The organism is Paenibacillus phyllosphaerae, from assembly GCF_014192105.1.
GTDB lineage: Bacteria > Bacillota > Bacilli > Paenibacillales > Paenibacillaceae > Paenibacillus_Z > Paenibacillus_Z phyllosphaerae.
In genome coordinates this window covers 245,924-361,266 of sequence record NZ_JACHXK010000005.1, presented here as the reverse complement: position 1 = coordinate 361,266, position 115,343 = coordinate 245,924, and the positions used below count along the sequence as shown (strand labels likewise).

The window sequence follows — 115,343 nt, the reverse complement described above, 5'->3', positions numbered from 1 at the left end:
TCACGTCGAAGCTCGCCTGGACGCTTACAAAGCATCCGGCAACAAAGCGGACGCACGTATCGTAGTTGGCGGCGGCGGTCTGACAGGCATCGAGCTTGTTGGCGAATTCGCAGACAAACTGCCTGCGCTGTGCCGTCAAAAAGGCATTGACTTCAATGACATCGAACTGTACTGTGTCGAGGCAGGTCCTTCGATCCTCGCGGGCTTCCCGCAAGTGCTCGTTGACCGCGCGTACGCTTCCCTCGAGAAGCGCGGCGTGAAGTTCCTGACAGGTCTGGCGATTACAGAAATGACGAAAACAACCGTATCCCTCAAAGACGGCCAAACGATCGAGACGAACACGCTCGTATGGACTGGCGGCGTAGGCGGCAACGCGGTTGTTGCAAACTGCGGTATCGAAGTGAACCGTGGCCGTGCATCGGTTACCGAGACGCTTCATTCCGTATCGCACCCGGATGTCTTCCTCGCTGGCGACAGCGCGGTCGTTATCCCGAGCGAAGGCGCACGTCCTTACCCGCCAACGGCGCAGCTGGCATGGCAAATGGGTGAAGTTGTCGGCCATAACCTGGCTGTCAAATTCAAAGGCGGCGTTGAAGATGTGTTCACGCCAGTATTCTCCGGTACGCTGGGCAGCCTCGGCCGCAAAGACGCAATCGGCATGATCGGCGGCAACCAAACGCATCTGAAAGGTTTCGCTGCAACAGCAATGAAGGAAGCGTCCAACATCCGCTACCTGTCCCATATCCACGGTCTGTTCGCACTGGCTTACTAAGACTTGCGAATGTAACCGAACAAGAAGAGGTCGCCAACCGGCGACCTCTTTGCGTTGCGCAATATCTACAGAATAAGAAGCCGTCGTTACGCTTCATGCTTCATCCCGGTTCATGAGCGACAAAGCCTGTTCGCGATACGTATCGCCCCATTGTTTCATGCTGAGAATAATCGGCTCCAGCGTCCGCCCGAACGGAGTAAGCGAGTATTCGACCTTCGGCGGCACTTGCTGGTAGACCTCGCGGTGGACGATGCCGTCCTGCTCTAGCTCCCGCAGCTGCAGCGTCAGCATCCGTTGCGTAATGATCGGGCATAGCTTGCGGAATTCGTTGAACCGCTTCGTGCCGCTGATGAGATGGTACAGCAAGACGCCCTTCCACTTCCCGCCGATGACATCCAGCGTGAATTCAACCGGGCAGGCCTCGCCGCTCGGAAGCTCGCGAAAATTACCCCCGCGATTCGCCATATGAACGTTCTCCTCCTTAAGCTTGCGGTATACAAAAGGTTGCTACATACCCATATGTTATATACATGCGCATATGTTGGTCAATGCAGCATCCCGGATCTTCCGATCAGGAGGGTTCTAGGGTGCGGTAGCACAGGAAAATGTGAGGCTTAGTATCAACGGTGTGCCTATCGTACAGCAATGTGCGTACTTCCGCTTTTTGGAAATTCATTTTAAGCTAAAGGAGAAATGACGACAAAGGATGGGATGAGAGATGGAGACAGCTGTGAAACAGACCGTAAAGGAACAAATAATCGAGGCTTATCGGTTCCGGCATGCCTGCAAGGAGTTCGATCCCGCTAAGAAGATAACCGACGCGGACTTCGCCTTCATCATGGAGACAGGAAGGTTGTCGCCGAGCTCGTTCGGATTCGAGCCTTGGAAGTTCGTGGTGGTGCAGAATAAGGAAGTGCGTGAGCAACTGCTGCCGGTCACGTGGGGAGCGTCGAAGCAACTGCCGACATCGAGCCATTTTGTCATTCTGCTCTCCCGCACGAAGGAGGGGCTGACGGCTGACTCGGCGCATATCCAACATATGATGAGGCACGTGCAGCAGCTGCCGGAGGAAGTGGTGAAAGGGAAGGGCGAGATGTATGGCAATTTCCTCGAGCATGACTTCAAGCTGCTGGAAAATGAGCGTGCCATGTTCGAATGGGGCGCGCGCCAAACCTATATCGCGCTGGGCAACATGATGACGGCTGCGGCGCAGATCGGGATCGATTCATGCCCGATCGAAGGTTTCGACAAATCCGGTGTGGAACGCGTCCTGCAAGAGAAGGGCATTCTGCATGAGGGCTTCGGCGTGGCTTGCATGGTCGCCTTCGGTTACCGCGTGCGCGAGCCGCGGGCGAAGACGAGACAGCCGGTCGAGGCGGTCGTGGATTGGGTAATTAAATAGCGGCAAGGCGGGATGGTCCGCTGCGGACGGCAGGCGAATGCGCTTGTGTCTGCAGCGGCTTTTCGGCTTAATGGCGATATCGGCGGCAACCAGCGCGATGACGGAGCTTGTGATGACCGGTTCACCGCGAATAAACCCGCTTGCGTCATCACGGCTGCTCAAGCGGGTTCACCTCAGCGCACCAAATATGATACGTTAAAGCTAACGATGAGAGCGAGAATGGGGTGCGTACAGGTGGATTGGGATTCAGGCGCTTATACGGTGGGATGGAAGGGCCGCACGGTCGTGCTGCTGCCCAAGGAGTACGCGCTGCTGCGTTATCTATACGAGCATGCCGGCCATACCTTAACCCGGGAGCAGCTGCTCGATGGCGTATGGCCGCTTGAGGCGCCGGTCGACCGCACCGTCGACGACCATGTGTACCGGCTGCGCCGCAAATTGGCGATGTGGGCCGCGGATCTTCAGATCGAGACGATCCGCGGGCTCGGTTACCGGCTGCGGGTGCGAGAGAGCCGTATCGCGGACAATCCGCTGCAGCGGCTGGCCGCTTTTACCGAGGAGATGAAAGGAATTGCCGACACCTACGTACGGTATGGACGAGGCGACGCGCTCCTTACGTTATCCCGTCACCAACAGGTGCTCGGATTCGAGGTCGACCCGACGCTGCAGCTGCTTATCCGCGTGATGGAAGGCGATGTGCGTTTTATCGTCGACGAGTCGGAGGGAAGCTTCGTGGAGCGGGCGTTCCTGCTGCTGTACTTCAACCAGTTCGTCGCACCGGTGCCCAACAGGCGGTACATCGAGGCAACCATACGGGCGCGGCTGCTGCCGGAACCCTGGCATATGGAGCTTGCCGCAATCAATATCGTGTCGATGCTGATGGATTGGAACGAATTCGAGGCCGCGAAGGAGAAGCTCGATGATCTCGCCGTTCAGGTGGAGCAGAACCATTGGGAAGGGCTCATGCCCTATACGGCGAATTTACGGCTGGAGTATGTGCTGCGGGCAGGGAAGGACGCGCTGGTCGAGGAAGCGATCGCGAAGGTAGAGGAACAGCTTCGCCGGTATCCGTATATGCGGGAGGAGGGACAGTTCCGGATTCTTAAGGGCGTCTGGTCCTATAGGACGGATAAGCGGCAGGGGCTGGAACTCGTACAGGAAGGCATCGCGCTGCTGGAGCAGTCGCAGTTCCTCGCCAACTTAATGAACGGTTACCGGACGCTGACGGTGCTTGCCGCTGCTGCGGCATGGGGGGAAGATCTTAATGCCCTCGATAAAGCGTGGGAGCGCCTGACCGCGAAGATCGGCCTGGACGCGATCGCTCCACGGATCGGGCAGCAGCTGGAGCGGCATCTCGGACGGCTCTGATATTGCTCTGATAATTGTTCGGTAAGATGATGAACATCATCGATATTGTACTTACCGGAGGTTATGGAATGGAACGAGCCAAACGCACGATGCTGTGGAGTCCGCTCAAGGAGCGGGGATTCCGCCAGCTTTTCCTCGGCCAGGTAATGGCGGACTTCGCCAACTGGCTTGATTTTATCGCGCTAAGCGCGCTTATCGTCTATGCCTGGGGGCATGGCTCGATGGCGCTTGCCGCGCTCTCGGTCTGCATCGGCGCGCCTTACGTGCTGCTTGGTCCGCTCCTGAGCGTGCGGCTGCGCAGCCTGCCGGGCAAGCAGATGCTCGTCGTCTGCAGCTTGCTGCATATGGTGGTCGCCTGTTGTCTGGCTTGGGCGCCATCGCTGCCGGTGCTGCTGGCGCTCGTGCTCATGAAGACCAGCATCACCGCCGTCTTCGATCCGGTCCGGCAAGGCGCGGTGAAGCGGCTCGTCGAGCCGGCGAATCTGGCACAGGCGTCATCCCTTAGCCAAATGTCCGCCAATCTGACGAAGATCTTCGGCCCGATGGCCGGCGGCGCGCTTATGGCGTGGCTCGGGACCAAGGCGCCGTTCCTCCTTAGCGGCGGGTTGTACCTGCTGTCCGCCGCCGCGCTTTGCTTCTTGCCGGCATGGAGCGGCAAGGCGGAGCAGGAAGAGAAGCGAGCGGGCGGCTTGCGCGAAGCGTGGCGGTTCCTGCTGGGAAGGGCACGGCTGAAGGCCGCGGTCGTCTATGTGTCCGCCGTCTTTTTTCTCATCTTTCTGTATGACGGATTGTTCGTGCTGCTAGCGCAGGAGGCGGGCTTGAATGAGGACGGCTTCGGACTGATGATCGGCGCGGTGGGCGTCGGCAGCGTCGGCGGCGCGGTCGCGGCGGGGCAATGGAGCGGTTGGCAGCGGCATCCGATCGCGCATATGACGCGATGGGGCATCGTGTCCGGTCTGCTCATCGTCGTGGTCGGACTTGCCGCCATGGGCGTCATTCCGCCGGTGCTCCTGTTCTGGCTGCCGCTCTGCGCGGCGATCGGGTATTGCGGCGCGCAGAGCGCGGTTCCCTTCGGATACGTCTTGCAGACGGAGACGACGGAGGAGACGATCGGTCCGGTATCTGCGCTTGCCAATGCGCTCCAGACCAGCTCCATGCTGATCGCGCCCGTCATTGGCGCGTCCCTGGCCGCGTGGTGGGGGGCTGGAAGCGTATTTGCATTCGTCGGCTGTTTGACCGTCGGCATTGCGCTGTGGACCTATTCGCGCATGAAACAGCAAGCGGGCGGAAGCGCCGCTACCGTTACGGAGGCGGTCAGCTCCGGAGAATCGGCTTAACTTGAAGACGGCTGACCATATCGTGTCAGCCGTCTTTTGCCGTCTCGGCCAAGATTCTGCAAGCACGGGAGAGTGAGGCATGGCGTCAAAAGTCCATCTGCGACCTGTGAAAAATCCATTGCTCCCTGCCGCCTCCAATTTGTATACTACAAGGATTGGCAAGCTTTTATGCCGGTCTTGCTTCGATACATAATCATTCCGCTACAATGGATTAGATAAGGAGGCGCTCCTATGATGAAGCTTATGCGTTATATCAAGCCGTATGGGTGGGTCGCGCTGCTCGCGCCGCTTTTTATGCTGCTCGAGGTGGCGATGGACTTGCTGCAGCCGAGGCTGATGGCGAGCATCGTCAATGACGGCGTTACGGCCGGGAATCTGGATCATATCGTGCATACTGGCCTCATTATGATCGGCATTGCGTTAGTAGGTCTCATCGGCGGCGTCGGCTGCACCGTGTTCTCGACGATCGCTTCCCAGCGCTTCGGCACCGATCTGCGGGAGGCGCTGTTCGCCAAGGTGCAGCATCTGTCGTCCCGCACGCTGGACCGGTTCGGCGCAGGTTCGCTCGTCACGCGGCTGACCGGCGATATTACGCAGCTGCAGCAGCTGGTGCTCATGGTGTTGCGCATGCTCGTCCGCTGCTTGTTCCTGGCAGGGGGCAGCATCATCATGGCGGTGACGATCAGCCCGAAGCTGTCGCTTATTCTGCTGGTGATGATTCCGCTCTTGGTCGTCTTTCTCATCGTGACGACGCGTGCGACCGTTCCGATGTTCGGCACCGTGCAGAAGCGGTTAGACAGCGTGAATACGGTGCTGCAGGAGAATCTGTCCGGGATCCGGGTAGTCAAGGCGTTCGTGCGCGGCGACTATGAGGAACGGCGCTTCGGAGAAGCGAATACGAGCTTCCGCGACGCAAGCATGCGTGCGGCGCGCATCGCCGCGCTTAACGGGCCGACGATGGCGCTCATCCTGAACTTCAGCATCGTCGGCGCGCTGTGGTACGGCGGCGCCTTGTCCAAGGACGGCTCGCTGCCCGTAGGCGACCTTGCGGCATTCCTTACCTATGTGACGGAGCTGCTGTTCTCGATCGTCGGTCTTGGCGGCCAGCTGCAGATGATTGCCAAGGCGAAGGCGTCGGCTGATCGGGTGAACGAAGTGTTGGACGCCCGGACAGGCCGGGATGCCGGCGTTGCCAAGGCAGCTGCAGCGGCACCGGGCCGCGGTCTGCTCGAGTTCAAAGACGTCAGCTTCCGTTATGGAGAAGAAGCGGATGGCGAGACGCTAAGCGGCATTCAGTTCCGCGCCGAACCGGGTCAGACGATCGGCATCGTCGGCATGAATGGTGCGGGGAAGTCCACGCTCGTAGGCCTTATCCCGCGTCTCTATGACGTGAGCGAAGGCGCTGTGCTGATCGATGGCGTCGACGTGCGGGAGATGGAGCCCCAGCGCCTCCACGGGCAAGTCGGCATGGTGCTGCAGCAGGCGCATCTGTTCACCGGCACGATCCGCGACAATATCCGTTTCGGCCGGCCGGAGGCTACTGACGACGAGGTCGAGGCGGCGGCCAAAGCGGCGCAAGCGCATGAATTCATCGTCGGGCTACCCAAGGGTTACGATACGGAGCTCGGGCAGCGCGGGGTCAACTTGTCCGGCGGCCAGAAGCAGCGCTTGTCCATTGCGCGTACGCTGCTTACGAAGCCGAGTATCCTCATTCTCGATGATTGCACCAGCGCCGTCGACCTGAATACCGATCAGCGCATTCGCGCTTCGCTGCAGTCGCTCATGAAGGAGTCGACTTGCCTCATTATCGGCCAACGCATCGCCTCCGTCGCCCATGCGGACAGAATTCTCGTCCTGGAGGACGGCCGGATTACGGCGAGCGGCACGCATGCCGAGCTGTTGCGGCGCAGCGCCTTGTACCGCAATATTGCCGCGTCGCAGGAAGGAGCCTAGCTCATGCAGAGAACACAATCGACGATCCGGCGCATCGGGCGTTACGTGGCCGAACAGCCGTTGCGGCTGATCAGCATTCTCGGGCTAACGTTGCTGTCGGCCGGAATGACGCTGGCTGCGCCTTATCTGCTCGGCCGGGCGCTCGACCGATATATTATTCCGCAGCAGTTCGATGGTTTCCTGACGATCTGCCTGCTCCTGTTTGCCGTCTATGCTGTAGGCAGCCTGGTCAGCTGGCTGCAGGCGTATATGCTCGCCGACGTGGCGCAGCGTACCGTCTGGCAGCTGCGGCGCGACCTGTTCCGCCATCTGCAGCGGCTTCCGATCCCGTTCTTCGTCACGCGCACGCACGGCGAGCTGATGAGCCGAACGACGAACGATGTCGAGAACGTCTCGACGACGCTGAACCAGACGCTCGTGCAGATGATTACGAGCCTCATTACGCTCGTGGGCTCCTTCGCGATGATGGTGGCGCTCAATATATGGCTCACCTTGGTCGCGCTTGTTACCGTGCCGCTCATTTTCTTTGTGTCGAAGTGGATCAGCGGGGTGACGAAACAGCAGTTCAAGGCGCAGCAGCAGCATCTGGGCAGACTGAACAGCTTTATCGAGGAGCGCGTCAGCGGCCAGAAGGTCGTGGCGCTGTTCCACCAGGAGGCGCGGACGCTGGCGCAGTTCAGCGAGCAGAACGAGCAGCTGCGCCAAGCCGGGACCAAGGCGCAGATCTACTCCGGACTTATGGGCCCGGTCATGAACATGATCGGCCACTTCGGCTATCTGCTCATCGCCGGGGTCGGCGGATGGCTGACGCTCCATGATCAGGCGACCGTCGGCGTCATCGTCAGCTTTCTCGGCTACTCGGGCCAGTTCAACCGTCCGATCCGGGAGCTTGCGAACCAGTATAACTTGATCCAATCCGGGGTCGCCGGCGCTGAGCGGGCGTTCGAGATTATGGATGCTCCTTCGGAGTACGGGAATCCGGCCGGGCAGACGCTGCATTCGCTGGGTTCGGTCTCGGGCAAAGTAGAGTTCAAGGACGTCTCCTTCCATTACGCGGAGGGTAAGCCGATCCTGAAGCAGGTCTCCTTCACCGCGGACCCCGGCCAGACGATCGCGCTCGTCGGACCGACGGGGGCAGGCAAGACGACGATCGTGAACCTAATCGGGCGGTTCTTCGAACACACATCCGGTTCGATCCTCATCGACGGCAAGCCGATCGAGCTGTTGGACCGGGACGCCCTGCGCAGGCAGATCGGCATCGTGCTCCAGGATGCGCATCTGTTCTCCGGCACGATCGCCGATAATATCCGCTACGGCAAGCTGGATGCCACCGATGCGCAGATCGAGGCCGCGGCGCGGCAGGCCAATGCGCATAGCTTCATCAGCAAGCTGCCGCACGGCTACGACACGCAGCTGGCCGCCGAGGGAGGCAACATCAGCCACGGACAGCGGCAGCTCATCACGATCGCCCGCGCCATTCTGGCCGATCCGGCGCTGCTCGTTCTCGATGAGGCAACGAGCAGCGTCGATACGCTTACGGAGCTGGCGATTCAGGAAGCGATGAAGACGCTGCTCGCGGGCCGCACCAGCTTCGTCATCGCCCATCGGCTGAGCACCATCCGCGGCGCCGATCAGATTCTGGTCGTCCAAGAGGGCGGCATCGCCGAACGCGGCACGCATGAGCAGCTGCTCGACCGACAGGGGCTGTACGCGGAGCTGCACGGCAAGCAGTTCCAGACCGCGGCGACATCATAAATCATAGCCTGACCTGATCGGACACGAGAAGCCTCCCGCTTGCACGCTAGAATGCGCGCCGGCGGGAGGCTTCTTTATTGCTTATCGGGGATAGGTCTGGAGGTTGCGGCATTTTAAGCATTCACTTACGTATTTCGACAAATATAGGGCTTACGGTGCAGAACTTTATTTCCACCTTATCCGAAATTATGTACAATAGTTGCATAAATATGCATGAGGGGCTCGGGTGGGAATGAAGCTATCGGATATTGCCTTATTTCAAGGGCTGACCAATATGGAGCTGTCCAAACTGCTGGGCAAGCTTGCGAAACGTACGCTGCAGGCAGGACAGACGCTCTTCGAGCAGGGCGATTACGGCGAGAGCATGTTTATTATTGAGCGCGGCACCGCGCAGCTGTATTCCCAGCAAGGCGGGGCAAGGCAGCCGCTCGCGGTGCTCGGGGAAGGCGACAGCTTCGGCGAGATGGCGCTGTTCACCGGTGAGGCCCGCTCGGCGACGGTCGTGGCGGTGACCGAGATTACGCTCTATGAGATCGATCGGGACACGTTCGACCAGTTGATCGCGGAGCATCAGGTTATATCGGCGTACTTCATCAAGCTGCTGTCGTCCCGTCTGACGGCGACCAATGACCGGCTGCACGCGACGCTGGCGACCAAGTCCGAGTGGGTGAATAAGGAACTTGAGGGGCTGCCGGAACCAGCGGCCCGCGTCGTGTACTGGTGCGCGGCGCTCCCTTACGGAACGGAAGAGTTGCTGCAGTCGCAGTTCGGCGGCGGCATGCTGCCGGAGCTGCGCCGATACCCTGAGCTTAGCAAGCTGCTGGGCGAGGAGCAGGGTCCACGCGGCATTCGGCTGCGCGTGAAGGCGGAATTCCGCTCGGTGCTGAAGGAACAGGCGGCCTCCGTGCAAGGCGGCGGCCAGCTGGAACGATGGCGGATAGAGGCGGCCAATTACTATACGCTGCATGGCCATTGGCTAGATCTTGCCGAGTTGCATGCCGAGGACGCCAGGTGGCCGGATGTTCTTCAAGCAGTGAAGCTCGCATCGGCGGAGGCGCATGAAGGCGACCAAGAGGAGCATGCGCTGCTGCGGCTGCTCCACCGCTGCCCATCCGTCCAGCTGACAGGCGATCACGAGGCGCTGGAGCTGTATATCGCGCTCTGCATGCGGCATGACGCCGCCGAGTTGGGGCTTCAGGCGCTGGAGGCTGCCATCCATGAGGAAGCGGACGAGGATAAGCCGAAGCGGCTGGCCGCTTGGTATGAGTGGGCGGCCGAGCTATCCGGCAAGTTGGAACGCCATCAGCAGGCGCTGGAATATTGGCAGCTTGCGGAAGCCGCGGCCGGGTCGACGTCTGCGGCCCAGAGTGAGGAGCGGGTATACGAGCTGGCGCGGCAAGAACGTGCCGGACGCAAGAGCCGGGCTCGCGCGGAGCGGGCAGCAAGGCTGCTCGGCGGACAATGGACAAGCCTGCTCTCCCTGCTCGGCGCGGTTTTCTGCATTGTACTCTCCGCCTTGGTGCCCGAGGTTGGCGGACTGTCCCGCGAAGGGATGATCTTCATCGGTATCGGCCTTGCGGCAGTCATCCTCTGGATCGTCGGCATCATCCCGGATTACATCGTCGCGCTCGGCATGGTGATGCTGTGGGTGCTGATCGGGCTGGTGGAGCCGAAGGAGGCGCTGTCTGGGTTCGCGTCGCCAACCTGGCTGTACATGATTTTCATCATGGGATTAAGCGCCGCCATAACCCGGTCGGGCATTCTGTATCGCTTCTCGCTCTATGCGCTGAAGAAATTCCCGCCGCATTACCGCGGTCAGCTGTGGGGCATCATTGCCGGAGGGATCGTTCTCAATCCGTTAATACCGTCCTCGTCGGCGAAAGTATCGCTCGGGGTTCCGATTGCCCGAACGCTGTCCGAATCGATGGGCTTCAAGGATCGCAGCGGCGGAGCGGCCGGGCTTGGGCTGTCGGCGATGATCTTCTACGGCTTCACCGCGCCGTTCATGCTGACGGGCTCTTACACGAATGCGATGGCTTACGGCCTTGTGCCGAATGCGCCGTCCGTCTCTTGGCTCGCATGGGCGCTCTATGCGCTGCCGGGCTTTGCGATCTTCAGCGCCGTTATGATCGCATGGCTCTCCTTCATGTTCCGCGGGACGAAGGCCGCAAGGCCGATCGAGGCGGGCGTGCTCGATGAGCAGATTCGCCTGTTGGGTCCGCTTACCAAAGGGGAAAAGGTATCGATGCTGACCGTTACGGGGTGCATCGCGCTCATGATGCTGCAGCCGCTCCATGGCGTCGACAGCACCTGGATTCTTATGGCCGGCTTCGCGCTGCTCGTCATGAGCGGCGTGCTCGACCGCCACGCTATCCTGAACGGGATCGACTGGCCGTTCCTGCTATTCCTCGGCGTAGCGTTCAGTTTCGCGAACGCGGCGGATGCGCTCGGCATAACCGAGGCACTGTCGAACTTCCTCGGGGAGCATATGCAACTGTTCATCGCCTCGCCGGCGCTGTTCCTGATCGCCGTAGCGCTGCTGTCCTTCCTCGTCACGATCGTCGTTCGCGACGATCCGGCGGTCATACTGCTCGTGACGGCCCTCATACCGCTGGCCCAGCAGGCCGGCGTCGATCCGTGGATCGTGGTGTTCATCATCTTGCTGTCGACAGATCCGTTCTTCTTCTCCTATCAGTCGCCGACCTATCTGACGGCCTATTACAGCTCGGAGGAAAAGGCGTTCAGCCATCGGCAAGGGCAGAAGGTCGCGATCGGCTATGGCCTTGCGGTCTTGCTCGTCGCGGTGCTATGCGTGCCGTATTGGCGCATGCTCGGACTTATTCATTAGACAGCTAGATGAACAAAGAGGTGGTGCCAGGCTTTCCAAGCCTGGCACCACCTCTTGCGTTATATCCCTCTGATCGGCATTACTGTTCTTGCGTGAATCGTCCGCGAATCGTTTGCGACAGCTGGGCAAGCCCCGCAATCTCTTCATTGACCTCAGCCGACGTTTTGAGCTGGCCTTCAGAGACATCCGATAGATTCTGAATGGAGGCGACGATCTCTTCGGTCACCGAGGAGATGCTCGTCATTTCGCCGGCGATATCGTTCGTCTGGCCGTCGATCTGCTGCATGAATTGATGGAGCTTCTCAATATGGGCGTTGATCTGCTCGAACGCGCTGCTGATATGGCCGAAGCTCTGAAGCGAACTCTCGGCCAGCGACGCGGATTGGGTCGACAGATCGGAGCCGTGCTTGATCTGCTTGGCGGACTGCTCGCTCTCGGTACGGATCGCCCCCAGAATGCCGCGGATTTCTTCGGCGGCCTGACCGCTTTGCTCGGCTAACTTGCGGATTTGGCTGGCGACGACGGAGAAGCCGCGGCCGGCTTCTCCCGCGCGCGCCGCCTCGATAGCGGCATTCAGCGCCAACAGATTCGTCTGGCTGGCTACCTCCTGGATCGTCACGATGATCTCCTCGACCCGGAGCGTGGATTGATACAGCGAGAGCATCGCTTCGGACGCATGTTGGACGGTCGCCGCCGCCAGCTGGGTCTGCTCCACCAAGGTTTGCGTATTGCCGCTGCTCTGCCCGATCATGGCAGAGGCTGTCGTGGACTCGCCGACCATCGCGCTGGTGGCGGTAGTTGCGCGGCGGACCATTTTGGCAATCTCCTGCAAGTTCGTGCCGACGGTCACGATCGAATTACATTGATGTTCGAGTCCATCGGACACTTCCCGATAGGAAGTAAGCGTCGCCTGGTTGGCTTCAATGGACTGGCTCGACTTATGGGAGACGACGGAAGACGTAGCGGCGAGCTCATCGGTCAGCTGCTCGACATGCTTCAGCAGCGTGAGCACTTCCTGCTGCTTGCTCTCTTTCTCCGCCTCCAGCGCTTGCGTAATACGGCGCTTGGATATAATCTGCATCGTGGTTGCCGCGGAAGTCAGGATCAGGAACACCGCATGGGCGGCCAGCATCAGGAACGGATAAGACTCGACGCCGAAGACGAGCTCAGGCCAGACGAAATAACCAATCAAGTGCTGAACGGCGAACAGGACGGTCATGGCCGTAACCAGCTTAACTTGTTCGTAGTAGGCGATAATAGCGATCACCATGAAGATGGAAAAATGGAACTCTACCGTGCCGCCGCCGCCGGAGATCATGGAGAAGCTGGCGAAAGTCAGCGTGACCGATTGCAGCATCGGCAGCCCTTGATGGCCGGGATTGTTACGGAACAGGAACAAGCCGATTACCCAAAGAATAGCAGGCAGTACGAGCAGAATATTCAGAACGAGGCTAGAGGGAACGACATGGGCTGCATGCCCGCCCATAATCATAGGATGATCGATCAAGTGGAAGCCGCGCTGAAGCAGATGAACGATGAAGCTGATGAGAATGGTGGATAAGCTGAGCCAGAGCATAAAATGATTTTTACGCCGAATCACATGAATGTCCTCCTGTTGTTACTGCGAATTAGAAAACGCTATATTAGTCTATTTGATTAAATGATAGTCGATCTGCCTTGTTCTTCACAATAGAATTTTGTTGGATTAAATCGAATTTTGTCGAAAGAATGTCGAATTGTCGATATACACTCGATCATGGCGACTAGAATATGCCATAATGGGAAAGGTAAAACGAAAGGAGAGTCTATTCATGACAACTTCCCGCATTATTATTGATGCAGATACAGGAATTGACGACGCGCTTGCGATTCTGTACGCGCTTCGCGCACCGAATGTACATATTGAAGGCATTACGACCGTATTCGGCAATACGAATGTTCAGCAGGCAGCGGACAACACGCTTCGTCTACTCGCGCTCGCGAACCCGGGTTACGAGATTCCGGTGGCGATCGGCGCTTCCAAGGCGCTTGTACGCGAGCCTGGCACGTTCGCGGCTCACGTACATGGCGAGAACGGCATCGGCGAAGTGCAGCTGGCCCCTTCGGCGCAGCAGGTGATCAGCGAGCCGGCTCCCGAGTTCATCGTTCGTCTGGCGAACGAGAATCCGGGCGAGATCATTCTCGTTACGCTCGGCCGTCTGACGAATCTGGCGCTTGCGCTTCAGATCGATCCGGCGTTGACCGGCAAGCTGAAGAACGTCGTCTGTATGGGCGGCACCATCTTCGAGCCGGGCAATATCAGCCCTGTCGCGGAAGCGAATATCTGGGGCGATCCGGAAGCTGCGGACCAAGTGTTCACTTCCGGCATTCCGATCACGATGGTAGGCCTCGACGTAACGCTGAAGACGCGCATTACCGAGGAGCACCTCAGTTACCTGAAGCGTTTCGGCCGCGAAGAGAACCAACCGCTGATCGCGTTCATGGAAGAGTCGCTGCTGTTCTACTTCAACTTCTACCGCTCGGTCAATTTCTACCTGGGCAGCGCGCCGCTGCACGATCCGCTCGCGCTGATGGTTGCGCTGCAGCCGGATCTTGTCACTACCCGCCGCATGAAAGTGCGCGTCGAGCATCAAAGCCCGCTGACCCAAGGCATGGTCGTCGCCGATCTCCGTCCTCAGCCGGCTGTCGGCACCGAGATCGAGGTTGCGGTCGACGTCGATCCGGAACGCGCGATCGGCGCATTCTTGAGCGTGTTCATGTAAGATTGGCAAGCATAAAGCAAAAGCCGAACCCCATGGGCAATGTCATTAAGATAAGTTCTAAACTTAATGACATTGACCCAATGCGGTTCGGCTTTTTTTGACCCTTACGCCAACATCTTCGGCTTCGGCATAACGGCAAGAGCGTTTGCTTTTCTCTTTTTCAGCACGCTGACCAACTGGTCTTGCACGGAGGTGCTGCACGTGACCTGGATCACGACTTCGTTTTTTCGGTTAGCCGCGATCCGTAATTTCTTCTTGCTGAGCAGCAGCTCGATGATTAGGCCAAGGAAGAATCCCCCGACTAACCCGATCAGCCCCCAAATGACGGGCCCCCAATACCACACGAATCCATAGATCGTCCCAAGCACCATAAAGATCGTGCCGCTCACCATGGCTCCGTCCAGGATACTGCTGCCATCGACCCGATGAAGCGTATCGATGACGTGAGGCTGAGCATCAAGATTCTCAAGCGGCAGCGCTATGATATGCGCAGGTTCCACGCCTAGTTTCTCGATATCATGGAGCACCATCTCCACAAAAGGCGAATGCTCGAAGGTGGCGATGATCTGTACGTTGTCGTTATCGGTCGTGTCTAATTGTGCCAAGTTCGCCGCCCTCACTCTCAGGTACCGGATTTGCTCGATATCGAATAAGATGTTGTTTTCGTTCACCGAGGCATAGGCCTGATAGATCGCAAAGACGTACATCGAAGGCAGGAAGAGAAACCACTGCCAATCTACGACGGCCGCTGCTCCGTTAAAGTCTCCTAGAAACGAATAGAGCCACGAGCGGACGGCCACGGCCTTATAGCAGACGAAGATCCACCAGGCCAGCACGAATGTGCCGACGACCGTACTGCCGCTATATAACTGTCCCAGGCCCGGGCATAACAGAGACCATACGGTTCCGGCCCAAGGGTGCTTTTTGTCCAGTATCGCGATATCAAAAAAACTGACGTCCGAAGGCGTGATCGGCGCATCCTCAATCTCGGACAGTACATGGCTCTTATTGATCTCGACCGCACTTCGGTAGCTGTCCCATATACTGAACACATAGACGGCCACGTAGAGCAGCACCCAATCCTGGTTAAGCACGGCCTTGGCCTCCTCGAACCGGCCAAGAAAGGATAAGGCAATCCCTCGGTTCAGATTCGCTAGGTTATTGACCACAAGCTCCCAAATGACGAGAACGAATCCATGGAGGTACTTGCCGATAAACATATGGCCGAACCCAGGGAATACAGCCGACCACCAGGCCGCGTTCCAAGGAATGCGGGGATAGACCGAATTGATCCCGAGGACGGATATTTGCCCTTTTGAATACCGGGGACGGATGTCGGATGACTGGAATTTCCTGTGCGGCATGGCGAATCCTCTCCTGAGGCAGGGTGTCTTCGTCTACTATTGCCAACAAGCACCTGTATTATGAGGAGGATCTCGCGGTTGGCAGTCCAAACTTTAATTGCAGATCGCAGATTGGGGCAGAATAGACGGTAAATAACAAACTAGGATGATCGAGTTGACGGATAAGAATGTGCTGCTGGAGGAGATCGAGAAGGTTCATCGACAGTTAACGGAGCTGAGGCAAGAGTATTGGCTGCAGGTTGATCTGTTTACGCCCTTATGGTGGCTGCTGCTGGCAGTCATGATCCTTCCATGGGTGGTGTGGTGGAGATTCGCGGACAAACAACGGTTGAGCGAAATCGTGTTCTATGGGGTGACGATCAGCTTTCTCATCTTCCTGCTCGACCACATCGGCTATGAATTGAATTTATGGGAATACCCGCATAAGCTTGTCCGCTTCATACCGGAAGCCTCGCCGATCGATTTTGGCATTTTGCCGGTCATGCATATGTTCGTGTACCAATACTGTCGTTCGTGGCGATCATTCGTCATCGTCAATATCGTGATGGCTGCCTTCTGCGCCTTTATTGCAGAGCCCATCAGCGTGTGGATCGACTTCTACAAGATGCTGAACTGGGAATACATCTATTCGTTCCCGATCTATATTGTGAAGGCGGTTTTCGTTAAGGCTTTACTTGAACGGATTGCTGGCGTGAAAAAAAGAGCGGGCAGGAAGCACGCCGATCCATCCAGTCCATGACACAAGAGCAGGCCGGGGCGGCGCTGCTCGCACAGTTCCTTCAGCTAGCTGATCTCGATCGCATGCTTGACGGCCCGTCCTTCCTCGAACGTGATGACGAGCATCACGATATCGATGACCGAATAGCCCATATAATAGATGAATGTCTGCTCGGATCGTTCATTCGGCTTGCCTAGCAGGTCAATCACTTCCGCTTGCGTAAGGCCGATCAGCTCCTGGTGATCGAGGAAGTCGTCAATCATCTGTTGGCGGTTGTCCTGCTCGCTCACCCATCGGTTATAGTCGAAATGCGAGTTGTGTTCGTTTATGCCGATTTTGGTTATGCTGAAGCCGGTAATAAGCACGCCAATAATGATCATGTTGATCCACATGGCTCGAGGCAGCTCTTTGCTCGTCTTACGCTTGGCATACGCGACATGGAACAGCACCCATACAAGCAGCGGCGCAAGCACGATCATCACGGCGCGCACGGATAACGTCACGAACCACCAATCGATCGCCATATTGATAAACGTGTATACGATTGCATATAGAAGAAACGAAGCCGCATAGAGAAACCCCCGTTTATAATCCCGCTGCATTGGGTTTGCCTCCTTTATGTTCGTATGAGGTGCGTGCGTTGTTGTGAATGTTGTTACATATTTTACCATACACGGCCAGGCAGAACATAGCTTTACTAGGTATAGGGACAAAGAAAGGGCAGCCGGCGGATCGTTCGATCCTTGGACTGCCCCGGGTACACCATACCGGAAGTGCGTGAATTACAGCGTGACGCCTTGTACAAGGCTGCTGTTATAGCTGGACAATTGGCTGCTTAGCGTCTGCAGCGCTTGGGCCAAGCCTCCGGAGAAAGTCGTGCTTGCGTCCATGCTGCCCACTTTGGCTTGCAGTTCGGCGAGCAGGCTTGCGAGATCGGCGGAGGAAATATCCGATTGCTGCTCACCGTCGAGGCTGAACCCGGCTAATGCGTTCGTCGCGTCTTCTTCGCTGCTCGTGCTCATGGCCCATGCGAACGGCGGCATGATGCCGCTCATCGCCATCAGCTGAGACGGAACGCCGCCAGCGTCAGGCGGCTGCGGGCGCGATTCTTCCAGTGTCGCGCCTACTTCCTCGAAGAGCGCGGATACTTCCTCGTCGGTCGCCGTGCTCGCATCGAAGCCCGACAGCTGCTCCTTCACGCTGGCCAGCGCTTCGGCAAGCCCTGGCGGAAGCTCACTGTCCTCGTCTAAGCCTGACAATTGGTTCTGCAGCTCGGCGAGCATGGATTTCATGTCGTCCGCGGAGAGCGCGGCTATTCCTTCTTCGCTGCTAGCGGAGTCGGAGCTTGGCATTGGCGGCGGGAATCCGCCCGGCATCATCGGAGGCCTGCCGCCGGATGGGCGCATGCTGTCCATCGTATCTGCGACAGACTCGAACATCGCGGAGATTTCCTCATCCGTTGCGGTGCTGGCATCGAAACCGTACAACGTCTCGCTGAGCGAGGCGATGGCTTCCGACATCGGCCCTGTGCTTGCGCTGTCCGCATCGGCTTGGGAATCGCTTAGCCGATTCTGCAAGTTGACGAGCATCGTCTTCTTTTGGTCGATGCTGATCTCGTCTTTGTCCTCTACGGCATCGGCCGAAGTTCCGGTTGCGCCCGGTTTCTGCACGTTCAGATAGCTTAGCGCATCCAGGCTGAATGCGATCGAGTCGGCGGCTGAACCGCTGCGGCTCTTGCTGCCGCCCTCCGTGGTTCGATTGGCGGCCGAATCTTCTTGATTCCAAGTGTAGGCATAGGAATTGCGGTAGCTGTTAATCGATATAGACATGCTGCTGCTCCTCTCGTAGTGGCGGACCGATCGGCACGCGAGTCGTGCGCCTTCTCCTCTATTAACGGCAGGGAAGCTGAAGAATGGCTGAATCTACGCTGAAGGAACGCTGAAAGTCTGTTGCATACCTGTAATCGTCCGTTGCATGTCTAGTACAATGAACAACAAAAAACGTTCCCTGGCTTGCCAGGGGAACGCGTTATGATCGGGATAGCCGTATGGGAACCGCAAGCTTAACCGTATTGCGGCCGCCGCGCTTGGCGGCGTACAGCGCTTCATCGGCACGACTGAGCATCGCGGCGAGCGTATCTTGGCCGCTGCCCGGTGTCGCGACGCCGAAGCTTGCGGTAATGGCAAGCTCGCCATCGCGCATGACGAGCGGACTTGCGGCGATCGCTGCGCGGACGCGTTCCGCGAACGCCTCGGCATCGGCGACTGCCGATTGCGGCAGACCGATGACGAATTCTTCGCCGCCATACCGTGCGAACAGTTGGCCTTCGGCGATGAACCGGTTGCAGACGGATACGACGTGGCGCAGCGCCGCATCTCCGGTATCATGACCGTACGTATCGTTGACTGATTTGAAGTGGTCGATATCGAACAGAATGATGGCGAAGGGCTGCTCCGTCTGCCGGGTCTTAAGCAGCAGCTCCTGCGCGCAATGCATGAAATACGTGCGGTTCATGATTTGCGTCAGGCCATCGGTAGTGGCCAGGTGCCGCAGCTCCTGATGCATGCGCGCAGCCTCGGTGATGTCCATGAAGACGATGGCTAGTCCCGCGGATTGGTTGTCGCCCTTGAACACCGGAGAGGCATGGATCTGATACAAGCATTCTTCGCCGTCGGCCCGCCTCCATGGCAGGCGCAGTTCCGACTTGCGCAGCTGCTCCATAATCGAAGGAATCGGCAATGCCAGATGCTCGACGGGCTGACCGATCGCCTCCGGGCCCAGCTGCGGCATCATGCGAAGGGCGGCCTGGTTGTAATCGGCAATCCGGTCGTGCGGGTCAAGGACGACAACGCCGTCGCGCATGCTCTCGAATATCGCGGAGCGGGCTACAGGAACGACGGTCAGCATACCGGACGTCCGGATGGCCCATATATAGAGCGTGTTGGTGACGCTGATCGTGACCGGAACCGGATCCATACCATACGGCGTAAGGCCGATCAGGTAGAGGAACGCGGCCGTCATCGGGATATACTGGCCTAAGATCATCACGGCCAGCTGCGGCCTATAGGCGGATTTGGTTCTTGGCCAATGCCGGATCAGCATTATGCCGCCGAAGAGCAGACAGCCGAAGGTATAGCTGCCGTGGACGATATACCAGAGGCCGATCTCGATATCGACCAGCAGCGTAGGCGCATCCGGCCTCGCATAGAACGAGCTATAGAACAGATGGTGATATTCGTTGGTCATCACCATGAGCAGCGTAATGGCGGGAATGACGAAGAAGAACGGGACGGTCCTGCGCGTGACGTATTTCTCCAACCCGACATACTGCAAGGTCAGCAGGACGCAGCAGGGGGCGATGAACGGCATGCCGATATACTCGGCCTTCGTCCAACGGAGCGCTTCCTCTACAGTGCTGCTCGTCAGCTCGAAAGCGTAGGAGAACGTATAGATCGCGGCGAATATACTCATCCACATGAAGCTCCGGATGCCGGAGAAGGTGGACTTGATGGAATAGGCATACACGGCGAGTACCACGCTGAGTACGCCCGACACGGCAACGACTACAATGATGTTATGAATGGTATTCGTCATCGGGATGCAGACAGCTCCATGGATGTTAGATTATGGATAGTTGTCTTCAAGGGTAGCATAAAAGAAAACCGCCGGAAAGGGATGTGTCAGGTGGGATATATTGGGACAGGAAAAGAGCCCTCCGCATCGGGATGCGGAAGGCTCTTGGTTTACTGTTCGCCAAGCGGAATGCGGTATTGCGACAGCTCCTCCACAATGTGCTCGCCGCCTTGGTAAACCCACCGGAAGCGGAACTCATTGCCTGAATAGCCGGTTCGGTTGCGAATGTCGGGGACGATGACCGTCTCCATGTTATCGAGCAGGGTCTGCTGCAAAATATGAAGGCGCTGCTCGTTCGCCGCGCTCTGCATCTCCGCGATATCTTCCGGGAGGGTCTCCATGTAATACAGCTTGGCGATCTCGTCGTCCTCGAGATCCTCCTGCAGCGGATGGCCCGCGCCGCGGAACATCTCCAGTACCGTATTGATCCAGTCACGGTAGAGATCAATCGTAATCTCATACATAAGGGCATGCTCCTCTTCCACGTCATTAGCCTCGCGAGCATGAGGCACGCGGTGGACAACCTATGCCTCATGCTCGAATACAGCCTCTATTATAAGGGAACATGCGTGAGCGAAAAAGGAGCTAAATGGATTCGGGGTCCGGCCAATATTGATACTGTTCCAGATCGATGGTCCCTAGGGCGGTAACGTGGACGCCTTCAGACTCCAGGCTCATGCGCTGATCCATTCGGGCGAGATCCTCCTGCAAGGCGATCTCGCCCTTGGCGTTCACGACCCGGTGCCAGGGCAGCTTATGAGCCCGGGTCTGCGTATGCAGGATCCGCACGACTTGCCGGGCGCCGCGGGGGCTGCCGGCAAGCGCCGCTATTTGTCCGTAAGTCATGACATGCCCAGAGGGAATGCGGCTGATAATGGCGATGACATGTTTCGTGAAAGGCTGCATGACGGGTGTTAGATCCTCCAAGTTCGTGATGGGCAGGATGCGGTTTCAGTTAAGCGGTAGCCGTGCGAGTCAGCTTGTAGCTAGCCAGCATGTAGATGAGAACAAGCGGAAGGGACCACAGCGTGAGCGACAGCGCCGTCTGATCGAGGAACCAGCGTCCGATCTCATCCCACCACCCGAAGCGGGTGCACAGCATCGAGGCAATACCTGCAACCAAGGACAGGGCGATGAACAGGATGAACGTCCATGTGGCGCGGAATCTGCGGTTGAACATGCCAATGAAGTAGCCCGCGAAGAACATATGCAGCGCCAGCACGAAGTGGACCAGCAGCTGAACATACCATGCGCCGTCATGCACGAACGGAAGATTGAAGAACTGCAGCTGGACGCCCCAGTGGTCGGTCAGGTCCGTCTCTGCATAGCTGAAGAGCATGATGATTAGCGACGCGGCGGCGCTAGCGATGGCGATCATCGCGGTAGAACCGAGGAAGAAATCGGTGCGCCGGATACTGAAGCCAAGGGCGAACGGGAAGAATTGGCTGACGATGATGATGCCCATGACGAACATATAGATGAAGAAGGAGGCGAGTCCGCCGGTAACCATATTCTGCTCCTCATGGAGCGAACCGCCGATGATGAGGTTGATGACGAAGCTGCTGAGCGTGACGAGCCAAGGAATGACGAACCAAGCCATTCTTTCTCTCATGAACATGCGAAGCACGAGTCCGGAACGATTCATCTTGCATCATCCGCCTTTCGGGACATTTTGCCGCTCGTCAATTGGACGATCAGCTGCTGGAGCGATACCGTAGCCACTTCAAGTCCGGCGAGCTCGGCCCGGGCGCGGACGTCTTCTGGTGATCCATTCGTCAGGAGCGTCGCCGAACATAGCGATCCGAGCCCCTGGCGATCCAATTCCTTGTAACCGGCGGCAAAAGCATTCACTTTGGCAAGCGGGCCGGACACGGTAAGCGCTCTGCCGCGCAGTGACTCCGCTTCCTCGTCGAGCACCAGCCGGCCTTGATCGATGACCAGTACGTGTTCGAGCATCTGGCTGACTTCGTCGATCAGATGGGTGGAGAGGATGACGGTCCGGGGATACTCGGCGTAGTCCTCGAGCAGTCGGTCATAGAACAGGCCTCTGGCCACCGCGTCGAGCCCGATATACGGCTCGTCGAATATCGTCAGCGGCGCCCGGCTCGCAAGTCCGACGACGATGCCGACCGAGGAGAGCATCCCGCGGGACAGTTTCTTGATGCGGCGCTTCGGCGGGAGGCGGAAGTCCTCCATCAGCCGGTCGGCCAATTCCTGATTCCAGTTCGGGAACGTCATGGCCGCGAAGGCGAGTACATCCGCAATCTTGCTGGATTCCGGATACTTCTGGCTTTCTTTAATGAAACATAGCTGGCTGAGCACGCGGTTATTCTCATAAGGAGCCTCGCCGAATACCGCTATGTCGCCGCTCGTCTGGATCAACTGGGCCGATAGCATATGCATAATCGTCGTCTTGCCTGCGCCGTTGCGGCCGAGCAGGCCATAGATGCGGTTAGGCTCCAGCGCGAAGCTGACGTTATCGACGGCTTTCACATCGCCGTAGGCCTTCGTTAAGCTGCGGATCTCCACCACATTAGCCATTGTTCGTCCCTCCTCTGCGAATCATATCGGACAGCTGCTCGGCGTTAATCCCGAGCTTCTCCGCCTCGCGGACCATCGTGACCACGTACTGCTCATAGAACTGCTCCTTGCGCTTCTCCACCAATACGGCGCGCGCGCCTGACGCTACGAACATGCCGATCCCCCGTTTCTTGTATAGGATGCCTTGATCAACAAGAAGATTGACGCCCTTCGCCGCCGTCGCCGGATTAATCTGATAGAACGCGGCGAATTGCGTTGTGGAAGGAACCTGCGTTTCCTCCGTTAGGGTCCCTTCGATGATATCGTCCTCAATCCGTTCAGCGATCTGAACGAAGATGGGGCGGCTCTCATCCATTTGTGCCCCCATAGCTCCACCACCTAACTGGTTAATTACTCATGTAACTAACTATAGAGGTTGAACGCCGATTTGTCAAAGGGGTTATCGCCTAAATTTTTGAAGACTGTCCAAGTATCGAGGGTTCGGATATGGCGGAAGGTTCTACTTCTTACCGATGATTTGCTCTATACTAGTAGAGTAGAATACGAACGGACATGTAAGGAGATCGAAAAGCATGAAGGGTAGCAACAAACCATATGCCGTGCGGCACGACGAACAATTGGACGACTTGATGGAAGATTACCGGGATGAACAGGCGGAGGCGGAAGGGGAGGACACTCAGCCGCTCCGGTTGTTTAAGCTGCCGCTCGGGGCGGTCGAGAAGCGGATACCGAAGGCGGCGATGGCGCCTCAAGCCGAAGGGGCCGCGAGCCGAGCGACGAATGCGCCCGACGGCGAATACTTCGAACGGCTGGAGGAGCAGGGCATCCGGCTGAACACCGCGCAGATCAAGGCGGTCCGTCATCATAATGGACCGCTGCTCACGCTAGCGGGCGCAGGTTCCGGCAAGACCTCGGTGCTCGTCTGCAGAACGGGCTATCTGCTGGCGGTTCGCCAAGCGGAGGCGAGCAGCATTCTGCTCATGACGTTCTCGACCAAAGCCGCCGCCGAGATGCGCGAGCGGATCGCGCAGCTGCCGGGGATCGGCGGGATGGCGGCGAAGCGGATCGAAGCGCGGACGTTCCATTCCTTTTTCCTCTATATGCTGCGCCGGAACGGGGTTCGGGAAGAGATATTCGGCGAGACGATCCGCCAGCATATTCTGCTGAAGCAATTCATGCGGGAGGCGGGAATCTCGGATTCGCAGCAACCGGAGACGCTGCTCGCCCTATTGTCCTCCTATAAGATGAACCTGGTTGATCCGGCCGAGCTGCCGGAGAAGTCGGAGGCGGAGCGCAAGACGAAGGAAGTGCTGCTCCGTTACGAGGCGTGGAAGCGGGAGAACGGGAAGCTCGACTTCGACGATATTCTGCTCGTCGCCTATGAGATGCTTAAGGAACGCCCGGGCCTGCTCCGATCGCTGCAGCAGCGGTTCCGCTATGTCATGGTGGACGAGTTCCAGGACACCAACTTTTTGCAATACGAACTCGTCAAAATGATCGTGGAGCCTCATCGCAATCTGATGGTCGTCGGCGACGATGACCAGACGATCTATTCGTTCAACGGCGCGCGCAGCGAATTCATTCTCGACTTCGAGAAGACGTATCCCGGCGCCAAAGTGATTACGCTGGATATCAACTACCGCTCGACCTCGGCCATCGTGGGATTGGGCAACGCGATCATCCGCCATAACAAGAAGCGCCGGGACAAGACGCTCAAGGCTACCAAGCAGAGCGAGACGGTGCCGCAGTACATGACGCCGTTCAATACGAACGATGAGGCGGTCAGGGCGCTGCGGTACATTCAGCAGGAGGTCGCCGAGGACCGCAGAACGTACGGGGATTTCGCGATCCTGTACCGGGCGAACAGCAATAATCGCGCCATCATCGAACAGCTGCTCGAGCAGGACGTGCCGTTCGTCGAGTTTGGCGACGGGAAGCTGCTGTATGAGCAGCGGATCGTGCGTCCGGTCATCGACCATATGCGCCTGGCGCTGTACCGGCGCGACTTCGAGGCGATGGAGAGCGTGCTGCCGACGCTGTACATTGCCCGGGAGAAGGGGATGACGTTCATCCGCCAGCAGGATGCGCTCCGCGCGAAGAAGGGGCCGCTCATCCACCTGCTCTCCTGGCCGGAGCTGAAGGAGTTCCAGAAGGAGAAGGTCAAGGAACGGCTGCTGCTCATCAAGTCGCTCGTGGCGATGAAGCCGGTCGACGCGATCGTGCAGCTCCGCCGGAGCTTCTACGATAACTACCTGGAGACGGCGGAGAAGCAGAACGTGACGCAGCATAAGGAGATGCTCGTGGAGATGCTCGATGAGCTGGAGACGTCTGCCGGCCGGTTCGATACGCTGGAGGCATTCCTCGGCTTCATCGACGACATGCTGGAGAAGAGCGGCGAGCACGCCAGGCAGAAGCATGAGGACAACGGCAACTATGTCACGCTGATGACGATCCACCGCTCCAAGGGGTTGGAGTTCCCGGTCGTGCTGCTGCTCGGCGCCTCGGAGGGCAGTCTGCCTCATAGCTCGTCGCTTGATCCGGAGCGGATGAAGGACAGCCAGCTTCATCTGCAGGGGGCCGTGGCGCAACTTGGGGACGACGCGCTCGAAGAGGAGCGCAGGCTGGCGTACGTAGCGGTGACGCGCGCCAAGGAGGAGCTGGTCATCAGCTCGCCGGCGCAATACCGGCGCAAGAAGACGGCGGTGTCGCGCTTCCTGCTGGCCGCCTTCGGCAGCGCGGAGACGGCGAAGACGGCGGCCAAGGAGTTCAAACGCGGCGGCGCGCTGTCTGGCGTCCGCGTGGCGCCGAGCTCGATGAGCGGCGGCGTTCGCGCCGCGCAAGAAGGGCGCAAGGAGACGGTCGCGGCCTGGCTGTGCAAGCGTCCGGGCTGCAAAGCATGGATGCGCGTCACCACGGCGGAGGACGCGGCGCGGTCGACCAAGGCATGCCCGCTGTGCGGCAAGCCGATGGAGAAAGGCACGCGCGAGGTGCCGGCCGGCTAGAAGCGGACGGAGATACGGCAAGGTTCGGGGATGCTTGCGGGCAAGCGGGCATTCTCCTTTTGCCGCGTTTACAGGAAGACTAATCTTTGCTTCCTTTATGAAATAAAGGAAAATGCAGGGTGAAAGCCGAATACTAGGCTAGAAATAATGACATAGAGAGAAGGAAATGGAGGAGCTGCTGTTTTGAGTGATATTTTGAAGGCCATTATTATGGGTATTGTGGAAGGGTTGACCGAGTTTCTGCCGGTCTCATCCACCGGTCATATGATTCTGACCGGCTATTTGCTTGACTTCGAAGGGGACCGGGCGGACACGTTCAAGATCGTCGTCCAGCTGGGTGCGGTCCTGGCCGTACTGGTGCTCTATTGGAAACGATTCCTGCGGTTTCTGGATATTCGCCCCGGGTTCATGAAGCGTCCGGGTCTTAATGTTGTTCACTTGATTCTGGCCATGGCGCCGTTCATCATCATTGGCTTCACCGTGTACGATTTCATTAAGGAAATCCTGTTCGGCACTGCACCGGTCGTAATCAGCTTAATTCTAGGCGGTATTCTCATGATTGTCGCCGAGCGTTACCGGGGCAAAATAACCGCCGAGACCATGGAGGATATTACATACAAGCAGGCGCTGGGCATCGGCCTGTTCCAGATTCTCGCGGCTTGGCCGGGCTTCTCGCGTTCCGGCTCGACGATCTCGGGCGGCATGCTGCTCGGGACGACGCAGAAAGCGGCGGCGGAGTTTACCTTTATCATCTCCGTGCCGATGATGTTCGCGGCTTCGGCATTGGACTTGTGGGAGAGCCGCGACTTCCTCACGATGGACGATCTGCCGGTCTTCATCGCAGGCCTAGTTGCGGCTTTCGTCGTGGCGATGGTCGCGATCGTTACGTTCTTGAACCTGATCAAGAAGCTGAAGCTGTCGTATTTCGCTTACTACCGTTTTGCGCTGGCGGCGGTGTTCATCGTTATTCTGTATTTCTAGGCTGAACGTATAGCGTGAGGAGCTGACCTTAGGTGCTGCTGGAAGTCATTGCAACGAATATCGGGGATGTGCGCTCGGCTGGCGCGTACGGCGCCCATCGCATCGAGCTAGTCACCGGCATCGCGGAGGGCGGGCTGACGCCAAGCCTGGGCTTGATCGAGCAAGCGGTCGAGGCCGCGACCATCCCGATTCAAGTGATGGTGCGTCCGCACAGCCAATCGTTCTGCTACAGCGACGGCGATCTGGCGGTCATGCGCCGCGACATTGCCGCGATTCGTGCCGCAGGTGCGACGGGGATTGTGCTGGGGACGCTGACCGAGTCGGGGACGGTCGATGTCCGGGCGTTGGAGATGCTTCTCGGCGCCGCTGACGGACTCGACATCACCTTCCATCGGGCATTCGACGAGGTGCGGGATCAGGAGGCGGCGCTTGGGGCGCTCGCCGCTTATCCGCAGATTCGCCGCATCCTCACCTCCGGCGGGCCGCAGCCTGCACCGCAGGCGATTCCGCAGCTCGTACGGCTGGCCGAAGCGGCTAGCGGCACGCACCTGCGCATCCTGGCCGGCCACGGGCTGCAGCCGGAGACGATCGGCGCCTTCGTGCAAGCCACCGGCGTGCATGAGGTGCACTTCGGCTCCGCCGTCCGCGAAGGCGCGAGCTTCGCGCGTCCGCTCGATGCGGCGCGGATCGGCCAAGTGCTGGCGGCGCTGGAGCTTGCGTAGGCAGTTCAAGCTTAGCTGGGGCAAGGCGCCGTGACAGGCACGACAACCATACGATCTCGATCAAGGCGGTGCAGGTATCCAACCTGCACCGCCTTTTTTTACCACTCTAATCCGCGCAAACCTCCCCTGAATGCCGCTTCGCGCTCCGAATACTATACCTATACAGCAAAAGCCCGATCCCCCTTGAAGGGAGACCGGGCCTCGAACGGTTCATCATTGCCTTATGGCTCGTCTGCTGCTTACACCTGCTTCTCCAGAACCGGCGGGAAGTAGCCGATCGCAACCGCGTGGTCGATCATGCGGCGGATGAAGAGCTCGTCCGCTGGCGCGCAGCTGATGCCGGTGCCGCGCAGGAAAGCGGTCGTATTGTCGCAGTTGTACACATACGGGGAATCTTGCGCCCCGTCGCCGCCCAGCTGGGACATGGCGATCCGGGTGCCTTCCTGGTCTTTGTCCATAGTCGGGTCGAGCAGCCAAGCGGTATAAGCTTCCTTGTCCATCAGTTCGACTTCATAGCCGAGCAAGCGAACCATCTCCACCAGATCAGTGTACAGAATTTGCTGCGGATTGACGATGTGGAACAATTCGCCCTCGGTATCCGGACGGAGCATGAGATTCGCCATCGCCTCGCTCGCATAGTTGATCGGCGTGAAGTCGACGTACCAGTCGGCTTTCGGCGCTTTGCCCAGCAGCAGCATCGCTTTGATCAGCTGATAGAAGGCGTTGCTCTCGATATTGCGCTGGAATCGGCCGCTCTCGGAATGGCAGGTCAGATTGCCCGGACGGTATATCGTCGTCGCCAGCCCTTGCGCGTTTGCCTTCAGCACCAGCTTCTCGGCTTCCAGCTTGCTGCTCGAATAGACATTCTCCACTTGAAGCGTATCGGCAAGTTGATTATCCCGCACGACAGCGTTCCACTGCCCGGTATGCGCGAGCGATTCCGGCACGCTGACCGTGGATACGTGGTGGAAATGGATGCCGTGGCCAGCCTGGGCCAGGGCGAGCAGCTCGTTCGTCGAGATGACGTTCGTGCGTTCGAATGTTTTGGCATCCCCAAAATGCCGGACGTCTGCAGCCGCATGCACAATCGTATCGATAACCGCAGGCAGACGGGTAAATTCTTGATGGGACAAGCCGAGCATCGGCTGCTCGAGGTCAGCCTCGATCACCTGTACGCGATATTTCATCAGCTCCACGATAGAAGGACCGAAGTAGAGCGACATGACTTCCTCCAACCGGTCGCAGGCCGCTTTGTGCACCGCTCCGCGAACGAGGGCATACACCATCGCGCGCGAATGCGTCAGAATCTGATAGAGCAGATGGGAGCCCAAGTACCCGGTAGCGCCGGTGAGCAGAATATGCTCCGGCTCGGCTGGCGCCTTCCGAGCTCGTGGACTGCTGTTCTGCTTGACCGGGAATTCGGCCAATGGCTCGAAGGCCGTTACTCCGCCGGTAACTACCCGATCCGAGTTCTCCGCCGCAGCCGACTGCTCCGCATAAGCGGCCAGTGCCTCAACGGTCTCGTACGTGAACAGATCGCCAATCGTCAAATGCGGGAACCGCGGCTTCAATTGCACGAGCACATGGATGATATCCAGCGAGTCGCCGCCCGAATCGAAGAAGTTGGCCGCCGCGCTGATCTGTTTCAGGCCGAGCACTTCCTTCCAAGCCGCGGCGATTTGCTCCTGTACCGGCGTAAGCGGCTCGTCCGATTCCGAAGCTTCCTGCTCGTCCTCCGGAATGGCATAGCCGGCAAGCAGCTTGCGTTCGACTTTGCCGTTCGTCGAGAGCGGCATGGCTTCGAGATGGCAGAACCGCTTGGGCACATAATACGGCGGCAGGGCGGCATGGATGAAACTCGCCAGCTCGCTTGCGGCGGCGGCTTGTCCGTCCTTGGTCGTATAGAAGCAGACCAGATACGTCTGTCCGTTGTCGTCCTTGCGCGCGATGACAGCCGGTATATGCATAAGCGGGTGTTTGGCCAGTGTATCTTCAATGGCGCCGATCTCGATGCGGTGGCCGCGAATCTTCACCTGGGAGTCTCGCCGGCCGACATATTCGATCGTGCCGTCGGCGCGCAGCTTCACGATATCGCCGGAACGGTATGCTTTGGTCCCGGGCTCGAATGGATTGTCGACGAACGCCGCCGCGGTGCGATCCGCTTGATTCAAGTAGCCTTGAGCGATGGCGACCGTAGAGATATACAGCTCGCCAGGAACGCCGACCGGGCAGAGCGACTGCTCGGGCCCCACGATATACACCTTATAGTTGCTGATCGGCGTGCCGATCGGTACGTGGGTGACATGGTCAGCGACGCCTTGCTCCACTTGATAGACGGTGGCGCAGACGGTGCATTCGGTCGGACCGTACAAATTATAGATAGCGACTTGCTCGCCAAGCCGGCGCTGCAAGATCCGTACCTGCTCGCCATAGAGGGCTTCGCCGGCGGTCATGATTTTCGTAATCGAGGCGAGCTTGCGATAGCCATCATCGGATAGATGGGCCGCGACTTCGTTGAAGAAGACGGTCGGCAGCACGATGACCACACTCGTCCGCGTCCGCTCTACGGCATCGGCGAAAGCTTCCACCGAGATCCGCTCCTCCGCATTCAAGAGATAGAGACTCGCGCCGCTCAGGAGAGCGCCGAACGTCTCCCAGACGGAGGCATCGAAGCTGTAGGTCGCGAACTGCGTCATCACATCGTGCTCGGTAACCGCGAACTCGCGCTTAATGTAGGCGCCTAGATTCACGACTCCTTCATGAGCGATTAGCACGCCCTTCGGCTTGCCGGTGGAACCGGAGGTATAGATGACATAGGCCAGATCGCCCGGCTTGACGTCGGCCTGAACGTTGCCACCGGAATAAATGTCTAGCGAGCCGTCGTCGATCGGCATAACCGCGCGCACGCTGCCGATCGAAGAGGCGAGGGTAGCGGCTCTTGCTTCGTAACGGCGGTTGGTCAGCATGAAAGGCGACGAGGTATCCTCCATAATGTAGCGGATCCGTTCCTCCGGATGCTCCGGATCGACAGGGACATAGACGCCGCCGGCTTTCAGCACGCCGAGCAAGCTGACGACCGTGCCGAGACTGCGCTCCATGAAGATCGTGACGAAGTCGCCTTTGCGCAGTCCTCGATCGAGCAGCAGTCGGGCGATCCGATTGGCCTGTTCGTTCAGCGTGCGATACGTATACGTGGCTGTCTCGTCAAAAATAGACGTGCGGTCCGGATAAGCCGCCGCTATCTGCTCGAAAACATGATGGATGACGGGGGCGGCCGCATAAGGCGCAGCGGTATCATTCATCCTCCGGTATAGAGCGTGCTCCTCTTCGGTCAGAATATCAACGGCGCCGATGCGGGCCGACTCATCGGCGAGCATCGCGGCAAGCAGCTTGCGATAGCCGGATGCATAACGCTCGATCGTCTCCGGCTTGATCAGCGAAGCATCGTAGATAAACTGAAGCGACCAGCCGCCCTTCTCGATCGTAAGGTGGGCGTTCAGAAGCTGCCCTGCTGCCGGCGCTGCGGATTGGCCGACGACGAATAGCGTCTCGAAGCTGCCGGGCAGTTCGCGAGCCGTGTCGATAGGGATGGCCGAAGCATCTTGCAATAAGGAAGCGAACGATAACGCTTCTTTCTCCCAATTCCAATGCATGGCAGTCATTGTCCCGCCTTGAACGAGGCCGATACGCCAGTCTGCTTCGCCGCCGGATAGACGGTAGAGCAAGGCGGCATATATGGAGGCAGCCGCTATCTGGAGCAGCCTCTGTCCTTGATAGCGCTGTTGCGCAAGGCGCGCAAGGTCGGAATCCGGCGCAATAACCAAAGTAGCGGCAGGCAGATCGGATCTGCGCTGCAGAGAATAATCACACGGAATGTTCAGGACGGGAGCATCCTTAACCGCGGAATGGTAAATCCTGGATTGTGGTAGGGACATCATCAGTTCAGCTCCTTCAGCCGGTCAGGAATGTCTGCCTCGCATTGAGGTCAGAATATGAAAATCGCCGTCCATCCGGACGGCGACTGAAAGCCAATAATACGTACTAGTGGCGTTTAACCCGGAAACGTTTAATCAGTGTATTCAGCTCTTCAGCCGATGCAGACAGCTCGTCGGAAGATTTGACGATGGCGTCCATCTGTTCCTTTTGTTTCTCGACAGCTTCCGAGATGGTGTCTGCACTAGTTGCGGTGGAGCGAATGTTACTGTTAAGCTGGTCGGATGTTGCCGAAAGCTCTTCTGTCCCTGCGGACATTTGTTGTGCTGCCGTGGATACTTCTTGAATCTGCATCGAAACTTTGCGGGAAGAAGCGAGAATGTCCGTGAACAGGCGGCCTGTATCGACTGCCAGCGTCATCCCTTGAGCAACGACTTGCGTACCGCTCGACATCGCTTCCGCCGTCTGGCGGATTTCTTCCTGAATCTCATGCACGAGACCGGAGATCTGATCGACCGAGCCGCGGGATTGTTCCGCGAGTTTGCGAACTTCGCCGGCTACGACAGCGAAGCCTTTGCCATGCTCGCCGACGCGCGATGCTTCGATCGCGGCGTTAAGCGCCAGCAGGTTCGTCTGATTGGCGATACCCGTAATCAGGCCGAGGATGCTGCCGATTTGCTGCGAACGTTGGTCGAGCAATTTGACCGTATCGGAAGTGGTCGTAACGAATTCGGTGATGAGTTGCATTTGTTGCGCCATATTGCGCACGATAACATCGCCTTCTGCCGATTTGGACTCGACATCCTGTGCATCGCCTGCGGCGTTGACCGAACTGTGGGCAATCGTCTCAATCGCGGTAGCCATCTCGTTAATGGAACGGGATGATTCTTCGCTGGAATGCTTCTGCTGAACCACGCTCGTAGCAATCATCTGAATGTTGCTGTTGATCGCGTTATTGTGCGTCTTGTTCACTTCGGAAGTCGAGTGAAGGTGGCGCGCAGAGTCAGCCAGATGATCAGAGGTCGCTTGGACCTTCAGCATCGTTTCGTTCATGTTGGCGACCATGTGATTGAATTTCTCGTTGATGATGCCTAAGTCGTCGGAGCCAGTCTTGATCGACACCCCCAAGTTTCCCTCGCTCACTTCCTCAATGCCTTTGATCAGCGCTTGAATCGGCGACAGCGTGCGGCGTACAATCCAATACTGAACAGCCAGGATAAGAACCAGGAATCCGCCAAGCAAGGACCAGCCGAACACGAGCATCTTGTGCAGGCCGTTCGGGATAGAGCTTGCATCCGTATCGACGCCGAAGTAAGCGAAGATTTTGCCGGTGTCATCCATGATCGGATAGAGAATCGTTACCCAAGTACCATAAGCATCGTCGTAGTAGTTGGTCAGTACGGGTTCCTTCGTATCGAGCATGACTTCAACGGCGTCAGCGTGAATCTGCGGTTGCTCGTACAGATCGCCGATGTTCAGATTACCTTCTTTCAGCGGATCTACCAGATGCGTGGGGACCGCCACGAGGGATGTCTTCGTGCCGTCGACCAGCTCAGGCTCGAAGAGGTAAGCTTGGGCAATGCTCGGGTTGTAACGGCTGATCGTATCCATAATGTCCCGCAGTTTCGCTTGGACTGGACCGTCATAGCTGGCCTCGTCGATGGCGGACTGCACCGTCTTGGCATCCAACGCTTCTGCCCATTCGCTAGTTACGGTCTTGACCTGCGAGTGAAGCTGGTCAATGAGAATCCGTTTCTCTGTGTAGTAGCTCGCAACGATCAATACCGCTCCGATGAGGATGATATTGATGGAGGAGAGCAACAGATTCTTAGTAAAGAAAGAAAGCCTTGCTTTTTTGCGCACATTCATTGCTAGTGAACCCTCCCATAATAATGATGAAACCCGCCTTTGAATAAACCGCCATCCCCTAGTTTATCAGTCCATCAACTCCATTAGCATGATTCGTAGATATAACAAAATCATTACGAAATATCTTACTTTACTTATATCTTTATCGTCATTATTCGATAAAACGTGAGAGATTTGAAGTGGTGAATAATGCTAGAGTCCCATGAAAACGATGAAATTTGTGACAATATTAGTAATTTTCCTGAATTGGTCCCTATTTCGTCTGCAAAATGAGTGACTTAAGCGGCAGACAGCCTCCAGAATACCCATGCTGGACAAATTGACGGAATTTTCGGTCTACGATTTGACTCCGTGTCTAATGCTACGGGGACCTCATCTGTGTAACATGTTAGATAAAGCTACATGGAGTGCTGAGTCTGCTGTGAAAATCGGCGATTACGTAACATTACTTTACATATCGGAGGGGTCTGTATGGGGCAAGCAGCGGCTGCACCGGAGATTGAGCTAAGCGGAATCAGCATGAGCTATGGGTCGGGAGGCGCGGATGTGCTGGCGATTGACCGCATTAGCCTGAACATCAACAAGGGCGAGTTCGTCTCGCTGCTAGGTCCGTCGGGCTGCGGGAAGACGACGTTGCTGCGGCTAATCGCGGATTTGCTGCAGCCGACGGACGGGACGCTGAAGGTGGCTGGCGCAAGTCCCAGAGAAGCCCGGCTGGCTCAGAAATACGGCATCGTGTTCCAGAACCCGGTGCTCTACGACTGGCGGAAAGTGAGGTACAACGTAACGCTGCCGCTCGAGCTGATGGGCGTCGGCAAGGCGAAGCGCGAGGAGAGAGCGGAGGAGCTGCTCGCGCTAGTGGGCCTTGCGGCCTTCGCGGACAAATATCCGTGGCAGCTGTCCGGCGGCATGCAACAGCGCGTGGCGATCGCCCGCGCGCTCTCGATGGAGCCCGAGATTCTGCTCATGGATGAGCCGTTCTCGGCGCTTGACGAATTCGGGCGCGAACGGTTGAATGAAGAGCTGCTATCCGTATGGAGCAAGGTCGGCAGCACGGTGGTATTCGTGACGCACAGCATCCCGGAGGCGGTCTTTCTCTCCGACCGCGTATTCGTCCTCTCGCCGCATCCCGGCAGATTGTCTGCCGTCGTCGACATTCCGCTGCCGAGGCCGCGAACGAGCGAGATGCGGAACGATCCGGCATTCTTCGGGCTCATTGCCCATATCCGAGACAGCTTCGAAGGGGTGTAGCGTAAATGAAAGGACAACGCGCGCTGCGGCAAGGCCGCCTCTTGCCGACGGTCGTATGGGCGGCAGCACTGCTGGCTGTATGGGAGATTATATCCTGGGTGCTGCTGGACGTCGCGAAGACGCCGCTTGCCCAATCCAAGCTTCCGTATATCCATGAACTCGCGGGGACGTTCGGCGAATATGGCGGCACGCTGTGGCGGGAAGGGCGGGCGACGTTCGGCAATGCCGGTATCGGGTTCGTGATCGGCGCCGTCGCCGGCGCGCTGCTCGCACTAATCATGAGTATGTCCAAATGGATCGAGCAGCTTGCATTCCCGTATGCCGTCGCTTCCCAGATGATCCCCATTCTCGGGCTTGCGCCGATTCTGTACGGCATCGTGCGGGATGAGCAAATCTCCCGGGTCCTCATTGCCGGCTATATTACGTTCTTCCCGGTATCGCTTAATATGCTGCGCGGTCTGAGGAGCGTTCATCCGTCGGCGCTGGAGCTGATGGCGATCCATGCCGCGAAGCCATGGACGGTCTATTGGAAGCTGCGGCTGCCGGCTTCGTTGCCGGGGCTGTTCAGCGGACTGAAGATTGCGGCGCCGCTTGCCGTCACCGGCGCGATCCTGGTCGAGCTGATGGGCGCTCAGCATGGCATCGGTGTCATTATGCTGCGCAACCTCTACTACGGGCCGTCCCATGTGTATATGTTCTGGTCCACGGTGATCGTGGGCGCGCTGCTCGGCATCTTGAGCTATTGCCTCATTAGTCTGTGCGAGCGGCTGCTCACCCCATGGCAGCCGGAATTCCGCCGCAAGGGAGGCGACCGCTGATGGAAGGGAATACGGCACGCAAGGCTGAGGTTGTGCGGGGCGGCGGTACGGAGCCGCCATTGGCCGGAGGAGGGAGCGCCGCGACAGCCGGATCTGCCGCACCCGCGTTGCACAGGAAGACGGCAACCGCTCGTTCAGGCGCCAAGCTGGCCCTTCGGATCGCCATTCCGGCGCTGGGCGGGCTCTTGTTCCTCGCTTCATGGCAGCTGGAATTGTTCCACCGGCTGTGGGGGCTAAGGACGTACCAGCTTCCGCTCCCTTCCGCGATCGCGCAGGCGATGGGCGAGAACGCCTCCTTGCTGTGGGATTACACGCTGTACACCTGGACCGAAGCCGTACTTGGGCTCCTGTTCGGTTCTGCGCTAGGGTTCCTGGTCGCGCTGATCGCCACGGCTTGGCCGAGATGGGGCGCGGGCGGCGTGCTGCTGGTCGCGGCGCTGAACGCGGTGCCGATCGTCGCCCTTGCCCCGATCATGAACCTGTGGTTCGGCGGGGGCATCGGCTCCCGGATCGCGATTGTCGCGATCAGCACGATGGCGGCGATGGCGATGAACGTCCACAAGGGCATGAGTTCGGTCGACCCGCTGTCGCTTGATCTGATGCATGGCTATGCCGCGAAGAAGCTGCAAGTCTTTCGTTATTTGCGTATCCCGGCGAGTCTCCCTTACGTCTTCACCGCGCTCAAGATCAACACGACCGCCAGCATGATCGGGGCGATCGTGGGCGAATTCTTTTTCTCCTCGCGGGGGCTTGGCTACCTGCTGTCCAACTCGATCAAGATTGCCAAAATGCCGCTCGGCTGGTCGTGCATCATCGTGGCCGCGGCCTTAGGCGTAGCCTTCTATCTGCTGATGGAGGGGCTCGAGAAGATGTGCATGCGCTGGCATCCTTCCCGGCGCGGCTAGCTTGCGGCTGCCGCCTGCGTGTAACAGACGCCCGGAGGTTCATCGCATATGCGGCACCTTGCCCTCTTCTGTCCGCCGCACGTGTTTTACATAGAGCCATAGACCCTCGGGACTTGGATGTGCGTTCTGCGAGCGCGGCTAGTTTAGGGAGGGAACTACAATCGCAAGGGAGAGATTGAGATGGAGAACAAGAAACGCAAGGTTCGCGCGCATTCGCTGCTGGCCGTCATGCTGTTAATGGGGACGGTGTTGGCCGGCTGCGGCGGTGGCAATAACAATGCGCCGGCTTCGGGGAGCGCCAATGGGGAGCAGGCGAATGCGGCCAATGCAAGCGCGGAACCGTCAGCCGATCCGGTGAAGGTGAAGCTGCAGCTGAAGTGGGTGCCGCAGGCGCAGTTCGCCGGCTATTATGTCGCGCTTGATAAGGGCTATTACAAGGAAGAAGGGCTCGACGTGGAGATTCTGCCGGGCGGGCCGGATATCGTGCCGGAGCAGCAGGTCGCCAGCGGCGCGGCGGATATCGGCGTGGACTGGGTGGCGAGCCTCTTGGCCAGCCAGGAAGCGGGGCTGCCGATCATCGAGATCGCGCAGGTGTACCAGGAGAGCGGCCTTGTGCTCGTCTCCAAGAAGACGGCGGGCATCAACTCGCCGGCGGACCTGAAGGGCAAGAAGGTCGGCAACTGGATGGGCGGCAACGAGTTCGAACTCTTGGCGCTGTTCGACAAATATAAGCTCGACCCGAACAAGGATCTCTCGTTCGTCAAGCAGGGCTTCACGATGGATCAGTTCCTCACCGGCGAGCTCGATGCCGCCTCGGCCATGACCTATAACGAATATAACGTCGTGTTGGAGCAAGGCATTCCGGTGAGCGATCTGTCGGTGATCGATATGAACAAGGAAGGCGTCGCGATGCTGGAGGATAACTTGTTCGCCAACGCCGACTGGCTGGCGGATAACAAGGAGACGGCGGCCAAATTCGTCCGTGCCTCGATGAAAGGCTGGAAGGAAGCGATCGCAAGTCCCGAGGCCGCGGTGGATAGCGTCATGAAGGTAGCCGAGGAAGGCTCGACGAGCCGCGAGCACCAGGTGACGATGATGCAGGAAGTGGCGAAGCTGGTCGCGCCGGAGGGCTTCGATCTGGAAAAGCTCGGCTACATCGACGAAGCGAAGTTCAAGCAGACGGCGGATATCGCGCTGCAGTTCGGCGTCATTAAGGAAGCGGCAGATTTGGCGAAGGCATACACGAACGAGATCGTTAAGATGGCGATGGAGTAAATCGGGGCTTAGCGGCGGCTGGGTTCGGATGCGGGCATTAAGGTCATGAGCGTTATGCGGAAACCTTCCGAAGCCAAAGCCAGCCGCCGCCCCTTGACGCTGCCCGAGCACGGGAACGGCAGACCAACCAACCGCAAGGAGGAGTAATAATGGATACGGTACGCATCGGATTGGTCCAGACGAAGCATGAGGTGGACGGCAATGAGCCGGTTGCGGCGCACAAGGCGGCCGCGATCGAGAAGACGATCGGGCTGGTGCGCCAGGCGGCGTCCCAAGGGGCGAACATCGTCTCGCTGCAGGAGATTTTCTACGGGCCGTATTTCTGCGCGGAGCAGACGAACAAGTGGTACGACGCGGCCGAGGAAATCCCGAACGGGCCGACCACGAAGCTGTTCCAGGAGCTGGCGCAGGAACTGGGCATCGTCATCGTGCTGCCGATCTACGAACGCGAAGGGATTGCAACCTATTACAACACCGCGGCGGTCATCGACGCCGACGGCTCGTACTTGGGCAAATACCGCAAGCATCATATTCCGCATGTCGGCGCCGGCGGCGGGGGCTGCGGATTCTGGGAGAAGTATTATTTTAAGCCCGGCAATCTGGGGTTTCCGGTATTCGATACCGCCTTCGCGAAGGTGGGCGTCTACATCTGCTACGACCGCCACTTCCCCGAGGGGGCGCGCGTGCTTGGGCTCAGCGGCGCGGAGATCGTGTTCAATCCGTCGGCGACGGTGTCCGGCACGAGCGAGTATCTGTGGAAGCTGGAGCAGCCGGCCCATGCGGTGGCCAACGGCTATTACGTGGCGGCGATCAACCGCGTCGGTTTCGAAGCTCCCTGGCATATGGGCGAATTCTACGGCCAGTCGTACCTCGTGGACCCGCGCGGCCATTTCGTGGCAATGGGAAGCCGGGATCAGGATGAGGTCGTCATCGGCGAGATGAACAAGAAGCTGATCCGCGAGGTGCGCGAAAGCTGGCAATTCTACCGCGACCGCCGGCCGGAGACGTATCAGGAGCTGGCCAAGTTATAAATGAAATACAAGAATTTATAAGTTGCACGCTTATAAATAATCTTGTATTTCTCCGGAATGAAACGCGCTGCGCCATCAAAGACGGCGCCAGCCGGTTCACCTTGTCGCGTGCCGTTTCACCAGATGATATGCATGCGCTGTCCCAAGCGGGCATATGTATGCACCAAATACCAGGAAGGAGCATCCCAACTATGGTCCTGACCGCTAAGCCCGTCATACTCCGCAACGTCATTCACGGCGTATGGACGGTATCCAGCGCCGCCGCTTACGAAGAGGTCTGCAATCCGGCGACGGGCGAGGTGATCGCCCAGGTTCCGCTGTCTACGAAGGCGGATGTGGATGAGGCCGTCCGTTCCGCGGCCGAGGCGTTCGGCACATGGCGCAAGGTTGCCGTACCCCGCCGGGCGCGATACTTGTTCCGCTACCAGCAGCTCCTGATCGAGCATGGGGAGGAGCTGGCGCAGCTCATCACGGTCGAGAATGGCAAAAGCTTGGAGGAAGCGCGCGGCGAAGTGCAGCGCGGCATCGAATGCGTCGAATTCGCCGCCGGCGCGCCGACGCTCATGATGGGCAGCCAGCTGCCGGACATCGCCACCGGCGTGGAATCCGGCATGTACCGCTATCCGCTCGGCGTCATCGCCGGCATTACGCCGTTCAACTTCCCGATGATGGTGCCGTGCTGGATGTTCCCGCTCGCCGTCGCCTGCGGCAACACGTTCGTGCTGAAGCCTTCCGAGCGGACGCCGCTGCTCGTCAACCGGCTGGCCGAACTGTTCAAGGAAGCGCGCTTCCCGCCCGGGGTGCTCAATATCGTGCACGGCGCGCATGAGGTCGTGAACGGGCTGCTCGAGCATGTGGACGTGAAGGCGGTTTCATTCGTCGGCTCCCAGCCTGTGGCCGAATATGTGTACAAGACCGGCACGGCCAACGGCAAGCGCGTTCAAGCATTAGCCGGAGCCAAAAACCATTCCATCGTCCTCGCCGACGCTGACTTGGACAATGCGGTCCGCAATATCACCTCGGCCGCCTTCGGCTCGGCAGGCGAGCGCTGCATGGCGTGCGCGGTCGTCGCCGTCGTCGAGGAGATTGCCGACGAACTGGTGGCGCGGCTGATCGAAGCGGCGGATGCGATCAAGATCGGCAGCGGCCTGGAAGCGGATGTGTTCCTCGGCCCTGTCATTCGCGAGGCGAACAAGGCGCGCGCGATCCGCTATATCGAGCTGGGCGAAGAGGAGCAAGCGGAGCTCGTCCGAGACGGGCGGCTGGACGCCGCGGCAAGCGGCAGCGGCTACTTCGTCGGTCCGACGATTTTCGACCGGGTACAGCCGGGGATGGCGATCTGGAGCGACGAGATTTTTGCCCCGGTGCTGTCGATCGTGCGGGTGAAAGATCTCGCGGAGGCGATCGCGGTTGCGAACCGGTCCGAGTTCGCCAACGGCGCCTGCCTCTACACGGACAGCGCGAAGGCGATCCGCGAATTCCGGGAGGAGATGGATGCGGGAATGCTCGGCATCAACTTGGGCGTGCCCGCTCCGATGGTGTTCTTCCCGTTCTCCGGCTACAAGAAGTCGTTCTACGGCGATCTGCATGCCAACGGGCGCGATGGCGTCGAGTTCTATACCCGCAAAAAAATGATTACGGCCCGTTATTAGCGGCGAAGGAGTGAAGCGCGCATGCTCGAGTTGAACCGTTACGATACGAATGAACTGAAGGAGAAAGACAAGAAGCATCTGTGGCATAACATTACGCCGTACAGCGAGCAAGACCGTCCAATGATCGTGACCGAGGCGGCAGGTTCTTGGGTGACCGATTCCGAAGGCAACCGTTATCTCGACGCGATGTCCGGCCTCTGGTGCGTCAACGTCGGCTATGGGCGGCAGGAGCTGGCGGATGCGGCGTATAAGCAGCTGTCGACGATGCCGTATTTTCCGCTGACGCAGAGCCATCTGCCGGCGATCGAATTGGCGGAGAAGCTGAACGAATGGCTGGAGGGCGAATACGTCATCTTCTTCTCGAACAGCGGCTCGGAAGCCAATGAGGTCGCGTTCAAAATCGCCCGGCAGTACCAGCAGCAAATCGGCCAGCATAACCGCTTCAAGTTTATTTCGCGTTATCGCGCTTACCATGGAAGCTCTCTGGGCGCATTGTCGGCGACAGGCCAGGCCCAGCGCAAATATAAATACGAGCCGCTGACGAGCGGATTCCTGCACGTCGCGCCGCCGGACAGCTACCGCCGTCCCGACGGGATGTCGGTCGAGGATTTCAACCTCCAGTGCGCCAACGAGATTGAGCGGACGATCGTGTGGGAGGGCGTCGAGTCGGTGGCGGCCGTCATTATGGAGCCGGTCATTACCGGCGGCGGGATCATCGTGCCGGAGCCGTCCTATCTGAAGCGGGTCGAGGAAATCTGCAATCAGTACGGCGTGCTTCTTATCATCGATGAGGTCATCTGCGGCTTCGGTCGTTCGGGACGGAAGTTCGGACATCAGAATTTCAGCATCCAGCCGGATATCGTCACGATGGCCAAAGGGCTCACCAGCGGCTACTTGCCGCTCTCGGCGACGGCGGTCCGCAAGGAGATCTACGATACGTTCAAGGACAATACGGAGATGTACAGCCATCTGCGGCATGTGAATACGTTCGGCGGCAATCCGGCTTCCTGCGCCTTGGCGTTGGCCAATCTGCAGCTGCTCGAACGCGAACAGCTGGTGGCGCGCGCGGAGGTGCTCGGTCAGCGGCTGCGCAGCGCATTCGACGACTTGCTCGAGCATCCGCTCGTCGGCGATATCCGCCATTTTGGCTTCCTGCTCGGGATCGAGCTGGTGGCGGACAAAACGACCAAAGCGCCTGCCTCCGTCGACGTCGTGAAGAAGATCATCGGCGAGTGCAAGCGTGCGGGGCTCATTATCGGCAAGAACGGCGATACGGTGGCCGGCTATAACAATGTGCTGACGTTCTCTCCGCCGCTTGCTTCGACGGATGATGATATGGCCTTCATCATCAGCACGTTCAAGCAGGTCATGGCCAATCAGATCGCTTCGGCGGATGATGCGGGGTGAGAGGCGGATCGGCAAGGGGAGGCGCGGAAGGGGACGCAATCGAGCAGTCGCTCCATGCTGCATTCCCAATCTTACGATTGTGAACGCAAGCCAATGAGCTAGGGAGGGTCATCATCCGCCTAGCTCGCGCTGCGGTTTGCGGTCATTCGTTCGGCGGGCGCCCTGGAACTTCTCGGGATGGAGCAGCTGATAGGCGCGCAGGGCGACCTGGATCGCGATCCGGTTCTCCGGCGACATGAAGCCCTCGCCGAGCAGCTCCGCGATTTTCTCCAACCGATAATAGAGCGACTGCCGGACGATGAACAGCTTCTGAGCGGCAATCTGTTTCGATCCGTCGTGGTCGAGATACACTTTGAGCGTGAGCAAGAGATCGCTGCCCTTATTCTGGTCGTGATCGAGCAGGGGACCCAGATAGCCGCGAATGAACTGCTGCAGCATCTGACCGTCGTTCAGTCGCAGCAGCAGCTGGAAGACGCCGAGCTCCTCGTAGAACAGCACCGGCTGCTCATAGCTGGCATGCAGCGCGAGCGCCTGGATCGCCTCCTGATAACTGTCGTACGCATAGCGCAGCTGCTGGTGAGATTGGCCGACGCCTGCTTGCAGCTTGAGTCCTTTCAGCCGCTCATCGCCCTGGATGTCCCAGAGCACCGAGAGCGCTTGCGTCAATCGGGCGCGGGAGCCGAGCTTGGACTTCAGATCGAACGCGATGACGACGAGCCGGTTGTTCTTCAGCGTAATGAGCGGGCGGAACGCCTGCTTCTCCATCGCCGAGCGCAGCATCAGCGACAGATGGATCCGGACGGCTTCCCACTCATGGTCGCTCATCCCGAGCGATTCGTCGTACAGATTGTCGATCTCGATGAGGCAGACGCGGTAGTGGCTTTCGTTCAACCGCTTGAAATCCGGGCCGATGAGCGTCTTCAGCTGCTTCTCGTCCTCGATCCCGCCGTTGAGTAATTCGCCCATCCATAGATTCTCCGAGAACAGCTTTCGCTCTTCCATGTAACGGGTACGCAGCAGTTCTTGGGCAATGGAGAGCGCCGCCGAGTCGAGCAGCAGGTAGTCGAACTCGCCCGGTCGCTGCGTGCAGACCATCATGATCGTCGCCCATGTCTGCTCGAGCGCCCCGATCGGCTTGAGCACGAAGTAACGGTCTTCCTCCTCGTGCAGGTAGGGAGCGGCATTCGGCCGGATCTCGCCCATCTCTTCCGAGCAGGCGGCCGCGATTCGCAGCAGCTCGGTCTGCTCCGAGGAGGCGGCAGGCGGGAAGAAGATCGGCTTGCCGGTCAATGGGCGGTAGAGCAGCTGCGCCTGCGTGCTTTTGTGCAGCAGCTTCAGGACGCTGAGCGCCCCTTGCGAGGCCAGGGTAAGGCGGTGGAATTCGCGTGACAGCCGCTCGAGTTCCTGCAACATGAGGTGATGGCGGTTGATGATGATCGAGTGAAGATCTTGGGTGATGTCGACGTACCGGACGGTATGCGGGAAGAGGATGATCGGAAAGTTGTGTCTGTCGGCCAGTTCGATCAACTCGGGAGGAGCGGCAGGGAAGTTCGGGCCGAGCTCGATGCACAGACAGGCGGCATTGCGGTCCATCAACGCCTGGACGAAGGCGACGGCAACGGACGAATCGGTCGTAAGCTGGAAGCCCATGCCGGTCGTCAGGATCATTTCTTCCCCGTGAATCAACGTCTCGAAGCTGGTGATCTCCAAGATATGCACCCAGCGGATCGTACGGCTAAGCCCGCCTGCGCCTGCAATGAGCTCCGCCCCGTGGAACAACGGCCGACTTAGCGCTTCCTGGGCCGTCAGATTACGCCTTGTTTCCATCGCAAGACTCCCCCTTACGTTGAAGTGATGTGACGCGTGTGGATGTTGTAGAAATGTGCGGCGACAATTTTGACAGGATGTCTAATGTAAAATAGGCACGCGATCACTATAGTTAGCATATGGTATGTGAACTAATATAACACAATGAATGTTGGTTGATAGGTGGAAAATCACCGTTTCGCACAAAAATCAGCTGTTTATCGGATGAGTTTTTAGAAAATTGAGATTATAGGTCAGGTTATCTTACATATTTTCATTCGGGGAGGGATGGGCTTGAACGAATGGAACATTGACGCCGATCGTGTGGAGGCGCGCATCAACGAACTTGCGGAGATCGGCAAGATCAGCGACACCGGCGTCTGCCGACTGGCGCTGTCGCCGGAGGATCTGGAGGCGGTGCTTGTCGTGAAAGGGTGGATGGAGGAAGCGGGCATGACCGCCCGCATCGATGCGTTCGGCAATCTGATCGGACGCCTCGAAGGGCGCCTTCCGCATCTGCCTGTCGTCATGCTCGGCTCCCATATCGATACCCAGCCGTATGCCGGACGGTTCGACGGGATTATCGGCGTCATCGGCGCGATCGAGGTCGTGCAGACGCTGGCCGATCAAGGCATCGTTCCGGATGCGCCGATCGAGGTGGCCGCCTTCTGCGATGAAGAGGGATGCCGGTTCAACAAAGGCTTGTTCGGCGTTCGCGGGATCCTCGGCCGATTGGAGGAAGGAGAGCTGGAACGCGCGGACAAGAACGGCGTGACGCGGCGCGAAGCGCTGATCGCCTTCGGCGGCGATCCGGCGAAGTTCGCCGAATCCGAGTATAAACCCGGCCAAGTCGGAACGTTCCTGGAGCTTCATATCGAGCAAGGACCGGTCCTCGAATCGCTGGGCAGTCCCGTAGGCCTGGTCACCGGCATCTCGGGGCCGCTCTGGTGGACGATTGATCTGCACGGGTTCGCCGGCCATGCGGGCTCGGTGCCGATGAAGCTGCGGCGCGATGCGCTTGCGGGGGCGGCGCGGATCATTACGGGGCTGCAGACGCTCGCAGCCAGCGATCCGGACGCGCCGACGGTCGGGACGGTCGGTTCGCTCCAAGTGTTCCCGGACTCCCGGAACATTATCCCGGAGCATGTGCGCTTTACCATCGACCTGCGGGACATCGATCTGGCCCGCCGCGACCGGCTGGAGCAGCAGCTGCGGGCGATCATCGACGATGCGGCGATGGAGAACGGGCTCACCTACGAGATCCGCGAGGATACGAACAGCGAGCCGCGGTATTGCGCGGAGCGGATTAAGGATGCGATTCGCGCTTCGGCGGCAGAGGTTGAGGTCGAGCTGCCGGAGCTGATGAGCGGGCCGTTCCACGATTCCTTGGCCATGTCGCACTACTGCGATTACGGCATGATTTTCGTCCGCTGCGAAGCGGGGATCAGCCATAATCCGAAGGAGTTCTCGAGCAAGGCAGACATTGCGCTCGGCACCGAGCTCTTGTATCGCAGCGCGCTCCGGCTGTGCAAGGCGGAATCGTCCGCTTCGGCCGCGGGGAAGGCCTAGACTCACCCAAGCATCATTACGATCAGGAGGGATTACGATGGAACAACGTATACCGCTGCGAAGCCTCGCGCCGGAGCTGCTGGCACGCAATTTCGCGGAAGCCGAGCCAGGCCTGACCCCGAAGGCGGCGGTCGAGGAATCGAACCGCTGCCTCTACTGCTACGATGCGCCTTGTATTAAGGCTTGCCCGACCGGCATCAATATTCCTTCCTTCATTAAAAGGATCGCGACTTCCAATCTGAAAGGGGCCGCGACGGCGATCATGGACGCGAATCCGGTCGGCGCGAGCTGCTCGCGCGTCTGTCCGACCGAGATTCTGTGCGAGGGGGCCTGCGTGCTGAACGATGCGTCGGAGCCGATCATGATCGGCAAGTTGCAGCGCTATGCCACGGACTGGGCGATCCAGAACGGTAGGCCGCTGTTCAAAGCGGGGACGCCGAATGGCCGCAAGGTCGCCATCGTCGGCGGTGGGCCTGCCGGATTATCGGCCGCGCGGGAGCTGGCGCGGGACGGATTCGCCGTCACGATCTATGAAGCGAAGCCGCTGGCTGGCGGACTCGACACCCACGGTATCGTGTCGTTCCGTCTGCCGCAGTCGGTCTCGCTATGGGAAGTCGAGCAGGTGGAGAAGCTCGGCGTGACGATCCGCACCGGCGTGAAGGTCGGGACGGACGTTCCCGTGTCCGACCTGATGGATAACTTCGACGCCGTCGTGCTCGCGGCCGGTATGGGGTATGTGCCGCCGCTCGGCATAGAAGGCGAGTTCCTGGACGGCGTCTATGACGCGATTCAGCTCGTGGAGGGCACGAAGTCCGACGAGCTGCCGATACTGGCGCTCTCCGGCGCGCGAGTTGCCGTCATCGGCGCGGGCAACACCGCGATCGACGCGGCTACCTGTTCCGTTCGTCTCGGCGCGGAGAACGTGAAGATCGTCTACCGCCGGACGAAAGACGAGATGACGGCGTACGATTTTGAATACGAATTCGCCAAGCAGGAGGGCGTAGAGTTCAGCTGGCTGACCGCCCCGAGCCGGATTATCGGCGACGAGAACGGCAAGGTGATGCACCTGGAGTGTGTGCGGATGCAGCTGACCGAGCCGGGCGCGGATGGGCGCCGGACGCCGGTGCCGATCGAAGGCTCGGAGTTCCTGATGCCGGTCGATGCGATCGTGACGGCGATCGGCCAGAAGCGTCGTACCGGCCTGATCGAGATGTTCGGCCTTGCGCATAACCGCGGGGTCGTGCAGATCGATACGGCCACGCACGTGACGTCGAATCCGAAAGTGTACGCCGCGGGCGATATCGTGTTCGGCGCCGGCCAAGGCGAAGCGATGGTGGTGTCGGCCGCGGAGCAGGGCAAGCGGTGCGCCCATGCGATTCGCGAACATTTTGCGTCTGCTGCCGATGATGAATCCGGGCCGGAGCAAGTGGCGATCTAGGCGACGGAGCGTCCGGATTGAAACGCGCTATACAAGCCTTTATGAAGCGGATTGGTTGGTATTCCTAGTCTTGCGACCGTGAACGCCAACCAATCCGCTGCGCTTCTCGCCTCAACATCAACCTCATGGAAAGGGATGGTCCTATGGCAGACTTGACGATTAATTTGGCAGGGATTAAGGCACCGAACCCATTCTGGCTGGCGTCCGCGCCCCCGACGAATACCGGTTACCAGGTGCAACGGGCCTTCGAAGCGGGCTGGGGCGGCGCGGTGTGGAAGACGCTTGGCGAGCCGATCATTAATACATCCTCCCGATTCGCGGCCGTCCACTTCAACGGACAGCGCGTGGCCGGATTCAACAATATCGAACTCATTACGGACCGTCCGCTCGAGGTGAACCTGAAGGAGATCTATGAGACGAAGAAGCGGTTCCCGAATCATGCGGTCGTCGCCTCGCTCATGGTCGAGCCGAAGCGGGAGAAGTGGCATGAGATCGTCAAGCGCGTCGAGGATGTCGGCGTCGACGGGTTGGAGTTGAACTTCGGCTGTCCGCACGGGATGGCCGAGCGCGGCATGGGCGCGGCTTCGGGCCAACAGCCGGATCTCGTCGAGAAGCAGACGATGTGGGCGAAGGAAGCGGCGAAGACGCCGGTCATCGTGAAGCTGACGCCGAACATTACGGACATTACCGTGACCGCACGGCATGCGGTAATGGGCGGCGCGGACGCGATCAGCATGATCAATACGATCAACTCGCTGGCGGGCGTCGATATCCATTCGTGGAACACGATTCCGCACGTCGGCGGCAAAGGTGCGCACGGCGGCTACTGCGGACCGGCTGTGAAACCGATCGCGCTCAACATGGTCGCGGAATGCGCGCGCCATCCGGAGATCGGCGTGCCGATCTCGGGAATCGGCGGCATCTCCACTTGGCAGGACGCCGTCGAGTTTATGCTCATGGGCGCCAGCGGCGTGCAGATCTGCACGGCTGCCATGCACCACGGCTTCCGGATCGTCGAAGAGATGATCGACGGTCTCAATAACTATTTGGACGAGAAAGGCATCGAGTCGGTTATGGAGCTGGTGGGCAAATCCGTGCAGCGCTACTCCAACTGGGGCGACCTCGATCTCAACTATAAAGTGGTGGCGCGGATCAATACCGACACGTGCATTAACTGCAATAAGTGCCATATCGCATGCGAAGATACGTCGCATCAATGCATCGATATGCTGACCGGGGCAAGCGGCAATTATCTCGAAGTGCGCGAAGAGGACTGCGTCGGCTGTAACTTATGCTCAATCGTCTGTCCGGTCGATGGGGCGATCGAGATGGTCGAGATCGCAAGCGATTTGAATCCGATGAGCTGGAACGACCGTCAGCGGACGCTGGCGAGGCTGAATGCCGGGCAAACCGAGATGGAGGTGGTATGAGCATGAAGAAGCTCATTAAGAACGGAACGATCGTGACGGCTGCCGATACGTTCTTCGGGGATATTCTGATCGACGATGGCGTCATTGTCATGATCGGCGTCGATCTGGTCGCGCAGGGGGCCGAGATTATCGATGCCTCCGGCCACTTCGTGTTCCCCGGCGGGATCGATCCGCACACCCATCTGGATATGCCCTTCGGCGGCACGGTGACGAAGGACGACTTCGAGAGCGGCACGATCGCGGCAGCGTTCGGCGGCACGACGACGGTGATCGATTTCTGCCTGACGAATAAGTCCGAACCGCTCAGCAATGCGGTAGCCGCATGGCATGCCAAGGCCAAAGGGAAGTCTGTCATCGACTATGGCTTCCATCTGATGGTCGGCGACGTGAACGACGACGTGCTGTTCGAGCTGCCGAAGATTATCGAAGAAGAAGGCATTACTTCATTAAAGGTGTTCATGGCGTACAAGAACGTCTTCCAAGCGGATGACGGCACGCTGTTCCGGACGCTGCAGATGGCCAAGGAGCAGGGCGCGCTCGTCATGGTGCATGCCGAGAACGGCGATGTCATCGCCTATCTGATCGACAAGGCGCTCGAAGAGGGCAATACCGATCCGATCTACCACGCGCTGACGCGGCCTTCCGTGCTGGAAGGCGAGGCTACGGGGCGGGCGGCCAACTTGACGGAGCTTGCCGATTCCCAGCTGTATGTCGTGCACGTTACCTGTACGGAAGCGGTGGAGAAGATCGCCGAGGCGCGTCGCAAAGGCTTAAGGGTGTACGGCGAGACGTGCCCGCAATATTTGACGCTCGACGTGTCATATCTGGAGAAGCCTGACTTCGAGGGAGCGAAATATGTCTGGTCGCCGCCGCTCCGAGAGAAATGGCACCAGGAGGTGCTGTGGAACGCGCTCTGGAACGGCTCCTTGCAGACGGTCGGGTCCGACCAATGCTCGTTCGACTTCAAGGGGCAGAAGGATCTCGGCTTGGGCGACTTCTCGAAGATCCCGAACGGCGGGCCGACGATCGAGGACCGGTTCTCCATTCTGTACTCGGAAGGCGTGGAGAAGGGGCGGATCTCGATCAATAAGTTCGTCGATGTCATCTCGACTTCCAGCGCCAAGCTGTTCGGCCTGTTCCCGAAGAAAGGGACGATCGCGATCGGCAGCGACGCGGACATCGTCATCTTCGATCCGACGGTGGAGCGCACGTTGTCGGCGGAGACGCATCATATGAAGGTGGATTACAACGCCTTCGAGGGCATGGCGGTCAAAGGCGAGCCGGTATCGGTGCTCGTGCGCGGCGAATTCATCGTCCGCGACAAAGCGTTCGTCGGCACGCCGGGCCACGGCCAGTACCTGCACCGCAAACGGTTCGAGCAGCCGCTGAAGCTGCCGGTGAAGGAATCGCCAACGCTCGGAGGTGTATCGTAATGGCTGCTTTTGACGAGTACATGCGCGAGAAGGAATCGATCGACGAGCTGCTGGCGAGCGGGTATCGGATAACGGCCATTCGCGAGGATCTCGACGGGGCCGCCGTGCTGTTCAAGCGGGCGGGTACTCCGGCGGAGGTATCGGAGCTGCAGCTGCTGACCGCCGATGCGCGGAAGTATGTCGTGACGCTGCTGTTCGCGGCGCTGCAGGAGACGGCCTCGGCTTCCGAGCCGGCGTGAATGGGCGAGCGAGCAGGATAGAGCCGCGTGACATGAAGCATAGCGAGGCGAAGGGGCACCGGTGACGGTGCTCTTTTTTGATGAAATATAAGCGTTATCAGCTGCGCCCTTATCCATCAGCTTCTATATCTAAGGAATGAAACGCGCCTGCATCATCAAAGACGGCGTCAGTGAAATAAGCTGGAGCGACTGGACTCGGTATATGAGAGTGACAGGGTAACCGCAGAAGTATGAGGTACAGACGCGGTTAACATCATTTCGCTCTCACAGATAGTTTCAGCAGATCAATTTGTGCTACAATCAGGCGAAAGTCGAGTGTCAGGTTGAAGGAAAGAGGCGATGATATGCAAATCTTGATTGTGCTTGGAAGCATGCTAATGATGGCGGCTGTCGCGATGGGGGCATTCGGAGCCCATGCTCTGAAAGGGAAAATGAGTGCAGATAAACAGAAGGTGTATGAGACAGCCGTATTGTATCACATCATCCATGCATTGGGCATTATTGTCATTGGTCTGCTGGGCGGTCAATATCCGGAGAATGGCATGATCGAAGCAGCAGGCTGGTTGATGGTGGCGGGGATTGTCTTGTTCTCCGGAAGCTTATATGTATTAAGTTTGAAGAGGGCACGGTTGCTTGGCCCTATTACGCCGCTGGGCGGACTGTCGTTCATTGCAGGCTGGCTGCTTGTCGCACTTGGCGTCCTCTAATTGCAGTGATTGTTCAAAGTAATGAGGTGAAGGAGCATCGGCGACGATGCTCCTTTCGGTATCTCTACATGACTTAGCCGAATAATTGATACAACCCCGGTACGTTTTTTTAGGAAATCCTTCGCTAATTTCGTTAACCTATGGTCCTGTATCAATTCGATAATTAAATGAAGATATAGACCTGAACCTCCCTTTTTGGGAAGTGGGACTCGGACCCTGACTGGAGCCTTCTTGGGCAGCAAGATGCCAAGCTAATTTAAAGGGATATGTTTACGGATCAGCACCTTCTGAGTATGTCCGATGAACAGTTAAATGAGATCAAGTTGGTCCTCCAGCGTCCTAAGTTCAGTAAATACGTTAATGCTAATGAAGTTGCGGAAATAAACCCGTATCGATGGATAAAAATATGGACTCCAATGGCATTAATCAAATTTGTATACGGAATTGAGTGATAATTGAAAAATCTTCAAACGATCTAAAGCACAGGAGTTTAATAACAGCGGCGGCCTAAGACTCTTTCAAGTCTTGGGCCGCCGCTGTTTCCATTTAGGTCAGTTACCTATTTATCTTTAACAGTCTGGCATTTCTCATTTTAACCAGCGTAACGGGTACCGGATGCGAGGTGGTGTAAGCGGACGAAATAGCGTTAAAAGTGCGGCTATATAAGATGAACAAAAGAAACGAACAGATGTAGCGGAGTAAGAGAGATGAATCGTAGAAGCGCTAGCGTTCGCCTTTGTTCTCGGATATCTCCCTCACACTATCCAAACAGGATATCCGAGAACAACAGCGATCGTAGATCATCACTCTTTCGAAGTGGAATCTTTGTTCGGATCTTAAGTTCAGTCTATATAAATAATGAATTATAGCACACGTCGAAAAAAATACATGGCGAATACACTTCGACCATTGCCCCAGCCGGCCCCTCATGTAGGCAAACTTTAGAACCTAGGTGGGGAAACTTAAGATTGCTGTGATACCCCTCCCCAAACCTTAAGAAATTAAACATCTTCCCCTAAGTTCGCGCATTGTAAGGGCTACCATTGTCGAGCGATAATAGGAACATAAATCGATCAAGGGGGATTATACAAGTGATCAAACAATCCAACCTCATCAAGCTGGTTCTTGTCGGCGTGCTGGCAGCAAGCTTGACCGCATGTGGAAGCAACAACAACGGCGGCGGCAACACCGAAAGCGATACATCCACCAACGCGAATACGAATACGAACACCAACACGGGCGGCAATGCGCCGGCGGAAGAAGAGAAACTCGAAGACGTAACGATTACGTTCCAGAATATCTATCCGGACCCGACCGATCCGAAGAACGGCATGCTGAAGAAAATCGTAGCCGACTACGAAGCCGCGCATCCGAACGTGAAGATCGAGCTGGACTCCCTTAATACGGACCAACAGAAGCTGAAGCTGAAGACGCAAGCGGCTTCCAAAGAAGTGCCGGACATCACGATCGTGAACCCGGCCGCCCAAATGCAGCCGTTCGTCGAAGCGGGCCTCTTCGCTCCGCTGAACGACATGGTTGAGCAGAATGGCTTGAAAGATACGTTCACGCCGGGCATCCTCGACTGGTACACATTCGACAACAACCTGTACGCCCTGCCGGACGGCAACAACATCGGCGTCGTGTACTACAATAAAGAACTGTTCGAGCAAGCCGGCGCGAAGGTGCCAACGACGTTCGAAGAGATGGTCGATACGGTTAAATTGCTGAAATCCAAAGGCATCCAGCCAATGGCGATCGGCGAGAAAGACACTTGGACCGGCTCGTTCCTGTTCATGAACGTATTGCTCCGCACGAACGGCGGCCCAGGCTTCCTGGCTGACGTAGCGGCTGGCACGAAGACATTCGAAGATCCTGCTTTCGTGGAAGCGGTAGACGCGTTCCAAAGCCTGGTTCAAGCCGGCGCATTCCAAGAAGGTGCAACAAGCTTCGACTACAACGCGGGCGAGAACATCTTCAAAACAGGCAAAGCGGCGATGTACTACATGGGCAGCTGGGCAACCGGCGGCATCGAGACTTCCTCCGTTAACGGCAAAGTCGGCGTATTCAAGTTCCCTACCGTAAACGGTAAAGGCAACGCGGATGAGTTCATGCTCGCGCCGGGTTCCGCATTCGCGATCTCCGCGAACAGCAAGCACCTGCAAGAAACGAAGGACTTCCTGAACTACTTCATGCTGAACTTCCCGAAAGAAGCGTTCGCGGTTAAAGGCGCGGTCGGTCTGGCGCAAATCGTAGAAGGCGACTTCAAAGCGGCCGGCTACTCCGACATGGCGATGGAAGTGCTCGACCTGTTCAAGCAAGTGAAAGGCGGCGACCTGTCGTTCGACAACACGATGAACCCTGGTACGTCCCAAGGCCACTTGACTAGCATCCAGAACCTGTTCGTACAGAAGAAGGATTCCGCAGAAGTGGCGAAAGAACACCAATCCGCTTACGAAACCAACAAACAATAGAGAAAAGATGAAGGGTGCAAGGGGTCTGCCGTAAGTTGCAGGACGGCCCCTCGCCCCTTTTTTCTACAATGGATAGGGAGATGATTCCATGAATGTCTTGCGGGTGTCCAAATGGACGATTGCCGCTTTTGTGCTCCCCTGCTTGATACTGTACGTAGGTCTGGTGTTCGTACCGATTCTCGTATCCGTCTACAGCGGATTGCTCGATTGGAACGGCATCGGCACTTCGAAGTTCGTCGGCCTCGACAATTTCAAGACGCTGTTGTTCGATGACCCGGTGTTCTGGCCGTCGGTCAGAAGAACCCTCATGTTCGCGGTATTCTCGATGGCGGAGATTCCGGTTGCCTTGTTCGTGGCGATGCTGCTCAGCCGCTTCGTGAAAAAACCGAATTTTCTCGTATCGGCCTACTTCATGCCGGTTATTCTCTCGGTCGTCATTATCGGCCAACTGTGGAAGACGATCTACAATCCGGCCGCAATGGGCGGCATGCTGAACCAGGTGCTCGACCAGATCGGTCTTAGCAGCTGGACGCATTCCTGGCTGACGGATCCGAGCGTCGCGATGTACTCGCTCTATTTCGTCGCACTATGGCAATACCTTGGCTACCATACGCTCATTCAGTTTACCGGCATCCAGAACATTCCGGCCGACGTGTACGAGGCTGCGAAGATCGATGGTGCGGAAGGGCTGAAGGCGGACTGGTATATTACCTTCCCTATGAATATTCCGATTTTCAAAATATCGATCGTCCTGGCGTTCATCGGCTCGCTGCAAGCCTTCGACATGGTTATGGTCATGACGGGCGGCGGTCCCGCGCACGCAACCGACGTCATCTCGACGCACATGTACAACATGTCGTTCCTGTCCATGAAATACGGCTATGGCAGTGCGATCGCCACGTTCCTGGTCGCGCTTTGTCTCATCGCAACCGTCGTCATCAACTTCGTCTTCAATCGCCTTGAGCGCAAGTATACGTAAGAGAGGAGGAGCACATTCATGAGTCAATCTATCCCTGCTGCAGTAGTGAAGCCCGTCGTTCAGACCGGCAAGCGCAAGTTCTCGGTGGCCAAGATCATCGTCTTCATCTTCTTCGGCGTCTTGCTCGTCACCCAGCTCTATCCGCTCCTCTGGCTCTTGATCTACTCGCTCAAGAGCAATGAGGAGATTCTATCCGGCTCCTTCTTCTCCTTGCCGAGCAAGTGGCAATGGGTCAACTATTCGGACGCGATAGAGTCCGGCAACTATTACAAATATTTGGGCAACAGCGTCTTCGTTACGCTGACGGTCATGGTGCTCGTCCTGCTGCTCGCGTCGCTCGTCTCGTTCGCGATCAGCCGCTTCCGCTGGAAGTACGGCCAGGCCGTGCTCGTCCTGTTCCTGATCGGGATGATGATTCCGATGCAGGCGACGCTGCTGCCGCTCATGATCATGTTCAAGCATATGCACATCCTGAATACCCGCTGGGCGATGATCCTGCCTTATGTCGCCTTCCAGACGCCGATCGCGGTGTTCATTATGAGCGGGTTCATGAAGACGATCCCGCATGAGCTCGAAGAGTCTGCCGTCGTCGACGGCGCGGGCATTCTGCGGATCTTCTGGAACGTCATTCTGCCTATATCCGTCCCGCCGATGATGACGGTCTGCATCCTCACGTTCATCAACATCTGGAACGAGTACATTCTGGCCGCTACCTTCATCTCGAAGGAAAGCCTGAAGACGCTGCCGTTCGGGGTATACAGCTTCGTCAGCCAATATTCGGTCAACTACGGAGCGATCGGGGCGTTCCTGGTGCTCGGCGCATTGCCGGTCATTATCGTCTACTTCCTATTGGCTGACAAAATTACCAAGGGAATGGTGGCAGGCGCGGTAAAAGGTTAGTCCAACTTGTATCCCACCTATGCTACAATAGGAGGCACAAGCGGATCATTCTATGGGAGAGGGAGTGCAACACGAAATTGGCACGGTCACGCGGCAGACATTCGATCTATAACCGGCTGTTTCTGCTCTTCCTTTCCTGTATGACGATCCTCATCGTGGTGGTCAGTTTCCTCTATTATAAGAAGACAACGGATATCATTCATACCAAGATCAGCGATATGGCCGAGAAGAACATCTCCCAGACCGTTGGTCTTTTTGACCTTTTGCTCGAGGGCTATGACAGCGTCACCAAGTCGCTCAACAGCAACTACGAGCTGCTTCGTCTGATTGAAGCGCGGGAGAAGGTGCAGGACCCCGCGGTCAGCGTCATCGACGAGCGTTCGATTACCAATATTCTCGGCGCCGTCTACTATTCGCGCGACGATATTATCGGGATTCACGTCATCACCAATTCCGGCAAAATGTACAACTACGAGAAGCGGTACGTCGGCGTCATCGATATGAATTACACGAACGCGGATTGGTACAACAAGCTGCGCAGCTCCACCGGCGAGATGGTCTGGCTCGGGCTGTTCAATAACTCGGTCATGAATACGGTGCAGGATGGCCCGGTCTTCGTGTTCGGCCGGCAGCTGTACGATCTGACGACGTATAAGAAAGTCGGGATCGTCTTCATCGAGACGAACCCGAAGCCGATCTTGTCCGCCTTGTCGAACGTGACGATCAGTCCGAACAGCCAAGTGTATATCGTCGACGAACAGGATCGCGTCGTCGCTTCCACCGGCAATCAGGAGGCATCGGCGATGCCTTCGTTCAATGGCCTTCCGCGCCCGAAGAACAACAAGATCGTCGTCGATAACCGGACCGATCAGCTCATCGTCTCGGCCAAGGCGGCGATGGCGGGCTGGACGGTGTTCGGGCTGACGCCCAAGAAGGACATCAATGCGGAACTCGAAGGGACGCGGCAGTATTTGCTTATCGTCATCGGCGCGCTCATCCTGCTCTCGATTGCGATCGCCTCCTTGGTGTCCCGCACGATTGCTTCTCCGCTCAAGCTGCTCATCCGGGAGATGAAGCAGGTGGAGATGGGGAACTTCAAGGGCGCGGTGAACGTCAAGTCGTTCGACGAGATCAACTCGCTCGTCGCCTCCTTTAACCGCATGGTCCATCGGATGGATGAGCTGATCGAAGGCATTACGCTCGCCTCCATCAGCGAGAAGAATGCGGAGCTGCAGGCGCTGCAGTCGCAGGTCAATCCGCATTTTCTGTACAACACGCTCGACATGATCTATTGGATGCTCGATGAGCGGGAGAACGACCGGCTCGGCCGCGTCATCCTCGCGCTGTCCCATATGTTCCGCTACAGCAGCGATTGGCAGGAGGCATCCCGCACGACGCTGCGGCAGGAGCTCGATCAGATGCGGCACTACATGACGATCATCGAGAGCCGGCTGGAGGGCCGCGTCAGTACGGCCATTCAGGTCGATGACCAGTGGTTGGATGCGGTTATGCCGAAGATGACGATTCAACCGATCATCGAGAATGCGGTGAAGAGCGGGCTGGAGCCGCTCGGCCGCCCCGGCAAGCTGCGCGTCTATACGGAAGCGGATGAGACGGAGCTGCGCATCGTCATTGCCGACGATGGAATTGGAATGGACGAAGAGAAGCTGGCTTATCTGCGTTCCTGCCTGCTCGAAGGCAAGCAGGAGTCCCAGCGGACCGAACTGCAGACGGCCGGGCATCAAGGCCGCAAGGGGATCGGGCTGCCCAATGTTCACCGCCGCATAGCACTTATGTACGGGGAGCGTTACGGGCTTCGGATCGACAGCAAGCAAGGGGAGGGCACGACGGTTATCATCGTGATGCCGCTTCCGTAAATCGGTGAAGGCTAGAAAGGTGGAATGAAAGACGTGGACATTCTAATCGTTGACGATGAAACGGTCATTCGCGAAGGAATCATGCGGACGCTGCATAATCGCTTTCCGGATTATAGGCTGCATCTGGCGAGCAACCCGGAAGAGGCGGCAGCCTTGCTGCGGCAGCATCGCATCCATATCGTGCTGACGGATATCCTGATGCCGGGCATGACCGGTCTGGAGCTGATGAGTCTGTCCACCAAGCTCTACCCGCATGTGAAGTGGGTCGTCATCTCGGCCTATTCCGAGTTCGCGTACGCGCAGGAGGCGGTGCGGCTTGGCGCGAAGGATTATCTGCTCAAGCCAATCGGCAAGGATATGCTGGTGGCGATGATCGAGAAGCTCGGCGCGGAGGTGGCGCAGGAGAATGAGCAGACGGAGGAAGCCGAGCTATTGCGCCGAGGACGCAAGTTCCTGCGCGAGGCCGTATTCCAACGCTGGGCGTCGGGACTCGACATCGGCGGGCTGGATCTCCATTCGTTCATGGAGAGCTATCCGCACTTCCAGCTGCTCATGGTGAAGATGGAGAGCGACAAAGTCGTCCATCTGGAACATTTTATTATCGAGAACGTCCTTGGCGAGCTGATCGAGCGATACGGCCAAGGCTTCGTCACGACCTATGACGGCAAAAGCCTGATTGGCCTGGTGAAGCTTCGGGAAGGGGCGCAGCTGACCAGTCTGACCGATGAACTGCGCAGCCACCTGGGCCGCTACTTGAAGGTGCCGTTCCAGATGATGCATACGGAGCGGATTACCGAGCTCCAGCATGTGCCCGCAGAGGTGCAGCGGATGCGTCAGGCTTCCTCGACGCAGGTGTATGAGCAGATGGCCAGCGGCAGCGACCGGGCGATCGAGGTTGCGCTTCAATATATGAAGGCCAATTACCATACGGACCTGTCGCTCGAGAAGGTGGCGTCCGTCGTCTACCTCAATCCGGTCTACTTCAGCCAGCTGTTCAAGCAGAAGACCGGCTCCGGATTCAAAGAGTACGTTATCGCGCTGCGTCTGGAGCAAGCCAAGCAGCTGCTCATGAATCCGAAGCTGAAGCTCGCCGAGGTGTGCGAGCGGATCGGCTACCAGGACATGCGCCATTTCTCGCAGGTGTTCCGCAAGAAATATGCCGTCACGCCGTCGGAGTACCGCCAGGCGCACAGCGTGCAGGCCGCAGAATCTTAAATCCGGCGAAGGAAGCCGCCTATACATGCCGCCGATAGAGCGATCTATCGGCGGCTTTTTCATTGCTAAGCTCAATGTTCCACTCCTATACGTAGCTTGTATAGCTGGAGATGATACGCAGCTTGCCATGAGAGACGGCGACAGCCGGTTCGCCTCGATCGGCGTGAAAGCGCTTAAAATTTGTTAGGCTAGCGGATGGTTGTTGTCGGAAGATGATACCTAACAGAATCGGATCGAGGCATCGTTCGATCGCGATGGCGAAGCGAGGCAAGAGCTCCGAGAGCCGACGGTTAAGCGATTTCCCCGTTAGAGGGCGAATAGGAGCTTGTCTTGGTGATGTCGAGCGGCTTTTTGTGGATAATGAACAATATGTCGATTTATGGTTGATTGGGGTTCATGTCCATTTGTCGAAAAAAATGAGCAACAGGGAGTAGCGGCTTAGTCATGCTTAACAAAAGAGTTAAGAAATGATATCACTGCTCGAAATGATTCAATGAAATCGTATTCATAGAAGAAATTTATCTACAAAAAAACATAAAATCCCTAAGACCATTTTCGTCAGACTTTCCGTTTCATGTGAGTTAAACTTTGAAACATGGTGTTGCTCTACTAGAAGTCAGCACAATTTATTTCGCTACTTAGGGGGATTACGCTTTGGATATGACAACGATCATGGCACTGCTGGAAGCAGGCAAAACGCAAAAGGAAGTAGCCGAACAGTTAGGCATTCCAATCGGGAAGCTGCGGTACCAGGTCACGAATTTCCGCAAAACGCGCAATGCAGCTCCGATCCAATCGGCTATGGAAGTCGATGACTATACCCTGCTGGATGAGCAGTACGGATTGGACCGCCTCGTTGTCATGCCGCGCGATGCAGAGTCTCTCTATGTGTACTGGGAACTGACCACGGATCTGATCAAGATGGTTGAAGCCCATTTCGGCTGCGGTTGGAACGTTCTTCCGAAGAAGCTGCGGGTATACGACGTATCCTTTATTCATTTTAAGGGAGATAATTTCAATCGTTATTGGGATTTCGACGTCAATCAGGAGACGAGTAACTGGTTCGTTAAAGGCGTAGCGGCCGGCTGCTCGTACGTGATCGATTACGGTACGACTGCGTTGGACGGACGCTTTATCACGCTGCTGCGCTCGGGTGCCGTGCAGACGCCGCCGCTCGATGAGCATGCCGAAGGGGAATCGCGCTGGGTTAGGATGGAAGTAACGAAGGCAACAGAAGAGGCGGGACCGAATTGGCAGCCGTATTTCACCGGCTATTCGCTGTCCACGCAGCTCGATATCGAAACTTAAGGAGGCTCTTCTGATGGCTAAAGGTTATTTGTCCCTTGTTTTGCATGCTCATCTGCCGTTTGTCTACCATCCGGAGAGCGAGAATTATATTGAAGAGCGCTGGCTGTTCGAAGCGATGACCGAGACCTATATCCCGCTGTTGGAGGCGTTCGAGCGCCTCGAGCGGGATCAGGTGGAGTTCCGGATCACGATGTCGCTGACGCCGACGCTGCTGACGATGCTGGCGAAGCCGCTGCTGCAGGAGCGTTATGTGCGCCACCTGGATAATCTGATCCAGCTGGCGGCTTCGGAGTGCAAGCGCGTGCGGCAGGAGCCGGACCTTGCGGCGCTTGCAGCCATGTATCTCGAACAGTTCAAGCGAACCAAATCGCGGTTCGTCGATAGTTACGGATGCAATCTTGTAAACGGTTTTATGCGCTATCAGGAGGCGGGTTATCTCGAGCTGATCACTTGCTCGGCGACGCATGCTTTCCTCCCTTACGTGCAGACGGAACAGGCGCTTCGCGCGCAGATCGATAACGCGGTTCGCATACATACGTCCAGCCTTGGCCGTGCACCGAAGGGGATCTGGCTGCCGGAATGCGGCTTCAAGGAAGGGCTCGACGCCATTCTGAAGGATTATGGCATCGACTTCTTCTTCACCGACACGCACCACGTGCTTCACGCCCGCCCGAAACCGGAGCATGGCGTCTATGCGCCCCTCGTTACGCCAAGCGGCGTAGCTGCTTTCGCGCGGGATCAGGAGACGAGCAAGCAGGTCTGGAGCTCGCTGGAAGGGTACCCCGGCGATCATGATTACCGGGAATATTACCGTGATATCGGCTATGACCTCGACGAGGAATACATGCGGCGCTACATGCATTCGTCCGGCGTCCGGCTCAATACGGGGATCAAATATTATCGCATTACAGGCGAGGGACAGCCGAAGGATGTGTACCGTCCGGCATGGGCGCGCGAGAAAGCGGCGCAGCATGCGGGCAACTTCATGTACAACCGGGAGAAGCAGGTGGAGCACCTGAGCGCCCATATGGGACGCAAGCCGATCGTGGTGGCTTCCTACGATGCCGAGCTGTTCGGGCACTGGTGGCATGAAGGACCGATGTGGATCGAGTTCCTGTGCCGCAAAATCCACTTCGACCAGGACACGATCGCGATGATCACGCCGCTCGAATATTTGGCCGAATATCCGGATCAGCAGCAGGCGGAGCTTGCCTTCGGCAGCTGGGGCAGAGCCGGTTACGGCGAGGTATGGCTCGGTCAGACCAACGAGTGGATCTACCGCCATCTGCACCGGATGGAGGAGCAGATGATCGAGCTGGCCGACCGTTATCCGGACGCGACCGGCGTGAAGCGCAAAGCGCTCAATCAGGCGGCCCGCGAGCTGATGCTGGCGCAGAGCAGCGACTGGGCGTTCATCATGGACGCCGGCACGATGGTCGACTACGCGCAGAAGCGGACGAAGAATCATATTGTCCGTTTCCGCAGGCTATACCGGGATCTGATGCGCGGCGAGCTGCAGGAGGAGTGGTTGCGTGAGGTGGAGGCGCGCGATTGCGTAAGCCCGGATCTGGATTACCGGATCTACCGCTCGAAGCTGCCTGTCGTGAAGGAGTCGTCGCTTGCGTTCAAGGTGGAGCCGCGGCAGCGCGTGCTTATTCTCGCTTGGGAGTTCCCGCCGATGATCGTCGGAGGGCTGTCGCGCCATGTGTTCGACCTCTCCCGCAAGCTGGCTGAGCAGCAAATCGAGGTTCACGTCGTTACAACACATGTCGACGGGTATCCAAGTTATGAGGTCAACCAAGGGGTTCATGTGCATCGCGTCGCGACGTATCAGACGCAGAGTGTCCAGTTCATGGAGTGGGTCTTCCAGCTGAACCTTGCGATGACGACTTATGCGACCGATCTGATCAAGCATTATGGTCCGTTCGATCTGATTCACGCCCATGATTGGATCGTCGGTCAAGCGGCGAAGGCGCTGAAGCACAAGTTCCAGCTGCCGCTCATCGCCACAATACATGCGACCGAGCATGGCCGCAATCACGGCTTGCACACGCCGCTGCAGCATCGCATTCATGCGCTCGAATGGGAGCTCACTTACGAGGCATGGCGCGTCATCGTCTGCAGCGAATATATGCGCGGGGAGGTCCTTCGCCTGTTCCATCTGCCGGCCGATAAGGTCGATACGATTCCGAACGGGGTGGAGACGGAAGCCGTCGTGCGGGTCGAAGAGAACGCGGCGGCGATTCAATCCCGCTATGCGAGTCCGGAGGAGAAGGTCATCCTGTTCATCGGCCGCCTTGTACGCGAGAAAGGCGTGCACGTGCTGATCGAGAGCTTCCCTTCGGTCCTGGCGAGCTGCCCGGAGGCGAAGGTGATCATCGCCGGCCATGGCCCGATGCAGGAGGATCTGAAGCAATTGGCGTATCGCATCGGGGTGGCGCACAAAGTCGATTTTGTCGGCTACGCCGATGACAAGATGCGTAACGAGCTGCTGAAGATTGCGGCCGTGGCGGTATTCCCGAGCCTGTATGAGCCGTTCGGCATCGTGGCGCTCGAGGCGATGGCGGCGGGCACGCCGGTTATCGTATCGGGCACGGGCGGCCTGCAGGAGATTATTCAGCACGGCGTGGATGGGTTCACCGTACTGCCGGACGATGCCGCTTCCCTGACGCTGCATACGGTCAAAATGCTAGAGTTCGAGGATATGGCCAAGGCGATGTCCCGCAAAGCGTTCCACAAAGTGAACACGCGCTACAACTGGGACCGCATCGGCGAGATGACGACCGGCGTATACGATCGGGTAGCGCCGCGTCCGGTGAACGACGATGCGATCGAGCATATGCCTAAGCCGCAGCTGGCATAGGGCGCATTCGGCGGAATTTCAAGTGAATGCCGGCCGGATGAGGCCGCGAACAAGAGGGATAAGCGTGGGCGATCAAGCCCATGCTTATCCTTTTTGCATGCGGAAAGCCCCGTATCCTCACGGAATGGAGCTTGTCCCGCCACGTACAATCGGCGATTGCCTGTCCGCCTTGCAAGGGGAGGATTGAGGGGGATTGGACTGAAAGCGCACACTTTCCGAACAATGTGCATAAGCTATACCAAGCATTACAAGCAATCACCGTTTGAACCTGCTAGATTCGGGTCACACTGGATAACAGAGAGATTAACTTTAATAGGGTCGTTCACTATTGGAGGAGGGATCAGATATGTTGTCCGAAAGTTACCGAGTGCTGGAGCAGCTTCGATTGCCTCACGGCTTGTATGTAGCAAGTCCTTCGCAGGACTATAAGTATGTATGGATTCGCGACTGTGTCTATATGGCGCTTCCTTACCTCGATAAGCCCTCGAATCTGTACGAGCAGACGTATTACCGGCTGCTGGACCTGTTCCGGGAGTATGAGTGGAAGCTGGATATTCTGTGCAAGCATAAGCCGCAGTGGGAGTGGGAATACCTGCATGCCCGCTATTCGCATGATGAGGTTCGGGAGATCCCCGAGGAATGGGGCCATATTCAGCACGATATGATTGGCGCCTTCCTGTTCGGGATCGGCCAAGGGGCTGCCCGGGGCAAGAAGATGCTGCGGGATAAAAAGGACAAAGAGATCGTTCAGAAGCTTGTCAATTATCTGTGCAAGGTGGAGTACTGGCACGATCCGGATAACGGCATGTGGGAAGAATGGCGCGAGGTGCACACCTCTTCCGTCGGGGCTTGCGTGTCGGGTCTCAAAGCAGTGGAGAAGCTGGTTCACGTGCCGGAGGAAGCGGTGCAGCAAGGACTGCGAACGCTGATGCAGCTGTTCCCGCGCGAGAGTGCGGATAAGCCGGCCGATCTGGCGCAGCTCAGCCTCGTCTATCCGTATCGCCTGTTCACGGGCGTGCTGGGCGAAGCAATCGTTGCCAACGTGGAGAAAAGGCTGCTCCGGGAACGGGGCGTCATTCGCTACGAAGGCGACAGCTACTACAGCACGCTTGAGAAAACGCACGGGCGCAGCAATCCGCTGGAGTTCTATTACGGGACGGAAGCGGAGTGGACCTTCGGCCTGCCTTGGCTGGCGCTCTGTCACATGGAGCTGGGCCATCCGGAGAAAGCAGCGGAATATGTCCGCAGATCTGAAGCGGCCATGGACGGTCCGGGTAAGCTGCCGGAGCTGTATTACAGCGGCACCAAAGTGCCGAATCCGAACAATCCGCTGGGCTGGAGCTGTGCGATGTACATCTTGGCGAAAGAAGCGATGAATGGTGGTACGCATGCGCTTCGCGGATTGGCTTGAACATTGGTTTGCACGCAGGTATGATGGCGTGCAGCATTGTTCAAGGGAAGAACATTGGCTTGTACGCGGTTATAGCGGCTCACAGCATTGTTCAATGAGATGAGATGGCACACAGCATTGTTCAATGAGATGACGGTACAGCATTATTGAAGTAAAGCGGGCGGCGGCTCCCATCCTTGGATGGGGGCTTTTTTATTATCGCCCGCGGGTTTCGCTGTTATGCGGCGTTAAGCCGGCGTTAAGACGTAATGAAATCGCCGCCGTTAACGTGCAGCGTCTCGCCGGTGACATAACCCGAATCGCTGCTGGCCAGGTACACATACGTCGGCGCGAGCTCGAACGGCTGCCCTGCGCGCTTCATCGGCGTATCCGTGCCGAAAGTCGCGACGCGCTCGGCGGAGAAGCTAGCCGGGATGAGCGGCGTCCAGATCGGTCCTGGGGCAACGGCGTTGACGCGAATGCCTTTGTCCACGAGATTTAGGGCCAGGGAGCGGGTGAATGAGACGATCGCGCCTTTGGTCGACGAGTAGTCGATCAGCGTTTTCTCCCCTTGGTAGGCGGTAATGGAGGCCGTATTGATGATCGAGCTGCCGGACTTCAGATGGGGCAGCGCCGCTTGCGTCATGAAGAAGAAGGAGAAGATGTTCGTCTGGTACGTATGGACGAGCTGTTCTTCCGTAATATCGAGCAAGCTCTCTTGCGGATATTGCACGCCGAGGTTATTCACGACGATGTCGAGTTGACCGAACGTCTTGATCGTCGCATCGACGACTGCTTGATTGTTGGCCTTAAGACGCAAATCTGCGCAGATCAGCAGACAGCGGCCGCCGAGTTGTTCGATCCGCTTCTTGGTCGCCTCCGCGTCCTTATGTTCGTCGAGGTAGACGATGACGACGGCAGCGCCTTCCTTGGCAAAAGCAATCGCCGTGGCGCGTCCGATACCGCTGTCGCCGCCGGAAATAATCGCGACCTTGTGCTTCAACTTGTGGCTGCCCAGGTACGAGGGATTCTCCACGATCGGCAGCGGCTGCATCAGATATTCCATCCCGGGCTGCTGCGGCTGATGCTGCGGCGGGAACGCGATCGGCTGCTCGGTCATCTTCGTTTCCTTGCTATAGTACGGATACACCGGATAAGGCGATGGTTTGTAATTGTTGTAGCTGTTGGACATGCGTAAGTACCTCCCGAATGTGTTATTCAAATGGGCCAATATCCATGGTATTCGGCAGGTGGGTGCGGGGTGCGATGATATGGAAAAGAAAAGGAAAAACCCAAGACCGGATGGTCTTGGGTTTTTGAGGTTGCTGTTATTAAGCGCCCGAGATCGTAACTTGGAAGACGATCTTCTGCCCGCCGGCAACAGCGGTAAGATAGAACGAGTCGCCTGTACCGAGATCGGTAAGGGATGTAGCGCCATCGAAGCCAGATGCAACAACGGAATAGTTGTCGGTCTTGATTTCGACGCCGTACTGATCGGTTGCTTTAACGACATCTGCGGCAAGTATCTTAAGGTCGGCTGCCGCAACAGTTGTTGTGTCTGTGTTATCGAGACCTTTAAGCGCCGCGAGCCCAATAGAAACTTGATTTTCGTTCTCTTTATTGCCGTATGTGCCGTCAACAAGCTCCAACTTCGTATATTTAACCGCGTTATTCGAGACGGTAACTGTTTTCTCGAGTACAGTACCTTTCGAATCATTGACGGTTACGAAGACCGTTTCTGTCAGGTTACCATTATCATCGAAGTCAGCACCATCATAGCTTGCTGTCAGCACGCCATCGGTAACCGTGAGATCTGTTGGGTTAGAAGTCGTAATCGTGTAGTAATTTTCTGTCGTCGGAACCGTAACTTTGGATCCATCTGACAACAAGCCGTTCACGACAACCGTGCGGTCATGGTCACTTGTGTAGCCTGTTGCTCCGTCGTTAAGCAGCGTGCTAATATCCGTTAGCTCGTAAGACTTGATATCGTCTTTCTCGACTACTTTCGTTTTGAAAGAGTAGTCGGCTACGTTTGTCCAGACTCCGGATACATTTTGCTGCAGGACGAGGTCAACCGTTGTTGTACCTTTCGTATTTGCAACGAATACACCGCCATCTGTCAGTTCGGTTAATGCACCACCTGAACCGTCCTCATAGGTCAGGTAACCGTTGCTAGGTGTAACCGTCAAGCGATATTCATTTGCACCACTACCCCAAGTTGGCGTGATTTCGCTGTCGTATTGATCCAGAATGGTGATGTTATCGAAATCGAATTCGCCTTCTGCATCAATAGCAAACGTTTTGGTCAGATCAGTAACCGTCGAAATCGTAGTTGGAACTTTAGCGTCCGTTACCACCAGCTTGAGCGTCGATACTTTATTCGTGCCCGTAATAACGGTCATTGTGTAGGTTCCAGTATTGGCGATCGCTTCAACATTGATATTAACTTTCCCCGTCGCCAGGTCTTTCTTGAAGCTAATACCGTTGCCCAACGATTTGCCATCGCTAAGCGTGATGGAACTTACGCCAGCTGTCAACTCGTCTACCGAGGTCATCTCTTTGCCATCTTGATCGATTGCCGAGAATGGGACGGAGATCGAAGAACCAGCAGCTGCAACAGTAGGCGCAGACAGGGAAATCGTATCGACCATGACATCCTCTTTGACGACTACGTCGAAGGAGGCCAGTTTACCAGTCGTCTTCGATACAATGGTGACTTTGGAAGTGCCAGCCGTCATCTTATTGTTATTCGTAGTTGGCTCAACAAGACCAAGTACCAGCTTATCCAACGACTCATCATAAGTAACGTTCGGCGTGGAAGCTCCACCGTCTACATTGACAACCGAAGTGTTAGATACCGAAACCACGGTATCTTTGGCGAAGAAGGATGGGTCTGTGATGTTCATGCCATACTGGTCCTTCGCTGTAAGTACCAGCGAGAAGTCACCTGCAGTATCGCCGACATCAAGCGTATCGTTGTCTTCGTTATACAGCTGGTCGATTGTAATTTCAGAGACCTTTGCTGGGGCCGATACAGTCAGAACTGCGGAGGCGAATGTATTGGTATCCGAATCAAGGGTCGTAACAGTAACCGTATCGCCTTCTTCATAAGCAGTTGTAGATGTCAGCTTAAGCGTACCCGTCGATGGTAGCGTGTAGGTACCTTTGCCTGCAGAGATAGTCAGCTGGCTTTGCTTAGCCTTGGTGATATCTTCGCCATATTGGTTTGTGATCTTAAATTGTGTCGTGATCGATAATGGATCAGCATTGCCGAAATTGGGATCGTTAGCAGTGGTAACACGGCCAATAACGGCTTTATCCGAAGCGAACTCGATCTTAGCCACTTTTTCTGCTTCTGCAGTGAATGTCGTCGAGAGATCCGTCGACTGTACGCCACCGGCAGTAACGGTATAAGTACCAGCCACCAGGTTAGAGGCAACCGTAACCGTTGCAGATGTTTTGTCTGCGGAATACTCCACATCGGATACAGTCAGCGTTGTACCCGTAGGGTTCTTCACGCCGATCTTAACAGCCGCCGTATCAGCCACCGCTGTGCCGAAGTTGACTTGAATTTTCTTCACGCCAACCGGCTTCGCGCTGTATTCCAGTGCTGCCGGAGCCGTAACAGTTGCGGAGCCTTTGACGGCTTCTTTCGATACCGTTACGGTGTACGCTGTGCCAGCTGTCATCGTGTCGGTCTTCACGGTTGCTGTTTTCTTGTCTTCGCTCAGCGTTACGCCAGTCACTTTAAGCGCAGTGCCGTCTGCGGTTTTGACCGCTACGTCTTCTGCAGCCAGAGTGTCCACTGCCGTTTTGAACGCGATCGTGATCGTGTTCGGGTCGCCGGCTGTTGCCGTGAACGAAGCATTCTTGACCGCGTCCGCAGCTTCTTGCAGTTTGTCCTTGTTCGTGACGAAGCGGTCCACGACAACGGCTACCTGCTCGCGAGTCGCGGAGCCTTTGCCGTTGAATTGATTATTGTCCGCACCGGTCATGAGACCGTTCGCGACCGCAAAGGCAACCGAATCCTGGGCGAAGGACGAGATTGCATCTTTATCCGCGAAGGTCAGTGCACTGCTGGCACCTTTGATGTTATCGTCCGTGAGGCCGAGCGTACGAACAAGAATCGTAGCCAGCTGCTCGCGCGTAAGTGTGCCAGTCGGGCTGAACGTGTCACCGCTCGTACCTTTGATCCAGCCTTTAGCGACGGCTGTTTCGATGTATTGGTAAGCCCAGTGCGTTTTCGGTACATCCTTAAAGGTAGGTGTCTCCGGATTCACCAGATCCGTCTGGCCTACGAGTGCTTTGACGAGCACCGTCGTCAGCGCGTCGCGCGTCATCGTGCCTGTCGGATTGAAGGCACCCGTTTGGTCGCCTGTAATAACGCCTTGCGTCACCAGACGCTCAATCGCCGATTTCGCGTAACCGGAAGCTTTGTCAAGGTCAGTCGGACCTGCAGCTGCTGCCGAAGCCGCGCCGCCGGCAAGTGGAATCGTACCGAGGACGACACCGCCGAGCACGACTTTTGCTACGGTTACTTTCAGATTCGGGTATTTCTTTTTGACGTAATCGGCGATGCTCGCCTTAGCACCGCTATTCCCGCCGTTACCAAGTTCTTCGGCGAACTCGGTCTGATTATCCGCTAAGTAGATGGTGATCTCATAACCACTCTTCGTTTTCTTCAGTTCGTCGCGCAAAATATTCAAAGCAGGTCCCTCCTGTTATCTGAATGTCCGCCCACCATTACTGTCTCCACGTAGCCCGGGAACAATTCCAAGAAAGACAAATGAGTGCCAGAAATTTTATCCAATTGGCGTTTGTCTCAACTTACCACTGCCTATTCATGGTCAGTAATGAAGTTGTGACAAGCTATCAACATTATTTTTTAAAGTAGATTGACAAAGTGAACCACTAACCCTACAATAAACACATGCAGATTAGTTAGTGACTAATTAATAGTAACTTAATATGGGAGGTTATTCATAATGGCAAAATGGACGGTAGATACGGCGCACAGCAGCGTGGATTTCTCGGTAAAGCATATGATGATCGCGAAGGTAAAAGGTTCGTTCCATCAATTCAGCGCGGATATCGAGGCGGATCCGGCAGATCTGTCGAACGCGGCAATCTCATTCAAGATCGATCTGGCGAGCGTGGATACGCGCAATGCGGATCGTGACGCTCACCTGCGTAACCCGGACTTCTTCAATGTAGAGACCTATCCGGAGCTGGTATTCCAAGCGACGAAGATTACGAAGACGGATGATGGCGAGTATGACGTGACGGGCAACGTCTCGCTGCATGGCGTCACGAAGGAAGAGACATTCGAAGTATCGTTCGAAGGCACGGGCAAAGACCCATGGGGCAATGCGAAGGTCGGATTCAGCGCCAAAGGCAGCTTGAAGCGCAGCGACTATGGCCTCACTTACAATGCGGCGTTGGAAACAGGCGGCGTCCTGATCGGCGACGAGGTGAAATTCACGCTCGACATCGAAGCGATCGCAGGAGCATAAGCGCGGGATTTTTATATAGATACAACAGAGAAGGCAAGCGGTCCATGGATGGATCACTTGCCTTTTTTCATTGTAATTAAGTAAAGCGTGTCCACAAAGTGGACGTCAAGCGAGTGTCAGCTGTTGCTAACATGGGCGCACCAACGTGCCAAGTCTCCACCCGAGGCATCAAAGCCGCGAACGAAGCTCGAAGCCGTAGCTTTGTCCTCGCTGAATCTGCATGTCCAATCGCCATGCAAGATTCAGCCAGGACAAAAGCGTGCCACCCACGAAAGAACAGACCGAAGACGGCCGCGCTACGTTCCACGCTACTTACGGGTGTCCTCAGAGTTTTCCGGATGGAAAACTCACTTCGGAAGCATAAGCTGGGCAGTTGCCCTCTGGTTCCCCTCCAATGGAGGGGGAAGGGGCGAGGTGAAAAAAATGGGTTTCAAAGGGTGATAACCCTAAATGTTAATCCAGGGGTCCAAGGGGCAACGCCCCTACCTCACCCAATGGGAAACGACAAACAGCGCCGGCGAATTCCAATAGATCGTCACTTCATTCGTCGCATAGCTGTCCTCGTGATCGATGAAGCACTGCGCCGGCGGCTTGCCTGTCAGGTGAGCCTTCGCGCACTCATCCTGCAGTCCGGCGTTCGGGCCGCCGGAGACGAAGCCGGGCACCGGTTCCTCGATGTCGTCGGCGACGCCAGGGCGATAGTGCGGATTACGGTAAGCCTGGTCGCCGAAGCCCGTCACATAGCTGGTATCCATCGCATTGCGGCCGAGCAAATAGTGCACGTGCGAGAGGGCAGCCTCCTCGTAACGGCGGTCAGCTAGCAGCCGGTAGGCGAAGAGCAGCAGCATGGCGTGGTTCATGACGAGCATATTGCTGCCCCAGATATATTGGCTAGGCAGCAGGGAGAGGCCATATCCGTCCTGCTCGGATTGGACGGTAAGAAGATCTGCTTCCTGCCGCAGTCCGTCGAGCAGCGAAGCATAAAGAGCCGGATCGGCTTGGTCGTCACCGCCGAGCAGATAGGCGATGGTGCCGTAACCGCTCATATCCGCCCAACCTAGGCCGTATTTGTAAAAATCCTCGCGGCTATAAGCCTGAAGCGCCTCATGATAGACGGACTGGCCGGTCGTCCGATAGAGTTCGCAGGCCGCCCAATAGCGCTCGTCGATATCTTGCTTATCACCGTATTCGCCGGTACTGATATCCGGTGGATTCTTGAAGCCCGGCACGTCAGGATGCTCACGGAGCCAAGCCCAGGCCCCTTCCGCCGCTTGCAGGCATCGCAGGGCGAAAGGCTCGTCGTATGGCCGGTAGACGCGAGCCGCCATGGCCATTACCCCTGCGAAACAGCCGGTCGCCGTCGCCGAGATCGGGGAGAACACAAGCGGGGACAGGTCATCCTCCGGCCGTGTAGCGAGCGGCGGGAAGTGAGGGGTCGTCAGCTTGTGATAGACGCCGCCGGACACAAGGTCTTGCATCTTAAACAGCCAGTTCAGCTCATAGCGGCATTCATGCAGCACGTCCGGCATGAAGCCGTCCGTTTCCGGGAGCGGCACGGGTTTGCGGAACGCGCCGGGATAACATTCAAACGCAAGCAGCAGATCGGCGACCGCCTTGGCTCCCGGCCCGGCATATTTGCCGTAATCGCCGGCATCGTGCCATCCGCCGCAGCCATCTTGGCTGCGCGAAGGATCGCCGTGGATCGTGCCATCCGCAAGGTGGCAGGCGCCATGCGCCCAAGGTCCGGCGAACTCCTCGGTCAGCTCGGTGCCGCATCGGTAATAATAGAACGCTTTCAACAATCCAAGATGAACGTCCTCATAGGGGCTCGCGGCAATGGTAAACACGGCGGAACGCGCCTTGCTTGCTTCGAGCTCAATATAGTAACGGCCGGGTTGGTTCACGGCGCTGAAGTCGCCGAAGGCCACGGCTTGGCCGCTTGCTTCATCATATGCGAGCGGCTGCGTCGCACCGAGATGGATGAGGCTGCCGCTTGCGGCCTCCCGGACTTGGAACGAACCTTCGGCCGTGAATACGGCAAGCTTCCTGCCCTCTTGCGGGTACCCGATTTGATTAACAGTAATGGAACGAATTCGATTCGCGTCTACCACACTTCGCTCGCCCTCCCTATATTGGCCTGCCAGTAACAGGCCAATTAACGTTGTGAACGCGCGTTCACGATCAATCTGCTCCCATTATAGCCACAACTTAATCGTGTCTGTCAATCCTAATTATCCCATTCATTCATAGCCATAGACGGTTTTGGTAACAGTAATAGCACCTTCCCATTTTTTGTATTGAGAGGTGAGACGATTGACAACGCAGCAGCGAGCACCGCTAGATCATTCTCTTCACCGCAATCTTACCGTCATCCGCAAGGCGATCGGCACGAGCGGCGACATCATCATACGGGAATTTCAAGCTGGCCGCAGCGGGGAGGTACCCGCCGCGATTATTTATGCGGATGGCCTGGCCGATGCCAACGCCATACAGAGCATGGTGCTTCGTCCGCTGATGCTCGCGGATATGCCTCTTGGCATAGGGCAAATCCCCCTCGCTTCACGGGCCAAAGAACATATCGTCTATATCGGCGACGTGGAGGAGATTACAGACCTCGAATCGCTCTATAAAGCGTTCCTGACCGGCAATTCGGTGCTGCTCTTCGAAGGCGACCAGACGGCATTGAGCCTCGATACGAAGGGATGGAAGGAGCGCAGCGTCGACGAGCCTTCCACGCAGAACGTCATTCGCGGACCCAAAGAAGCGTTCACGGAGACGCTTAAGACCAATATTGGTCTGCTGCGCCGCAGAATTAAATCCACCACGATGCAAGTCGAGTACAAGACGGTCGGAAGGTTGACGCAGACCGATCTGGCTATCGTTTATATGGACGGTATCGTAGCGGACGAAGTGTTGAACGAAGTCCGGCACCGCCTTAGCCTAATCGATATCGATGCGATCTTCGAATCGGGCAACATTGAAGAGTTCATTCAAGAGGAGCAGCTCACCTACTTTCCGACGGTGTTTAATACGGAGCGGCCGGACGTGGTTGCCGCCGGTTTGGTGGAAGGACGGGTAGCGATCATCGTGGACGGGACGCCGTTTGTCCTCTTGGTGCCGGCCTTGTTCATTCAATTCCTGCAATCACCGGATGATTATTATCAGCGGGCGGATATCGGTTCGATCCTTCGTACGCTGCGGCTTGTCGCGCTGTTCATCGCCATGCTGGCCCCGGCGGCCTTCATCGCCATAACTTCCTTTCATCAAGAGATGCTGCCCAGCAGCTTGCTGATTAGCATTGCGGCGTCGCGTTCCGGCGTACCGTTCCCGGTGTTCGTCGAGGCGCTCATCATGGAAATTACCTTCGAGCTGCTCCGCGAAGCGGGTCTTCGCATGCCGAAAGCGATCGGTCAGGCGATCTCCATCGTCGGCGCACTCGTACTGGGCGAGGCGGCCGTTCAAGCCGGCTTGGTCTCGCCGGGCATGGTTATTATCGTATCGCTTACGGCCATTACGACATTCGTTATCCCGTATTCGAGTCTTGCGGTGCCGATCCGCCTGCTGCGGTTTTCATTAATGGGGCTCGCCGCCATGTTTGGTCTCTATGGCATTTTCGTAGGCCTTACCTACGTGATCCTGCATCTGAACACGCTGCGTTCCTTCGGGGTGCCTTATCTGAAACCCTATGCGCCATTCATAATGGCCGATCAAAAGGACGGGGTATGGTTCCGGGCGCCGATCTGGAAAATGCTCAAGCGTCCTTTGTCACTCGTGAATCGCAATCAGACCCGTCAAAGGCCCCCCGTACCGAAGCCTTCCGGAAAGGAGTAGCGGATGACACGCTTAGCATGCAGACTGTTGTTCGCCGCAGCGATGCTTCTCTTGCTTCCGGGCTGCTGGGACCGGCATGAGCTCAACGACCTATCGATTGTCTCGACGATGGGCTTCGATAAGAAGGGGGATAAAATTCTCGTAACGATTCAAGTGCTCGATCCGAACGAGGTGGCCCGCGCAACCGGTACGGCGAGCGGGTCTGCTCCGGTGGTCGCTTATGAGGCCGAAGGCGTGACGGTGGATGATGCCATTGGTCGCCTTAGCGTAAAGGCGCCGTATCCGCTCTATCTCTCCCATGTCCGGATGGTGGTGGTCGGCGAGAAATTGGCCCGCGAGGACGGCATAGGCAAAGTCATGGATTTCATCTCGCGCGACCGGCAGATGCGAACCGACTTTTATATCATTCTGGCGCGGAAGACGACGGCCAACAACGTGCTAAGCATCTTCACGGCCATCAACAAGATTCCCGGCAACAAGATGTTCAGCGCGCTGGAGACGAGCAGCAAGGAATGGGCGCCGGTGACCGGCATGCATCTGGTTCAGCTGATCGACGATCTGGTAACTGGCGGCAAGCAGCTGGTCTTGACGGGCATTCGGATCGACGGCGACCCCGATAAAGGGGCTACGCAGCAGAACATCGAGAATATTAGCGATCTGGCACGGCTGTCGTATACTTCGCTCGGCGTATTCCGGGGAGATAAGCTCGTGGGTTGGTTGAACGAAAACGAGAGCAAAGGCTATAAGTATATCCGCAACGAGGTCGTGCGTACGGTTGGTTTCGTGCAGTGCGGACCGAAGCAGTATACCTCGTTCCGCATTATCCGCGCGGATACGAAGAGCAAGGTGAAGTTCGTGAAGGACAAGCCGGAAATTCATCTTAACGTTCGTATTGAAGCGGACGTGAATGAACAGACTTGCGGGCTCGATCTGAATAAGGAGGAGTCGCTGGTGAAGCTTAGCGAGCTGGCCAGCTACAAAGTGGTTATGATTGTGAAGGATACGATCAAGCGGGGGCAGCAGTTCCACTCCGATATCTTCGGCTTCGGAGAGCTCGTCGAGCGCAAAGCGCCCCGCTATTGGAAGCAGCACCGCGAAGAATGGACCGACCTGTTCGAGCAGCTGGAGCCGGTCATTCACGTGGATTGGAACATTCGCAGGGTCGGTACGAAATCGAGATCCTTCCTGCAGGAACAGGAGGAATAGCCATGTGGGGAGTGCTTGCCTCATTCGGCGCGGGGTTGCTGTTCGCCGGCTATGAACTGCCTCGGTTGCTCCGCGCGCAGAGGAAGAAGGAAGCGGTCATCTTCCTTATGTTCCTTGCCATAGGCATTACGCTTTGCGTGCTGCATGCGCTGGCCGTACCGCTGCCGAGCCCTTATCAATGGCTGGAGGTCATCTATGGACCGCTGGCGGAACGAATCTTCGCGATGCTGCAATAAACGTGTAACTTAAGGAGGCCCCATGGACATGGAGCGGGGACGAATTAGCGCGCAGCAACTGATGATCATGATGGTGTTGTTTGTATTGGGCGATACCATTCTGGTGCTGCCGGGGTCCACGGCAATGCTAGCCGGTAAGGATGCCTGGATATCCGGATTGTTGACCGTTGCGGCGGGACTAGGACTGATATGGTTCTACGCGGCCTTCCAGAAGCGCTTCCCGGCTATGACCCTAGTGGATGTGTCGGTGAACCTTCTTGGGCGCTGGCTGGGCGGGGCGGTGTCGTTCTTCTTTCTGTTCGGCTATCTGCTCTTGCTGGCGGCCTCGATGCTGCGGGTGCTCGGCGATTTCATGACGACCCATGTGCTGCCCAATACGCCGGTTCAATTCATCTATTTGCTGTTTCTCGTCATAAGCGTCAAAGCGGTGCGTTCCGGCCTCGAGACGATCGCGAGAACGGCGGAAATCGTGTTTCCGTGGGTCGTGATGCTGATTACCTTATTGATCATGTTCGTCGTGCCGCAAAGCCGGCTGTATCACATCGAGCCAGTAATGGCGGAAGGGATCAAGCCTATACTGGCAGGGATGTATATTTTTTTGGCCTACGCTTTCATGGAGCCCGTAGCCTTCTATATGGTGATGCCATTCGTCAGGTTAAGGCAAGGGAAGGGGCTGCGCAAGCCGCTGCTGCTTGGATCGGGGATGGGAGGCCTCATTCTGGTCGTCATTATCTTCTTCTGTCTTACCGTCTTCGGTCCGGTCATTACGAGGGAAAGCATCTATCCGAGTTATCTATTGGCCAAAAAAATCGAGCTCGGCGAGTTTCTGCAGCGGATCGAGGTCATAATGGCGATCACGTGGCTGTTCACCTTGTTCTTCAAGCTGATCATCAGCTTCTACGGCACATGTCTGGGGGCCGCCCAACTGTTCAAGCTGAAGGATTACCGGCTGCTGACGCTGCCGCTTGCAATGATCTTGATGGTGCTGCCCGATCTTCTGGCCCCCAGCGTCATCGGGATTAGCGAAATCGGGCAGGTATACCCCTTGTTCGATTGGACGTTCAGCGTCGGGTTGCCCCTCTGCCTGCTGCTGGTTCAGCTGGTTCGGCAGAAGATGAAGCGGAGCCGCTCCAGTGAGGAGCAAGGGGCGCTGCCGCAGAAAGGAGAGCCGCGTTGATGGAACAGGGGCGAATCGGCAATCTGCAATTTACGGTGCTGGCCGGTCTCTTCACGATCGGAGACACGGTATTGTTCGTCCCGGCGCTTATCGCGTCAGAAGCTCTGAAGGATGCCTGGCTGTCCGCCATTCTTGCGTTGCTGGTGGGACTGGGGATCATCGTTTTCTATACGGTGCTGCAGCGCAAGTTTCCGGCAATGACGCTGGTGGAGATCCTGCGGCAGCTGCTCGGTTCCCGTGTTGGCGGCTTTGTGTCGTTGCTCTATGTATTCGGATTCCTGCTGCTCATCGCTTCCACGCTGCTGCGGGAGGTCGGCGATTTTATGGAAACGCAAATTTTGCCCAACACGCCGATTCATGTGGTGTACATGCTGTTCCTCGTCATCGTCGTCCGCGCGGTGAGGGGCGGGATCGAGACGATCGGCCGTACGGCGGAGATTTCGGCGCCATGGGTGATGCTGATGCTCATGCTCCTCATTCTGTTCGTCTTGCCCGAGAGCCGAATCGCACGCGTCGAACCCGTTCTCTATGGCGGCATCAAGCCGGTTGTTCGGGGCTCGATAATCTTTATCGCGGTCCCTTTCCTGGAGCTTGCGGCGATGTACATGATCTTCCCCTATGTCGAGAGTGCCGAGCGAATTCGCCGGAACTTCTTGGTGGGCTGCGCGATCGGCGGCGTGCTGCTCTGCTTGGTCACCTTCTTATCGCTGACGACCTTCGGCGCAGTGATGACGAAGGACGCCATCTATCCCAGTTATCTGCTGGCCAAAAAAATTCAGCTCGGCGAGTTCCTGCAGCGCATTGAAGCGCTGATGGCGATCATCTGGCTGTTCTCGATTTACTTCAAACTGACGACCTGCTTCTACGGCATCTGTCTTGGCACCGCGCAGGCGATGGGGTTGAAGGAGTACAAGCCGCTTGCCTTCCCGATGGCTATGATCCTGATCGTTTTCTCCGATTTGATCGCGCCGAATATTATCGCTTTCTTCGCTATCAACCAGGTCTACGTCCTGGCGACGGGCACCTTTGCGATCGCGCTTCCGCTGTTCCTGCTACTCGTTGCCCGATTCAGGGGTAGCGCCCTTGGCGGGAAGAGCGGCGGCTAGAAGGACGCACGGAGAAACCTCTTCTACTTGCGGCTTGCTTTCGTTACAATGGGGAAAGCGTAAACACGGCTGCAGGTCGATGAAGGGAGAATGTTAGCGATGAAATATATCGTTCCGCTGCTTATGCTGCTCGCGCTGGTAACAGGCTGCTCGGGCGGCTCGGATGAGGGATCGCCGGAGGCAAGCGAATTCTTGGCGAGCAAGGGCTACACGGTTGTATCGCACAAAGGCGGGGTCGTCCGTTACGTCCTGAACGGAAGATTGCTCGCCTCGATGCCTTATATGAAGGATTGGGCGCTGCAGGAGGTCGATCCGACCCCTTATGTCGGACAAACCGTCGAGATCGAGCGGTATGTCGTAACCGGACATCCGCTCGGCGCAGGGGAAATCAATGTCTCGGTCTTCTTGAGCGGCGGCAAGCCGATCGGCGGCATTTCGTTCCCGCCGGGTGAATCCTCGGAGGAGGCGAGCCGCTCATTGGACGGCCGGACGCTGGAGGAAGTGACCGGCAAGCCAATGGAGGCGTGGCAGGCCGAATGGTTGGCTAAATATGGTGGATAAAGCTCTTTGGTTTGCGTTCCCAATCGAGAGATTGGGAATGCAGCATGGAGCGATAAAAAGCTCTTTGGTTTGCGTTCCCAATCGAGAGATTGGGAATGCAGCATGGAGCGATAAAAAGCTCTTTGGTTTGCGTTCCCAATCGAGAGATTGGGAATGCAGCATGGAGCGATAAAAGCTCTTTGGTTTGCGTCCCCAATCGAGAGATGGGGAATGCAGCATGGAGCGATAAAAGCTCTTTGGTTTGCGTTCCCAATCGAGAGATTGGGAATGCAGCATGGAGCGATAAAAGCTCTTTGGTTGTACGCTATTCTTTTGCCCCTTGCCCACAGGGAGTCGGTGCTCTATAATGAGTGACATATAGTTAAAGCGCATTAACTTTTGTGGACCGGGTATGAATTTGATTTGTCTAATATCGAACTAGACAGAGGTGGGTTGTTCGGGCATCTCGTATCCATTAGAGGAACTCCATTTTTATTTTACATAAAAGTTAAAGCGTTTAAACTTTTGGTGAGGACGCTTATCGATTGTAGCGAGAGGATGAACGAAATTGAAGGTGAGCATATTCGATGTCGCAAGGCGCTCCGGCTTGTCGGTGGTAACCGTATCGCGCGTGCTGAACAACGCGGAATCGGTCCGGCCGAAGAACCGCGAGAAGGTGTTGAAGGCGATGAAGGAACTCGATTATCAGCCGAATGCCGCGGCGCGCAGTCTGGCTCGCGGCCGAACCGGCATTATCGGCCTTGCGCTGACGACATTGCATGATTCGGTCTTCGACCGCATCGTGCGGGAAATTAATGCGCTGCTCGCGGCACAGGGCTATTATCTGGCGCTGTCGGTCACGCAGGAAGCGGACGAGGGAGGCGGGTCGATTTTTCAAGAGGATCGGGTCGATGGCGTTATTCTGCTCTCCCCGGTGCGCGAGGAGAAGTTCGTGCAGGAGCTGAAGAAAAAGCAGATTCCGTTCGTCATGCTCGATAATCAGCACCGTAATCCGTCCGTCTCTTCGGTGATCGTCGATAATTTCAAGGGCGGCTACGAGGCGACGCGGCATCTGATCGATCTGGGACATCAACGTATTGCGCATATTCGCGGATCGGATCTGTTCCTCAGCAGCCGGGAGCGGGAACGGGGTTTCCTGTTCGCCATGGAAGAAGCCGGACTTGTGCCGTTTGCGCTAGAAAGCGGGGATTTCTCCGTTACGTCCGGTTATGAGATCGCCACCCGGTGGATCGATGCGGGGCGGCTGCCGAGCGCCGTATTCGCCTCCGACGATCATATCGCGCTCGGCGTCATGGATGCGTTGAAGAATAACGGCCTGCGCGTGCCGGACGATGTCTCGATCGTCGGCTACGATGATCAACTGCTCGCTTCGCAATTCCGCCCTCGGCTGACGACGGTGCGCCAACCGGCGGCGCTTATCGGCCGCAAAGGAGTAGAGCTGCTCATGGAAGCGATGAACGGACCGGCGAAGAAGAACGTCACCGTGCAGTTGGATCCGGAGCTGATCGTGCGCGAATCGACGGCACCGGTAAGACAGGGAAGCAGCAGTCCACAGTAGAGGAGAGAGTCGCTTGAACTATTATTTGGGCGTCGATGCAGGCGGAAGCAAGACGTATACGCTTATCGCTGACGAAACAGGCCGTATAGTCGGCAAAGGCGCGAGCGGCAATGGCAATCACCAGACCGGCTATGAAGAGGCCAAACGGAACATTACCGCCTCGGTGGAGGAGGCATTGGCTGCGGCGAATGTGAAGCGGGAACAGATTACGTTTGCCTGTTTCGGCTTGGCGGGGGCGGATCGCGAGATCGATTACCGAATCCTCCGGCCGCTGATCGCTGGCCTCGGCTTCCCGCATTATGAGATTACCGGCGATACGATGATCGCGATGCGCGCGGGAACGGACCGTCCTTACGGCGTCGTGCTCATTTGCGGGACCGGAACGAACAGCGCGGGGAAGAATCCGCAAGGGACGTTCTACCAATGCGGCGGTTTCTCCTATTTGTTCGGCGATTTCGCCGGCGGAGGTACACTCGCCCGGGAAGCGTTCCGGTCGGTCATCCGCGCCTGGGATGGACGCGAACAGCCGACGAAGCTGACGGGGCTGCTGCTGGAGCGGCTCGGCTACCAGACGGTGCAAGCGATGTTCGACGACTACCTCGATCACGAAAAGGCCGTTCCGATCGATGTCGCGCGACTGGTGTTCCAGGCAGCGCAAGATGTCGATGCGGTAGCGGAGCGGCTCTTGCGGATTCAGGGCGAGGAGCTGGGCGTGGCGGCTCGCGCGGTGATCGATCGGCTGGGCATGTCGGGGGAGGCCTTCGATGTGGTGCTGGCCGGGAGTATCGTAACCCGTGGGCAGGGCTCGTTCGTCTTGGACCCGATCGAGGCCGCGGTGAAGGCGGCAGCGCCGGCGGCTAGGATCGTCCGGCTGCAGACGGAACCTGTCATCGGGGCGCTCTGGCTGGCGTTCGAGGCAGACGGGCAGCCGCTGCCGGAGCAGGTGTACGAGAAGCTGCGCACGGTCTCGGAGTACAGTGCGATCTCCATATCTTAAGAAGAGGGTGTGACGAGCATGGGCAAAGGACTCAAAATCGCGGTGATCGGCGGCGGCTCTTCCTATACGCCGGAAATCGTAGAGGGCTTCATCAAACGTTATGAGCATCTGCCGGTGCGGGAGCTGTGGCTGGTCGATATCGAAGCGGGCCGGCATAAGCTTGCGATCGTAGGCGAACTGGCGAAGCGGATGGTCGCGGAATCGGGCCTGCCGATCGAGGTTCATCTGACGCTCGACCGCCGCGCTGCAATCGAAGGCGCGGACTTTGTTTCGACGCAGATGCGCGTCGGCCTATTGGAGGCGCGCAAGTGGGATGAGCATATCCCGAATGCCCACGGCGTCATCGGCCAGGAGACGACGGGACCGGGCGGGATGATGAAAGCGCTGCGGACGATACCGGTGCTGCTCGATATTTGCCGGGACATCGAGGAGTTGGCCCCTCAGGCGTGGCTGCTCAATTTTACCAATCCCGCCGGCATGGTGACCGAAGCGATCAGCCGCTACTCGAGCGTGAAGAGCATCGGCCTCTGCAATGCGCCGATCGGGCTTCATAAGTGGCTGGGGACCAAATACGACGTGCCGTCAAGCAAAATCTATACGGAATTCGTCGGCTTGAACCATCTGCACTGGGTAACCCGGATTGAGGTGGAAGGCGTGAACCGTCTGCCGGAACTGCTCGACAAGCGCGAGGAATATTCGGGCAAGAATGTGCCGGCGACCGAGTGGGACCACGAGTTTCTGCAGTCGCTGGGCGCCCTGCCTTCGTATTATTTGAAATACTTCTATATGCCCGATGCGATGCTCGAAGAGCAGCTCGAGGCGTTGGGAAAAAGCGGAACCCGTGCCGAGGTGGTCAAGAAGGTGGAGGATGAGCTGTTCCAGCTGTACAGCGATCCGAACTTGCGCGAGAAGCCGAAGCAGCTGGAGCAACGGGGCGGCGCTTACTATTCCGAAGCGGCCGTCAATTTGATGGAATCGCTCTACAACGACAAACGGGACATCCAGACGCTGAATGTCGCGAACGGGCGGACGCTCGATTTTCTTCCGGCTGATGCCTGCATCGAGGTGAACTGCGTCGTTACGGCTGACGGTCCGCTTGCTCTGCCGGTTACCCGCGTGCCGGAGCAGGCGAAGGGACTCATCCAAGCGGTGAAGACCTATGAGCGGCTGGCGATCGAGGCCGCCGTTACCGGTGACCGCGCGCTTGCACTGCAGGCGATGGTAGCCCATCCGCTCGTGCCGTCGGTACGGGTGGCCAAGGTGCTGCTGGATGAGATGCTGGAGAAGAACAAAGCGTATTTGCCGCAGTTTTTCGCATGAAATTAGGCTCAAGCGAAGTTGCCATTATTATGAATCATGTGGTAAGGTAAGAAAGACTGCGCCGATGGTGCGCTGATCAATTGACTTTTTCATTCAGGAGGTGAAGGTAGGATGAATATCCAAAAGGTGAACAACCGTGTAAGCCAGCTGATCCATATCATGTCTGGCAAAGTGCATGCATTTGCGCAAGACGGGAGAAGTCTGTCCAAATTTGCCTATACGGTTTCACCATTCGAGAGAAGATGCCTACCTTCACCTTATTAAGGATCGATGATCCATAAGGGGCCGCAGGGGATTTTCCCGCGGCTCTTTTTGCTTTAAATATCGGCTTAATACGGGTAGTTAGCGTCTCTCCATCACTTAGGAGGATCTAACGATGATCATTATAAATAGTCAGCAAGTGAAGAAATACCACGGGGCGCAGCTGGTGCTCGAGAATGCGACGTTCGAGATTCACGAAGGCGAGCGCGTCGGGCTCGTCGGGCGCAACGGCAGCGGCAAATCGACGCTGCTGCGGCTGATCGCCAAGTCGGAGAAGCAAGATGAAGGCCAGCTCACGGTGCGCAAGGAGATGAAGATCGGTTATTTGGCCCAGATCCCCGATGAATGGGAACGGATCACCGTCTACGAGGCTTTGGCTTCCGGGTTCCGGGCCGTAATGGCTGACAAGGCGCAGATGACGCAGCTGGAGCTACGGATGGCTGAACCGGCGACTGTCGCAGACGGCGATCTATTGGAGTCGCTGCTTGGCCAGTATGCCTCCCTTCAGGAACGGTTCGAGCGGGCAGGCGGCTATGAGCTGGATGCCCGAATTGATCAAGTGACGACGGGGCTTGGCATCAGCCGCGCCTATTATGACCGATCCTTCGCGACGCTGTCGGGCGGCGAGAAGACGAAGGTTGGCCTAGCGGCGCTGCTCGTACAGAGCCCGGAGCTGCTGCTGCTCGACGAGCCGACGAACCATCTGGATATGGCGTGCGTCGAATGGCTGGAGCAGTTTCTTAACGTTTATGCGGGCGCATGCTTGATCGTCTCGCATGATCGTACCTTCCTCGATCGGGTGGTGACGAAGATCATCGATCTGGAAGACGGCGAAACGTCGGTCTACCACGCCAATTACACCGGCTACGTGAAAGAAAAGGAAGAGCGGCTGCTCCGCCAGTTCGCCGAGTTCCAAGAGCAGCAGAAGCAGATGAAGAAGATGAAGGAAACGATTCGCCAGTTGGAAGAATGGGGCCGGGTCGGCGGCAACGAGAAGTTCTTCCGGCGCGCGCAATCGATGCAGAAGGCGCTCGACCGAATGGAGAAGCTGAAGCGCCCTGTTATGGATCGGCGGCATGCGGAATTCGGTATTCAGCAGGCAGATCGCTCCGGCAAGCGCGTGCTGCATTTCGAAGCGGTCAACAAGGCCTATGGGGAGAAGCAGGTGCTGCGGCAAGCGGACGGTCTGCTGGAGTACGGCGAGCGGATCATGCTGCTTGGACCCAATGGGGCCGGCAAATCGACCTTGGTCAAGCTGATGCTCGGACAGGAGCAGCCGGACAGCGGCAAGCTCGAGCTGGGCGCACGGGTCGATGTCGGCTATCTGGCCCAGGAGGAGCACAGGGCGGATGAGCGTCAGACGGTGCTCGGGTACTACCGGGAGCAGGCCGGCATGGAAGAAGGCGAGGCGCGGTCGAGACTGGCCCGATATTTGTTCTACGGCGCGGATGTGTTCAAGCAAGTCGGGCAGCTGTCTGGCGGCGAATGGACGCGTCTGCGGCTGGCGCTGCTCGTCCTGAAGAAGCCCAATCTGCTCATTCTCGACGAGCCGACCAACCATATGGATATTGCCTCCCGCGAAGCGCTCGAGGAGGCGCTGGAGGAATATCCGGGAACGCTGCTGGCGATTACGCACGATCGTTATTTCATTAACCGGCTGGCGGAGAAGATTTGGGAGCTGGAACAGGGCAGAATTACGGTCTATCATGGCGATTACGATCATTACGTGGCGTTGCGCAAGCAGCAAGGGAGCGTGGAGCAGCCTGACTTAAGCTCAGGCCGAGGCGCTGGACGAACGACTGCCTCATCAGCCGCTGCTAATCATTCGGATGAAGAACGCGCCGCGGAAAGAATGGCTGCCAAGGCTACGAAGTCCGAGCAAGGCCGCCGGGAGCGATTGGAGAAGAACATTGCGGAGGCGGAAGCACAGCTTCTTGTGCTGGATGAACAGCTGGCGATCGCCGGTGGAACCTCTGATGCGGGAGAACTGGCCCGTCTCTGGACCGCGCGTGAAGTTGCGCAGCAACAATTGGATCGGCTCTTCGAGCAATGGATGGAGTTGGAGGAGCCTGCGCTCGAATAGAGCAGCGAATAAGGTGTGACAATGAGAACCGATGGGGCGGCTAAGCCCTGTCGGTTTATTTTTGCGCCAATAGTAGAAAGGGTAAGGTCACCTTGCCGGACAATACATTGACACATTTAGTTGGTCATCATATAATTGCTATAGCAACTAATTGAGTTGGAGTGAACGGAATGCATCATATCGACGATTCGCTAGGCTTTATTCTGAATCACGCGGGACGGCGGCTTACGTTGCTGTTGGCGCTGCGTTATCAGCCATATGACATTACGACGGAGCAGTGGAGCGTACTGAACCGGCTGTATGAGCAGGATGGCATCAGCCAGAAGGAACTCTCGCGCCGGGCGGAGAAGGACCAGACCAACATTACGCGGATTCTGGACCAGCTCGAGCGCAAAGGACTGGCGGAGCGCAAAGCCAATGAGGCTGACCGCCGATCCTTCCTGGCGTTCATTACACCCAAAGGCCGGGAGCTGAACGAAACCCTGCTGCCGATTGAGAATGAAGTGATTCGCCTCGTGCAGGATGGCATGACCGAGGAGGAGGTTGCGCTGCTGCGCAGGCTGCTCAAGAAGCTGACGCACGCCGCCGAAGAGGCGATTCAAGAAATGGGGGAACAATCCTAATGCAACAACAACTTGCAGACAGGCCTAAGCTGTGGAGCCGCGATTTTCTGGCGATTTGCTTCAGCAGCTTTTTCTTATTCATGACGTTCTATATTCTGGCTGTCACGCTGCCGATCTTCGTTACAGATACGCTCGGCGGAAGCCAGGGCAAGATCGGTCCGGTCATGACCACCTTCGTCGTAGCCGCGCTGATCTTCCGGCCGCTCGCGGGCAAATGGCTGGACCAATACAGCAGACGCACGCTTGTCCTCATCTCGCTTAGCCTCTTTTTCGTGTGCAGCGGCCTCTACATGCTCGTGGACGATTACTATGTGCTGCTCGTGCTGCGGCTCGTCCATGGCATCGGCTTCGGCATTGGCGCGACGGCGATCGGCGCGATTGCGATGGATCTGGTACCGGCGCAGCGCAAAGGAGAAGGCATCGGCTATTATAGCTTGTTCATGAGTCTGGCGATGGTCGTAGGTCCCGCGATTGGCCTCATGATTACCGAAGCCGGCTCCAATATGGTGCTGTTCGGCACCTGTTTCGTATTAGCGATGCTGGCGCTCGTCTGCGGATTAAGCGTACGAATTCCTGCGGCCGTTCTCCGCGACAAGGACGCGCTGCGCGGATGGCGGCAATTCATCGAGCCGAAGGCGCTCCCGATCGGACTGACCGGCGCGGTGCTGGCCTTCTCCTATGGCGCGATTACGACTTTCCTGTCCGTCTATGCCAAATCGCTCGACTTGAGCGCTTACGCGAGCGTGTTCTTCGCGGTCTTCGCGCTGATGATCGTGCTGTCGCGTCCATTCACCGGCAAGCTGTACGACCGTTCGGGTCCGAATATACTCGTATACCCGGGGCTTGCGCTCTTCACGGTCGGCATGTTCGCCCTGAGCGGCGCTCATTCGCTCACGCTATTCCTCGTGGCGGCGGCCATTCTCGGTCTGGGCTATGGCGCACTATTCCCAAGCTATCAGACGATCGCGATCCAATCGTCCCCGGCGCATCGCAGCGGCCTTGCGACCGGTACCTTCTTCCTGATGTTCGACGGGGGATACGGAATCGGGTCGTCGGTACTCGGCATCGTCTCGGCCAACACCGGGTACCACACGATGTATTTCATCGCAGGGCTCGTCGTCGCGGCCTCCACGATTGCGTATTACTTGCTGTATCACCGCAGACAGAACGAGCGGGCGCTTGCAGCCGTGGCGTCCAACGGATAACACCATCAGGATAACCGGGTCCTTTCAGCGATCCGGTTATTTGCCGTATGCATACAATTTCCATGAAGTGCGCAACCTACGACGGGGGAAAAGCTCACAACCAAAAGGCGGTGCAACCATGATCAAAGGTATGCTATGGCTGCTGTTTCTCCTTCCTTGGGTAAGCTTGTTTCTCGCCCGCAGAGGATCGATTAAACGATATATGCCCGTCGTCGTGTTCACGTGTTTCGTCATGACGATTATTTTCATGATCGCCTACCGGTATCAATGGTGGGAAATCCACGAGTACATTGTGCCTTGGGGCAATCAGATCGATATCAGCTTTGCTTACGGGATTTTCGCGGTGGGCACCTTCTGGATTTTCTACTTCACGGCGGAGCGGTTCTGGATTTATTGCTTGGCCAATATAGCGACCGACGCCTTGTTTTCATTCGCCATCTTCCCGCTGCTGGCCCGCACAGGCGTAGCCACGCTGCATAATATCAAGGCGTGGCAATATTATTTCGTCATTCTCGGCGTGTCGCTGCTCATCTATGGCTATTATCGATGGCAGGCCGCAGCTATGAAAGAGCCTAATGATCAGATTCGGCTTCCCTATTCGGAGAACAGCACATTCTCGATCCCGTCCAGGTCCAGACATAAGGCAAGATAAGGCGAGGCGGCAAGCGAAGTCTCCAACAGCGCGGGCACGTTTTAATTCCATAGCAGGCAGCAAAAAAAGGAGCCCTGGCATTCGTGCCAGGGCTCCTTGCTCATTATGCTTATCGATAGAATTAACCGAAAACAACCCGGTCATCGGACATCTTATGTCCGCTGATCTGTTCGAACTCGCCGAGCAGCTGCTCGACGGTCAGGTCTTTCTTCCGATCTTCGCTTACATCCAGGATGATCCGGCCTTTGTCCATCATAATGAGACGGTTGCCGAGGCGGATCGCCTGCTCCATGTTGTGCGTGACCATGAGCGTCGTCAGGTTCATCTCGCGCACGATGCTCTCCGTCAGCTTCGTGATGACCTCGGCGCGTGCCGGGTCAAGCGCGGCCGTGTGCTCGTCGAGCAGCAGAATCTGCGGCTTCGTGAACGTCGACATCAGCAGGCTGAGCGCTTGGCGCTCGCCGCCGGATAACTGGCCTACTTTGGCGCGCAGCCGGTTCTCCAGATTAAGTCCGAGACGCTGCAGCTGCTCACGGTAGAACTTGCGTTTGTTCAGGGTTACGCCCAGCGACAAGCCGCGCGATTTGCCGCGCGCATGCGCCATGGAGAGATTCTCTTCAATCGTCATGTTCGGCGCGGTACCGGCCATCGGATCTTGGAATACGCGTCCGACCCATTGGCTGCGGCGATGCTCCGGAAGGCCGGTAATATTGTTTTTGTCGATCTGCACCGTCCCGAGGTCCGGTGTCATGACGCCGGAGATGACGTTCATGAGCGTCGATTTGCCTGCGCCGTTACTGCCGATGACGGTGACGAAATCGCCAGGGTTGAGCTTCAGGTTAATGTTGACCAGCGCTACCTTCTCATCGGGCGTGCCCGGGAAGAAGAGCTTGGATACGTTCGATAGCTGTAGCATTAGCGCGGACCTCCCATTCTAGGTGCTGCTGCTTGCGCAGCGAGTTCGGCGGAACGTCTTTTCGCCAGCGATTTTTGCTTGATCGAGCGGTTAATGGTCGGCACCATAAGCGCGACGATAACGATAATCGCGGTGATCAGCTTCAGGTCGGACGCATCGAGCCATTCCACGCGGAGGGCCAACGCGACGACGATCCGGTAGATGATCGAGCCGAGCACGGCTGCGAGCGTCGCCCAGAAGACGGTACGCGCGCCGAAGATCGCTTCGCCGATAATAACGGAAGCCAGACCGATAACGATCATGCCGATACCCATGGAGATGTCGGCGAATCCGGTCTGTTGGGCGATCAGCGCGCCGGAGAGCGCAACGAGGCCGTTCGAGAGGCTGATGCCGAGAATCTTGGTCGTATCGGTATTCGCGCCGAAGCTGCGGATCATCCGTGCATTGTCGCCTGTGGCGCGCAGCGACAGACCGAGATCGGTGCGCAGGAATCCGTCGAGCAGGAATTTGACCAGGAAGACGCAGATCGCGATGACGATCAGTTTGACCCAAATATTATCGATCGAGGAGAACAACGGCTCCGTATCGAGGATCGAAATATTCGGACGGCCCATAATGCGCAGATTGATCGAATAGAGCGCGATCATCATGAGAATACCGGACAATAGGCCGTTGATCTTGCCCTTCGTATGAAGCAGGCCGGTAATCGCGCCGGCTATGCCGCCGGCGAAGAACGCCGCGACCACGGCAAGCGCCACCGGCGTGCCGTTCGTAATGAGGATGGCCGCTACGGCGCCGCCTGTGGCGAAGCTGCCGTCTACGGTCAAATCCGGAAAGTCGAGAATGCGGAACGTAATGTAGACGCCGAGCGCCATGAGCGCATACAGCAGTCCGGACTCAATCGCTCCGGTCAAAGAGTTGAGCATGGGTTGAACCTCCTGAGAGTTTTGTGAGTCATCGTAGGTGTCGCGAGGCATCTGATCCGCCTGCCCCGACTGAACAACAAAAGGGTGAACTTCAAGGACGTTCACCCTCTGCTGCAACTGCTTATTGAATCAGGTTCTCGGCTTGGTCGGTTACGGCGTTCTTCATTTCGTCCGTTACCGTAATGCCGTAATCCGCCGCGACCTTCGCGTTGATGATCAGGTCCAGCTTGTCCTGCATCATGACGTTCATCTCGGCAGGTTTCTTGCCGTTCTTCAGAATCTCGACAGCCATCTGGCCAACTTGGTAGCCATGGTCATAGTATTTGAAGCCGACAGTCGCGAATGCGCCCTTCTCTACCGTGTCGCGGTCGCTGGAGAAGAACGGCAATTGGTTCTTCTTCGCCACTTGGAGGATCGCGTCTACGCCGCTTACGACCATGTTGTCGAGCGTAATGTAGAATGCATCTACGCGACCAATAAGCGATTCGGCAGCTTGCTTGACTTCCGATGTATTCGTCACTGGCGCTTTGACCAGCTCCATGCCGTGTTTCTTCAGTTCTTCTTCGGCTTTGGTTGCCATCACGACAGCATTGGATTCGCCTTCGTTGATGACCAGACCGACTTTCTTCACATTAGGGAAATTCGCTGCGATGAACTCAACCAGCTTCGTTGTCGCTTCCGGATTCGTATCGGAAGCGCCCGTCACGTTGCCGCCCGGTTGTTCCAGGCTGCTCACGAGCTTGGCGCCCAGCGGATCGGTTACCGCTGCGAACAGCACCGGACGATCGGTAACGTTCTTCACGAGTGCTTGCGCGGAAGGCGTTGCGATACCGAATACCAGGTCGTTCTTGTCGCCCGCGATTTTCTGCGCGATCGTGTTATTGTTCGTTTGGTCGCCTTGCGCGTTCTCGTAATCGACGGTCAAATTCTCGCCTTCTACGAGGCCAGCGTCCTTCAGCGCCGCCAGGAAGCCTTCACGTGTTGCATCAAGGGACGGATGTTCGACGATCTGGGAGATCGCGATCGTATAAGACTGCTGATCGGCATTGCCGCCGCCGGTGTTGGTGCCTTCGGTTGCCGTGCCGGCATTGCTCGTGTCCGTGCTTGCATTGCTGTTATTCTCGTTCTTGCTTCCGCAGCCTGCGATAAGGAGGACGGCGGACATAACTAGCGCTAACCAGGTCGTCTTTTTCAACTTGCTCTACCCCTCTCTGAATTGACGCAATACGGCGGCGAGGCATTAACGCTTTTGCCCATAAAAGCAAAGAAGTAAAAAAGAATGCAAAGCTAGTCGTTCTTAATGGAAGTAAACTATGTCTTTTGCATGCTGTAATTACGAATCTATTGCCGCCAATGTATGCAATTTTAATAATTAATATAATATTAAAGCCCACCTAAAGTTTCGTCAATCATAGATAAATATTGTTAATAACTGTTAATAATATCGACATTTGTGATTATTGTCGTTCACTTTCCTCTTATTCTTGCAAGGTGAATAACGATCACCATCACAAAACAAAAAAGGGATGCCGGCTTCATCCTCGAGGAGTGAGATGAAGCCGAAATCCCTAACTTCTATACTAGCATAAAAGTGATCAATAAGCCCACGTTTACCTTGCGTCTTGGCCTATGCGGCTGGGGGCCGCTTGTGATTGCCGCGTACAAGGACGTATTCGCCGCAGCCGTGGAGAAGGCTGTCTGCGGCATGGCTGCCAAGGAAGCAGCGGGGAATGCTGCGAACGCAGCGCTTGAGATGTGAGGTACGCCTTTATTTTTGGATGATCTCTTGGAGGATTGTGCAGCGCCTTTATGTACCTTATTATAGCGCCGCCCTCCCCTCTCGCTCTAGTTACCGCAGTCATGTGACTAGTCATGAAGTTGCTTGCGGTATTCCCCGGGCGAGCACCCGGTCTGTTTCTTGAACACTTTGCTGAAATATTTCTCGTCCTGGAAGCCGACCTTCTCGGCGATCTGGGATATTTTCAGCTGCGGTGCGAGCAGCAGCGACTTGGCCCGATCGATCCGGATCCGCGTCACGTAGTCGGAGATATTCTCGTTCATCACCTGCTTGAATTTGCGCGAGATATACTCCCGGCTGAGGAAGAAGCGTGCCGCGATCGTCTGGAGCGAAATATCCTCATGCGCGAATTGCGCGATATAATCGGCGATCTCGTGGATGACGCCGCGGTCTTGATCGGCCTCGGCGTATCGCTTCCCTACCTCGCACACCTGCTCGAGCACCAGCTGCTTCCAGCCATTGAGGTCAAAAGCGCCTTCCTCATCCGCCGGGATGACGAAGCTTGCGGAGCCGCCGGATACGGAGACGGGACGGCCATCGCGCTGCCAGACGGACTTGGCGACCGCAATCTCCTGCCACCACAGCTGCAGCTGCTCGGGCGAGATGTATGCGGTCTGATTGAGCGCTTGGAACCATGGCGCGAGCGCCGCCTCGATCTGCTCGGGGTTGCCGCTCTGCACCGCGTAACGGATCCGCTCCTCATAATCATTGAAGAGCGGCGCTGCGGATGCAGGCGCCACGGCTCCCGCATCCGAGCGATGGCACCATTGCCGCCCGTCGAGGAGGTTGCGCCGCGCGAGCGACTGGCGGGCCTGGCGGTACGAGACGCCAAGCGCGCCGGGCAGCGCCGCGGGATTGCCCAGGCCGAAGGCAAGCCGCGCCTTCAGCGTGCGCTTGATCGCCGCCTCGATCTCGGCCAGCACGCCGGCGGCTTCGGGCGCATCGCCCCAGAAGAGCAGCGCGACCTCGTTCTCCGAGCCGCGGCAGCGGAAGGCGTAGCCGAGCTTTTGCTCCCGCAGCAGCTCGTTACCTATATTAAGGATGGCAAAATACAACAGGTCCCACCCTGCGGCGAACTTCCGGCGCAGCGTCGGCGGCGCGAGATCCAGGCTGATCAGCGCGATCCGGCCGCGCGCAGGCGGATGGCTTAGGCCGAACTCTTGGCAGAGCGTCTGCGCCGCGCCCGTCGAAGCCCCCGGATCCGTAATTAAGGTAGAGAGGAATTGCTCCAGATAGACGGGTTTGAGCTGATGGATCTGCGTCCCGTGACGCTGATCGCGCAGCCGGGCTTCCTCATCGGCGCGCCAGCCGTCGATCGCCTTGGTCAGCGCCTGGTTCAGCTGCAGCGGATCGATCGGCTTCAGAATATAGTCGACGCCGCCGTAAGTGAGCGTCTGGCGGACGAATTCGAAATCGTCATGCCCGCTGATCACGACCAGTTTGCTCGTCGGAGAATGCCGGGCCGCCCATGCGAGCAGCTCCACGCCGCCCATATTGGGCATCATCATATCGGTGAAGATAATCTCCGGCTTCCGCTCCTGGATGAGCTGCACTGCCGCCGCGCCGTCGGCCGCCTCGAGCACATGCTCAATCCCCATCGACTCCCAGTCGACCAGCAGCTTAACAGCCTCTCTCACATGGCGTTCATCATCCACGATCAACACGTTCATACGTTAGATACAGCTCCTTCCTCAAGCGGAATATGTAGCATAACCCCTAAGCCATGCGGGGTAACCGGATAGAGCGACAGCGTCGCTTTCGGGTGAAAATGCAGCTGCAGGCGCGATAGCACGTTGCGAAGCCCGATCCCGCCCTCCTCGCTTGCCGGGCTGTTCCAATCGGACGCCGCCGCAGCCTCGCCGCGGGTAAGCTGATGCATCGCCTGGATGAGCTGTTCCTCGCTCATCCCTTTGCCGTTGTCTTCGATGCGGATCGTCAGGCTGCCCTCTTCAAGCGAACTCGCGACCCTGAGCTTGGCGGGCTCTTGGCCGTCCGGGACGAAGCCGTGCTTGAAGAAGTTCTCGACGATCGGCTGCAGGATCATCTTCGGCACGACGATCGGTCTGGTCCGCGGATCGATATCGAGGGTGACTTCGAGGGCCGTATCGAACCGCTGCTTTTGCAGATCGAGGTACGCCTGCACGTAATCGATCTCCTTGGCGAGCTCGACGACCGCCCGCTCGGTGCTCATCTGATAGCGCATCATTTTGCCCAGCGACGTGAGCAGCGAGTAGACCTGCATATCTTTGTGCTGCAGCGCCACCGTGCCGATCGATTGCATCGCGTTGTACAGGAAATGCGGGTTCACCTGTGCCTGCAGCGCCTTCAGCTGGTTCGTCTTGCTGGCGATCTCCAGCCGGTATTCCTTCAAGATGAGATTGTTGATCGTCTGCATCATGGAGCGGAATCGCCTTGCGAGCACGCCGATTTCGTCATTGCTGTGAATGTCGATCGCGGTATTCAGCTGGCCGGTCTCGATCTTGTTCACGTAGCCGATCAGGCGCAGCAACGGCTTCGTTATGCGCAGCGACACGTAGAGCGTGGCGAGCACGGCAATGGCGAGCGCGCCGATCCCGATGAAGGCATTGATGCGGGCGATGCCGCCGGCCCGTTCGTACAGATGGGTGTACGGCGACAATTTGACGAGATACCAGTCCATATACGAGGTCTTGACCCGATCGTGAAAAATAATGCCCGCAAAGCCATCTCCCTTATAGTCGATATGCCCGCTGTCCTCCTCTGCCCGAGCCACCTTCGTGAACCATTCGAGCACCTTCTCCTGTACTGGCACTTCTGCCTCGGAGGATAGAATGACGCTCCCGGACTTGTCGACGATGTAGAATTGCTCGCCTTCGTCATACAGCTGGCGGTTCAAGTCGGCGAGCACGTTCAGCTTCACGTCGATGGACAGCCTCGCCAGCAGCTCGTCGCTCGGCGCGCGGAAGATCGGACGATGGAGCGTGAAGACCGGCTCCTGCGTGCTCCCTTTCAGATCGAGTCCGTAGTAGTGGCTTAAGTGCGTCGGTTCGATCGACGTTTTGCCGGAGGAATTGAAGTCGGTTGGGCGCTGCTCGTTCTGGCCGACCTTCAGGTCATCGTTGCGCAGCAGATACGTCGTATTCTGCTTGACCACGTAGAGCCGGACCTGGGCGAACTCCTGAATGCTCTGATAAATGTTGTACAGATGGTCCTTGAGCAGATTGCGGTTGCGGATGACGTCCGACAGATCGTTCGGGAACACCTCGTCCTCCATATCGTGCTCGAGCAGATAATAGAGCGACCGCGGGACGTTCATCGAATTGTAGACCGCGAGCGACTTCTGGTTGATGTTGTTCATGTAATTGAGGATGTTCGTCTTGCCGAGCGATAACAGCCGGGCGTTCGTCGCCACCGCCTCCTCGGTGATCGAGTTCTTGGTCGCGATGTACGAGATGACCATCGAGCTTGCGATCGGCACGATCGTGGCCGCGAGCAGCAGCAGCATGAGCTTGTTGCGGATCGTATTTTTGAATAACGGGAAACCGGGTATGATAAGGCCCTCCCTTGCATGCATCTTGTATTACGGCGTTCAGGAGCGCACGCTTTGCGCAGGCAGGCGGCGACCTACGTTGGTTTAGCTTGGCGTACAAGCTGATATCTCTAGTATGCGCTTACATTTGGGCATTGTGCAAACGTTTGAATTCATTCGTAGGTGGGATGGTTCAACAGTAACCGATGTGGAGGCCAAAGGTCAATATATTCCACCTTGTTCATCATCATCCTCGGTGTGCGGCGGTCCAAGGCGGTTTTATACTTAAGCCAATAACGTACCAATGCAAGAGGAGGGGAAGCGCGGTTATGTTAAAACGCAAACAGTTAAGTGAATGGATCCAGCAGACCGTCTTCGTCGGACCGGGTCTCCTGTTCTTTACGCTGATCGTCATCTTGCCATTCTTCATGGGCTTCTATTACACGTTCACCAGCTGGGACGGCATGGATATGGACCATGCCAAATGGGTGGGACTGGACAATCTGAAGCGCATCTTTACCGAAGACGACCGGTTCTGGTCGGCATTCTGGTTCACGTCCAAATTCACGGTGGCGGCCGTCGCGGTGACGAATCTCGTTTCTTTCGTCCTGGCGATGCTGCTGACGCAGAATTTGAAGCTCAAAGGTGTGCTGCGCACGATCTTCTTCCTGCCGAACGTCATCGGCGGGCTGCTGCTCGGCTACATCTGGTATTTCATCTTCGTCCGAGGATTCTCCACGATCGGCGAGGCGACCGGCATCGGATTCTTCAATCTGCAATGGCTGGGGACGCCGGCAACGGGATTCTGGGGCATCGTCATCGTGTTCGTCTGGCAGACGGCGGGCTACATGATGCTGATCTACATCGCGGCTATCCTGAACGTACCGAAGGAATTGATGGAGGCGGCGCGGATCGACGGCGCCGGCGCATGGCGCATTCTGCGCAGCGTAACGTTGCCGCTGATCATGCCGGCCATTACGATCTGCTTGTTCCTGACGACCTCGAACGCGTTCAAAATGTTCGATCTTAACCTTTCGCTCACCGGCGGCGGTCCGGGTAATGCGACCGAGTCGATCGCGCTCAATATTTACCGCGAAGGGCTCGTCAACGGGCGTTACGGCCTCGGTACGGCCAAAGCGATGATTTTCTTCTTCGGCGTGGCGCTCATTACGCTTACGCAAGTCTGGGTGACGAAGAAGAAGGAGGTGGAAGCGTAGCATGGAGGAGAAAAAACGTTATACCGGCGGCGTGCTGGTCCTCGAGATTATCGGCATTCTGGTCGCGCTCTTGTTCCTGTCGCCGTTCTACTTCCTGATCGTCAACTCGTTCAAGAAGCTGGCCGAGATTCTGCTCAACGCGGCGAAGCTGCCGGAAGTATTCAGCTTCAGCAACTTCAAGCGGGCCTGGATTGCGATCGATTTTCCGACCGTCCTTATGCACTCGGTCGTCGTAACGGGCTTAAGCGTACTGGCGCTCGTGATCGTCAGCTCGATGACGGCCTACCGGCTCGTGCGGAGACCGACGTTGTTTAACAAAATTCTGTTCAACGTGCTCGTCGCGGCGATGATCATCCCGTTCCAATCGGTCATGCTGCCGCTGATGCGCATTACGGCGCTGTTCGAGCTGAGGGGCAATCTGCACGGCATCGTCATCTGTTACTTGGGCTTCGGCCTGCCGCTGTCGATGTTCCTCTATCATGGCTTCATCAAGTCGGTTCCTTACGAGATCGAGGAAGCGGCGGTCGTGGATGGGGCAAGCCCGTACGGCGTGTTCTTGCGCATCGTCTTCCCGCTGCTGAAGCCGATTACGATGACGGTGATCATCCTGAACGTCCTGTGGATCTGGAACGATTACTTGCTGCCGGTGCTCGTCATCAACGACTCGTTCACGACGATTCCGCTTGCGGTCCAGAAGTTTTTCGGGCAATATTTGCGTAAATGGGACCTGGCGATGGCGGCGCTGACGCTCTCGACGATCCCGGTCGTCGCGTTCTTCCTGCTGCTGCAGAAACATATTATCGCGGGGATTACGGCGGGATCTGTTAAAGGGTAGCCGATTGGTTTGCGCTTCCGGTAGGGAGCGCAGCATTCGGCTAGTAATGATTGGTTTGCTTGTTGTCTTGCGCTTCCTGCGGAAGCGCAAGACAACATTTTACACCTCAACCGTTCAATATTCTCGGTGTTGGGGTGAAGCGCTTCCAATCTATAATGACGATGTGATGGCGATCCGTACTTATATCATGGGAGGTCATGAGGGATGAAAAAGAAGGGGATCACGATGCTGATGGCGGCGGCGCTTATGGTTACGCTCGCTGGATGCGGCAACAGCAATAACGGGGGCAACACGGAAACGAACAACGCGGGCACCGCGGGTAACGCAACGACGACAACGGAGAATGCGACGACCGACAACAAGCCGGCCGAGCCGGAGAAGAAGGAAGACGTCACGATCAAAGTATTCCAGTTCAAAGTCGAGATCGCCGACGCGCTGCAAAAGCTGGCGGAAGCTTATGAGGCGGAGACCGGCGTGAAAGTCGAGATCGAGACGCATGGCGGCGGCGAGGACTACAGCGCGCTGCTCAAGGCGGAGCTTGCGGCAGGCGAGGAGCCGGAGATCTTCAACTCCAGCGGCTGGGCCGGCTTCGACCCCTACGTCGATCGGGCGACGGATCTGAGCGGCGAGTCATGGGCGAAGGACCTCGTCGAGGCGTCCAAGGCGCAAATTTCGCGTGACGGCAAACTGCTCGGCATGCCAATGAACCTCGAGGCATACGGCTTCACGTACAATAAGGACCTGTTCGCCAAGGCGGGCATTACGGCGCTGCCGCAGACGATTGACGAGCTCGAAGCTGCCGTGAAGAAGCTGCAAGACGCAGGCATTACGCCGTTTGCTCTGACGAGCGAGTGGTGGTCGATGGGTATCCACACGATGAACATTTCGCTGGCGAACCATGATGACCCGGCTGCGTTCATCGAAGACGTGAAGGCAGGCAAAGCAACGTTCAAGGATGATCCAATCATGAAGGATTGGCTCCGCCTGGTCGACATTATGTTCGCGAACGGCCAGAAGAACGCCCTGACGACCGACTACAACACGCAAGTGGCTGAATTCGCGGCGGGCAAATATGCGATCATTCAGCACGGCAACTGGATTCAAGGCATGGTTGACGAGGTGAACCCGGAGATGAACCTCGGCATGATGCCGGTACCGCTTAAGGCGCAGCCGTATGCATTCACGGGCGTTCCGAACAACTGGATCGTCAACAACAAATCGGCGCATCCGGAGGAAGCGAAGAAGTTCCTCGAGTGGATGGTTACGAGCGAGACAGGTCAGAAATTCATCGCGACGGACTTCAAATTCATCCCTGCGGTATCGACGATTACGCCGGACACGGCGGCGATCGGCAAGATCGGCGGCGACTTCGCGACCTTCTCGCAAGAGCATCCGGAGCAAGTTAAAGGCTGGAACTGGGATCGCTTCCCAGATGGTATTACCCAACAATGGGGCTCTGCGATGCAGGAGTACCTCGGCAAGCAAATTACCGGCGACCAACTGCTCGAGAAATTCGACAAAGCAGTGGCGGATATCGTGAAACGTTAAGCGGGTTACAGGAGACGGCTTGGTCCTTTATGGGGCTGAGCGGTCTCTTTTTTTGTCCGGTCAAAAGCTCACAACCACGGCGGATTGCGGATGTCGATGATCGCTTCGGCATTCGCGGATAACCGTTAGGCGGATTAAAAACGGCGGGATCGAGTTAAAGAACGAGTGTGATCGAATTTCCTCGAAGGAAAGGAGGTGACGAATGCGAATGACGACGAAACGCCGAGACGCTGGCCGTGCGATCCGAATGCTATTGACGATGGCATTCCTGCTTGCGCTTGGTCTTGGCGTGCAGCTGCTCCAACCGCCGAAGGCTTCGGCGATGCTGGAGAAGGTGATCTCGCCGGAGAAGGAGGCGGACACCAAGCAGTCTTCAGCAGAGGAGCGGAATGACGATCGCAAAGCTGGCGCTGCTCTGACGCTGCCAGACTTGCAACTCGATACGCCGCTTCTGACGGTGGGACTCCCGAGGATTCAGCTTGACGTTGAGGACTCGGAAGGGTTACTGCCTAATCTGAGCGTGGAAGTGCCATCCATCGAGATTCATACCCCCGTTGCCGACGTAACGACGACGCCAACAGAGGTAGGAACCGAGCATGGAAGCAGGTTGCTTCCCGAACTGCAGGTAGTAGCACCAGCAGTGAAGGTGGGTACACCGATTGCGACAATCGAGACGACGCCTGGCAAAGTGGGTACGGATGGCGGCGACGGCCTCCTGCCGGATCTGCAGGTCGAAGTACCTGGGGTGAAGGTGGACACGCCGATTGCAGCTATCGAAACGACGCCGAGCACGGTTGACGCCGATCATGATGTTGACCAGCTGCCTGAAGTACAGGTGGAGCTCCCTACGACTTCGGTCGAAATTCCGGCTGTGCCTGTGGTAAACGAGCCCGTGGACGACGCTCCCAGCTCTGCGCCGACCGTTTCTTCGGAGCAAGGGGAAGGACTTGCGCCGAATGAAGCGCCGGCTGCAGAGGAATCGGACGAGCTGTCGCCGGCGGTGGACGATAAGGCAGCCCATGTGAATGCTTCTGCCGTATCACAGCCCAATCGGGTGAGTCCCGAAGCGCTGCCTTTGTTGACGAGTCGAGCTCTCTCGTCGGCCGGCTATGCGGTTCAGCCTAATGAGCTGCTGCCGAGCGAACGAGCCGTATCGGCAGCCCCGGTTGCCGATCAGGCGGCTTGGCCGGTACGCGGCGAGCATCCAGCCGTTGCGGTGCAGGCTGTTCCGGCAGTTGGCGGAGGCGGTTACGCTTCCTCCTCTGGTGCGAGCGGTCCAGCGGGACAAGCTTGGCCATCCCCGATTTCCCTCTGGGAGCTGGGTACCGAGCTGAACACGACTGCATCAAGCCTGCGCCTTATCGAGCATTATGATGTGGGCACGGACCAGTGGTCGCAAGCGCCGCCGGGCCAACCGCCGCAAGATGACTCTTTCTCACACGTTGATGTCGAATGGACCTAACGTTCAATCACAATAACAAATATGAGAAGGAGTGCATCTCTTATGAAAAAAGTATCTCAATGGACAAAAGTTTGGGTGTTGTCGGCGTCGGTCGTTCTTGGTCTGGTCGGAGCTTCGCAAGCGGGTTATGCCGCAGAGAACCATAGCCACAGCCAGAGCCAGAGCTATGGCGGTCAATCCTCGCTCAAAGCCGATCTGGGCTTGAGCTTGAATATTGGCGGCAGCTCGGCGCATGGCTTATCCTTGGGAAGCAGCGGCAATGGATACGAGAACGAGGCGGGATACGGTCAGTATGGGCAGGGTTTGCTCGGTCTGGATTTGGACCTTGATGCCGGCCTCGAGCATGAGGGAGAGTACCAATCCATCGGCAGCCACGAATACGGCGAGGGCAACAACAGCTCTTCTTCCAAATCGTACTACCTGTCGAGTTCCGATCTCGATCTGAACCTGAACGCCTCCGCAGCGTCGGCTTCGCAAGCAGCGGCCAGCGCCGATCGTGAGAACCATGAAGGTACGAATGAAAGCCAGTCCTCTTTCAGCGGCTGGGGCCAATCGGAAAGCAAACTTGACTTGGGATTGAATGCATCGCATTCAAACGAATCTAAGTTCGCATCCGATAACAGCTACAGCAGCAACGACGAAGAGGGCACGACAGACAAGCAATCTTCGTACGAGGGTTGGAGCAAGTCGGACGGCAATCTAGGGCTAGACCTGGACGCATCGAAGTCTACGGAGTCCAAGGTAGCATCCGATAACAGCTACAGCAGCAACGACGAAGAGGGCACGACAGACAAACAATCTTCGTACGAGGGCTGGAGCAAATCGGACGGCAATCTAGGGCTAGATCTGGACGCATCGAAGTCCACGGAGTCTAAGGTAGCATCCGATAACAGCTACAGCAGCAACGACGAAGAAGGTACAACGGAAGAGCAGGCTTCTTACGAAAGCTGGAGCAAGTCGGACAAAGACTTTGGCCTGGACTTGGACGGTTCCAAGTCTACAGAGTCCCAAGTTGCGTCCGACAATAGCTACAGCAGCAACCATGACGACGAGTAATCCGCTTCTCACCTAATTAGCCATAGCCGAAGAGCCCGCCATGACGATGGCGGGCTCTTGCTATTGTTCGCTTAGTGCGCGGAAGCGTGCGCGGCTTCCGTCGGTTCGACCAGCGCGCGGCTTTCCCACCGGCGGCTTCTCCAGCGGACCCACATGATGACGGCGCGCAGCCATTCATCGGCTGCGATGGCAAGCCATACGCCGACGAGGCCCATATCCATCTGGAACACGAGCAGGTAGCCGAGCGGCAGGCTCATGAGCACCATCGAGATGAAGCCCATGTAGACGGTGAACTTCGCGTCGCCGGCCGCGCGCAGCGCATTGACGAGCACGAGGTTGCCGGAGCGGCCGGTCTCGAGCACGATGCTGATCAGAATGACCTGCGCGGCCATGCTGACGACGTTCGGGTTATCCGTGAAGAACCCGACGAGCGGATAGCGGAAGATCATGGCGATAATATCGACGATGATCGTAATGCCGATGCTCCAGGCGACGCTCGAAATGACGCGCTTGTAGGCATGATCCTTCTGCTTGGCGCCGATCAGACGACCGACGATAATCGCGGTTCCCATGCCGATCGCCGCGCTGAACAAGAACACGTATTGCGAGATGGACATCGCGTACTGGCGCGCAGCCAGTGCTTCGGTCCCAAGATACGTAACATAATAGAGGAACACGGTCTGGCAAGCATGGTAGGTTACTTGCTCGAGCGCCGAAGGAATGCCGATCTTCAAGATCTTTTGTACATATTCCTTCGTGAATGTCAGATAATAACGGAATGCAATGCGCACTTCCATGACGCGGTAGAGCATCCAGAGGAAGACGACGAACGCAACGCCGCGGCTAATGACCGTGGAGACGGCCGCACCTTCGACGCCCATCGCCGGGAAGCCCCAATTGCCGAAGATCAACAGGTAATTGAGCCCTACGTGCAGCACATTCATCCCGAGCGAAACGAACATCGATTCTTTCGTGAAGCCATACGTCCGAATGAGGCTCGCGAAGACATTGATCAGCGCCTGCACGAAGAGGAAGCCGCCGACGATGCTCATATACGACCGTGCGTACTCGAGCACCTGGCCGTGCAGATTCATTTCGTCCAAGATCATATTGCCGAACAACAATAGGCCGCCGCTCACGATAATCCCGAGCATGAAATTCAGCGTAACCGCAAGCCCCGCAATTTTGGACGCCTCTAGCATCCGCTTCGCACCGATATATTGGGCAACAACGATCGCTGCCCCGTTGCTCACGACTTCCATGATAAGAATGCAAATGTATAAGTACTGCGTCACGACCCCGACTGCAGACACCGCGTCGTCGGACACGTGGCTGAGCATGAGCGTATCGGCCGTTCCCATGAGCATAAACAAGGTAAGCTCGAGGAAGATCGGCCAAGTCAGCATATACAAATTAAATTTGGATGAGGATCGCTCCTTCTCCAAAGCTGTCTGTGACAGAAAAACCACCTTCACTTTCATCGATTTTCAATGGGGCTATCGTATCACAGACTTATAGGTAATGCATCAAAATCCTATTAAAAATAAGTGAGTATCTTTATCCATGTAATAAAGGGGAAACTTGCCATTAAACAGCTTCGAGCGAGGGCAAAGGTGCGATGAATTTGCATCAGAATGGTAATGTTTGGCATACATGCGTTGAAACGCAGCTGGCAGATCGACGAGCATTCGAAGCGATTCGGATGCTCGTCTTTTTGTCAAAATATAAGAATGTATAAGTTGCGAATGAAACGCGCCTAGTCCATCAAAGACGGCATTAGCCGTTTCACCTTGTGTTCAGAGGTGACGTAACCGTTCTGTCACGCCAAGATGATGACAGCGCGGGTGACTGCGGTAACTATTCGGCGGAGGCCATTCGGTCGTAGGATGGAGATAACAATTCTACGTGCAAAGGGTGGTTGCGAGATGTTCGACGTTATTATTGTAGGGGCCAGAGTGGCGGGTGCTTCGCTCGCGTATGAGCTGTCGAAGGCGGGGTACCGGGTACTGCTGCTGGAGAAAGGGCAGCTGCCGAGCGATACGCTGTCCACGCACAATTTTTTCGGCAATTCGGTCGCGATGCTCCGGGAGATGGGCGTGCTGGATGAGCTGCTTGCGACAGGCGCGCCGCTTTATAAACATGCGCACATTGTGATGGACGGGGCGGTAATCGAGGGGGACTATCCGGAAGTGGATGGGGAGCTGGGATGTCTGTGCGTCAGAAGGACGCATCTGGACGATGTGCTGTTCCGGCACGCGATCCAGCAGCCTGGCGTAACGGCCATCCAAGGCTTCCGGGTCACGGAACTGCTGCGGGACGGCGATCGGGTAACGGGTGTTGTCGGTCAGCATAAGGACGGCAGAATCGAGCAGTTTCAAGCGGGGCTGGTGGTCGGCGCGGACGGAAGGCGTTCGCTCGTTCGGAGTTTAGTCGGCAGCCGGCAGCTGCATCGCGTGCCGACGGATTTTGCCTCCTATGTGGGGTATTTCCATGGCTACAATCAGCCCGGCGAGCCTTGCGTCGAGTTCTACAAGCAGGGAGACGGCATTGCCATCGTGTTCCCGACCAGCGACGAGCTGCACGTTGCCGGAATCATGTTCCCGCTCGCCGATCAGGAATGGCGGGAGAAGTTCAGCGCTCATGCGGAAGCGGGTTTCCGTGATCTGGCGGAGGCGGCTTTCGGGAATACGGGATTCCCGCAACGGTTGGCCCAGGCGCGGCTGGAAGGGCCGGTTAAGGGGCTGCTTGGCTACGACAACGACTGGTATGAAGGGATGGGGCCCGGTTGGGCGTTGCTCGGCGACGCGCTGTCGTTCAAGGATCCGGCGGTCGGCCAAGGCATGCATGACGCCATCTTCGGCAGCCGGGAGCTGACGAAGATCGTGTCGGCGAACGACGGTCACTGGGATATCCGTTGGGAGCAGATGGCGAAGGCGTATGATCATGTCATGCAATCCAAGATGATGTCGCGGTTCGCGATGGCTTGCGAGATTACACGGCATACCCCGGTGACGCCGCAGCAGCAGGCGGTCAATCAGTTGATCGGCGCATCCCCGGAAGCGACCCAGGCTTTCCTGGGCATCTACAATTATGCCAATGAACCGGAGCATCTGGGACAGGTGATCGGCAGATTGCTGCAAGGGCAGGCATAGACGAATAGGCGGAATGAGGCGGCTTGCGCTTCCCTTTAAGGGGAGGCTGCGGCCGTTTCGTCGTTGGATGCCATAGAATTGTCCGGAATGGAACGCCTATGCCATCAAGGCTGCTCGGTAAGTTTCGCCTAGCTGCCAACCGTGCTACAATAGAGGGAACAAACGTTCCTTGTGGAGGTGGCGCATGACCATGGCGGAGCCGAGTATCGTAGCCATTGCCGTTCGGCCTTTGGTAGAATACGCCCTGCTCAGCGGAGACATCGAGTCGGGCTTCCGCACGGCGACGGCGCTGACCGAAGGGACGAAGGCGCATCAGCGGATTCAGCAGCAGTACGGCGAGCTCGATCAGAAGGAAGTGTATATGAAGGCCGAGATTCCATACGGCAATCTGGTCTTCCAGGTCGATGGGCGCTGTGATGGCCTGCTATCCGACGAGGACGGGCGCCTGACCATTGACGAGATTAAATCCACTTCAGGCGAGCTTGCGGCAATCGAGGGCGACGGGTATCCGGTGCACTGGGCCCAGGCTTATTTCTACGCCTACATGACGGTACGGGAACGGGCGCTTGCGGCGATCCGGGTGCAGCTTACGTATGTCCAGGTCGATACGGAGGAGGAACGGCGATTCGTCCGCGAGGTTACGGAGGAGGAGCTGGATGTATTCGTGCAGGACGTGACGGCGCGATATGCGCCGTATGCCCGCATGCGTCTTGCGCATGAGGAGCTGCGGAACGCGAGCATTCAGGCGCTCCCGTTTCCGTTCCCGTCGTTCCGAGGGGGACAGCGGAAGTTCGCCGGAGCGGTGTATAAGACGATCGAGGGGAAGACGAAGCTTTTTGCCAAGGCGCCTACCGGTACGGGCAAAACGATCTCGACGCTGTTCCCGTCCATCAAGGCGATGGGCGCGGGGATGCTGCAGCGCATTTTCTATTTGACGGCGCGGACGATTACGCGCACGGCCGCGGAGGAGGCGCTCGCGCTCATGCAGCGCCATGGGCTGCATCTGCATGCCGTGACGATTACGGCCAAGGATAAGGTCTGTTTTCAGGAGGAGATGCGGTGCTCCAAGGAGCATTGCCCATACGCAGAGGGCTATTACGACCGGGTGAACGGTGCGGTGCTGGACATGCTGACCGAGGAAACCATTATGACGCGAACGGTCATCGAGCAATACGCCCGCAAGCACCGGGTGTGTCCGTTCGAGTTCTCGCTCGATGCCGCTTATTCCGCCGATGCGATTATTGGCGACTACAATTATGTCTTCGACCCGAAGGTGAGCTTGAAGCGAATGCTCGAGGAGCAGAAGCGCAAGACCGCGTTGCTCGTGGATGAGGCGCATAATCTGGTCGACCGCGCCCGCGAGATGTACTCCGGGGAGCTGACCAAAGGCGACTACCTGGCGCTTACGCGCGTGATGAAGCCGATCAGCAAGGAGGTCTATACCGCTGCCAAAGCGGTGAACGACTACTTGCTCGGCGTCCGCAAGACGATGACGGAGACCAAGGTGGAAGCGGCCAAGCCGGAGGAACTGATCGCGCTGATCGAAGCATTCTCGGCAGCGGCGGAGCGAGTGCTGGCCAAGGGCGGAGCGGACAACGGGGGCGCAGCCGCCGGGCATGGGGATGGCGAGGAGAGTCCGGGCGAGCGGCTGCTCGAGACGTTCTTCGCGGCGCAGAGCTTCCTGCGTACGGCGAAGCTGTACGATCCGGAGCGACATGTGACGTATACGGAGGTTGAGGGAAGCGATGTCCGGGTCAAAATGTTCTGCCTGGACCCGTCGCAGCAGCTCCGCCAGATGACGAAGGGCTACCGCGCGCAGGTATTATTCTCGGCGACGCTGTCTCCGCTGAACTATTACATGGACATGCTCGGCGGAGGCGAGGAAGACTATTCGGTGGCGATTCCGTCGCCGTTCTCCGCCGAGCAGCTGGATGTGGAAGTGATCGCGCTGTCGACGCGCTACCAGGACCGTGAACGGACGAGAGGGCCGCTAGCTGAGCGGATCGCCCGCGTGACGAGGGAACGGCCGGGCAATTACATGGTGTTCTTCCCGTCTTACGCGTATTTGGACGATGTACGCCGTGTGTTCGAAGAGCTGGCGGCGGATCGCGTGGCGAGCGGAAGCATGCGGGTGATGGTGCAGCAGAGCAAGATGAATGAGGCGGAGCGGGAGCAGTTCTTGGCCGCCTTCGACGCGGCGAGCCGTCAGACGCTGGTGGCGTTCGCGGTGATGGGCGGGATCTTCTCCGAAGGCGTCGATCTGGTCGGTGACCGCCTTACCGGCGTCATTGTGGTCGGCGTCGGCCTGCCGCAGCTCGGCTTCGAACGCGACCTGCTGCGGAGCTACTTCGACCGCACGCGAGGCAGCGGCTTCGAGTATGCCTACATCTTCCCCGGGATGAACAAAGTGCTGCAAGCCGGCGGCCGCCTGATCCGCTCGGAATCCGACAGCGGCGTCCTCCTGCTCATCGACGACCGCTACCAGCAGCCGCAGTACCGCCGCCTGCTCCCGGAGGAGTGGCGCGGCGAGGACAAGCCGCCGCGCTGGTCGATGTTCACGCCCCCGCCGAGGTAGGGGAGCGTAAGAACGACCTACGCTCGCGCTGAAGTCAGCCCAAGGATCGAGCCAGCTGGCGGCGCGTGGCGGAATAGCGGTAAAAGTACGACTACATGGCGCGTGAACGGCGGTGACTACATGGCGCGTGAACGGCGGTGCGTGGCGGAATAGCGGTAAAAGTGCGACTACATGGCGCGTGAACGGCGGTGCGTGGAGGAATAGCGGTAAAAGTGCGACTACATGGCGCGTGAACGGCGGTGCGTGGCGGAATAGCGGTAAAAGTGCGACTACAAGGACCAGCGAGCATGTGCGGACTGCCTGCAGTAGCAACCGTGCGACTATAAGGACCAGCGAGCATGCGCGGACTGCTTGCAGTAGCAATCGTGCGACTACAGGGACCAGGGAGCGAGCGCGGCCTGCCTGCAGTAGCAATCGTGCGACTACAGAGTGCGCCGCACGCGAACTCCGGCTTCGAAACAACAAAACCCGTTCCCACCGGATGGGGGAACGGGTTTTTTGTTTCTTTCCTTATAACACCTGCTCGAGGAAGCGCGCGGCGCGCTCGCTCTGCGGGCGGACGAAGAACTCTTCCGGCGCGGCGCGCTCGATGAGGCGGCCGCCGTCGAGGAAGTAGATCGTGTCCGCGGCTTCGCGGGCGAAATTCATCTCGTGCGTGACGATCAGCATCGTCATGCCGGAGGAAGCGAGGTCGCGGATAACCGCGAGCACCTCTTTGACCATCTCCGGATCAAGCGCCGAGGTCGGTTCGTCGAACAGCATAATGTCGGGGTCCATGGCGAGCGAGCGCGCAATCGCGACGCGCTGCTTCTGGCCGCCGGACAGCTTGGACGGATAGACGTCCGCCTTGTCGGCTAGGCCGACGCGCTCGAGCAGCTGCAAGCCTTTGGCGCGGGCTTCTTCCTTGGAGAGACCCTTCACGCGCATCGGCGCGAACGTAATGTTGTCGATGACGGTCATGTGCGGGAACAGGTGAAAATGCTGGAACACCATGCCGATCCGCTGGCGCACTTGCATCATGTCCGTCTTCGGATTCGTGATGTCCACGCCGTCGATCGTAATGGTGCCGCTGGTCGGCACCTCCAATAGGTTAAGGCAGCGCAGGAAGGTGGATTTACCGGAGCCGGACGGCCCGATGATCGCCACGACTTCGCCGCGTTCTACCGTTGTCGATATGCCATGCAAGACGGCTAGCTTGCCGAACGTCTTGCTGATGTTGTCCACTTTAATCACTGCGACGCATCCTCCTTTCGAGCAGTCCTGCAAGCGAAGTCAGCAGCAGTACGAGCACATAATAGATGGCGCCGATGAGCAGCAACGCTTCGAACGACCGGAACGTAGCGGCTTGCACGACGCTAGCGCGGCGCATCAGGTCCGCCACGCCGATGACCGAGACGAGCGACGACTCTTTGACGAGGGCGACGCACTCGTTGACCAGCGCCGGCAGGATGTTCTTGACCGCTTGCGGGAGAATGATGCTGAACATCATCGTCTTGTACGGAATGCCGAGTGCGATCGCAGCTTCACGCTGGCCTTTGTCGACTGCCATAATACCGCCGCGGATCGTCTCCGATAGATAAGCGGCCGAGTTCAGGCCGAAGGCAAGACCGGCGGCCAAGAGAGCCGGGATATCGTAATTGAACAGCTGCGGCGTTGCATAGTAAATCAAGAACAGTTGCAGCAGAAGCGGCGTGCCGCGGAAGACCGACGTGTAGGCGGTGGCGAACCAGCGCAGCGGCGCAATATTCGAGATTTTGAACAGGGAAAGAATCGCGCCCCAGATGAAACCGAACAGGGCGGATACGAACGTGAACAGCAAGGTTACGAATATGCCTTTGAAAATGTAACCGACGTAGCCGTCAAGAATACTGAAGTCGAGTCCCGACTTGCTGACTTTCTTGCTATCGTCTTGTCCTAACGCACCGAACCACTTATCGATAATGGCCTGCAGCTCGCCATTGTCCTTCATCTTCTGGAGCTCGGCATTGAACTGCGCCGTCAGCTCCGAACCCTTCGGGAACGCGATCGCGTAACCAAGATCATTCGGGTTCGGATCGAGGATCGTGAACTGCAGATCCGGATTCGCATCGGTATAGCCCCATGCGACAGCATCTTCGACGATTGCCGCGTCCATGCGCCCGGCTTTGATCTCTTGAATAAGGTTCGGGATTTTGTCGAGCTTCGTAATCTTCGAAGTGGATTCCATCCCGGCGACCGCTTCTTCTTGCGTCGATCCGAGCTGGACGCCGACATTCTTGCCTTCGAGCGACGCCATCGTCGTCAGGCCGCTGTCTTTCTTCGAGACAATCGTGTTGCGGGCCGCATAGTAGGAATCGGAGAAGTCGATGCTTTGCTTCCGTTCCTCCGTGACCGACATGGCCGACATGACGAAGTCGACGCGCTCCGTCTGCAACGCGGCGATTAAGCCGCTGAAATCCATGCCGGAAATCTCCAGCTTATAGCCGAGCTTATCGGCAATCGCTTGCGCGATATCGATGTCGAGGCCAACGACCTTGCCGCCGTTCTTCGCATCGGTGTTCTCGTATGGAGGGTAGTCGGGCGATGTTCCCATTACAATCGTCTGTCCGCCGCCTGTTGTCGCTGTGCTCTCAGCCCCTTCGGCAATCGCCAAGGTGCTGCCTGTTACGGCTGTCAGCAGGCCAGAGCCTGTACCGCCTATAATGCCTAGCAGGAGCAGGAGCGCAGCAAGCGAGGTAACGGCCCTTTTGAACCATTTGCTCATCTTGGATGTCTTCCTCTTCTGTATAAATTGTGTATAAATATTCGCACCTGAATACTATACCCAAAACGATCCCATTCCTCAACACCGGAAATTCCTGCCTGCGGTGACGAATTTCGTAACGGAGCCGGCGGACAGCTATCCTTCCACGCCTTTAACCTTCTCGCCAACCTGCCCCTCGCATGCGTAAACGCGCGTTCGCTCTTGAAACTTTACCTGCGATTGCGCATGATAGAACTACTACTTCCGTGCATAAAAAGGAGGCCGATCGGCTATGACCTTACCACTTCAAGGGCTGCGCAATGTGGGGCTGTTCGCTCACGTCGACGCCGGCAAAACAACGACAACCGAGCAGATGCTCTACAATAGCGGCCAGCTGCGCGCCCTCGGCAGCGTGGACAGCGGCACGACGCAGACGGACTGGCTCGATGTCGAACGCGAACGCGGCATCTCGGTTCGGGCGGCGGTAACCCGGCTTACTTGGGGCGACACCGCGATTAATCTGGTCGACACGCCGGGCCACGTCGATTTTCTGGCTGAGGTTGAGCGTTCCCTGCGCGTGATGGATGGCGCCGTACTGATCGTGTCCGCGGCAGAAGGCGTTCAGGCTCAGACCGAGGTGATCTGGCAGGCGCTGCGTGCCCAACGGATTCCGACTCTGATCTACGTGAACAAAATGGACCGCATCGGGGCGAACCAAGACCGGGTCCTCGGCCAAATCCACCGGCTGCTCACCAAGCAAGCGGCCCCGGTCAATGCCCCGGATGGCGCAGAAGGCGCTTTCGCCTCGGTCCATGGGCTGCTGGCCGAGGACAAGCTGCCTGCATGGGCGGCTGCCTACCGCGAGCAGCTGGCTGCCATGTGCGCGGAGCGCAGCGAAGAGGCGATGGAGGCGTACTTGGAAGAGGGGCGGCTTAGCGATGAAGCGCTGCAGTCGCTTCTAATAGAAGGCACGCATAGCTGCGAGCTATTCCCGGTTCTATTCGGCGCATCGGGCCGTGGTATCGGCGTGACAGAGCTGCTCGAGGCGGTCGTTCGGCTGCTGCCTCCCCCGGCTATCCATCCCGAGGGCGAAGTATCCGGCGTCGTGTTCAAAATCGAGCGCGATCCCGCCATGGGACGCATCGCTTACGTGCGGCTCTACGGCGGCACGATCCGCAACCGGGAATCCATCCGGAACCACTCGCGCGATCTGGAGGAGAAGGTGACGCAGATTCGGCGGATCATCGGGCAGCGGACGGAAGATATCGGATTGCTCGCCGCGGGCGATATCGCTGCCGTCTATGGCTGGAGCCGGGCGCGGATCGGCGATATCGTCGGCTCGCCGGCGCATGTGCCGGGCGAGCAGCGACTGGCCGTACCGCTGCTCACCGTGCAAGTCCATTGGCGGAGCGAGGCGGAATATCCCGCCGTCGTGGCTGCGTTCCAAGAGCTGGCCGACGAAGACCCGCAGCTCGATCTGCAGTGGATGCAGGACGAACGAGAGCTCCATCTGAAGGTCATGGGTCAGATCCAGATGGAGGTGCTCGCCCATATGCTGCTCAGCCGTTTCGGGCTTGAAGTGACGTTCGGCGCTCCGACCGTTATTTATAAGGAAACGCCTGCTGCAATAGGAGAAGGCTTCGTCGCGTATCTGGCGCCGAAGCCGTGCTGGGCGATTCTGCGGTTCCACATCGAGCCCGGGCCGCGGGGCAGCGGCGTTGTCTACAGCTCGGTCGTGCGCAATGAGCGCCTGCTCGACAGTTATCAGAACGAGGTAGCCCGCCGCGTACCCGAAGCGCTCCAGCAGGGACTGCGCGGCTGGGAGGTGACCGACGTTCGGATTACGCTCGTGGAGGGCGAGCATCATGTGTGGCATACGCACCCGCTCGATTTCGTCATCGCGACGCCGATGGGCATTATGGACGGGCTTGCGAACACGGGGACCAAGCTGCTCGAGCCGCTGCTCCGCTTCCGGCTGTCCGTGCCGGAGGAATACGGCGGTAAGCTGATGAACGAGCTGATGCTCATGCGCGCCGAATTCGAGTCGCCGACCGTGCATGGGGAGCGGATGGAGATCGAGGGGCTACTGCCTGTGGCCGCTTCGCTCGATTTTCCGGCCCGTCTCGGTTCGATGACGAAAGGACGCGGCACGTTGTCCGCCTTCTTCGCGGGCTATCAGGAATGCCCGCCTGACGTGGAAGCCGAGCGGACCAGACGCGGAGTGAATCCGCTTGATCAAGCCAAGTACATCCTGGCCGTCCGGAATGCGCTCTCGACGTAACTGGCGAAATATAACGCCTTACACCCTCGCCTGGCTATGTTACACTTTAGATTAGTTCTAAAGTATGAGAATCAGGCGGTGTACATCGATGTCGGAATGCCAAAGCTGCTTGCCGCTCGAATTGCAATATTGCATCGAGGTGACAGGCGCACACAATACGAAGGTATTGGAGCAGATCGTTCCTTACCTTCATTCCCGCAACGTTCTCGTCAGCAGCAGCGCTGCCGATCTTACGATCCATGAATCCGGCATGGCCGATTTTATCGATTTCAGCCAAGACCATATGGAGCAAGGCGCCATCCGCTGCCGTCTGACGACGGACAAAGAGTGGCGCAGCCTAAGCGATATTCAACCGCTGCTCGACGCAAGCTGGGTGGACGCGATCATCCGGGAAGGGCGGGTCGTGCCGTACTGCCAGCCGATTATGGATGCGCAGGGCGAGCTGTACGCGCATGAGATTCTATCCCGGTTCAAGCGGCAAGACGGGACGCTTGCCTCGCCGCTCGAAGTATTCTCGGCGGCCAAATCCCGGGGCAGATTGTACGCGCTTGACCGCTTGTGCCGGATGACGGCCGTGCGCAGTGCAGCCAAGTTGCCCAGCAAGGTATTCATCAACTTCATCCCAACCTCGATCTACTCGCCGGAGCATTGCTTGCGTTCGACGGTCGGGCTGGCCTCGGAACTCGGTATCGAGCCTTCGCGCTTCGTCTTCGAGGTCGTGGAGACCGAATACGTCGAGGATATCGACCACCTGAAGCGGATTCTGACCTACTATCGCGAGCGCGGGTTCCGCTATGCGCTCGACGATGTCGGCGAGGGGTTCAGCACGGTGGAGATGCTGCAGCAGATCGAGCCGCATTATATGAAGCTCGATATGGGCTATGTGCGCGGCGTGGCGGCTTCCGCCGCGAAGCAGGAGGTAGCGCTCAAACTGCTTCGCGCGGCGCAGCAGATCGGCGCGACTCCGCTCGCGGAAGGCGTGGAAGCGCCCGAGGATTACGCCTGGCTGCGGGAGGCGGGATTCCAATTGTTCCAGGGCTATATGTTCGGGAAACCCGCGCCGGTCGAAGGTTAAGGGCATTTCCCCGGAGTGAAACTTCACAGTTTACGTACAATATCGTCAAGATGTTGCCATCGCCAAGCACCCGTTTAGGGTGCTTGTTTGCTGTATAATACTAACAACACAAGCTTGCCGCCTGTCAGAGGGGCAGCTGGAGCGGGAATTCTAAGGCAGAGCAGCGCGCGAAGCGCAGAACAAATCCTCTTCTTAGCATTTCATGAACTAGAGTGAGGTGGCAGGAGGATGGAACAAGCAGTAAAGGCACATCGGGAGCTGGCGGCGGAAGCGGAGCGGTTTATACGGACTTGTTATGCGGAACTGGGGCACACCGAATCGGAGACGAACGCGCGCGTGAGAGCCGTTCAAGCGTCCATCGTCCTTGCCGGCACCTATACGCACACGACGGAAGAACTGGTCCACGGGGCCAAAATGGCATGGCGCAACAGCACGCGCTGCATCGGGCGCCTGTTCTGGGAGACGATGCACGTGTTCGACGAGCGGCTGGCCGCTACGGAAGAGGAGATGGCGCAAGCGATCGAGCGCCATATCGCCTATGCGACGAACGGCGGCAAGATTCGGCCGGCGATCACCATCTTCCCGCAGGAGGAAGCCGGAGGGAAGGGGCCGCGCATCTGGAACGCCCAGCTCATTCGGTATGCGGGCTACGCGCAACCGGACGGAAGCATCGTTGGCGATCCGATCTCGGCCAAGCTGACGGCGTACTGCCAGTCGCTCGGCTGGCGCGGGGCCGGCACGGCTTTCGACGTCCTGCCGCTGCTGCTGCAAGCTGGCGGCGCATCGCCCAAGCTGTTCGAGCTGCCGGCCGGCCTCGTGCTGGAGGTGCGGCTGCGGCATCCGGAGCTTGCCGGCTTCGATGTGCTCGGGCTCAAGTGGTACGCGGTACCGCTCGTCGCGAACATGCGGCTTGCGATCGGCGGCATTTCCTATACGGCGGCTCCATTCAACGGCTGGTATATGGGAACCGAGATCGGGGCGCGGAACTTGGCTGACCGCGACCGTTACGATTTGCTGCCCGAGGTGGCGAAGCTAATGGGATTGGATACGCGGAGCGAAGCTACGCTCTGGCGAGATAAAGCGCTTGTGGAGCTGAACGTCGCGGTGCTGCACTCCTACCGGCAGGCCGGGGTCGCCATCGTCGACCATCATACCGCTGCCAAGCAATTCGCCAGGTTCGAGGAGAATGAACATAAGCAAGGGCGCGATATTACTGGGCGCTGGTCGTGGCTCATTCCGCCGCTGTCGCCGGCGACGACGCATATGTTCCACAGCAGGTATGACGCGACCGAGCATACGCCGAATTTTTTTGCGCAGGACGGGCTGATCTAAGCGGGTACGCCACAAAAAGGGTTGAGCAGGCAGGAGGCCTGTTCAACCCTTTCGTATGGATAAGACTAGTTCAGGTATAGCTTCTTCAGCTGCGCGCGCTTCTCGGCGGTCAGTCCGAGGCCTTTGGTCAAGAAGCCGTCGATCGAGCCGTACGACTTCTGCATCTCGTCGAACGCTGCGTTGATGTACTCCTTACGGACTTCCATCAGCGCCTTGAACGTTTCGATCGTCTTCTCGTCCGTCAGGTTCATCTGCTTCACGATGCCGTCCACGGCAGCTTTATTGTAAGCGGCACGGTACGTATTGCTGAGCAGGAAGTCTTCGACGACGGTTTCCTTCGGCACGCCGAGCGCGAGCAGGATGAGCGCCGAGCCCAGGCCTGTGCGGTCTTTGCCTGCCGTGCAGTGCTGAACGAGGGCGGCATTGGCCGGGTCGAGCAGCAGATCGAACAATTCAACGTATGCCTCCGGATTTTGCACCAACTGGCGGTTCGCATCGATCAGCAGTTCACCGGGTTCGCCAAGCACGCTCAGGTCGCCGGAGGCGAGGAGGGAAGCCAGATCGGTGGCGCCGCCGCTGTTGTCGCTCGCGGTTTCTTTGATGGCCGGGTTACTCACATACGTGACGCCGGGAATCGTCGGGTCCGGCTTTGCTTTCACTTCGCTCGAGGAGCGGTAGTCGACGTTTGTTTTCAGTCCGACCGATTGCAGGAACGTCTTGTCTTCGGCGGTCAGGCCGGCCAGTTCGTCCGAACGGAACAGCTTGCCCCATTTGACCGAGCGGCCGTCAGTCGTCGCATAGCCGCCCAGATCGCGGAAGTTCGTTACGCCTTTCAGCGGGAGCTTGCGCTCGCCGACGACGATCGAAGCGCCGTTGCCGCCTTTGATTTTGTAATACACGACGCTGCCCGGTTTCGGATCCTTCGCTACATAACCGTTATAACGCGTATAAGTGCGGGCCAGCTCCTGCCAGCCGCCTTCCGGGCTTGTGCTCCAATACACTTTGGCTGCGCCAAGGTCCTGATTGCTTGTCCAGCGGACCGTCAACGTGCCATTCGAATTGCGAACGACGCTTGCGCTTGTGAATGCGCCTTGCTTAACGGATGCTGCAGCCGCCTGCGTCTTAACGGCAGGTTGCACGGATGCGGCAAAGCTGGCAGCCGGCGTAAGGGAGACCGCGAGTACAGCACTGAGAACGATTGTTTTCTTTAACATAAATATAAGCCCCCTAGAGAGTTTGTATGTAAGTCGTATACAAGTGTGATTATGGGGGCACATTGTTTACGGATCGTCATCGACGCGTTAAGGTTTCGTGAAGGCCAGTCAGAACAGGAAGTCATTTACTTGCATGTCTATGGGACAAAACGTACAATTTTGTTAACGATGCTCCTTTCGCCCCAGAAATTGTGAAGCGGGGGGTCTTCGTTCTGTCTTTTGGGGAAAACATGTAACGATAAGTTTCACACCATACTTAAGCTTATATTTCACCGGAATGATCGCGCTTGCGCCAAGATCTTGGGCGTTAGCCGATTCACCATGACGGCTATATAGATAAGGGGACTTCTTCATGACGATTTCATTAGCAGATCACATTTATAACGGCCTTCGCAAGAAACTGATCCATGGCGAATTCATGCCAGGCACGCTGCTGTCCGAGAACGAACTGGCCGCCGAATTCGGCATGAGCCGGACGCCGGTGCGGACCGCGCTGTCGCGCCTGGAGACGGAAGGTTACGTCGTATCGCTCAAGAATCGCGGAATTCTGGTCAAAGAAGTTTCGGGCAAAGAAATCCTCGATATGTTCGAGGTGATCGTGTCCTTTCAAATTTATACGGCGGAAATCGTGACCCAGCGGGAAAGCGGCTTTGATGTCGCAGAGCTGGAAGAGGAGCTTCGCAAACAGCAGAAGGCTACCGAGGCAGGCGATTATGCGGCCTATCTGGAGCATACGCATCAATTCACGAGCATCTACTTGTCCGCTGCGAACAATCAGTCGATGCTGACGATCATGGATAGCTTCAAGGATAAATTGACGATGGCGGCGATCGTGAATTACAAGCGGACGCCTCATCAGAAGCACTTCTCCGCGAGCCGGATGAACGAAGAGCTGATGGAAGCGATCAAGGCCGGCGATTACGACCGGTTGAAGCAGCGGGTGCTGCAAGGCTTTGCCGCGCTGCGTGAGCGGGCATTCCGGGAAGGGCGCTTCTAACGTTAGGAGCGTAAGGTGATTAAGATGTCAGCGATCATTAGGTTCGGTATTATCGGAGGCGGCTGGCGGGCGGCATTCTATTTACGGATTGCCGCTGCGCTGCCGCAGTTTTTTGAAGTGACGCGCATGCTCGTCCGCGACTCGGAGAAGGGGCGGGCGATCACGGAACAGTGGGGCGTCCGGACGGTTCAGTCGATGGCGGATTTCTTGCACGAGCCGGATTATGCCTTCGCCGTCGTAAGCGTATCGCGGACGGCATGTCCGGACTACCTGGCGGCGTTGGCCGATGCGGATGTGCCCGTGCTGTCGGAGACACCGCCCGCTGAGGATCTGACGAGTCTTACGGCATTATGGGAGCGTGTAGGTCCTAGGGCGCGCATCCAGGTCGCCGAGCAATATCTATTCCAGCCGATGCATGCGGCGCGGCTTGCGGTTGTTCGCTCGGGCCGGCTGGGGGCGGTCTCCCATGTGCAGGTATCGGCTGCCCATGCTTATCATGGCATGAGCCTGATCCGTCATCTGCTCGGCGTCGGCTTCGAGGAGGCGGCGATTCGCGGGGAGCGATTCGTAGGGCCGCTAACGAAGGGGCCAGACCGCAGCGGACCTCCGCAAGCGGAAGGCATCGCCGATTCGGTGCAGGAGCTCGCGACGCTGCGATTCGATGACGGGCGCAGCGCGGTGTTCGATTTTGCCAAGGAACAATACTTCTCCTGGATCCGGGGGAACCGGGTGCTCGTGCGCGGGGAACGCGGCGAGATCGTGAATAACGACGTGCGCTGGCTGCCGGATTACCGGACGCCGGTCGAATTAGGTATGAAGCGGGTCGATACGGGGCATGACGGTAATCTGGAAGGTTATTATCATGCGGGCGTGACGCTGGGCGCGGAATGGCTGTACCGGAATCCTTTTGCCCCGGGTAGGCTCTCGGACGACGAGATCGCCATTGCGGCGTGTCTGGTCCGGATGGGCGAATACGCGGCAGATGGGACTTCCTTCTATAGTCTGGCGGAGGCGGCGCAGGATCACTATTTGTCGCTGATGATGACGAAAGCTATCGATAGCGGGGAAGCTGTGCGAACGACCGTACAACCATGGGGCCAGAGATAACAGAATAGCAAGGTCTTCTGCCGTCATTTGTGATAGGATAGAAGAGTTGTTCGCTTACCGTGGATAATGCATATAGCATATATAGATAAATGAGGTGGCCATTTTGGCGGATTTTGTACAACTAGGCATATCACAGGAGCAGACGGCGGCATTGCGCGCCGGCGGCATCGTGGAAGCGACGCCGATCCAGGAAGGCGCGATTCCGGTCATATTGAAGGGCGAGGACGTCGTGTGCCAAGCGCAGACGGGAACGGGCAAGACGCTGGCTTTCCTGCTGCCGATGCTCGAGAAACTCGACCCGGAGAAGCCGAAGCTGCAGGGGCTTATCCTGACGCCGACGCGGGAACTGGCGCTGCAGATCACCAATGA

The 115,343-nt window shown here is 57.5% G+C and carries 86 protein-coding genes (2 of these 86 running past the window's edge); 60 read left to right on the top strand and 26 right to left on the bottom strand.

What is annotated here, in order from left to right; genetic code table 11:
• Nucleotides 1–772, top strand: partial view of an NAD(P)/FAD-dependent oxidoreductase gene (locus FHS18_RS14020; protein ID WP_183600685.1) — the 3' portion only. 410 nt of this gene lie to the left of the window's left edge; only the last 772 of its 1,182 coding nucleotides appear in the window; its start codon lies off the left edge, out of view; its stop codon occupies nt 770–772.
• Between the two features lie 93 nt (nt 773–865).
• On the opposite strand, the gene FHS18_RS14015 is transcribed toward FHS18_RS14020, so the two are convergent.
• Entirely contained in the window at nt 866–1,237 is a 372-nt protein-coding gene (locus FHS18_RS14015; RefSeq protein ID WP_183600684.1) for a winged helix-turn-helix transcriptional regulator, read from the bottom strand.
• Between the two features lie 253 nt (nt 1,238–1,490).
• On the opposite strand from FHS18_RS14015, the gene FHS18_RS14010 reads away from it, so the two are divergent.
• From FHS18_RS14010 to FHS18_RS13985, 6 genes are all read left to right on the top strand, one after another.
• Nucleotides 1,491–2,174 carry an NAD(P)H-dependent oxidoreductase gene (locus FHS18_RS14010; RefSeq protein WP_183600683.1) on the top strand — a complete coding sequence of 228 codons (684 nt, stop codon included), beginning with the start codon at nt 1,491–1,493 and terminating at the stop codon, nt 2,172–2,174.
• Between the two features lie 45 nt (nt 2,175–2,219).
• Nucleotides 2,220–3,542 carry a winged helix-turn-helix domain-containing protein gene (locus FHS18_RS14005; protein WP_183600682.1) on the top strand — a complete coding sequence of 441 codons (1,323 nt, stop codon included), beginning with the start codon at nt 2,220–2,222 and terminating at the stop codon, nt 3,540–3,542.
• Nucleotides 3,543–3,610: 68 nt separating this feature from the next.
• Nucleotides 3,611–4,879, top strand: a complete 1,269-nt coding sequence (locus tag FHS18_RS14000; protein WP_183600681.1) for an MFS transporter — start codon at nt 3,611–3,613, stop codon at nt 4,877–4,879.
• A gap of 231 nt (nt 4,880–5,110) precedes the next feature.
• A complete protein-coding gene (locus FHS18_RS13995; RefSeq protein ID WP_183600680.1) occupies nt 5,111–6,832 on the top strand; it encodes an ABC transporter ATP-binding protein in 1,722 nt (573 codons plus the stop codon).
• A 3-nt stretch (nt 6,833–6,835) separates the two neighbouring features.
• Entirely contained in the window at nt 6,836–8,587 is a 1,752-nt protein-coding gene (locus tag FHS18_RS13990; protein ID WP_183600679.1) for an ABC transporter ATP-binding protein, read from the top strand.
• Nucleotides 8,588–8,819: 232 nt separating this feature from the next.
• Nucleotides 8,820–11,435 (top strand): SLC13 family permease, encoded by a 2,616-nt coding sequence (locus FHS18_RS13985; protein WP_183600678.1) that lies wholly within the window; start codon nt 8,820–8,822, stop codon nt 11,433–11,435.
• Nucleotides 11,436–11,514: 79 nt separating this feature from the next.
• On the opposite strand, the gene FHS18_RS35160 is transcribed toward FHS18_RS13985, so the two are convergent.
• A complete protein-coding gene (locus FHS18_RS35160; RefSeq protein WP_183600677.1) occupies nt 11,515–13,035 on the bottom strand; it encodes a methyl-accepting chemotaxis protein in 1,521 nt (506 codons plus the stop codon).
• Between the two features lie 211 nt (nt 13,036–13,246).
• Here FHS18_RS35160 and FHS18_RS13975 point away from each other — a divergent pair, with 211 nt between their 5' ends.
• Nucleotides 13,247–14,197 carry a nucleoside hydrolase gene (locus tag FHS18_RS13975; RefSeq protein ID WP_183600676.1) on the top strand — a complete coding sequence of 317 codons (951 nt, stop codon included), beginning with the start codon at nt 13,247–13,249 and terminating at the stop codon, nt 14,195–14,197.
• Nucleotides 14,198–14,301: 104 nt separating this feature from the next.
• Here FHS18_RS13975 and FHS18_RS13970 read toward each other — a convergent pair whose 3' ends face one another.
• Nucleotides 14,302–15,561, bottom strand: coding sequence for a hypothetical protein (locus tag FHS18_RS13970; RefSeq protein WP_183600675.1), 1,260 nt, complete (start codon nt 15,559–15,561; stop codon nt 14,302–14,304).
• 154 nt (nt 15,562–15,715) lie between these two features.
• Here FHS18_RS13970 and FHS18_RS13965 point away from each other — a divergent pair, with 154 nt between their 5' ends.
• Entirely contained in the window at nt 15,716–16,300 is a 585-nt protein-coding gene (locus tag FHS18_RS13965; RefSeq protein ID WP_183600674.1) for a CBO0543 family protein, read from the top strand.
• 44 nt (nt 16,301–16,344) lie between these two features.
• Here FHS18_RS13965 and FHS18_RS13960 read toward each other — a convergent pair whose 3' ends face one another.
• The 8 genes from FHS18_RS13960 to FHS18_RS13925 all read right to left on the bottom strand — a co-directional run bounded on the left by FHS18_RS13960 (nt 16,345) and on the right by FHS18_RS13925 (nt 22,820).
• Nucleotides 16,345–16,881 carry a hypothetical protein gene (locus FHS18_RS13960; protein ID WP_183600673.1) on the bottom strand — a complete coding sequence of 179 codons (537 nt, stop codon included), beginning with the start codon at nt 16,879–16,881 and terminating at the stop codon, nt 16,345–16,347.
• A gap of 180 nt (nt 16,882–17,061) precedes the next feature.
• Nucleotides 17,062–18,108, bottom strand: coding sequence for a hypothetical protein (locus FHS18_RS13955; RefSeq protein WP_183600672.1), 1,047 nt, complete (start codon nt 18,106–18,108; stop codon nt 17,062–17,064).
• Between the two features lie 199 nt (nt 18,109–18,307).
• Nucleotides 18,308–19,873, bottom strand: a complete 1,566-nt coding sequence (locus FHS18_RS13950; protein WP_183600671.1) for a histidine kinase N-terminal 7TM domain-containing diguanylate cyclase — start codon at nt 19,871–19,873, stop codon at nt 18,308–18,310.
• Between the two features lie 149 nt (nt 19,874–20,022).
• Nucleotides 20,023–20,376, bottom strand: coding sequence for a hypothetical protein (locus tag FHS18_RS13945; protein ID WP_183600670.1), 354 nt, complete (start codon nt 20,374–20,376; stop codon nt 20,023–20,025).
• 121 nt (nt 20,377–20,497) lie between these two features.
• Nucleotides 20,498–20,818 (bottom strand): MGMT family protein, encoded by a 321-nt coding sequence (locus FHS18_RS13940; protein WP_183600669.1) that lies wholly within the window; start codon nt 20,816–20,818, stop codon nt 20,498–20,500.
• A 49-nt stretch (nt 20,819–20,867) separates the two neighbouring features.
• On the bottom strand, nt 20,868–21,557 hold the full coding sequence (locus tag FHS18_RS13935) for a hypothetical protein (protein ID WP_183600668.1): 690 nt from the start codon (nt 21,555–21,557) through the stop codon (nt 20,868–20,870).
• On the bottom strand, nt 21,554–22,453 hold the full coding sequence (locus FHS18_RS13930) for an ABC transporter ATP-binding protein (RefSeq protein ID WP_183600667.1): 900 nt from the start codon (nt 22,451–22,453) through the stop codon (nt 21,554–21,556). The genes FHS18_RS13935 and FHS18_RS13930 overlap by 4 nt, the downstream gene beginning before the upstream one ends.
• On the bottom strand, nt 22,446–22,820 hold the full coding sequence (locus FHS18_RS13925) for a GntR family transcriptional regulator (protein ID WP_183600666.1): 375 nt from the start codon (nt 22,818–22,820) through the stop codon (nt 22,446–22,448). The genes FHS18_RS13930 and FHS18_RS13925 overlap by 8 nt, the downstream gene beginning before the upstream one ends.
• 205 nt (nt 22,821–23,025) lie before the next feature.
• Between FHS18_RS13925 and FHS18_RS13920 the strand changes: the two genes are divergently transcribed.
• The 3 genes from FHS18_RS13920 to FHS18_RS13910 all read left to right on the top strand — a co-directional run bounded on the left by FHS18_RS13920 (nt 23,026) and on the right by FHS18_RS13910 (nt 27,158).
• Nucleotides 23,026–25,455, top strand: coding sequence for a UvrD-helicase domain-containing protein (locus tag FHS18_RS13920; protein ID WP_246427633.1), 2,430 nt, complete (start codon nt 23,026–23,028; stop codon nt 25,453–25,455).
• A 183-nt stretch (nt 25,456–25,638) separates the two neighbouring features.
• Nucleotides 25,639–26,436 (top strand): undecaprenyl-diphosphate phosphatase, encoded by a 798-nt coding sequence (locus FHS18_RS13915; protein WP_183600665.1) that lies wholly within the window; start codon nt 25,639–25,641, stop codon nt 26,434–26,436.
• Between the two features lie 32 nt (nt 26,437–26,468).
• Nucleotides 26,469–27,158 (top strand): copper homeostasis protein CutC, encoded by a 690-nt coding sequence (locus FHS18_RS13910; RefSeq protein WP_183600664.1) that lies wholly within the window; start codon nt 26,469–26,471, stop codon nt 27,156–27,158.
• 239 nt (nt 27,159–27,397) lie between these two features.
• On the opposite strand, the gene FHS18_RS13905 is transcribed toward FHS18_RS13910, so the two are convergent.
• Both FHS18_RS13905 and FHS18_RS13900 read right to left on the bottom strand, forming a co-directional pair.
• Nucleotides 27,398–31,096 (bottom strand): non-ribosomal peptide synthetase family protein, encoded by a 3,699-nt coding sequence (locus FHS18_RS13905; protein WP_246427632.1) that lies wholly within the window; start codon nt 31,094–31,096, stop codon nt 27,398–27,400.
• A 103-nt stretch (nt 31,097–31,199) separates the two neighbouring features.
• Nucleotides 31,200–32,960, bottom strand: coding sequence for a methyl-accepting chemotaxis protein (locus tag FHS18_RS13900; protein WP_183600663.1), 1,761 nt, complete (start codon nt 32,958–32,960; stop codon nt 31,200–31,202).
• 471 nt (nt 32,961–33,431) lie between these two features.
• Here FHS18_RS13900 and FHS18_RS13895 point away from each other — a divergent pair, with 471 nt between their 5' ends.
• The 7 genes from FHS18_RS13895 to FHS18_RS13865 all read left to right on the top strand — a co-directional run bounded on the left by FHS18_RS13895 (nt 33,432) and on the right by FHS18_RS13865 (nt 41,299).
• Nucleotides 33,432–34,211, top strand: a complete 780-nt coding sequence (locus FHS18_RS13895) for an ABC transporter ATP-binding protein (protein ID WP_183600662.1) — start codon at nt 33,432–33,434, stop codon at nt 34,209–34,211.
• A 5-nt stretch (nt 34,212–34,216) separates the two neighbouring features.
• Nucleotides 34,217–35,029, top strand: a complete 813-nt coding sequence (locus FHS18_RS13890) for an ABC transporter permease (RefSeq protein ID WP_183600661.1) — start codon at nt 34,217–34,219, stop codon at nt 35,027–35,029.
• On the top strand, nt 35,029–35,934 hold the full coding sequence (locus FHS18_RS13885) for an ABC transporter permease (RefSeq protein ID WP_183600660.1): 906 nt from the start codon (nt 35,029–35,031) through the stop codon (nt 35,932–35,934). The genes FHS18_RS13890 and FHS18_RS13885 overlap by 1 nt, the downstream gene beginning before the upstream one ends.
• 180 nt (nt 35,935–36,114) lie before the next feature.
• A complete protein-coding gene (locus tag FHS18_RS13880; RefSeq protein WP_183600659.1) occupies nt 36,115–37,209 on the top strand; it encodes an ABC transporter substrate-binding protein in 1,095 nt (364 codons plus the stop codon).
• Nucleotides 37,210–37,355: 146 nt separating this feature from the next.
• Entirely contained in the window at nt 37,356–38,240 is an 885-nt protein-coding gene (locus FHS18_RS13875) for a nitrilase-related carbon-nitrogen hydrolase (RefSeq protein WP_183600823.1), read from the top strand.
• 191 nt (nt 38,241–38,431) lie between these two features.
• Nucleotides 38,432–39,892, top strand: coding sequence for a CoA-acylating methylmalonate-semialdehyde dehydrogenase (locus FHS18_RS13870; protein ID WP_183600658.1), 1,461 nt, complete (start codon nt 38,432–38,434; stop codon nt 39,890–39,892).
• Between the two features lie 21 nt (nt 39,893–39,913).
• A complete protein-coding gene (locus FHS18_RS13865; protein ID WP_183600657.1) occupies nt 39,914–41,299 on the top strand; it encodes an aspartate aminotransferase family protein in 1,386 nt (461 codons plus the stop codon).
• Between the two features lie 111 nt (nt 41,300–41,410).
• Here FHS18_RS13865 and FHS18_RS13860 read toward each other — a convergent pair whose 3' ends face one another.
• On the bottom strand, nt 41,411–43,126 hold the full coding sequence (locus FHS18_RS13860) for a PucR family transcriptional regulator (RefSeq protein WP_183600656.1): 1,716 nt from the start codon (nt 43,124–43,126) through the stop codon (nt 41,411–41,413).
• Between the two features lie 267 nt (nt 43,127–43,393).
• Between FHS18_RS13860 and FHS18_RS13855 the strand changes: the two genes are divergently transcribed.
• From FHS18_RS13855 to FHS18_RS13790, 14 genes are all read left to right on the top strand, one after another.
• Nucleotides 43,394–44,674 carry a M20 family metallo-hydrolase gene (locus FHS18_RS13855; RefSeq protein WP_183600655.1) on the top strand — a complete coding sequence of 427 codons (1,281 nt, stop codon included), beginning with the start codon at nt 43,394–43,396 and terminating at the stop codon, nt 44,672–44,674.
• A gap of 37 nt (nt 44,675–44,711) precedes the next feature.
• On the top strand, nt 44,712–46,112 hold the full coding sequence (locus FHS18_RS13850) for an NAD(P)-dependent oxidoreductase (protein WP_183600654.1): 1,401 nt from the start codon (nt 44,712–44,714) through the stop codon (nt 46,110–46,112).
• A 143-nt stretch (nt 46,113–46,255) separates the two neighbouring features.
• Nucleotides 46,256–47,542 carry an NAD-dependent dihydropyrimidine dehydrogenase subunit PreA gene (gene preA / locus FHS18_RS13845; RefSeq protein WP_183600653.1) on the top strand — a complete coding sequence of 429 codons (1,287 nt, stop codon included), beginning with the start codon at nt 46,256–46,258 and terminating at the stop codon, nt 47,540–47,542.
• 2 nt (nt 47,543–47,544) lie between these two features.
• Nucleotides 47,545–48,975 (top strand): dihydropyrimidinase, encoded by a 1,431-nt coding sequence (gene hydA / locus FHS18_RS13840; RefSeq protein ID WP_183600652.1) that lies wholly within the window; start codon nt 47,545–47,547, stop codon nt 48,973–48,975.
• On the top strand, nt 48,975–49,214 hold the full coding sequence (locus FHS18_RS13835) for a hypothetical protein (RefSeq protein WP_183600651.1): 240 nt from the start codon (nt 48,975–48,977) through the stop codon (nt 49,212–49,214). Before hydA ends, FHS18_RS13835 begins: the two co-directional genes overlap by 1 nt.
• Before the next feature lie 344 nt (nt 49,215–49,558).
• Complete coding sequence (locus FHS18_RS13830; protein ID WP_183600650.1) at nt 49,559–49,921, top strand: DUF423 domain-containing protein; 363 nt, start codon at nt 49,559–49,561, stop codon at nt 49,919–49,921.
• 1,091 nt (nt 49,922–51,012) lie between these two features.
• Entirely contained in the window at nt 51,013–52,392 is a 1,380-nt protein-coding gene (locus FHS18_RS13825; protein WP_183600649.1) for an extracellular solute-binding protein, read from the top strand.
• A gap of 88 nt (nt 52,393–52,480) precedes the next feature.
• Nucleotides 52,481–53,371: a carbohydrate ABC transporter permease gene (locus tag FHS18_RS13820; protein ID WP_183600648.1), complete on the top strand. Its 891-nt coding sequence runs from the start codon at nt 52,481–52,483 to the stop codon at nt 53,369–53,371.
• A gap of 18 nt (nt 53,372–53,389) precedes the next feature.
• Nucleotides 53,390–54,271 (top strand): carbohydrate ABC transporter permease, encoded by an 882-nt coding sequence (locus tag FHS18_RS13815; RefSeq protein ID WP_183600647.1) that lies wholly within the window; start codon nt 53,390–53,392, stop codon nt 54,269–54,271.
• 77 nt (nt 54,272–54,348) lie between these two features.
• Nucleotides 54,349–56,148, top strand: a complete 1,800-nt coding sequence (locus FHS18_RS13810) for a sensor histidine kinase (protein WP_409348557.1) — start codon at nt 54,349–54,351, stop codon at nt 56,146–56,148.
• Nucleotides 56,149–56,181: 33 nt separating this feature from the next.
• Nucleotides 56,182–57,363: a response regulator gene (locus FHS18_RS13805; protein WP_183600646.1), complete on the top strand. Its 1,182-nt coding sequence runs from the start codon at nt 56,182–56,184 to the stop codon at nt 57,361–57,363.
• A gap of 660 nt (nt 57,364–58,023) precedes the next feature.
• Nucleotides 58,024–58,671, top strand: coding sequence for a DUF4912 domain-containing protein (locus FHS18_RS13800; RefSeq protein WP_246427653.1), 648 nt, complete (start codon nt 58,024–58,026; stop codon nt 58,669–58,671).
• A 13-nt stretch (nt 58,672–58,684) separates the two neighbouring features.
• The gene (locus FHS18_RS13795) at nt 58,685–61,534 is read left to right on the top strand and encodes a 1,4-alpha-glucan branching protein domain-containing protein (RefSeq protein WP_183600644.1); all 2,850 of its coding nucleotides are present in this window, start codon (nt 58,685–58,687) and stop codon (nt 61,532–61,534) included.
• A gap of 346 nt (nt 61,535–61,880) precedes the next feature.
• Nucleotides 61,881–62,945: a glycoside hydrolase family 15 protein gene (locus FHS18_RS13790; protein WP_183600643.1), complete on the top strand. Its 1,065-nt coding sequence runs from the start codon at nt 61,881–61,883 to the stop codon at nt 62,943–62,945.
• A 238-nt stretch (nt 62,946–63,183) separates the two neighbouring features.
• Here the strand turns inward: FHS18_RS13790 and FHS18_RS13785 are convergent, their stop codons facing one another.
• Both FHS18_RS13785 and FHS18_RS13780 read right to left on the bottom strand, forming a co-directional pair.
• On the bottom strand, nt 63,184–64,116 hold the full coding sequence (locus tag FHS18_RS13785; RefSeq protein ID WP_183600642.1) for an SDR family oxidoreductase: 933 nt from the start codon (nt 64,114–64,116) through the stop codon (nt 63,184–63,186).
• A gap of 139 nt (nt 64,117–64,255) precedes the next feature.
• On the bottom strand, nt 64,256–67,630 hold the full coding sequence (locus tag FHS18_RS13780; RefSeq protein ID WP_183600641.1) for an S-layer homology domain-containing protein: 3,375 nt from the start codon (nt 67,628–67,630) through the stop codon (nt 64,256–64,258).
• Nucleotides 67,631–67,909: 279 nt separating this feature from the next.
• On the opposite strand from FHS18_RS13780, the gene FHS18_RS13775 reads away from it, so the two are divergent.
• Entirely contained in the window at nt 67,910–68,437 is a 528-nt protein-coding gene (locus tag FHS18_RS13775; RefSeq protein WP_183600640.1) for a YceI family protein, read from the top strand.
• 482 nt (nt 68,438–68,919) lie between these two features.
• Here FHS18_RS13775 and FHS18_RS13770 read toward each other — a convergent pair whose 3' ends face one another.
• Nucleotides 68,920–70,548 (bottom strand): glycoside hydrolase family 9 protein, encoded by a 1,629-nt coding sequence (locus FHS18_RS13770; RefSeq protein WP_183600639.1) that lies wholly within the window; start codon nt 70,546–70,548, stop codon nt 68,920–68,922.
• Between the two features lie 193 nt (nt 70,549–70,741).
• Between FHS18_RS13770 and FHS18_RS13765 the strand changes: the two genes are divergently transcribed.
• The 13 genes from FHS18_RS13765 (at nt 70,742) to FHS18_RS13705 (ending at nt 85,253) form a co-directional block, all read left to right on the top strand.
• Nucleotides 70,742–72,268: a spore germination protein gene (locus tag FHS18_RS13765; RefSeq protein ID WP_409348558.1), complete on the top strand. Its 1,527-nt coding sequence runs from the start codon at nt 70,742–70,744 to the stop codon at nt 72,266–72,268.
• A 3-nt stretch (nt 72,269–72,271) separates the two neighbouring features.
• On the top strand, nt 72,272–73,474 hold the full coding sequence (locus FHS18_RS13760; protein WP_183600637.1) for a Ger(x)C family spore germination protein: 1,203 nt from the start codon (nt 72,272–72,274) through the stop codon (nt 73,472–73,474).
• A 2-nt stretch (nt 73,475–73,476) separates the two neighbouring features.
• A complete protein-coding gene (locus FHS18_RS13755) occupies nt 73,477–73,710 on the top strand; it encodes a hypothetical protein (protein WP_183600636.1) in 234 nt (77 codons plus the stop codon).
• A 28-nt stretch (nt 73,711–73,738) separates the two neighbouring features.
• A complete protein-coding gene (locus FHS18_RS13750) occupies nt 73,739–74,887 on the top strand; it encodes a GerAB/ArcD/ProY family transporter (RefSeq protein WP_183600635.1) in 1,149 nt (382 codons plus the stop codon).
• Entirely contained in the window at nt 74,887–75,993 is a 1,107-nt protein-coding gene (locus FHS18_RS13745) for a GerAB/ArcD/ProY family transporter (protein ID WP_183600634.1), read from the top strand. Before FHS18_RS13750 ends, FHS18_RS13745 begins: the two co-directional genes overlap by 1 nt.
• Nucleotides 75,994–76,092: 99 nt before the next feature.
• Complete coding sequence (locus tag FHS18_RS13740) at nt 76,093–76,554, top strand: hypothetical protein (protein ID WP_183600633.1); 462 nt, start codon at nt 76,093–76,095, stop codon at nt 76,552–76,554.
• A 553-nt stretch (nt 76,555–77,107) separates the two neighbouring features.
• Nucleotides 77,108–78,112: a LacI family DNA-binding transcriptional regulator gene (locus tag FHS18_RS13735; protein WP_343060537.1), complete on the top strand. Its 1,005-nt coding sequence runs from the start codon at nt 77,108–77,110 to the stop codon at nt 78,110–78,112.
• Nucleotides 78,113–78,125: 13 nt separating this feature from the next.
• Complete coding sequence (locus tag FHS18_RS13730) at nt 78,126–79,109, top strand: N-acetylglucosamine kinase (RefSeq protein ID WP_183600631.1); 984 nt, start codon at nt 78,126–78,128, stop codon at nt 79,107–79,109.
• Between the two features lie 18 nt (nt 79,110–79,127).
• The gene (locus FHS18_RS13725) at nt 79,128–80,429 is read left to right on the top strand and encodes a 6-phospho-beta-glucosidase (RefSeq protein ID WP_183600630.1); all 1,302 of its coding nucleotides are present in this window, start codon (nt 79,128–79,130) and stop codon (nt 80,427–80,429) included.
• A gap of 376 nt (nt 80,430–80,805) precedes the next feature.
• Entirely contained in the window at nt 80,806–82,773 is a 1,968-nt protein-coding gene (abc-f, locus tag FHS18_RS13720) for a ribosomal protection-like ABC-F family protein (RefSeq protein WP_183600629.1), read from the top strand.
• A gap of 170 nt (nt 82,774–82,943) precedes the next feature.
• The gene (locus FHS18_RS13715) at nt 82,944–83,396 is read left to right on the top strand and encodes a MarR family winged helix-turn-helix transcriptional regulator (RefSeq protein ID WP_183600628.1); all 453 of its coding nucleotides are present in this window, start codon (nt 82,944–82,946) and stop codon (nt 83,394–83,396) included.
• The gene (locus tag FHS18_RS13710; RefSeq protein ID WP_183600627.1) at nt 83,396–84,601 is read left to right on the top strand and encodes an MFS transporter; all 1,206 of its coding nucleotides are present in this window, start codon (nt 83,396–83,398) and stop codon (nt 84,599–84,601) included. The genes FHS18_RS13715 and FHS18_RS13710 overlap by 1 nt, the downstream gene beginning before the upstream one ends.
• Nucleotides 84,602–84,719: 118 nt before the next feature.
• The gene (locus FHS18_RS13705; RefSeq protein ID WP_183600626.1) at nt 84,720–85,253 is read left to right on the top strand and encodes a hypothetical protein; all 534 of its coding nucleotides are present in this window, start codon (nt 84,720–84,722) and stop codon (nt 85,251–85,253) included.
• 121 nt (nt 85,254–85,374) lie between these two features.
• Here FHS18_RS13705 and FHS18_RS13700 read toward each other — a convergent pair whose 3' ends face one another.
• The 5 genes from FHS18_RS13700 to FHS18_RS13680 all read right to left on the bottom strand — a co-directional run bounded on the left by FHS18_RS13700 (nt 85,375) and on the right by FHS18_RS13680 (nt 92,446).
• Complete coding sequence (locus tag FHS18_RS13700) at nt 85,375–86,169, bottom strand: ABC transporter ATP-binding protein (RefSeq protein ID WP_183600625.1); 795 nt, start codon at nt 86,167–86,169, stop codon at nt 85,375–85,377.
• On the bottom strand, nt 86,169–87,095 hold the full coding sequence (locus FHS18_RS13695; RefSeq protein ID WP_183600624.1) for an ABC transporter permease: 927 nt from the start codon (nt 87,093–87,095) through the stop codon (nt 86,169–86,171). The genes FHS18_RS13700 and FHS18_RS13695 overlap by 1 nt, the downstream gene beginning before the upstream one ends.
• A gap of 121 nt (nt 87,096–87,216) precedes the next feature.
• Nucleotides 87,217–88,290, bottom strand: coding sequence for an ABC transporter substrate-binding protein (locus tag FHS18_RS13690; RefSeq protein ID WP_246427631.1), 1,074 nt, complete (start codon nt 88,288–88,290; stop codon nt 87,217–87,219).
• Nucleotides 88,291–88,961: 671 nt separating this feature from the next.
• Complete coding sequence (locus FHS18_RS13685; protein ID WP_183600623.1) at nt 88,962–90,563, bottom strand: response regulator; 1,602 nt, start codon at nt 90,561–90,563, stop codon at nt 88,962–88,964.
• Nucleotides 90,560–92,446, bottom strand: a complete 1,887-nt coding sequence (locus tag FHS18_RS13680; protein WP_183600622.1) for a cache domain-containing sensor histidine kinase — start codon at nt 92,444–92,446, stop codon at nt 90,560–90,562. Before FHS18_RS13680 ends, FHS18_RS13685 begins: the two co-directional genes overlap by 4 nt.
• 284 nt (nt 92,447–92,730) lie before the next feature.
• On the opposite strand from FHS18_RS13680, the gene FHS18_RS13675 reads away from it, so the two are divergent.
• From FHS18_RS13675 to FHS18_RS13655, 5 genes are all read left to right on the top strand, one after another.
• On the top strand, nt 92,731–93,618 hold the full coding sequence (locus FHS18_RS13675; RefSeq protein WP_183600621.1) for a carbohydrate ABC transporter permease: 888 nt from the start codon (nt 92,731–92,733) through the stop codon (nt 93,616–93,618).
• A 1-nt stretch (nt 93,619) separates the two neighbouring features.
• A complete protein-coding gene (locus tag FHS18_RS13670) occupies nt 93,620–94,453 on the top strand; it encodes a carbohydrate ABC transporter permease (protein ID WP_183600620.1) in 834 nt (277 codons plus the stop codon).
• A 204-nt stretch (nt 94,454–94,657) separates the two neighbouring features.
• Nucleotides 94,658–96,001 carry an ABC transporter substrate-binding protein gene (locus FHS18_RS13665; RefSeq protein WP_183600619.1) on the top strand — a complete coding sequence of 448 codons (1,344 nt, stop codon included), beginning with the start codon at nt 94,658–94,660 and terminating at the stop codon, nt 95,999–96,001.
• A gap of 208 nt (nt 96,002–96,209) precedes the next feature.
• Nucleotides 96,210–97,463 (top strand): hypothetical protein, encoded by a 1,254-nt coding sequence (locus FHS18_RS13660; RefSeq protein ID WP_183600618.1) that lies wholly within the window; start codon nt 96,210–96,212, stop codon nt 97,461–97,463.
• A gap of 42 nt (nt 97,464–97,505) precedes the next feature.
• Complete coding sequence (locus FHS18_RS13655) at nt 97,506–98,519, top strand: serine-rich family protein (RefSeq protein WP_183600617.1); 1,014 nt, start codon at nt 97,506–97,508, stop codon at nt 98,517–98,519.
• A gap of 71 nt (nt 98,520–98,590) precedes the next feature.
• On the opposite strand, the gene FHS18_RS13650 is transcribed toward FHS18_RS13655, so the two are convergent.
• A complete protein-coding gene (locus FHS18_RS13650) occupies nt 98,591–99,925 on the bottom strand; it encodes an MATE family efflux transporter (RefSeq protein WP_246427652.1) in 1,335 nt (444 codons plus the stop codon).
• Between the two features lie 519 nt (nt 99,926–100,444).
• On the opposite strand from FHS18_RS13650, the gene FHS18_RS13645 reads away from it, so the two are divergent.
• Both FHS18_RS13645 and FHS18_RS13640 read left to right on the top strand, forming a co-directional pair.
• Complete coding sequence (locus FHS18_RS13645) at nt 100,445–101,671, top strand: NAD(P)/FAD-dependent oxidoreductase (RefSeq protein ID WP_183600615.1); 1,227 nt, start codon at nt 100,445–100,447, stop codon at nt 101,669–101,671.
• Between the two features lie 190 nt (nt 101,672–101,861).
• Nucleotides 101,862–104,246 carry a helicase C-terminal domain-containing protein gene (locus FHS18_RS13640; protein ID WP_183600820.1) on the top strand — a complete coding sequence of 795 codons (2,385 nt, stop codon included), beginning with the start codon at nt 101,862–101,864 and terminating at the stop codon, nt 104,244–104,246.
• A 510-nt stretch (nt 104,247–104,756) separates the two neighbouring features.
• Here the strand turns inward: FHS18_RS13640 and FHS18_RS13635 are convergent.
• Together FHS18_RS13635 and FHS18_RS13630 are read right to left on the bottom strand one after the other, a co-directional pair.
• A complete protein-coding gene (locus FHS18_RS13635) occupies nt 104,757–105,479 on the bottom strand; it encodes an ATP-binding cassette domain-containing protein (protein WP_183600614.1) in 723 nt (240 codons plus the stop codon).
• Entirely contained in the window at nt 105,472–106,989 is a 1,518-nt protein-coding gene (locus FHS18_RS13630; RefSeq protein ID WP_183600613.1) for an ABC transporter substrate-binding protein/permease, read from the bottom strand. Before FHS18_RS13630 ends, FHS18_RS13635 begins: the two co-directional genes overlap by 8 nt.
• A 271-nt stretch (nt 106,990–107,260) precedes the next feature.
• Between FHS18_RS13630 and FHS18_RS13625 the strand changes: the two genes are divergently transcribed.
• The 3 genes from FHS18_RS13625 to FHS18_RS13615 all read left to right on the top strand — a co-directional run bounded on the left by FHS18_RS13625 (nt 107,261) and on the right by FHS18_RS13615 (nt 111,656).
• Nucleotides 107,261–109,249, top strand: coding sequence for an elongation factor G (locus FHS18_RS13625; protein WP_183600612.1), 1,989 nt, complete (start codon nt 107,261–107,263; stop codon nt 109,247–109,249).
• Nucleotides 109,250–109,337: 88 nt separating this feature from the next.
• Nucleotides 109,338–110,324, top strand: a complete 987-nt coding sequence (locus tag FHS18_RS13620) for an EAL domain-containing protein (protein WP_183600611.1) — start codon at nt 109,338–109,340, stop codon at nt 110,322–110,324.
• 228 nt (nt 110,325–110,552) lie between these two features.
• Nucleotides 110,553–111,656, top strand: a complete 1,104-nt coding sequence (locus tag FHS18_RS13615; protein ID WP_183600610.1) for a nitric oxide synthase oxygenase — start codon at nt 110,553–110,555, stop codon at nt 111,654–111,656.
• Between the two features lie 65 nt (nt 111,657–111,721).
• Here FHS18_RS13615 and FHS18_RS13610 read toward each other — a convergent pair whose 3' ends face one another.
• Nucleotides 111,722–112,870, bottom strand: coding sequence for a tyrosine-protein phosphatase (locus FHS18_RS13610; protein ID WP_183600609.1), 1,149 nt, complete (start codon nt 112,868–112,870; stop codon nt 111,722–111,724).
• Nucleotides 112,871–113,222: 352 nt separating this feature from the next.
• Here FHS18_RS13610 and FHS18_RS13605 point away from each other — a divergent pair, with 352 nt between their 5' ends.
• The 3 genes from FHS18_RS13605 to FHS18_RS13595 form a co-directional block, all read left to right on the top strand.
• Complete coding sequence (locus FHS18_RS13605) at nt 113,223–113,867, top strand: GntR family transcriptional regulator (RefSeq protein ID WP_183600608.1); 645 nt, start codon at nt 113,223–113,225, stop codon at nt 113,865–113,867.
• Between the two features lie 24 nt (nt 113,868–113,891).
• Nucleotides 113,892–114,974 (top strand): Gfo/Idh/MocA family protein, encoded by a 1,083-nt coding sequence (locus tag FHS18_RS13600; RefSeq protein ID WP_183600819.1) that lies wholly within the window; start codon nt 113,892–113,894, stop codon nt 114,972–114,974.
• Between the two features lie 103 nt (nt 114,975–115,077).
• Nucleotides 115,078–115,343 carry the 5' portion of a DEAD/DEAH box helicase gene (locus tag FHS18_RS13595; RefSeq protein ID WP_221401309.1) on the top strand. 1,669 nt of this gene lie beyond the right edge of the window, so 266 of the gene's 1,935 nt are visible here — the first part of the coding sequence; the start codon lies at nt 115,078–115,080; the stop codon falls past the right edge of the window.

Excerpts from the sequence above, each read along its gene's own strand:
- FHS18_RS14015 (WP_183600684.1), bottom strand. The coding sequence starts at position 1,237 with ATGGCGAATCGCGGGGGTAATTTTCGCGAGCTTCCGAGCGGCGAGGCC.
- FHS18_RS14010 (WP_183600683.1), top strand. The coding sequence starts at position 1,491 with ATGGAGACAGCTGTGAAACAGACCGTAAAGGAACAAATAATCGAGGCT.
- FHS18_RS14000 (WP_183600681.1), top strand. The coding sequence starts at position 3,611 with ATGGAACGAGCCAAACGCACGATGCTGTGGAGTCCGCTCAAGGAGCGG.
- FHS18_RS13995 (WP_183600680.1), top strand. The coding sequence starts at position 5,111 with ATGATGAAGCTTATGCGTTATATCAAGCCGTATGGGTGGGTCGCGCTG.
- FHS18_RS13990 (WP_183600679.1), top strand. The coding sequence starts at position 6,836 with ATGCAGAGAACACAATCGACGATCCGGCGCATCGGGCGTTACGTGGCC.
- FHS18_RS13985 (WP_183600678.1), top strand. The coding sequence starts at position 8,820 with ATGAAGCTATCGGATATTGCCTTATTTCAAGGGCTGACCAATATGGAG.
- FHS18_RS13975 (WP_183600676.1), top strand. The coding sequence starts at position 13,247 with ATGACAACTTCCCGCATTATTATTGATGCAGATACAGGAATTGACGAC.
- FHS18_RS13970 (WP_183600675.1), bottom strand. The coding sequence starts at position 15,561 with ATGCCGCACAGGAAATTCCAGTCATCCGACATCCGTCCCCGGTATTCA.
- FHS18_RS13960 (WP_183600673.1), bottom strand. The coding sequence starts at position 16,881 with ATGCAGCGGGATTATAAACGGGGGTTTCTCTATGCGGCTTCGTTTCTT.
- FHS18_RS13955 (WP_183600672.1), bottom strand. The coding sequence starts at position 18,108 with ATGTCTATATCGATTAACAGCTACCGCAATTCCTATGCCTACACTTGG.
- FHS18_RS13950 (WP_183600671.1), bottom strand. The coding sequence starts at position 19,873 with ATGACGAATACCATTCATAACATCATTGTAGTCGTTGCCGTGTCGGGC.
- FHS18_RS13945 (WP_183600670.1), bottom strand. The coding sequence starts at position 20,376 with ATGTATGAGATTACGATTGATCTCTACCGTGACTGGATCAATACGGTA.
- FHS18_RS13940 (WP_183600669.1), bottom strand. The coding sequence starts at position 20,818 with ATGCAGCCTTTCACGAAACATGTCATCGCCATTATCAGCCGCATTCCC.
- FHS18_RS13935 (WP_183600668.1), bottom strand. The coding sequence starts at position 21,557 with ATGAATCGTTCCGGACTCGTGCTTCGCATGTTCATGAGAGAAAGAATG.
- FHS18_RS13930 (WP_183600667.1), bottom strand. The coding sequence starts at position 22,453 with ATGGCTAATGTGGTGGAGATCCGCAGCTTAACGAAGGCCTACGGCGAT.
- FHS18_RS13925 (WP_183600666.1), bottom strand. The coding sequence starts at position 22,820 with ATGGGGGCACAAATGGATGAGAGCCGCCCCATCTTCGTTCAGATCGCT.
- FHS18_RS13920 (WP_246427633.1), top strand. The coding sequence starts at position 23,026 with ATGAAGGGTAGCAACAAACCATATGCCGTGCGGCACGACGAACAATTG.
- FHS18_RS13905 (WP_246427632.1), bottom strand. The coding sequence starts at position 31,096 with ATGATGTCCCTACCACAATCCAGGATTTACCATTCCGCGGTTAAGGAT.
- FHS18_RS13900 (WP_183600663.1), bottom strand. The coding sequence starts at position 32,960 with ATGAATGTGCGCAAAAAAGCAAGGCTTTCTTTCTTTACTAAGAATCTG.
- FHS18_RS13895 (WP_183600662.1), top strand. The coding sequence starts at position 33,432 with ATGGGGCAAGCAGCGGCTGCACCGGAGATTGAGCTAAGCGGAATCAGC.
- FHS18_RS13890 (WP_183600661.1), top strand. The coding sequence starts at position 34,217 with ATGAAAGGACAACGCGCGCTGCGGCAAGGCCGCCTCTTGCCGACGGTC.
- FHS18_RS13885 (WP_183600660.1), top strand. The coding sequence starts at position 35,029 with ATGGAAGGGAATACGGCACGCAAGGCTGAGGTTGTGCGGGGCGGCGGT.
- FHS18_RS13880 (WP_183600659.1), top strand. The coding sequence starts at position 36,115 with ATGGAGAACAAGAAACGCAAGGTTCGCGCGCATTCGCTGCTGGCCGTC.
- FHS18_RS13870 (WP_183600658.1), top strand. The coding sequence starts at position 38,432 with ATGGTCCTGACCGCTAAGCCCGTCATACTCCGCAACGTCATTCACGGC.
- FHS18_RS13865 (WP_183600657.1), top strand. The coding sequence starts at position 39,914 with ATGCTCGAGTTGAACCGTTACGATACGAATGAACTGAAGGAGAAAGAC.
- FHS18_RS13860 (WP_183600656.1), bottom strand. The coding sequence starts at position 43,126 with ATGGAAACAAGGCGTAATCTGACGGCCCAGGAAGCGCTAAGTCGGCCG.
- FHS18_RS13855 (WP_183600655.1), top strand. The coding sequence starts at position 43,394 with ATGGGCTTGAACGAATGGAACATTGACGCCGATCGTGTGGAGGCGCGC.
- FHS18_RS13850 (WP_183600654.1), top strand. The coding sequence starts at position 44,712 with ATGGAACAACGTATACCGCTGCGAAGCCTCGCGCCGGAGCTGCTGGCA.
- preA (WP_183600653.1), top strand. The coding sequence starts at position 46,256 with ATGGCAGACTTGACGATTAATTTGGCAGGGATTAAGGCACCGAACCCA.
- hydA (WP_183600652.1), top strand. The coding sequence starts at position 47,545 with ATGAAGAAGCTCATTAAGAACGGAACGATCGTGACGGCTGCCGATACG.
- FHS18_RS13835 (WP_183600651.1), top strand. The coding sequence starts at position 48,975 with ATGGCTGCTTTTGACGAGTACATGCGCGAGAAGGAATCGATCGACGAG.
- FHS18_RS13830 (WP_183600650.1), top strand. The coding sequence starts at position 49,559 with ATGCAAATCTTGATTGTGCTTGGAAGCATGCTAATGATGGCGGCTGTC.
- FHS18_RS13820 (WP_183600648.1), top strand. The coding sequence starts at position 52,481 with ATGAATGTCTTGCGGGTGTCCAAATGGACGATTGCCGCTTTTGTGCTC.
- FHS18_RS13815 (WP_183600647.1), top strand. The coding sequence starts at position 53,390 with ATGAGTCAATCTATCCCTGCTGCAGTAGTGAAGCCCGTCGTTCAGACC.
- FHS18_RS13800 (WP_246427653.1), top strand. The coding sequence starts at position 58,024 with ATGACAACGATCATGGCACTGCTGGAAGCAGGCAAAACGCAAAAGGAA.
- FHS18_RS13795 (WP_183600644.1), top strand. The coding sequence starts at position 58,685 with ATGGCTAAAGGTTATTTGTCCCTTGTTTTGCATGCTCATCTGCCGTTT.
- FHS18_RS13790 (WP_183600643.1), top strand. The coding sequence starts at position 61,881 with ATGTTGTCCGAAAGTTACCGAGTGCTGGAGCAGCTTCGATTGCCTCAC.
- FHS18_RS13785 (WP_183600642.1), bottom strand. The coding sequence starts at position 64,116 with ATGTCCAACAGCTACAACAATTACAAACCATCGCCTTATCCGGTGTAT.
- FHS18_RS13775 (WP_183600640.1), top strand. The coding sequence starts at position 67,910 with ATGGCAAAATGGACGGTAGATACGGCGCACAGCAGCGTGGATTTCTCG.
- FHS18_RS13760 (WP_183600637.1), top strand. The coding sequence starts at position 72,272 with ATGACACGCTTAGCATGCAGACTGTTGTTCGCCGCAGCGATGCTTCTC.
- FHS18_RS13755 (WP_183600636.1), top strand. The coding sequence starts at position 73,477 with ATGTGGGGAGTGCTTGCCTCATTCGGCGCGGGGTTGCTGTTCGCCGGC.
- FHS18_RS13750 (WP_183600635.1), top strand. The coding sequence starts at position 73,739 with ATGGAGCGGGGACGAATTAGCGCGCAGCAACTGATGATCATGATGGTG.
- FHS18_RS13745 (WP_183600634.1), top strand. The coding sequence starts at position 74,887 with ATGGAACAGGGGCGAATCGGCAATCTGCAATTTACGGTGCTGGCCGGT.
- FHS18_RS13740 (WP_183600633.1), top strand. The coding sequence starts at position 76,093 with ATGAAATATATCGTTCCGCTGCTTATGCTGCTCGCGCTGGTAACAGGC.
- FHS18_RS13725 (WP_183600630.1), top strand. The coding sequence starts at position 79,128 with ATGGGCAAAGGACTCAAAATCGCGGTGATCGGCGGCGGCTCTTCCTAT.
- abc-f (WP_183600629.1), top strand. The coding sequence starts at position 80,806 with ATGATCATTATAAATAGTCAGCAAGTGAAGAAATACCACGGGGCGCAG.
- FHS18_RS13715 (WP_183600628.1), top strand. The coding sequence starts at position 82,944 with ATGCATCATATCGACGATTCGCTAGGCTTTATTCTGAATCACGCGGGA.
- FHS18_RS13710 (WP_183600627.1), top strand. The coding sequence starts at position 83,396 with ATGCAACAACAACTTGCAGACAGGCCTAAGCTGTGGAGCCGCGATTTT.
- FHS18_RS13705 (WP_183600626.1), top strand. The coding sequence starts at position 84,720 with ATGATCAAAGGTATGCTATGGCTGCTGTTTCTCCTTCCTTGGGTAAGC.
- FHS18_RS13700 (WP_183600625.1), bottom strand. The coding sequence starts at position 86,169 with ATGCTACAGCTATCGAACGTATCCAAGCTCTTCTTCCCGGGCACGCCC.
- FHS18_RS13695 (WP_183600624.1), bottom strand. The coding sequence starts at position 87,095 with ATGCTCAACTCTTTGACCGGAGCGATTGAGTCCGGACTGCTGTATGCG.
- FHS18_RS13685 (WP_183600623.1), bottom strand. The coding sequence starts at position 90,563 with ATGAACGTGTTGATCGTGGATGATGAACGCCATGTGAGAGAGGCTGTT.
- FHS18_RS13680 (WP_183600622.1), bottom strand. The coding sequence starts at position 92,446 with ATGCATGCAAGGGAGGGCCTTATCATACCCGGTTTCCCGTTATTCAAA.
- FHS18_RS13675 (WP_183600621.1), top strand. The coding sequence starts at position 92,731 with ATGTTAAAACGCAAACAGTTAAGTGAATGGATCCAGCAGACCGTCTTC.
- FHS18_RS13670 (WP_183600620.1), top strand. The coding sequence starts at position 93,620 with ATGGAGGAGAAAAAACGTTATACCGGCGGCGTGCTGGTCCTCGAGATT.
- FHS18_RS13665 (WP_183600619.1), top strand. The coding sequence starts at position 94,658 with ATGAAAAAGAAGGGGATCACGATGCTGATGGCGGCGGCGCTTATGGTT.
- FHS18_RS13660 (WP_183600618.1), top strand. The coding sequence starts at position 96,210 with ATGACGACGAAACGCCGAGACGCTGGCCGTGCGATCCGAATGCTATTG.
- FHS18_RS13655 (WP_183600617.1), top strand. The coding sequence starts at position 97,506 with ATGAAAAAAGTATCTCAATGGACAAAAGTTTGGGTGTTGTCGGCGTCG.
- FHS18_RS13650 (WP_246427652.1), bottom strand. The coding sequence starts at position 99,925 with ATGCTGACTTGGCCGATCTTCCTCGAGCTTACCTTGTTTATGCTCATG.
- FHS18_RS13645 (WP_183600615.1), top strand. The coding sequence starts at position 100,445 with ATGTTCGACGTTATTATTGTAGGGGCCAGAGTGGCGGGTGCTTCGCTC.
- FHS18_RS13640 (WP_183600820.1), top strand. The coding sequence starts at position 101,862 with ATGGCGGAGCCGAGTATCGTAGCCATTGCCGTTCGGCCTTTGGTAGAA.
- FHS18_RS13630 (WP_183600613.1), bottom strand. The coding sequence starts at position 106,989 with ATGAGCAAATGGTTCAAAAGGGCCGTTACCTCGCTTGCTGCGCTCCTG.
- FHS18_RS13625 (WP_183600612.1), top strand. The coding sequence starts at position 107,261 with ATGACCTTACCACTTCAAGGGCTGCGCAATGTGGGGCTGTTCGCTCAC.
- FHS18_RS13620 (WP_183600611.1), top strand. The coding sequence starts at position 109,338 with ATGTCGGAATGCCAAAGCTGCTTGCCGCTCGAATTGCAATATTGCATC.
- FHS18_RS13615 (WP_183600610.1), top strand. The coding sequence starts at position 110,553 with ATGGAACAAGCAGTAAAGGCACATCGGGAGCTGGCGGCGGAAGCGGAG.
- FHS18_RS13610 (WP_183600609.1), bottom strand. The coding sequence starts at position 112,870 with ATGTTAAAGAAAACAATCGTTCTCAGTGCTGTACTCGCGGTCTCCCTT.
- FHS18_RS13605 (WP_183600608.1), top strand. The coding sequence starts at position 113,223 with ATGACGATTTCATTAGCAGATCACATTTATAACGGCCTTCGCAAGAAA.
- FHS18_RS13600 (WP_183600819.1), top strand. The coding sequence starts at position 113,892 with ATGTCAGCGATCATTAGGTTCGGTATTATCGGAGGCGGCTGGCGGGCG.